The sequence below is a fragment of the Streptomyces coffeae genome (genome assembly GCF_016741875.1).
Taxonomy (GTDB): domain Bacteria; phylum Actinomycetota; class Actinomycetes; order Streptomycetales; family Streptomycetaceae; genus Streptomyces; species Streptomyces coffeae.
The window spans coordinates 343,284-458,626 of sequence record NZ_JAERRF010000005.1 but is presented as its reverse complement, the minus strand read 5'-3'; the positions used below and the strand labels follow the sequence as shown (position 1 = coordinate 458,626).

Below are 115,343 nucleotides of genomic sequence, written 5' to 3'. Positions count from 1 at the left end.
ACGACGCACTGCGCTCCAGCCTCGAGGACTGGCGCTCCTGGGCCGCCCGGTGCAGCTACCGGGGCCCGTACCGGGAGGCCGTGGTGCGCTCCCTGATCACGCTCAAGGCGCTCACCTACGCGCCCACCGGCGGAATCGTCGCCGCCCCCACCACCTCCCTGCCCGAGTGTCCGGGCGGGGTGCGCAACTGGGACTACCGCTACTGCTGGCTGCGGGACTCCACCCTCACCCTGAACGCGCTGCTGTCCGCCGGATACCGCGACGAGGCCGTGGCCTGGCGTGACTGGCTGCTGCGGGCGGTCGCGGGCGACCCCGCCGAGCTCCAGATCATGTACGGCCTCGCGGGCGAGCGGCGGATTCACGAGCATGAGCTCGACTGGCTGGAGGGGTTCGCGCTCTCCGCCCCCGTCCGGGTGGGCAACGGCGCGGTGGCCCAGCGCCAGCTCGACGTCTACGGCGAGGTCCTGGACACCCTGCACCTGGCCCGGGTGTCCGGACTGCCCGCCGAACCGCATGTCTGGCGGATGCAGAACGCGCTGATGGACTTCCTGAAGTCCGCCTGGCGCGACCCCGACGAGGGGCTGTGGGAGGTCCGCGGCCCGCGCCGCCACTTCGTCCACTCCAAGGTGATGGCCTGGGTCGCGGCCGACCGCGCGGTGCGCGCCATCGAGGCGAACCCGAAGCTGGGCGGGGACGCGGACCGCTGGCGGGCGATGCGCGACGCGGTCCACCGCGAGGTCTGCGAGAAGGGCTACGACGCCGCACGCTCCACCTTCACCCAGTCCTACGGCTCGGCCGAGCTGGACGCGGCGACGCTGCTGATCCCCCGGGTGGGGTTCCTGCCCGCCGCCGATCCACGGGTCATCGGCACCATCGACGCGGTCCGCCGCGAGCTGAGCGAGGACGGTCTGATCCGCCGCTACACCACCGACGGGGACGCGAACGTGGACGGGCTCCCCGGCCGCGAGGGCGCGTTCCTCGCCTGCTCCTTCTGGCTCGCCGACGCACTCCAGCTCGCCGGCCGCCGCAAGGACGCCCGCGCCCTCTTCGAGCGGCTGCTCGGCCTGCGCAACGACGTCGGGCTGCTGGCCGAGGAGTACGACCCGGCCACCGACCGGCTGCTGGGCAACTTCCCCCAGGCGTTCAGCCATATCGGCCTGGTCGGCACCGCCCTTACCCTCGCCGGGGGGACCACGGCACACTGACCCCATGGATCTTGGACTCAAAGACCGGGTGTACCTCGTCACCGGAGCCACCCGCGGGCTGGGCCTGGCCACCGCCCGTGAGCTGATCGCCGACGGTGCCAGGGTGGTCCTCACCGGGCGTGACGCGGACACGGCGTCCGCCATCGCCGCCGAGCTGGGCCCGGGTGCCCTCGGGGTCGGCGCCGACAACGCCGACCCCGCCACCGCCGCGCGTCTGATCGCCACCGCCCGCGAGCACTTCGGGCGCTTCGACGGGGTGCTGATCAGCGTCGGCGGACCCCCGGCCGGGCCCACCGCCGACATCACCGACGCCCAGTGGCAGACCGCGTTCGACTCGGTCTTCCTCGGCGCGGTCCGGCTGGCGCGCACCGCCGCCACGGAGCTCACCCCGGGCGGGGTGATCGGCTTTGTGCTGTCCGGATCCGTACGGGAGCCTATCCCCGGCCTGACCGTCTCCAACGGGCTGCGCCCGGGGCTGGCCGGATTCGCCAAGTCGCTCTCGCTGGAGGTCGGCCCGCTGGGCATCCGGGTCATCGGGCTCCTCCCGGGCCGGATCGACACCGACCGGGTGCGCGAGCTGGACGGCCTGTCGGGCGACGCGGACGCGGCGCGGGAGCGGAACAGCGCGACGATTCCGCTGCGGCGGTACGGCACGCCTGAGGAGTTCGGCAGGTCGGCGGCGTTCCTGCTCTCCCCCGCGGCGTCGTACATCAACGGCGTGATGCTCCCGGTGGACGGCGGCGCCCTGCACGGCATCTAGCAGCGGACGGCCCGGCCAGGGCCGGGCCTTCCGGTCGGTGCCGGGCTTGCCCGGCGGGTGCCGGGGCCTACCGGTCGGGACCGGGGCCCAGCGGAGCACCCGGCCCGGTCGGTGCCGGTACGGGGGCTTTCCCGGCGTCGGCGGGCCCTACGGCCGCTCTCCGGGCGGACATCCACTCCGCATGCCCGAGCCTGCCCGGCCGACGCCCGGGCCGGTACCGAGTTCTTCCCAGCACCGGTGCCGGCCTTCCGGCCGACGCCCGGGCGGGTGTTCCACCACGCCCGCTCAGCCGGTGGCTGGAGCCCTTCCCGGCCAAGCAGCGGGACACCGGGACCCTCCCGCCCGGGCATTGGACCCTCCGGCCGACACCGAGGCGGGGCCTCTCACAGCGGGCCTCCTCGGCGAGACGCCGGGCCCGCCAGGCCGATATCCACGGCCCTGCCCAGCCGACAACCGAGCCGTTCCCAATCCCACCCGGCACCCGAGCCGGGGCCGGGCCCTCCTCCGATCCCGGGGCCGGGCCTGTACTGGGCTTTCCAGCCGACGCCCGGGCGGACGACTGCGCATCGCCCGCTCCGCAGCCCGGACCACCCCCGCGGGACACCGTCCCGCCCGGCCGGTGCCCAGGCCCGTAGCGGGGCGTAGCGGGCCGCCCCGGCGCGTTCCCTGCCGGGCACCGGGCGGACGTCCGCACAGCGTCCGCTCCGCCCGGTGGGGTCCCTCCCGGCACCTGGGCGGCGGGCGGTCGTTCCTACAGCGCCCGTTCCGCCCGGTGGCGGGTCCCGCGCAGCCGGACCTCGGCGGGCAGCCGGTCGAGGCCGGCCGATCCGCGGGCGTGCTCCAGTGCCTCGTCGCGCAGCCGTTCCAGCGTCTCCACCGGCTCCGCCCGTGGCTCCAGCACCAGCCCGATCCGGGCCTCCGGGGCGGTCCGCCGCCTGCCCCGCAAGCGCACATCGGCTCGGTCGACGCCCTCCAGCGCCTCCGCGTCGGCCGCCAGCACCGCTTCCAGGGCGCGGCCCCGCAGCAGCGCCCCCTCGCCGTCGCCGGTCTCCACCAGCACCTCGGCCAGTCTGCGCTGCCGCAGCTGGGCCAGCGCCCACCACAGGGCGAGCAGCACCATCAGGGCGAGCACCCCGATGACGACGGGCCACCACCATGAGGTGTCCCGCCAGCGGGTGCGGTCCGCGCGGCTCAGCACCACATCGCCCCGCCCGTCGAACGGCGGCCATCCGGCCAGCGTCAGCGCGCCCATGGCCAGCAGCACCACCCCGACGACCGCCAGCAGCACGCGGTTGACGATCCGCAGCATCAGCGGTCACCCCTTCGCCGGTCGGCGGACGCGGACGGTCAGCCCGGGCTGCCGGGCCAGACCCAGCTGCCGGATGCCCTCGCCGAGCACCGTGACCAGATCCGCCCGTACCTCGTCCAGATCGCGGAAGTGCGCCTGGGCCCGGGCACGGACCCGGTGGCGGCTGACCGAGACCCGCACCGAGCGGACCCCGGACACCTCCATCGCGCGGTCGCGCAGCACCAGTCCGGCGGCGCCGCGGTCGATCCCGGCCCGGATGCCGTCCGTCTCCCGCATCGGCAGCAGCCCGCGCAGCCCCGGTGTCACCGCCAGCACCACCATCCACACGCCCACCACGACCAGGGCGGCGGCCACACCCACGACCCAGCCGTCGTCGAGCGTCCGGGTGGCGAGCTGATCGGCGAGCCAACTCCGCCACTCCATCGCGGTCCGGCCCGCGCGCACCGCCGCCACGTCGTACAGCAGCAGCCCGGCCGCGGCGGCGACGGCCAGCGCGAGCAGGGCGGCCGGGACCCGGCGCGCGGACCAGAAGCGTCCGGTGCGCCGGTGGTCACCACCGGTCCCGGCGCCGGACTCCGGTTCGTACGCCGCCATCGACGCGGACTGCCGCGCCCCGCGCTCCGCGTTCATCGCATCCGGTCCTCGTTCATCGCACCCTCCCCCGCTCCGCGCGGTCCAGCAGCGGCGAATGCAGCCGCTCCACCATCACCGCCACCTCGGACACCTCCATACCCGCCAAGGCACCGATCCGCTCCCTGACCTGACGGCGCACCGCCCGGCACCGCGCGCCGATGTCGGAGGGATAGCCGAGTTCGACGGCGACCCGCACCCGGGCGACCCGCTCGTGCACCGCGACGACCGCGTGCGGCGGCAGCGCGTCCGCGCTGTCCAGCGCCTCCCGCGCCGCCTGCGCGGCGATCTTCGCGACGACACGGTCCGCGATCCGCGTCGCGCCCCGCTCCCCGGGTTCGACCACGACGCCGCCTCACCGGTGCCGCTCGCCGCGGCCGCGGGAGCGGAAGAAGTCGCCCGGTTCCAGGTCCCCGTCCAGGAACCGGCCCGCGACGAACCCCACGAAGCCCAGTGCGGCCACCAGCAGAAAGGCCCCGAAACCGCCGAAGTATCCGGCGAAGGCCAGCGCCATCCCCGCGATCATCCCGACCACGGCCATGCTCATCGTGTGCTCCCCTACTGGAGCCGACCGGAGCCGTCACCGGCCTACTGGAGCCTGGGCTCCGTCGATTCCTCTTCTTCGTCCGGCAACTTCACATCGCTGACCGCGATGTTGACCTCGACCACCTCGAGTTCCGTCATCCGCTCGACCGCGGAGATCACGTTCTCCCGTACGGCGCGGGCGACATCGGCGATCGAGACGCCGTAATCCACCACGATCTCCAGGTCGAGGGCGGTCTGCACCTCACCCACCTCGGCCTTCACACCACGGGCGACCGACTTGCCGCCGCCGGGCACCCGGTCCCGTACAACCCCGAAGGTCCGCGCGAAACCGCCGCCCATGTCATGGACCCCGACCACATCGCGGGCCGCCATTCCGGCGATCTTCTCCACGACGCCGTCGGCGATGGTGGTCCGCCCCCGGGAGCCTGGATCGCCCCCGCCGCGCCGGGTGGGGACGGCACCGCCGCCCAGCGTCCTGGGGGTGGCGGCGGACGGCTCGGTGGCAGGGTTCTCGGGCCGGTTCCGTGGTGCGGTCTCGGACATCACCGGTCATCCCCTTCCGAGGAGAAAGGTTCCGAGGCGAAGAGCGCGAAGAAGGTTCTTCTTCCACGCCTCCCCGCCCTTACTGCCACAGTAAAGGCGCATTCCCCGAACCGCCCCGGAGATGCGGCACTCGCGCGATCAGGCGCCGGTAAGTATCCGCTCACGCCGGATGTGCGGCAGGCTGAACCCAGTGGCACACAGGGCGTCACACAAGCCTTGAGAGGTGATGGCAGTGGTCACGGGCCAGCTCGCTCACGCGGTGCGGCAGCAGCTGCGGCTCGGCCGGCTGCTGCCACTCGGCGGACCGGAGGACGGTACGTGGCTGACCGAGCAGGCGGCGGAGGGGGTGCTGCGGCGGGTCGCCGCCGGGGTGCCCGGGATCCGTCTGGACGGGCTGCGCATCGGACCGGCCGACCCCGACGCCGTGGGCGTCTCCGCCGTACCGCCCCCGCCGAGCGCACTGCCGCCGGTGCCGCTGCGGATCGGCGCGGAGTGCGGGGCCACCGTGGACGAGCCGCTGCCGGTGGCGGCGGACCGGCTGCGGAACGCCCTGCTCGAAGCGGTGACGGACCGGCTCGGCCTGGCGGTCGACGCGGTGGATCTGCGGGTGACGGAGGTGCTGGACGGGCCCCCGCCGCCGCTGTCGCCACCGCGGAAGCGGGACGCGGACCAGCCGGTGTCGCCGGAGGTGGTCGGCAGCCGTGAGGCGGCGGCCGCCGCGGCGGCGCGGGCGGTGCCCGGGGTGACGCGGCTGGCGCCGGTGCTGGGCTCCGCGCGGGGAGTGCACGCCGACGAGGCTCATCTGCGGCTCGAGGTGGCAGTGGCGGCCGATCACCGCGCGCTGGACGTGGCCCGGCAGGTGCGGACGGCCGTGGCGGAGGCGGTCGCGCAGCCGGTGACGGTGGCCGTGCTGATCACCGCGGTGGATGTGATCGCCTAGCTATGGTCCGTGTTCAAAGGGGGCGTCCGGCCGCGAGCCGGACAGTGCCTGAGCGCTGAGCCGTGCCGACGCGGGCGGTCGCGCTCTCAGCGCCGCTCAGCGGTGGGCCTCCGTACGCAGCGCCTCCACGGCGCGCTCCAGCTCCGACACCCGGTCGGCCAGTTCGGCCGCCTCGGAGCCCTCGGTGCCGCGCAGCAGCATCTCCGTACTGGCCAGCTGTTCGGCGATGGTCACGAACCGGTCCTCCGAAGGGGTGACCCGGTCGCCGATCAGCCGCCGTCGCAGCTGCTGGGCCTGGGCCTCGAGCTGGCGGGTCTTGCGGTGCAGCTCCAGGAAGACATTGACCTTCGTGCGCAGCAGCCACGGGTCGAAGGGCTTGGTGAGGAAGTCGGCGGCGCCGATCGCATAGCCGCGGTAGGCGTAGTCGGAGTCGGCGTCGGTCCCGGTCAGCAGGATGATCGGGACGTCTTTGGTCTGGTCGAGCCGTTTGATGTTGGCCGCGGTCTCGAAGCCGTCCATCCCCGGCATCAGGATGTCGAGGAGCACCACGGCGAAGTCCTGCCGCAGCATCGCCTTCAGCGCCTCCTCACCGGAGTGGGCGCGGACCAGTTGCTGATCGAGCGGGCCGAGTACGGCTTCCAGCGCGATCAGGTTCTCGTCCATGTCGTCGACGATCAGAATCCCGGCCTTGTCAGAGGCGCTGGTGGTCATGACTCCCCCTGTCTGGGCCGCGGCGGACCGGCCTCCCCGAATCCGCTCTCATCCGGTGTGTCCTGGGCCTCGTCCTCGGCCTCGTTCCCGGCCTCGTCCGGGACGGTGTTCTCGTCCTCCGTCCACGCGTCCTCCGGCAGCGGCACCTCGGCCGTCTCCGCGTCCGCGCCGCCCCCGGGGTCGAGCAGATCGACGATGGCCGACATCAGCCGGTCGACATCCACGGGCTTGGGCACATAGCCGTTGGCGCCGCTGTCGATCGCCTTCTCGCGGTCGCCGGGCATGGCCTTGGCGGTGAGGGCGAGGATCGGCATGTCGGCGAGCCGTGGGGTGCTGCGGATGGCGTGGATGGTTTCGTACCCGTCCATCTCCGGCATCATCACGTCCATCAGGACCAGGGAGACATCCGGGTTGCGGTGCAGCACCTCGAGGCCCTCGCGGCCGTTCTCCGCGTACTTCACGGACATGCCGACCCGGCCCAGCACATGGGTGAGGGCGAAGACGTTCCGGATGTCGTCGTCGACGATGAGGATGCGACGCCCGGCCAGCACCCGGCCGGGGCGGCCGACCTGCCATTCCTTGAGCCGGGTGGTCTCCGGCCAGGCCTCGTCCCGGCCGTCGGGCATGTGGGTGCCCAGCCCGCCATCGCCGAAGACGCCGCTGGGGGCGTGGTCGGCGGTGTCCGGCAGCGGTTCGTCGGGGGCGGGCAGCGCCGCCGGGACGGTGGAGCCGGTGGCCCGGGGGTCGGAGACGTCGGGGGCGGGGACGACCCCGGAGTAGTGGGACGGGATGTAGAGGGTGAAGCAGGAGCCGACGCCGAGTTCGCTCTCGGCCATGATCCGGCCGCCGAGCATTCCGGCGATCTCCCGGCTGATGGACAGACCGAGGCCGGTGCCGCCGTACTTGCGGCTGGTGGTGCCATCGGACTGCTGGAACGCCTCGAAGATCACGGGCAGTTTCTCCGGTGGGATGCCGATCCCGGTGTCGGCGACGGAGAAGGCGATGACGGCGTCGGCGTCCCGCAGCGTCTCCTCCTCGAAGTCGGCCCCGGGCGACCGCTCGACGCGCAGGGTGACCCCGCCGGAGGAGGTGAACTTCAGGGCGTTGGAGAGCAGATTGCGCAGGATCTGCTGGAGGCGCTGCTCATCGGAGAACATCTCGCGGGGTACGTCCTCGCCGACGGCGATCTCGAAGGACAGCCCGCGGTCGACGGCCAGCGGCCGGAAGGTGGCGTTGACGTAGTCCAGCAGCTTCACCAGCGGCAGCTTCTTGGGGCGGACATCCATCCGGCCCGCCTCGATCTTCGACAGATCCAGGATGTCGTTGATCAGCTGGAGCAGGTCGGAGCCGGAGCGGTGGATGGTGGTGGCGAACTGCACCTCCTGGGAGGAGAGCCGCTCGTCGGCGTTGTCGGCGAGCAGCCGGGCCAGGATCAGCAGGGAGTTCAGCGGGGTGCGCAGCTCGTGCGACATGTTCGCCAGGAACTCGGACTTGTACTGCGAGGCGGTGGCCAGCAGCGCGGCCTTCTCCTCCAGCTCCGCGTTGGAGCGCTGGAGCTCGTTGGACCGCTGGCGCAGCTCGGTGGTGAGCCGCTGCGATTCGGACAGCAGAGACTCGGTACGGGCGTTGGCGATGATCGTGTTGATCGAGACGCCGATGGTGTTGACGAACTGGTCGATGAAGGCGAGGTGGACCTCGCTGAACCGGCTGAACGAGGCCAGCTCGATCACTCCGAGCACCTGGTCCTCGTAGAGGATCGGCAGGATGACCACGCTGGCCGGGAGGGCGGATCCGAGGCCGGAGTTGATGGTGATGTAGTCCGGCGGGACGTTGTTGATGAGGATGCGCTTCTTCTCCAGGGCCGCCTGGGCGACCAGACCCCGGCCGGGGGTGCCGGTCTGCGGCAGCGGGCCGTTGTCCTGGTTGGTGCCGTATCCGGCGATCAGCTCCAGGCCCTCACCGGGCCCGGCTCCGGCGGCGCTGAGGAAGAACGCCCCGAACTGCGCGTTCACCAGCGGGGTCAGCTCGCGCAGGATCAGATCGGCGACCTCGACCAGATCCCGGTGGCCCTGCATCAGGGAGGCGATACGGGCGAGGTTGGACTCCAGCCAGTCCTTGGCGCGGGTGGTCTCGCGGAGGTTGGCGACCATCAGGTTGACGTTGTTCTTCAGCTCGGCGACCTCGCCCTGGGCCTCGACCGAGATGGAGCCGGACAGATCGCCCTGGGCGACGGAGGAGGCGACTTCGGCGATCGCGCGCACCTGGGTGGTGAGGTTGAGGGCGAGGTCATTGACGCTGGTGGTCAGTCGCTTCCAGGTGCCGTAGACGGCTTCGACCCGGGCCTGGCCGCCCAGCTGTCCTTCGCTGCCCACCTCGCGGGCCACGCGGGTGACCTCGGAGGAGAAGGCGGAGAGCGTGTCGACCATCGTGTTGATGGTGGTCTTCAGCTCCAGGATCTCGCCGCGCGCGTCCACGTCGATCTTCTTCGACAGATCGCCCTGGGCGACGGCGGTGGCGACCTGGGCGATGTTGCGGACCTGGGAGGTCAGGTTCCCGGCCATGAAGTTCACGTTGTCGGTGAGGTCCTTCCAGACCCCGGAGACGCCGGGGACCTGGGCCCGGCCGCCGAGCTCGCCCTCGGTACCGACGTCACGGGCCACTCGGGTCACCTCGTCGGCGAAGGCGCGCAGCTGCTCGACCATCGTGTTGACGGTGTCCTTCAGCTCCAGGATCTCGCCCCGGGCATCCACGGTGATCTTCTTCGACAGATCGCCGTTGGCCACCGCCGTGGTCACCTGGGCGATGTTGCGCACCTGGGAGGTCAGGTTCAGGGCCATGAAGTTGACGTTGTCGGTCAGTTCCTTCCAGACCCCGGATACACCGCGCACCTGGGCCTGACCGCCCAGGTTGCCCTCGGTGCCGACCTCGCGGGCCACCCGCGTCACCTCGTCGGCGAAGGACGACAGCCGGTCCACCATGGTGTTGATCGTCGACTTCAGCTCCAGGATCTCGCCCTTGGCCTCCACCGTGATCGTCTTGGACAGATCACCCTCGGCGACGGAGGTGGCGACCTGGGCGATGTTGCGGACCTGGGAGGTGAGGTTGTCCGCCATGAAGTTCACGTTCTGGGTGAGGTCCTTCCACACCCCGGAAACGCCGCGGACCTGGGCCCGGCCACCGAGCTGGCCCTCGGTACCGACCTCACGGGCCACCCGGGTCACCTCGTCGGCGAACGCGGAGAGCTGGTCGACCATGGTGTTGATCGTGGACTTCAGCTGGAGGATCTCGCCGCGGGCGTCCACGGTGATCTTCTGGGAGAGGTCACCGGTGGCGACGGCGGTGGTCACCTGGGCGATGTTGCGCACCTGGGACGTCAGGTTGGACGCCATGAAGTTCACGTTGTCGGTGAGGTCCTTCCAGACCCCGGAGACCCCGCGGACCTGGGCCCGGCCACCGAGCTCGCCCTCGGTACCGACCTCACGGGCCACCCGCGTCACCTCGTCGGCGAACGCGCGCAGCTGGTCGACCATGGTGTTCACGGTCAGCTTCAACTCGAGCAGCTCACCGGTGGCCTCGACGGTCACCTGCTGGGTGAGGTCGCCGCGCGCGACCGCCGTGGTGACCACGGCAATGTCGCGGACCTGGGCGGTCAGCCGCGACGCCATGGTGTTGACGGCCTCGGTCACGGTCCGCCAGTCGCCGGAGAGCCCCTGGACCTTCGCCCGGCCGCCGAGCCGGCCCTCGGTACCGACCTCACGGGCGATCCGGGTCAGCTCGCCGGTGAACAGCGAGAGCTGGTCCACGGTGCGGTTCACACCGCGGCCGAGGCGGCGGAGATCGCCGCGGAGCTGGCGGTTGCCGTCGTGCAGATCCACCCGCTGGGTCAGATCGCCGGCCGCGACGGCGTCCAGCACCCGGGTGGCGTTGGAGACCGGCCCGACCAGCGCGTCCACCAGCTGATTCGCCGCGTCCACACTGGATGTCCAGGTGCCTTGGCCGGGGCTTGCGCTGATCCGTTCGTCCAGCCGGCCCTGGCGCAGCACCTCACGGCGTACGCGCTGGAGTTCATCGGCCAGATGCGCGTTGCGCAGCACCAGTTGGTTGAAGATTCCGGCCATCTCGCCGAGGACACCCTCGGCCGAACCGTCCATACGTACGGTGAAATCTCCGTCACACAAGGCATGCATGGCCGCCAGGAGGGATCGCAACTCGGCCGAGCACACGGCCTCCTGGCCCCGCTCCGCGCCGGACGGCTGGGCGGGCGGCGGACGTTCCGATGAGGAGCGCCGGACGGTAGACGTCTCCGTGGGATTCGGGTCGAGTGCCATGGCGTCGTCCCCTAATGATCATTTCATATCCCTACGTCTGTCATAATATGGCACCTAGATGGCCTAATCCGCCCAAATATCCAGGAGCCGCACGTGGGAGCCTTGCTTCCTCTCTCGCGTGAGTCCGTCCAGCGGACGACGCTGCCTGGAAGCGTGCGCGCGCCCGGTGCGGCCAGGGCCTTTGTCCGGACCACGCTGACCGGGGCAAACGCCATGGAGACCCTGGGGCCGCGGACCCTGGCCGTACGGCTGGTGGACGACGCGGTCCTGCTGGTGAGCGAGCTGGTCACCAATGCCGTCCTGCACGCGGGCACCCGGGTCGAAATCGTCTGCCGCCTCCAGGGCGGGCACGGACCGGCCGAGCCCGCCCGGCCCACCGCCCCGGAGGAGCCGACCGCCCCCGAGGACGAGCCACGGCGCCCCGGAATCGTCGTGGAGGTGTCGGATCTCCACCCCGCCAGCGCGGTGTACGGCGGACCGGAAGCCCAGCGCCGGGGCCGCGGCCGGGGTCTGCAACTGATCGGCGCCCTCGCCGAGTCCTGGGGGGTGACCTATCAGCGCACCCGGAAGACGGTGTGGTTCCGGCTGGACGCCGAGGAGGAGGAGCCCGAGCTCGAAGCCGTCCCCACCAGCGCGCTCGGCCGTGAGCTGCGATTTGCCGAGACCCTGGCCCCCTCCCCGCTGCGCGGGCGCCGCGACACCACCGCCGAGTGGGTCGACCGCGGCGGTCCGTCCTTCCTCGCCGAGGCCAGTGAGCTGTTGACCGGCCAGCTCGACGAGAACATGGTCGCCGCCCTCGCCGGACAGCTGCTGGTGCCCCGGCTGGCCGACTGGTGCGCGGTCTGGCTGAGCACCGAGTCCGGAGGGCTGGAGCTGGCCCGTGTCTGGCACACCGACGAGCGCCGTATCGACGCGCTGCGGGTGGTCCTGGAGGCACATCCGCCGCCCAGCGGGCTCGGCACCGCGGGCACCCCCTGGCCCTGGCCGCAGATCGCCGACACCCATGGCACGGGCGGCTCCGCGCTGGCCTTCCCACTGATCGCCCACGGCCGCAGCCACGGGGTACTGCTGCTCGGGCGGGCGGGAGTGGCCCAGATGACCGAGGGTGTGGTGCGGCTGGCGGAGGATGTGTCGCGGCGGGTGGCGCAGGCCGTGGCCACCGCCCGGCAGTACACCCGGCAGGCGACGATCAGCAGGGCGCTGCAACGCCGCCAGCTGCCCACCTCACTGGCCCATATCCCGGGGATCGACACGGCGATCGTCTACGAACCGCACGGCGAGGGCCAGACCGTCGGCGGCGACTTCTACGACCTGTTCCCGATGGGCGAGCGCTGCTGGTGTTTCCTGCTGGGCGATGTGCAGGGCAGCGATCCGGAGGCCATGTCGGTCACCGGGCTGGCACGCCATCTGGTCCGGCTGCTGGCCCGTGAGGGCCATGGCGTGGAATCGGTGCTCAGCCGGCTGAACCAGGCGCTGGTGGAAGAGGCCGCGGAGGCCGTCGCGGTCGGCGGCGAGCAGGCCCGCCCACGCTTCCTGAGCGTGGTCTACGGGGAGCTGGATCTCACCGCGGGCGACGGCGGAGGCGCCCGCTGCACCCTGGCCAGCGCCGGACATCCGCTGCCGCTGCTGCTGACTGCGGACGGTGCGGTCAGCCCGGCGGCCACCCCCCAGATGCTGCTGGGCATCGACGAGAACCCCGGCTTCCACACCGACACCTTCGATCTGGCGCCGGGCGAGACCCTGCTGTGCGTCACCGACGGGGTGACCGAGCGGCGCAACGGCAACCGTCAGCTGGACGACGACGACGGCCTCGCCGACATCCTGCGGGGCTGTGTGGGGCTGGGCGCCAAGGCGGTCGCGGAGCGGGTACGGCGGGCCACCCATGAGTTCAGCACCGAGCCGATCGACGACGATCTCGCGGTGCTGGTGCTGGAGGCGGTGCCCGCGGTGACGGTGGAGCTGCTGCGGGAGGCGTGAGGCGGTGCGGAGGCCGGTCCCCACGGCCCCCGCACCCACCGGAAGTCGCCGGTCCGCCAGGCCCGCCCGGTCAGTCGGGTCAGTCCGTCAGGCCCGCCAGTTCGCGCAGCCGACGCGCCTGGGCGGCACGCTCGGCGGTGCGCTGCTCCTCATAGGTACGGCCGACGGCGCCGCGCAGCAGCGCCTTGGTCTCGATCACGGCGCCCCGGTCGGCGGCGAGCAGCGCCGCCACGAGGTCCTGGACCGCGCCGTCCAGCTCGGCGGCGGGCACCACGAGGTTGGCCAGCCCGCTGCGCTCGGCCTCCTCGGCATGGACGAACCGCCCGGTGGCGCAGATCTCCAGCGCCCGCGCATAGCCCACCAGACCCACCAGCGGATGAGTGCCGGTGAGGTCGGGGACCAGCCCGAGGCTGGTCTCGCGCATCGCGAACTGCACATCGTCCGCGCACACCCGCAGATCGCAGGCGAGCGCGAGCTGGAACCCGGCGCCGACGGCATGCCCCTGGACGGCGGCGATGGAGACGATGTCGTTCCTCCGCCACCAGGTGAAGGCGTCCTGGTACTCGGCGATGGCGGCGTCCAGCTCCGCGTCCGAACCGCGCGCCAGATCGATAAAGGACGGCTCGCCCTCGAAGCCCTCGGGCGTGAACGCCTGGCGGTCCAGGCCCGCCGAGAAGCTCTTGCCCTCGGCGCGCAGCAGCACCACCCGCACGCTGCCCGGCAGCAGCCGTCCCGCTTCGGCCAGTGCCCGCCACATCGCGGGCGACTGGGCGTTGCGCTTGGCCGGACGGGCCAGGGTCACCGTGGCAACCGTGTCATCGACGGTGAGCTGAACGCCGTCCTTGTCGAGCAGGGTCACAGGAAGCCTCCGGTCGGCAGCAGTCAGTACAAGTGACTGCACAGTAACCACCCGGCCGGACCGCCGGTCAACCGGGTGGCACTGCCATACCTTCCGGCGACGACGTGATACGGGATCAGGCCGATTGGGCCTTCTTGCCCCGTGTCGCGCCCCCGCGACCACGTAGGGAAACGCCTGATTCGCTGAGCATCCGGTGAACGAATCCGTAGGAACGGCCAGTCTCCTCGGCCAGCGCCCGGATGCTCGCACCGGAGTCGTACTTCTTCTTCAGGTCTGCCGCGAGCTTTTCGCGCGCGGCGCCGGTCACCCGGCTGCCCTTCTTCAGAGTCTCGGCCACCCGTGCCTCCTCATGGGAAGTGCGCTCTGGACTCTCATGATCACCCCTACACGGCTTCCTGGCCACCCATTCGGCAAGGTCTGTGGAGGAAGGATTCCGTGAAATGGCGCCGTTACGGCCTTCGGAAGACAGGATTCCGACGCCGTTCGCCCTGACACTCCTTCGCGTTCATTGACGAACGGGCAGGTCAGGGCATATGAGCATGAGGTCGGATCCATATGCACCGGCGCGCGGCACGCCGCGCGCGCCGTACCGTGGCGGCGCGCCGCGATACCAGCCGTTCTCACTCAGATGATGGATCACACCTAGGCCGAATGATCTACAGGTGATCGACAGGAAGTGGATCAGAACGGATCAATCGGACCTCGCGCCGACCGGGCGGAACGGGCCCGCGGGGGCGGTCCGCGGACCGCCCCCGGCGGTCAGGCGAGCGCGACCAGGTCCGCGTAGTCCTCGCCCCACAGGTCCTCGACACCGTCCGGAAGCAGAATGATCCGCTCCGGCTGGAGGGCGTCGACCGCGCCCTCGTCGTGAGTCACCAGCACCACCGCGCCGGTGAAGGTGCGCAGCGCGCCGAGGATCTCCTCGCGGCTGGCGGGGTCCAGGTTGTTGGTGGGCTCGTCGAGCAGCAGCACATTGGCCGAGGAGACCACCAGGGTGGCCAGCGCGAGCCGGGTCTTCTCACCACCGGAGAGCACTCCGGCGGGCTTGTCCACGTCGTCGCCGGAGAACAGGAACGACCCCAGGGTCTTGCGGATGTCCACCAGGTCGAGGTCGGGGGCGGCCGAGCGCATGTTCTCCAGGACGGTGCGGTCCGGGTCGAGCGTCTCGTGCTCCTGCGCGTAGTAGCCCAGCTTCAGCCCGTGGCCCGGGGTCACCTGGCCGGTGTCGGGCTTCTCCACCCCGCCCAGCAGCCGCAGCAGGGTGGTCTTCCCCGCGCCGTTCAGCCCGAGGATCACCACACGGGAGCCCTTGTCGACGGCCAGGTTCACATCGGTGAAGATCTCCAGGGAGCCGTACGACTTCGACAGGCCCTCGGCCGACAGCGGGGTCTTGCCGCACGGGGCCGGGTCCGGGAAGCGCAGCTTGGCCACCTTGTCGGACTGGCGCACCGCGTCCAGACCGGAGAGCAGCCGCTCCGCGCGGCGGGCCATGTTCTGCGCGGCCACGGTCTTGGTGGCCTTGGCGCGCATCTTGTCCGCCTGGGCGTTGAGCGCGGCGGCCTTCTTCTCGGCGTTGGCCCGCTCGCGCTTGCGGCGCTTCTCGTCGGCCTCGCGCTGGGCCTGGTAGAGCTTCCAGCCCATGTTGTAGATGTCGATCACCGAGCGGTTGGCATCCAGGTAGAACACCTTGTTGACGACCGTCTCGACCAGGTCGACGTCGTGGGAGATCACGATGAAGCCGCCGCTGTAGGTCTTCAGATAGTCCCGCAGCCAGATGATGGAGTCGGCGTCGAGGTGGTTGGTCGGCTCGTCCAGGAGCAGGACGTCGGAGTCCGAGAAGAGGATCCGGGCCAGCTCGACGCGGCGCCGCTGACCGCCGGAGAGGGTGTGCAGCGGCTGGCCGAGCACTCGGTCGGGCAGACCGAGGCTGGCGGCGATGGTCGCGGCCTCCGCCTCGGCGGCGTAACCGCCCTTGGTGAGGAACTCGGTCTCCAGGCGCTCGTACTTCTTCATCGCGCGCTCCTGGGTGGCCCCCTTGCCGTTGGCCATCCGGTCCTCGTTCTCGCGCATCCTGCGCAGCACGGTGTCCAGCTCGCGGGCGGAGAGGATGCGGTCGCGGGCGAGCACGTCGAGATCGCCGGTGCGCGGGTCCTGCGGGAGGTAGCCGACCTGGCCGGAGCGGGTGATGGTGCCGCCCGCCGGGACGCCCTCACCGGCCAGGCACTTGGTGAGGGTGGTCTTGCCCGCGCCGTTGCGGCCGACCAGACCGACGCGGTCGCCCTTGGCGATACGGAAGGTGGCGGACTCGATGAGAACGCGGGCGCCGGCACGCAATTCGACGCCGGATGCGGTGATCACGGGAATTACTCCTGGGCAGGACGAGGCGGCGGACGGGACGGGCGAGGGTAGGGCCGGCGCCGTCTAATGCACGAGGAGAATTGCCATGCGGCTAGCTTAGCGGGGCGGGCAAGTCGTTTTTCCCACGCCTGCCCCCCGCCGACGACCCCGCTTTCCCCCGGTGAAGCCCCTGTTGAGGCGGCGGCCACCGGCTTTGCGGGCGTCCGCGCCAAGAGGCTCTGTCGTACCCCGGTGCCAGACTGTGGAGCAGATCACATCCGAGGCGAGCGAGGAAGAAGTGGAGTGATCACCATGAGCGCCACCGCGGCTCCCGGCCCGGCCATCTGTCCCACCCTGCTCTACCGCGATGCGAAGGCGGCCATCGCGCTGCTCACCGAAGGTTTCGGCTTCACCGAGGTCGCGGTCCACGAGGACGGCGCGGGCGTGGTCCAGCACGCCGAGCTGGGTTATGGGAACGGGGTGGTGATGCTCGGCTCGGCCGGCCGGGAGGGCGTCTTCGCCCAGGCCATGGAGAACGCGGGCCCCACCGGGGTCTATGTGGCGGTGGACGATGTGGACGCGCACCACCGGCGGGCCGAGCGGTACGGCGTGGAGATCCTGATACCGCCCACCGACCAGGACTACGGCGCCCGGGACTACATGGCGCGGGACGCCGAGGGCAACATCTGGAGCTTCGGCACGTACGTGCCCGGGGCGGCCGGATAGCCGGGCGGCCGGCCGGCCGGGCGCACGGGATGGCCGGGCGCCGGATGGTCCACCGGCGGTGTCCTCAGGCGCCGCCGGTGTGCACCTGGAAGGCCGCCCGGCGCACCGCCTTGGCGAGCGCGGGGTCCGGATGGGCGGCGGCCAGCGCCACCAGCACCTGCACGGTGCGGGGATGGCCCACCGCCCGTACCTCGTCCAGCAGGGCGGGCACCGTGCCCTGCACCGCGGACTCCAGATGGCGGACCAGCAGCGGGCTCTCGCCGTGGTCGGAGATGGCCGCGGCGGTGTCCACCCACAGCCAGGTGGCCTCCTCGCGGGTGAGCGCGTCGAGCGCGTCCTCGGGATCGGCGCCCTCGTGCTCGGCCAGCCACAGCAGGGCGTAGGGGCGCAGACAGGACTCCTCGACGGCGGCCCGCACCGACGGCTCGGCGGGCGCCCCGACCACCCGCAGCGCCTCGAAGGCGAGCCCGCGCAGCAGGGCGTCGTCCCCGCGGGCCGCGTCGAGCAGTTCCACGACGGCGCTGCCGACGGGCCGCGCGGCCAGCCAGGCCCGGTACTCGGCGCGGGCCGGTCCGGGGGTGAGTCCGGCGCAGCCGCGCAGCATGTCGGGGGCGGGGTGTTCGATGTTCCCCGCGGGGCTCTGGGCGGCCACGCAGATCTGTTCCAGCTTGACCCACACCGCCCAGTTGCCCAGCGCGGTCAGCACGGCCTCACGGGCGCCGTGCGCCGCCCCCTCCTCGGGCCCCACGGTGAGCGCCCCCACGGAGGTGAGCGCGTCCAAGGCCCAGTCGAGGAGCCGCTCGAGCGCGTCCTCGTGCGCGGCGGCCGACGCGGCCCGGTCGGCGGGCTCCGCGGTCCGTCCGCCGTCATGGTCCTGGGGCACCTCGCAGCGCTCGGTGCGCAGTTCGGCCACCCGCTGCCGGAGCATGTCCAGCAGCGCGGAGACCTGCACCGGCCCCGCCGACAGCTGGAGCAGGGAGAGCAGTTGCGGTACGGCCTCGACGACCTCGGCCACGGCCGTCGGCTCCGCCGTGGCCGGGGCCGGGCTCACCAGGGACCACGCGTCCAGCAGCGCGACCCAGCCGCGCAGCACCGCGCTGTCGTCGCGGTGCCACGCCTTGAGCCGCCAGCCGAGGCGGGCGGCGCCGCCATGGATCTCGACCAGGCCGACGAGCCGGGCCCGGTCCCAGTCGGCCCGTACCTCCTCGGGGGTCAGCGCCAGCGCCGCGGCGGCCCGGGCGGCGGTTTCGTCGGAGAGCGCGCCGGGCGCGCCGTGCTGGGCCGCCGCCCAGTGGGCCATCTCAACGGCACCGGCAAGTCCCGATCTGGCCTGCCGGGCCAGCTCCGCGGGCGCCGGGGTGCCCTCGGGCGGACGGGGCGCCGGGCGGGAGCCGCGGTGCGACGCGGGCCGGCGGTCGGTGGCCATCGGCCGCTGGCGGACGAGTCGGAGCCGGGAGTCGCGCGGAGTACGGGACGTCACGGGAGCAGTTTCGCCGTTGACGGCCCGAAAGCCCAATCGGCACCCGTCCGGCGGTCGCCTCCGGCGCGGGGAGCGCGCTCCCCGCACGCCGCGCGAGCGGAGCCGAGCGCTACAGGAGAGGGGTCAGAAAGCGCCGTAGCGCCTCTTCGTAGCCGCGCGGATCGGCGTTCCACATGGCGCCGTGCGGGGCGTCCGCCACCGGGTGAAGGGTGACCAGTTCGGATCGGCGTTCGGCCAGTTCACGGGAGACCGACCAGGGGGCCAGGGTGTCGTCGGGGCCGTGGACGATGAGCACGGGGACGGTCAGCCGCCCGGGATCGGCCGCTTCGGTGAATCTGCTGCCGTGGAGTCCGGTGCGCCCCTCGGCCGCGCGTATGACGAGCGGCATCAGCGCGGCGGGCGTGCCGCGGGCCACGGCGAGCGCCCGCAGGGTGGCCTGCCAGTCCAGCACCGGGGAGTCGAGGACAATGCCGTTGACGCGGTGGCGCAGGGCGGAGTTGACAGCGGCGTGCAGGGCCATCGCACCGCCGGTGGACCAGCCGTGCAGCACGACGCGGTGCGCCCCGTACCGCACCGCGTAGCGGATCGCCGCGTCCAGGTCGCGCCATTCGGTGTCGCCGAGGTGGCCTATGCCGTCCTCCGGGGGCGGCGCCCCGGGGTCGCCGCGGTAGGCGAGGTCGAGCACCGGGACGCGGAGCTTCCGCAGGAACGGCATGACGACCATGGGGTGTTCACGGGTGGTGCCCAGCCCATGGACGGTGATGACCCAGGTGGCGTGTTCGCCGGGGACGAACCAGGCGGGCAGCGGGCCGAGTTCACCGGGTACGTCGACATCGGCGTGGTCGATGCCGAGCGTGTCCCGCGGATTCCCGATGTGCACCTGCGGGGTGAGCCGTACCTTGTCGCCGGGGCCGAGGGTGCCGTGGGTGATCCGCTCCAGGTGGCGCACCACGCAGTCGGCGGGGCTCGGCGCTTCCTCCAGGACCGGGCCGATGACGGCGTGGCAGGCCGGGCCCGCCAGTCCGTAGGTCCCGGGGCGCAGCGAGGCGAGGGACCGGGTCAGGGTGATCCGGCCGGGCTCGGTCGCGTGCACGGTGAGCGGGGGCTCGTCGGGCAGCGGACGGACGGGGGCGGGGCGGAGCGCAGCGTCGGTGGCGTATCGCCCGGCCGCCACCGCGGCCACACCGGCGCTGAGCAGGGTGCTGGCGGCCGCGGCCGCCGCTGTCCGCAGACGCATCCCTCCCAGTGTGGGCGGCCGGGCGCTCGGTGGCCAGCGGGCGTACCCGGCGGAGTGATGTCCGGCGGCGGGACAGTGACTGGACGGTGAGCGGGTCAGCGGGGCTGGCCGTAGCCGCGCAGCTTGGCGGCGGCGCGCTCCATCTCGTCCGGCGGGATCAGCGCGGGGGTGCGGCCGGGGACGGCCGACGCGGCCAGCCAGACCTGGCACATCCACTCCAGCTGCGCGGTGCGGTCGTACGCCTGGTCCAGGGTGGCGCCGTACACGACGGTGCCGTGGTTGCGCAGCAGACAGCCGGAGCGGTCGCGCAGCGCCTGGAGCATGCGCTCGGCCAACTCGTCGGTGCCGTAGAGGGCGTAGTCGGCGACCCGCACGGGCCCGCCGAGCGCGCCGGACATGTAGTGGATCGCCGGGAGCTCGTCGACGAGCGTGGAGACCGCCGTGGCGTGGACGGCGTGGGTGTGCACGATGGCCTGGGCGTCCGTGGCGCGGTAGACGGCCAGGTGCATGGGCAGCTCGCTGGTGGGCTCCAGGGTGCCGAGGACCTGCCGGCCGTCGAGGTCCACGGCGACGGCGTCCCGCGGGCCGAGCCGGTCGTACGGGACACCGCTGGGGGTCACCAGGACGGTGTCCGCGACCCGGGCCGAGACATTGCCCGACGTCCCGACGACCAGCCCCTCGGCGGTGGTCCTGCGGGCGGTCCTCACCACCTGCCCCCACGCCTGCCGCAGGGGCTGGGTCAGCCGCGGCTGCGGCCGCCGCGCGGATCGCTCCTGTGCCATACGCCTCACCTCCGGCCCGATCCTCCCAGCAGCCCGGTGTCCGACGAACTCCCGGGCCCGCCGGAGCCGTGGGTGAGGTGCGACCGGGGGTCGTAGAAGACCGTCAGCCAGGTGGGGACGGCGGAACGGACAGTGGGGTGGGGCGTGAGGGACGGGAGAGGCTTGGGTGTACGGTGCCCAAACTCCTTGCGACGGGCGGAAATACGCCAGGTGGCCGACAGATGCTGGACCCCCTCAGCCACGTCACCCCGAGGCCCGCCACAGTTAACCTTTCGTTCACCAAGTTTCCTTACGTTCACCGTGCCACTATCGACCTTCGAACTGATTGACCGGGTGTATGGAACACATCACGCTTCTGATCGGGATCGTGATCATCACGGCCTTGGTGTTCGACTTCACGAACGGCTTCCACGACACAGCCAATGCCATGGCCACCACCATCTCCACGGGCGCACTCGGTCCCCGGGTGGCGGTGGCGATGTCGGCCGTCCTCAATCTCGCCGGTGCCTTCCTGTCCGTGGAGGTCGCCAAGACCATCTCCGGCGGAATGCTCGACGAGGATTCCGGTATCCGGCCCGAAGTGATCTTCGCGGGGCTGGTCGGAGCAATCCTCTGGAACCTGGTGACCTGGCTCGCCGGGCTGCCGTCCAGTTCCTCGCACGCCCTCTTCGGCGGTCTGATCGGCGCCACCGTGGCCGCGGTCGGCATCGGCGGGGTCAACGGGGACGCGATCGTCATGAAGGTCCTCATCCCGGCCGTCGCCGCTCCGCTGGTGGCGGGTATCGCCACGGTGGCCGCGACCCGGCTCACCTACCGGCTCGGCCGCGACCGCGCCCCTGAGGAGACCGCGAAGGGCTACCGGGCCGGACAGATCGCCTCGGCCGCCCTGGTCTCCCTCGCCCACGGCACCAACGACGCGCAGAAGACGATGGGTGTGATCACCCTGGCGCTGGTGACCGGCGGTGTGATCGCGCCGGACTCCGACCCGCCGATGTGGGTCATCGTCTCGGCGGGTCTGGCCATCGCGCTCGGCACCTACCTGGGCGGCTGGCGGATCATCCGCACCATGGGCAAGGGCATCACCGACATCCAGCCGCCGCAGGGCTTCGCGGCCCAGACCGGCGCGGCGACCGTCATCCTCGCCTCCTCGCACATCGGCTTCGCGCTCTCCACCACCCAGGTCTGCTCCGGTGCCGTCATGGGCGCGGGCCTCGGTCGCAAGGGCGGTGTGGTGCGCTGGTCGACCGCGGGCCGCATGGTCATCGCCTGGGTGCTGACCCTGCCCGCCGCGGGTCTGATCGCGGCCGGGGCCGCGATCCTGGCCGACCAGGGCAACTGGGGTGTCGCGGCGGTGGCCGTGCTCGCCATCGCGGCCTGCGGAGTGATCTGGGTCCTGTCCCGCCGCAAGCCGGTGGACCACAGCAACGTCAACGAGGTCGGCACCTCCGAGCCGGTGGGTGTGGTCACCGCCGCCCTTCAGTCGGTGGCCCCGCCGCCGGTGGGTTCCATCGCCGGACCGGGCAGCGGCACCGACACCACCGCCGACAGCACCACCGCCACCACGACCGATCAGCCGAAGGCCGTCGCCACGGCCGGCTCTGCCGCCCCCGCGGCGTCGAGCAGCACCAGCAGCTAAAGGGAGCAACGCAATGAGCATCGACTGGGCGGCACTCGGCCAGGTCTTCGGCGTCAGCCTCGCGGTGACGGTCGGCGTGGTGGGCGTCTTCACCCTGGGCATCGTCGGCACGTCCCGCAAGGAGCTCCGGCCCGATGGGGCTGCCGCGGCCGCGGCCACCGGTGGCGTCACGGCGCAGGGCGGCGCGTCCGCCCTCGCCCGCTCCGGCGCGTACGCCTGTTTCGCGCTGTGCGCCGCGGTGGTGGCGTACGGCATCTATCTGATCGTCGCCTGAGGGCCCCTCGGCACTTCTAGGGACGCCTGACGGCACCACGGCCGCCGGGCGGGAGACGCTGACCGGCGTTTCCCGCCCGGCGGCCGTGTGCCATGCGCTCCGCGCGGGCCGCATGTGGGCCTCGGCACACTCGTGCGTCGCAGGTCATGGGCGAGTTGACGGCCCTTCGCGGCCCATGGTGGACTTCCGGAGCCAAACGGCGGCAGCAGAGGAAGCCGGTGCGAATCCGGCGCGGTCCCGCCACTGTCACCGGGGAGCGCTCTCCCATCGCCTGCACGGGGTCACGGCTCGTTCGTACGGCTGTTTTCGTACACAGAGTTGGAAGACCGGGAGAACCGCGGATCCGGGAGCCAGGAGACTCTCACCGCCGGTCACGTCGAGCCAGGGCGCGGACCCTGAGTGAGGACACACCGCCATGCCCGGCACCGCCACGCCGCCAGCCCCACCGCTCCACAGCCCCCTCGGTGAACGCACCACGGGGGAACCCCTCGGCCGAGGCACGACGGCGGGCTGACGGATGCGTGCCGATCACGCCTCGTTCGCGTGCGGCGCCGCTCTCGGCTTCCTCTGCGACCTCGCCACGGGCGACCCCCGCCGCGGCCATCCGGTGGCCGCGTTCGGGCGGGCCGCCCTGGCCGCCGAGCGGGTGCTGTGGCGCGACCACCGCGGTTACGGGGCACTGCACACCGCGCTGTGCGCGGGCGGCGCCGCCGCCGGTGCCGCCCTGCTGACGCGTGCCGTACGGGCCGTGGCGGGGCGCCGCCGCGCCGATATCGCCCTGACCGCGGCCGCCACCTGGGCGGTGCTGGGCGGTACCACGCTGGGGCGCGAGGCGCGGGCCATCGGCAGCGCGCTGACCGCCGGGGACGTGGCGACCGCGCGGGAGCGCCTGCCGCATCTGTGCGGACGCGATCCGCAGGCCCTGGACGCGCAGGCCATCGCCCGCGCGGTGGTGGAGTCGGTCGCGGAGAACACCTCCGACGCCGTCGTGGGCGCCCTGGTGTGGGGGGCCGTGGGCGGCGTGCCGGGGCTTGTCGCCTTCCGGGCCGTCAACACCCTGGACGCCATGGTGGGCCACAAGTCGTCGCGCTACCGGCGGTTCGGCTGGGCCGCGGCCCGGCTGGACGATGTCGCGGGCTGGCCCGGGGCGCGGCTGACGGCCGCTCTGGCGACCGTGGCGGGTCCCGATCCGCGCGGTGCCCGGCGCGTCTGGCGGCGGGACGGACGGCGCCATCCGAGCCCCAACGCGGGGCCGGTGGAGGCGTCGTTCGCGGGCGCCCTCGGGGTGCGTCTTGGCGGCACCCTCGCGTACTCCGGGAGAGTCGAGCACCGGCCGGTGCTGGGCGGCGGCGGACGGCCGGTGCGCGCCGCCGACATCAACCGCGCGGTGCGGCTGTCACGGCGGGTGGGCGCACTGGCCCTGGTGACGTCGGTGACGGCACGGCTGGTGGTGGGCAGGGTTCTGTCCGACAGGGGCGGGGCCCCGGGCGGGCCGGAGAGGCGGAGAGGGAGCGGATGAGCGGGACAGGGGGCGGGCTGCTCGTCGCCGGGACGACCTCGGACGCGGGCAAGAGCGTGGTCACGGCGGGCATCTGCCGGTGGCTGACCCGCAAGGGCGTGAGCGTGGCGCCGTTCAAGGCGCAGAACATGTCGCTCAACTCCTTCGTCACCCGGGACGGGGCGGAGATCGGGCGGGCCCAGGCCATGCAGGCGGCCGCCGCGCGGGTGGAGCCGAGCGCGCTGATGAACCCGGTGCTGCTGAAGCCGGGCAGCGACCGCAGCAGCCAGGTGGTGCTGCTGGGCAAGCCGGTGGGCGAGATGAGCGCCCGCGGGTACCACGCGGAGCGGCGCGAAGGACTGCTGGAGACGGTCACCGCGTGCCTGGAGGAGCTGCGGCGCACCCATGACGCGGTGATATGCGAGGGCGCGGGCAGCCCCGCCGAGATCAATCTGCGCCGCACCGACATCGTCAACCTGGGGCTGGCACGGGCGGCCGGGATCCCGGCGGTGGTTGTCGGGGACATCGACCGCGGCGGGGTGTTCGCGTCGTTCTTCGGTACCACCGCACTGCTGTCCAAGGAGGACCAGCGTCATATCGCCGCCTATATGGTCAACAAGTTCCGCGGCGATGTGACCCTGCTGGAGCCCGGATTGGAGATGCTGCGCGGGCTCACCGGGCGGCCGACGGTCGGGGTGCTGCCGTTCGCCCACGGCCTCGGCATCGACGAGGAGGACGGGCTGCGGGTGTCGCTGCGCGGCGCGGTGCGCGAGAGCGTCGTCGCGCCGCCCCACGGCGACGATGTGCTGCGGGTCGCGGTGGCCGCCGTCCCCCTGATGTCCAACTTCACGGATGTGGACGCGCTGGCCGCCGAACCGGGCGTGGTGGTGCGCTTCGTGGACCGTCCCGAGGAACTGGCCGACGCCGACCTGGTGGTGGTGCCGGGCACCCGCGGCACGGTCCGGGCGCTTCAGTGGCTGCGGGAGCGCGGACTCGCCCGTGCCATCGTGCGGCGGGCCGCCGAGGGGCGGCCGGTGCTGGGCATCTGCGGCGGCTTCCAGGCGCTGGGCGAACGCATCGAGGACGAGGTCGAGTCCAAGGCCGGGACGGTCGAGGGCCTGGGGCTGCTGCCGGTGCGGGTGCGGTTCGCGGCGGAGAAGACCCTCGCCCGGCCGGTGGGCGAGGCCCTGGGCGAGCGGGTGGAGGGCTACGAGATCCACCACGGGGTCGCCCAACTCCTCGACGGCGGCGACGAACCCTTCCTCGACGGCTGCCGCGCGGGCTCGGTGTGGGGGACCCACTGGCACGGCTCGCTGGAGAGCGACGGCTTCCGGCGGGCCTTTCTGCGACGGGTGGCCGACGCGGCGGGCCGGGCGTTCGTCCCCGCGCCCGGCACCCGCTTCGGTGAGCTGCGCGAGGAGCAGCTCGACCGCCTGGGCGATCTGATCGAGGAGCACGCCGACACCGACGCGCTGCTGCGGCTGATCGAGGACGGCCTGCCGGACGGGCTGCCCTTCGTACCGCCGGGGGCGCCAGGAGGACCGAAGTGAGCATCCCGGACCGCGACCGCGTACGCACCGTTGGAGGTACCGCCGAATGACCACCGCCACCTACCCGTTCACCGCGGTCGTCGGGATGGCCGACATGCGGCTGGCCCTGCTGCTCAACGCGGTCTCCCCCGCCGTCGGCGGCGTCCTGGTGCGCGGCGAGAAGGGCACGGCGAAGTCCACGGCCGTCCGCGCCCTGGCCACGCTGCTGCCGCCGGTCGAGGTGGTCCCGGGCTGCCGGTTCTCCTGCGATCCGGCCACGCCCGACCCGCACTGCCCGGACGGGCCGCACGAGCCGGGCACGGGCGCCGCGCGGTCCGCGCGGATGGTCGAACTGCCCGTCGGCGCCTCCGAGGACCGGCTGGTGGGCGCGCTGGACATCGAGCGGGCGCTGTCGGACGGGGTCAAGGCGTTCGAGCCGGGGCTGCTGGCCGACGCGCACCGGGGTGTGCTCTACGTCGACGAGGTCAACCTGCTGCACGACCATCTGATCGACCTGTTGCTCGACGCGGCCGCCATGGGCGCCTCCTATGTGGAGCGCGAGGGCGTGTCCGTCCGGCATGCGGCGCGCTTCCTCCTGGTGGGCACCATGAACCCCGAAGAGGGCGAGCTGCGGCCGCAGTTGCTGGACCGATTCGGGCTGACGGTCGAGGTCACCGCGTCGCGCGACACCGAGGAGCGGGTCGAGGTGGTGCGGCGGCGGCTGGCGTACGACGCGGACCCGGCCGGGTTCGCGGCGCGCTGGGCGGAGGACGAGGGGAGCCTGCGGGAGCGCATCGCGGCGGCGCGCGCCCTGCTGCCGGACGTGGTCCTGGGCGACCGCGCGCTGCGGCAGATCGCCGCGGTGTGCGCCGCGTTCGAGGTGGACGGGATGCGCGCGGACATCGTGACGGCGCGTACGGCGACGGCTCTGGCCGCGTGGGCGGGCCGGACGGATGTGCGCACCGAGGACGTGCGCCAGGCGGCGCTGCTGTCGCTCCCCCACCGGCGGCGCCGGGCCCCGTTCGACGCGCCGGGGCTGGACGAGGACAAACTCGACGAGGTGCTGCGGCAGTTCGAGGACGAGGAGCCGGAGCCACCGGAGCCGGACCAGGGTCCCGGGTCCGAGGAGGGCGACGCTGACGGCCCGGACGGGCCGGATGACGGGCCCGACGGTCCCGAGGGCGGCCCCGGCGGCGGGCTGCCGCACGACAGCGACGGCGCGCAGGTGCCGCCGTCGGCGCCCGAGCCGTCCGTCCCCGGCCCGCGCGAGGGTGAACCCGAGGCGGCCGACGGCCCCGAGACACCCCAGGAAGCCGGGGCGGGCGACGGAGCGGGCGCGGGCGGCGGCGGTGAGAAGGCGGCCGTGGGTGCCGCCGAGCCGTTCCGGACCCGGCGGCTGGATGTGCCGGGCCTGGGCGAGGGGGCGGCCGGACGGCGGTCGCGCGCCCGCACCGCACACGGTCGCACCACGGGCGCCCGGCGCCCCCGTTCCACACTCTCCTCGCTCCATCTGACGGCGACCGTACGGGCCGCCGCCCCGCATCAGCACGCGCGCGGACGCAGCGGTCCGGGGCTGCTGGTGCGCCGTGACGATCTGCGCGAGGCGGTGCGCGAGGGCCGGGAGGGCAATCTCGTGCTGTTCGTGGTGGACGCCTCGGGGTCGATGGCCGCGCGCAAGCGCATGGGCGCGATCAAGGGCGCGGTGCTGTCCCTGTTGCTGGACGCCTATCAGCGGCGCGACAAGGTCGGTCTGATCACCTTCCGGGGCGCGGACGCGGAACTGGCGCTGCCGCCCACCTCCTCGGTGGACGCGGCCGCCGCCCGGCTGGAGCGGCTGCCCACCGGCGGCCGGACACCGCTGGCGGCCGGGCTGTTGAAGGCTCGCGAGGTGCTGCGGGTGGAGCGGCTGCGGGACCCCTCGCGCCGACCGCTGCTGGTCGTGGTGACCGATGGCCGGGCCACCGAGGCCCGCCGGGAGGGCTCGGCGCGACGGGACGGCGCGGCCACGCCGGTGGCACGGGCCGGGCGGGCGGCGCGGCTGCTCGCGGGCGACGGGATCGCCTCGGTGGTCGTGGACTGCGAGTCGGGGCCGGTACGGCTCGGGCTGGCGGGGGCACTCGCCCAGGAGCTGCGGGGTACACCGGTGACGCTCGACGAACTGCGCGCGGACAGCGTGACCGCGCTGGTCCGCGAGGTACGGAACGTTTCGACCACTTCGACCGCCCGGAGGGCCGCCTGATGCCGCAAGGACAACCGACCGTCGTCCCCGACGACGGGCTGACCACCCGCCAGCGCCGCAACCGTCCGCTGGTGCTCGTGCACACGGGCGTGGGCAAGGGCAAGTCGACCGCCGCGTTCGGGCTGGCGCTGCGGGCATGGAACCAGAACTGGCCGGTCGGTGTATTTCAGTTTGTAAAGTCCGCGAAATGGCGGGTCGGCGAGGAGCGTGCGCTGCGCGTCCTGGGCGATTCGGGCGAAGGGGGGACCGTCGCATGGCACAAGATGGGCGAGGGCTGGTCGTGGGTCCAGCGCGACATGGCTTCCAGCGAGGAGGCCGCACGCGAGGGCTGGGAGCAGGTCAAGCGCGACCTCGCGGCGGAGACATACCGGCTCTATGTGCTGGACGAGTTCGCGTATCCGATGCACTGGGGCTGGGTGGATCCTGACGAGGTGGTGTCGGTGCTGCGCGACCGGCCGGGGACCCAGCACGTTGTCATCACCGGGCGCAACGCACCCGCGCAGCTGCTGGACCTCGCCGACCTGGTCACCGACATGTCCAAGGTCAAGCACCCGATGGACGCCGGTCAGAAGGGCCAGCGAGGCATCGAGTGGTGAATGTTCCCCGTCTGGTCGTCGCCGCTCCCTCCTCCGGGAGCGGCAAGACGACCGTCGCCGCGGGGCTGATGGCCGCCTTCGCGGAGCGGGGGCTGGATGTGTCCCCGCACAAGGTCGGGCCGGACTACATCGACCCCGGCTATCACGCGCTGGCCGTCTCGCGGTCGGCCCGGTCCGCCCGGTCCACCGGGTCCGGTGGCGGGGGCTCCCGCCCGGGCCGGAATCTGGACGCCTATCTCTGCGGTCCGGATCGGATCGCCCCGCTGTTCCTGCATGGCGCGGCGGGCTGCGACCTGGCCCTGGTCGAGGGCGTGATGGGGCTCTTCGACGGTGCGGCCGGACAGGGCGAGCTGGCCTCCACGGCCCATGTGGCCAAACTGCTGCGCGCCCCGGTGGTGCTGGTGGTCGACGCGTCCTCGCAGTCGCGGTCGGTGGCCGCGCTGGTCCATGGCTTCGCCTCCTGGGATCCGGAGGTGCGGGTCGCGGGGGTGATCCTCAACAAGGTCGGTTCGGACCGGCACGAGGTGATGCTGCGCGAGGCGCTGGAAGGGTCCGGGGTCCCGGTGTTCGGGGTGCTGCGCCGTACGGACGCGGTGCGGGCCCCCAGCCGCCATCTGGGGCTGGTGCCGGTGGCCGAGCGGCATGCGGATGCGGTGGACTCGGTGGCCGCCCTCGCCGCCCAGGTGCGCGAGGGGTGCGATCTGGACGGCCTGTTGGCGCTGGCGCGCAGCGCTCCGCCGCTGTCCGGCCCGATATGGGACCCGGTGGCGGAGGTGCGCGCGGAAGCGCTCGGAAACGTGTGCGGGACGGGCCCCGTCCCGGCCGGCCGGCCGGTGGTGGCGGTCGCGGGCGGGCCCGCGTTCACCTTCTCCTACGCGGAGCACAGCGAGTTGCTCACCGCCGCCGGGGCGCAGGTGGTGCCGTTCGACCCGCTGCGGGACGAGCGCCTCCCGGACGGTACGAGGGGTGTGGTGATCGGCGGTGGCTTCCCGGAGGTGTACGCACCCGAGCTGTCGGCCAACGAGCGGCTGCGCGAGGAGGTGGCCCGGCTGGCGGCGTCCGGTGCGCCGATCGCGGCCGAGTGCGCCGGGCTGCTGTATCTGGCGCGCTCGCTCGACGGACAGCCGATGTGCGGGGTGCTTGCGGCGGAAGCACGGATGTCGGATCGGCTGACCCTGGGCTACCGTGAGGCCGTGGCCGTCTCCGACACCGCTCTCGCCGTCGCCGGGACACGGGTGCGCGGCCATGAATTCCACCGCACCACCATCACCCCGGACGCCGGCTCGGAGCCCGCCTGGGGCATCGTCCACCCGGAGCGCCGCATCGAGGGGTTCGCCCAGGGGCGGGTGCATGCCTCGTACCTCCATGTGCACTGGGCCGCGGTGCCGGACGCGGCGACCCGGTTCGTCGGCGGATGCGTCCCGTATGTGTCCCGCGCCGGGTGAACCGGTGGAGCTGGTGGTGGGGATCGGTGCGAGCCGGGGGGTGTCCGCCGGGGAGGTCGCCGGGCTGATCGAGTCGGTCCTCACCACCGAGGGCCTCTCCCCGGACCGGATCACCGAGTTGGCCACCGTCGAGGGAAGGGCGGCCGACCCCGGCCTGCTCGGCGCGGCCGCGCGCCTCGGGGTACCCCTGCGCGGCTACCCGGCATCGGCGCTGGCGGTGGTGGACGTCCCCAGCCCGTCCGCGACCGCCCTCGCCACGGTGGGCACACCGGGTGTCGCCGAATCCGCGGCACTGCTGGCGGCGGGTCCGGATGCCCAACTGCTCGTCCCCAAACGCAAGTCCACCCCGCGCAGTGGCTCCGCACGGGCCACCTGCGCGGTGGCCCTCCGCCGCGTACCCGGTGTGCGGAGCGCCACCGAAGCCACCTCGCGGCCGTACGCCGAGCCCCGGCCGGGCGGCGGCCCCGTGCCAGAAGACGAACCCAGCGGGCCCGGAAACCCCGAGCCCGGCCCCACGCCCCGGCCAAAGGCCGAGCCCCGGCCGGGCGGCCCCGGGCCGAACGCCGCGACCGCGCGGCGTGGCAAGCCCGCACAGGACGGCGCCCCTTCACCGGACGCCGGCGCCGAGCCGGACGGCACGCCGCCCCCGCGGCGCGGCAACCGCACCCACGCGCCACCCACGCGGCGGTTCGAACCCGTGCCGCGTGGGAATCCCAACCCCCGTGCCACACCCCAGCCCGGCGGTGACCCCGCGCGGGACAGTGGGCCCGCCCACCGCGCCACCCCCGCGCAGGGCGCCGTGCCCGGGCAGGGCTCCCCACCCCAACGGGACAGGGCGCCAAGCCTCCGTGGCGAACCCGCCCCGGATGGCAAATCCACCCAGGGCGGACAGCGGAGACCTGCTGTCGCGCGTAGCGGCATCCGTCAGTAACGTCTCGGGGGCGAACCGGCCCCCGCCGCACCCCCATTCGCCGAGAGACCCCGCATCACCTGCACCATCAAGGAGAGCTCGTGACGACCCCGCCAGCGCTGCTGATCGCCGGCATCGGCACCCGGGACGACAGGCGCGCCACCGTCTTCCACCACTTCGTCCAGGAGGTGGCGGCCCGCCACCCGGATCTGCCCGTGGCGGGCGGCCTCACCGGACCGGGTGGCGCTCATCCCCTGTCCGACGCGATAGGCCGTCTCGTCGAGGACGGGGTGACCCGATTCGCCGTTGTGCCGCTGACCCTCATACCCGTGGAACACCCCAGGGACGGCATCGCCGCCGCGCTCGCCCAGGAGGCGGAGCGGCACGCCGACACCTCGTTCTCCTGCGCCCCCGCGCTGGGCCCGCACCCCGCCCTGCTGGATGTGCTGGAGCGCCGCCTCGACGAGGCGCTGGGCGGCGGTCGCCGACGGCCCTCGGACCGGGCCGAGACCACCGTGCTGCTGGTGGGCGGCGGTTCGCCGCTCCCCGAGGCCAACGCCGAGGTGCACCGGGCGGCGCGGCTGATGTGGGAGGGCCGCGGTTTCGCGGGGGTGGAGGTGGCCTTCGCCTCCCTCGCCGCACCGGACGTCCCGTTCGGCCTGGACCGCTGTGCGCGGCTCGGGGCGCGACGCGTCGTTGTGCTACCGTACGCCCTCTTCCCCGGCGACGCGCTGGAGCGGGTGCGGCAGGAGGCGGAGGGCTGGTGGCTGGCCCATCCGGAGGTCGAGGTGATGACCGCCGACGCCATCGGCCCGGCAGAGGCGTTGATGGAGGTTGTCCTCGCTCGCTACAAGGAGGCCGCGGGAGCCTCCGAGCGGGCCCGCTTCACCTCGGAGGACCAGGCCTTCGCCCACCCCGACGCACACGCCGATGTCCGCTGAGTTCGATCTGCGGCACCACGGGGACGCGGAGGTACGGGGTGCCGACGCCGAGTTGACGGACCTGGCCGTCAATGTCCGAGCCGATACGCCCCCGGACTGGCTCAAGGCCCGGATCGCCGCGTCCCTCGACGGGCTGGCCGCCTACCCCGACGGGCGGGCGGCCCGTGCCGCGGTCGCGGCGCGCCATGGGGTGCCGGTCGGCCGGGTGCTGCTGGCAGCGGGAGCGGCGGAGGCGTTCGTCCTGCTGGCGCGGGCCCTTCCGGCGCGGCGGCCGGTTGTGGTGCATCCGCAGTTCACCGAGCCGGAGGCCGCGTTGCGGGACGCCGGGCACCGGGTGGAGCGAGTCGTCCTGGACGAGCGGCACGGCTTCCGGCTGGACCCGGCGGCGGTGCCGGACGACGCGGATCTGGTGGTGATCGGAAACCCCACCAACCCCACGTCGGTGCTGCACCCGGCCGATGTGCTGGCCGGACTGGCCCGGCCGGGGCGGACGCTGGTGGTGGACGAGGCGTTCATGGACGCCGTGCCGGATGAGTCCGAGTCCCTGGCGGCCCGGACCGAGGTGCCGGGGCTGGTGGTGCTGCGCAGCCTCACCAAGACCTGGGGCCTGGCGGGGCTGCGCATCGGCTATGTGCTGGCGGATGAGGAGACGATCGGCGCGCTGGAGCGGGTGCAGCCGCTGTGGCCGGTGTCCACGCCCGCCCTGGTGGCGGCGGAGGCGTGCTGTGCGGGCCCGGCGCTGGCCGAGGCCGCGCGGGCGGCGGAGCGGACGGCCGCCGACCGGGCCCATCTGGCCGCCCGGCTGGCGGAGTTCCCGGAGGTGCGGGTGTGCGGCCCGGCCGCCGGGCCGTTTCTGCTGATCCAGGTACCGGGCGCCGCCGCGCTGCGCACCAGGCTGCGGGAGCTGGGCTTCGCCGTACGGCGCGGCGACACCTTCCCGGGTCTGGGCCCGGACTGGCTGCGGCTGGCGGTCCGCGACCGCCCCACCACGGACCGGCTTGTCATAGCCCTGGGCAAGGCCCTGGCGGAACACCGCCGTTGACCCCCCTGGGGTCCGGGGAGCCCTTGGCCCCCTGGGGGTCCGCGGAGAGGCGGCGTCGGGGCACGGGGTCCTGGCACCCGATCCAGGACCCCGGCCCCGCCACCGCCCATGCCCCCACGCCCCCGCACCTCAAGGGCGTTGGGCACGCCGACCCCGCACCCCGGACGGACGCCGAGCCCACACCGGGCCGGGCCACCACCGGACCGGGCCACCACCGGGCCGACGCCCGCTCCCGCGCCGTCGTCACGGCGCGGGAGCGGGGGCCACCGGCCACCTGCCGCCCGTCGGTGCCAGTGGGTGCCGCTGAGTGCCGGTTACGCGTCGGCGTCCGCTCCGGTGCGACGGCGGCGGGCCAGGGTGACGGCTCCGGCGCCCAGCACCAGCAGCAGCGCGCCGCCGCCGATCAGGTACGGCGTGGCCGAGCTGCCACCGGTCTCGGCCAGGTTCTCCGGCTTGGGATCGGGCTTGGTCTGGTTGCCCACCTCCGGGGTCTTCGGCTCGTCCGCGGCCGCGGGGGACTCGCAGGTCGCGCGGGCGAGCGTGATCTGGCCGTTGACCTCGGAGACGTTCAGCTTGAGCGGGTTGACCGAGACCTTGAGGTTCAGGGCCGTGGCCGCCGCCGTACTGGATGTGACCGAGGTCTTCGACAGGTCGAGCTGGACCTTGCCGACCGACGGCACGTCGACCGTGGCGGTGCCGCCCGCGGTCAGGTTGACCTTCTTCCCGAGCACGGTGGCGCTGCCGAGCACGTTGGAGTCGGCGGTCGGCCGCTTCCCGGCCGCGCAGACCGCCTTCGAGGTCACCTGCTCGACCTGGATGAGCGGCATGGTGGCCAGACCGGGCACATGGACCGTGGCGTTGACGAGGTTGGAGTAGCCCTCGGCCCGCTGCTTGTCCACGGCCGCCCGCGCGGTGGCCACATCGGCGCGCAGCACATTGAACGGCTTTCCGCCGTCGACCCCGTCCAGGGTCGCGGAGAGCGCGGTCTTGTCGGCGGTCTGGGGCGCGTGCACCTCGTTGAGGGCGACGGCGAGCGGCGCGGAAACCGTCTTGTTGAGCAGCGCGACGTTCAGGTCGGTGCGGAGCACGACCGCGTCGGCCTTACCGGTGGTCTTGCCGGTGTCGGCATGCGCGGACCCCGCGGGCAGGGCGCCCAGGACGGAGACAGCGGCAGCAGCGGTGGCGGCCGCCAGACGGCGAGCGGGCATGCCGAAGAAGGTGTTACTGGAACAGGACACGTGAGTTGACCCCCACAGGAGACATGGAGCCGCCGGCGCCTGCCGCGGGGGACTCCACGGGCGCCGACGGCCTCGACCACGCCATATTTGCGCACTGAGGGTAAACAGGCAGACACATGATGTCCGTTCATCCCAAAGGGTGGGGTTCGGCGCTGAGTTCGAACCCGGTCGAACTCCTGCACCGAAAGCCCCACCCCAACCGGGTGTCCCTCAGACCCCGGCCTCAGACCCCGGCCTCAGACCCCCGCCTCAGGCCACGACCCGCCCCCGCAGCACCACACGCCGCGGCGACGTCAGCACCCGCACGTCCTCCCGCGGATCCGTCTCGTACACCACGAAGTCCGCGGAGGCCCCTTCCGTGAGGCCCGGCCGTCCGAGCCAGGCCCGCGCGCCCCAGGTGGCCGCCGAGAGCGCGTCCCGGGCCGGAATGCCCGCCTTCACCAGCTCGGCCACCTCCTGGCCGACCAGCCCGTGGGCGAGCGAGCCGCCCGCGTCGGTGCCGGTGAAGATCGGGATGCCCGCGTCGTAGGCCGCGCGCACCGTCTCGTAGCGGCGTGCGTGCAGCTGCCGCATATGGTCCGCCCAGCGCGGGAACTTCGCCTCGCCGCCCAGGGCGAGCCGGGGGAAGGTGGCGATGTTGACCAGGGTCGGGACGATCGCGACCCCGCGCTCCGCGAACAGCGGAATGGTCTCCTCGGTCAGCCCGGTGGCGTGCTCGATGCAGTCGATCCCGGCCTCGACCAGTGGCGCGAGCGTCTCCTCGGCGAAGCAGTGGGCCGTGACCCGGGCGCCGAGCCGGTGGGCCTCGGCGATGGCCGCCTCAACCGCTCCGCGCGGCCAGCAGGCGCCCAGATCCCCGGTCTCGCGGTCGAGCCAGTCGCCGACCAGCTTGACCCAGCCGTCGCCGCGGCGCGCCTCCGCCGCGACATACGCGACCAGGTCCTCCGGCTCGATCTCATGGGCGTAGTTGCGGATGTAGCGCTTGGTACGGGCGATGTGGCGCCCCGCGCGGATGATGCGGGGCAGATCCTCGCGGTCGTCGATCCAGCGGGTGTCGGCGGGCGACCCGGCGTCCCGCAGCAGCAGTGCCCCGGCGTCGCGGTCGGTCAGGGCCTGCTTCTCACTGGTGGACTCGTCCACGGCGCCATGGGCGTCGAGGCCGACATGACAGTGGGCGTCGACGAGGCCGGGCAGCACCCAGCCCTCGATGAGACGGACGTCACGCGCCCCGGCCGGGCGCTGAAAGGTGATCTTGCCGTCGACCACCCACAGTTCGTCCCGGACACTCTCGGCGACCTCGGCGTCGTCCCCCGGTCCCACCAGGACCCTGCCCTTGATGTGCAACACCGCGCTATCCCTCATGTCACGCACTGTACGAGACCGAGCACAGCATCAGGTACGGCCATCACTTCCGCCCGCTCGTCGGGACTTCCGCCCGTTCCTAGGGGCTTCGCTGAGACTTCCCGGTATGTTCCCCTGGACTTCTCCGCGGAGGATTGAATTCAGGGTCGCCAAAGGATAAATTCTTGACGCTTTTCCAGTGCAGCTTCCCACAATCGTCTGCCCGCTCCCCGGGAACTTAAACCCAGATTTTTCCCACGCCTCGGAGCGCGGAATTCACGCCCCCACCTGCCCGGTTGCGGAGATGTGACGGACTCCACACGCGAGGCGATTCATCCCGCTAACTCCCGTACAAACCAACGCTTTTCAGCGATCCGCCGCGCGTACGCACGTGCCTGCGTGATAACACATCCACCCCCCTCCGCGTAACCCCTCCCCACGATGCAATTTTGGATTTCCCTCGGTAAATTTAATTTGCATGACCGCCGCACAAGCAGACCTAGCCCGTAGCGAATTGGATTTGCCGGAGGGACTGACCCTCGACACACCGCGCGTCGAGGACGGAGCCGCGATCTGGCGAATCGCTCGCGACTCCAAGACCCTGGACCTCAACTCCTCCTACAGCTACCTCCTGTGGTGCCGTGACTTCGCAGCCACCTCCGTGGTGGCCCGCGACGCCGCGGGCGGACCGGTCGCCTTCATCACCGGCTACATCCGCCCCGAGCGTCCCGAGACGCTCGTCGTCTGGCAGGTCGCCGTCGACCACGCCTGGCGCGGCCGCGGACTGGCCGCCACCCTGCTGGACGGGCTGACCCAGCGCGTCGCCGGGATGGGGGTCCGTGGCATCGAGACCACGATCACCCCGGACAACACCGCCTCGAACCGGCTGTTCACCTCGTTCGCCGAACGGCACGGTGCGCCGGTGGAGCGCGAGGTGCTCTTCCACGGCGGGCTGTTCCCCGACGGAGGACATGAGCCCGAGGTGCTGTACCGCATCGGCCCCCTCGCGGACCGGCCCTGATCCGGTCCCGGGCCCGACCGCGGCTCCTGACCGCGGCCCCGATCTCTCCCTCCCACCCATCACCCCCTCCTCACCCCCCCTCGTACCACTCATCTCCCAGGAGAATGCTGTGACCATCACCCCGCCCGCCCTGAGCGTCTTCGAGGCCCTGGAGTCGGAGGTGCGCAGCTACTGCCGTGGCTGGCCTGCTGTCTTCGACCGCGCCCAGGGCAGCCACATGTACGACGAGGACGGCCATACCTACCTCGACTTCTTCGCCGGTGCCGGGTCGCTCAACTACGGCCACAACAATCCGGTACTGAAACGCGCACTGATCGACTACATCGAGCGCGACGGTGTGACGCATGGACTCGACATGTCCACCACCGCCAAGCGCGCGTTCCTGGAGTCGTTCCAGAACAACGTCCTTCGCCCGCGTGACCTGCCCTACAAGGTCATGTTCCCGGGCCCGACGGGCACCAACGCCGTCGAGTCGGCACTGAAACTGGCCCGTAAGGTCAAGGGCCGCGAGGCGATCGTCTCCTTCACCAACGCCTTCCACGGCATGTCGCTGGGCTCGCTGGCCGTCACCGGCAACGCCTTCAAGCGCGCCGGTGCCGGTATCCCGCTGGTCCACGGCACGCCGATGCCGTTCGACAACTACTTCGACGGCACGGTGCCGGACTTCCTGTGGTTCGAGCGGCTGCTGGAGGACCAGGGCTCCGGCCTCAACAAGCCCGCCGCCGTGATCGTCGAGACGGTCCAGGGCGAGGGCGGCATCAACGTGGCGCGTCCGGAGTGGCTGCGCGCCCTGGCCGAGCTGTGCGAGCGCCAGGACATGCTGCTGATCGTGGACGACATCCAGATGGGCTGCGGCCGCACCGGTGCCTTCTTCTCCTTCGAGGAGGCGGGCATCACCCCGGACATCGTGACCGTCTCCAAATCCATCAGCGGCTACGGCCTGCCGATGTCGCTGTGCCTGTTCAAGCCCGAGCTGGACATCTGGGAGCCGGGCGAGCACAACGGCACCTTCCGCGGCAACAACCCTGCGTTCGTCACCGCCGCCGCGACCCTGGACACCTACTGGTCCGACGGCCAGATGGAGAAGCAGACGCTGGCCCGCGGTGAGCAGGTCGAGCAGGCACTGCGCGCCATCTGCGACGAGGAGCAGTCCGGCGCCCACTTCCGCGGCCGCGGTCTGGTCTGGGGCCTGGAGTTCGAGGACAAGGACCGCGCCACCGCCGTGTGCCGCCGCGCCTTCGAGCTCGGACTGCTCGTGGAGTCCTCGGGCCCCGAGAGCGAGGTCGTCAAGCTGCTGCCCGCACTGACCATCTCGCCCGAGGAGCTGGACGAGGGCCTGCGGACCCTCGCCCGCGCGGTCCGCGAGACCGCTTGACCGTCCCATAACAGCACCACAGAGAAAGGCAGCAACTCACCGTGATCGTCCGATCCTTCAAGGACATCGAGGGCACCGAACGCCATGTGAAGGCGAAGTCCGGCACCTGGGAGAGCAAGCGCATCGTGCTGGCCAAGGAGCGCGTCGGCTTCTCCCTGCACGAGACCGTGCTGTACGCGGGCACCGAGACGTCCATGTGGTACGCCAACCACATCGAGGCCGTGCTCTGCGTCGAGGGCGAGGCGGAGCTCACCAACGACGAGACCGGCGAGAAGCACTGGATCACGCCCGGCACCATGTACCTGCTGGACGGCCATGAGAAGCACACGATGCGGCCGAAGACCGACTTCCGCTGCGTCTGTGTCTTCAACCCCCCGATCACCGGACGGGAGGATCATGATGAGAACGGCGTATACCCGCTGATCACAGAGGACGAGGAGGTCTGATCTGATGACCACGGTCACTGACCTGTATCCGACCCGAGGAACAACCGAGGTGGCCACACCGCGGGTGGACCCGGTGGTGTGGTCCGAGCCCGGCGCCCCGGGCCCGATCACGGAGTCCGGGCTCAGCGACTTCGACCGCGACGGTTTCCTCGCGATCGAGCAGCTGATCACCCCGGACGAGGTCGCGGTCTACCGGGACGAACTGAACCGGCTGATCCACGACCCGGAGGTACGTGCCGACGGGCGCTCGATCATCGAGCCGAAGTCGAAGGACGTACGGTCGGTGTTCGAGGTGCACCGGATCAGTGAGGTCTTCGCGAACCTGGTGCGCGACGAGCGTGTGGTGGGCCGCGCCCGCCAGATCCTGGGGTCGGACGTGTATGTCCACCAGAGCCGGATCAACGTCAAGCCGGGCTTCGGCGCCTCGGGCTTCTACTGGCACTCGGACTTCGAGACCTGGCACGCCGAGGACGGTCTGCCGAACATGCGGACCGTGTCGATCTCGATCGCGCTGACCGAGAACTTCGACACCAACGGCGGGCTGATGATCATGCCCGGCTCGCACCGCACCTTCCTCGGCTGCGCAGGTGAGACGCCGAAGGACAACTACAAGAAGTCGCTCCAGATGCAGGACGCGGGCATCCCGTCGGACGAGGCGCTGACCGCGTTCGCGGACAAGCACGGCATCAGGCTGTTCACCGGCAAGGCCGGGTCGGCCACCTGGTTCGACTGCAACGCCATGCATGGCTCGGGCGACAACATCACGCCCTACTCGCGCAGCAATGTCTTCATCGTGTTCAACAGCGTGGAGAACACCGCGGTGGACCCGTTCGCGGCGCCCATCCGCAGGCCGGAGTACATCGGAGCGCGGGACTTCACCCCCGTGCGGTGAGCCGAGTCGGCCGTGCGGTGAGCTGACGCACGCCTGAGCCTGAGGGGAGCCGGGACATCCCGGCTCCCCTCAGGCTTTCCTGCCCACGGCTCAGGCTTCCTGGCCACGGCTCAGGCTTTTGTGGCCACGGCGCGCCACCGCGCTCAGCCCGCCAGCACCTCCAGTAGCCGGTCCACCTCGGCCGCCGTGTTGTACAGGTGGAACGAGGCGCGCAGGTTCCCGGCCCGCGCCGAGACATAGACGTCCCGCTCGGCCAGCCGGGGCGCGGCGTCCCCGAGCCCCGGCACCGAGACGATGGCCGAGCCCGGGGCGGCCACCGGGGTGTGGCCCAGTTCGATGACCCCGGCCCGGAAGCGGTCGGCGAGCGCGCGGTCGTGGGCGGCGATGGCCCCGGTGCCCAACTCCTCGATCAGCGACAGGGAGTGCCGGGCGGCCACGTAGGAGAACAGGCTGGGGCTCTCGTCGAAGCGGCGGGCGGAGTGGGCGAGTTCGGCCACCGGGCCGTAGCAGCTGTCCCAGGGCTTCTCGCCCGCGACCCAGCCCGCGAAGACCGGGGTGAGGCCGCCCAGGTCCTCGGGCACGGTCAGGAAGGTGACCCCGCGCGGGCACAGCAGCCACTTGAAGCCGACGGACACGGTGTAGTCGGCGTCGGCGGCGTTCACCGCCAGCCATCCGGTGGCCTGGCTGGCGTCCACCAGGGTGCGGGCGCCGTGGGCACGGGCCGCCGTACGGATGGCGTCGAGGTCGGCGATCCGGCCGTCCGCCGACTGAGCGGCGCTGACGGCGACCAGCGCGGTGCCGGGCCGTACCGCGTCCGCGATCTCCTCCAGCGGGACGATGCGCAGCTTGAGGTCGCGGCGGACGGCGAAGGGGTTGACCAGGGAGCTGAAGTCGCCCTCGGCGGTGAGGACTTCGGCGCCGGAGGGCAGCGAAGCCGCGATCATTCCGGCGAAGACGGCGACCGAGCCGCCGGTGGCGACCCGGTCGGCCGGTACCCCGACGATCCGGGCATAGGCGGCGCGGGTCTCCTCGACGGCCTCGAAGGCCACATCGGCGGCGGGGCCCCCGGCCGCCGCGTCGTCGAGGGCCGCCTTCATGGCGGTTACGGAGCGTGCGGGGATCAGACCGCTGGACGCGGTGTTGAGGTATGTCGTCTGTGGCGCGAACTCCGCGCCGGACAGGCTCTCCATGCCCATCAACTATGGTTCGGCCGCACCCCCGCGTCCATTGCGGGTTTATGACGCATGCCTTCAAGTGACCCTTATGGATCCCCTCTGACCTGCGACGTTCCTTCGATCCTCGGCGACGCGGGGGCAAAAACCGGCGTCAGCCGGTCGGGTCCGCACTGCCCCGCTCCTGGACGCCGTCGACCCGGCGGGGCAGCCCGAGCGGGTTATCCTCGCGCAGCTCCGGCGGCAGCAGGGCGGCCGGGGTGTCCTGGTAGGTGACCGGCCGCAGCCAGCGCTCGACGGCGGTGCCGCCGACGGACGTGGAGGTGGAGGTGGTCGCCGGGTACGGGCCGCCGTGGTGCTGGGCGGGCGCGACGGCGACACCGGTCGGCCAGCCGTTGACCAGGACCCGGCCCGCGAGCGGGGTCAGCTCGGCGAGGAGGGCGCCGGCGCGGCCGTCCTCGGCCTCGGCCTCGGCGGCGGAGATCTGGACGGTGGCGGTGAGATTGCCCGGGAGCCGGCCGAGGACGGCGGTGATGTCGGCGTCGCCGTCGTAGCGGGCCACCACGGTCACCGGGCCGAAGCACTCCTCCAGCAGGACGTCGTGCGGCCCCTCCTCGGCGAGCAGCCGGGCCGGGACGGTCAGGAAACCCGCGCTGACCGTGTGCTCACTGCCCGCGCCCGGGGTGACCGGGGCCTTCACCTCCGGCAGTTCGGCGCGCTCGAGGATCCCGGCGAGGAAGGCGTCGCGCATCCGGTGGTCGAGCAGCACACCGGGGTCGGTGTTGCTGACCGCGTCGGTGAGAGCGGTGACCAGCCGGTCGCCGGTCTCCCCCGCGGGCGCGAGCACCAAGCCGGGCTTGGTGCAGAACTGGCCGGCGCCCAGGGTCATGGAGCCCGCGAGGCCCGCGCCGATCTGCTCGGCCCGCTCGGCGGCGGCGGCCTCGGTCACCACCACCGGGTTGAGGCTGCCCAGTTCGCCGTGGAAGGGGATCGGCACCGGCCGGGCCGCCGCGGCGTCGAACAGCGCCCGGCCGCCCCGGATCGAGCCGGTGAAGCCCGCGGCGGCGACCAGCGGATGGCGGACCAGGTCCAGCCCCGCGTCGAAGCCGTGCACCACACCGATCACCTCGGTGGGCAGTCCGACCCGCTCGGCGGCGCGGCGCAGGGTGGCGGCGGCCAGTTCGGAGGTGGCCGGGTGGTCGGGGTGGGCCTTGACGACGACCGGGCAGCCCGCGGCCAGGGCGCTGGCGGTGTCGCCGCCGGGTACGGAGAAGGCGAGCGGGAAGTTGCTCGCGGCGTAGACGGCGACAACCCCCAGCGGGACCTTGTGGCGGCGCAGGTCGGGCCAGGGCGGGGTCTGCGCGGGGTCGGCGTGGTCGATACGGATGTCGAGGAAGCCGCCCTCATCCACCACCTCCGCGAAGGACCGCAGTTGGTAGGTGGTGCGGGCGAGTTCACCGGTGAGCCGGGCGGGGCCGAGCGCGGTCTCCGCGTCAGCGGCCTCGACCAGCACATCGCGCGCGGAGTCCAGCAGGGCGGCGGCGGTGCGCAGCAGGGCGGCGCGTACCGTACGGTCCGCGAGGGCGCCGCGGGCCGCGTGGGCGGCCGACACCACGCGGTCCACCTCGTCCGTGGTGGCTTCGACAGCCACCTGTTCCCGTTGCTTTCCGGTTCGGGGGTCGACGCTCCACACTGGTGCTGACACCGCGGATTCCTCCTGCTGTGTTATCCACTGCTTGCGTCTCGCATCTCGACCGCTGTTCGATATGCTGAACGCTGTCCCGGATGATGAATTCCTTCGGGACTCTATTGCTGGCCGAACAGGGGGGTCAAGGCGATGTCTGCTGCCGCACCGGGCAGAGCTGCCGAGTCGGGCGCGGCCCAGGGCGGAGGCCAGGTGAAGTCCGCGGTCCGCACCGTCGAACTGCTGGAGTACTTCGCCGGACGCCCCGGAATGCACAGCCTGGCAGCCGTCCAGGAGGCCGTGGGCTACCCCAAGTCGAGCCTGTACATGCTGCTGCGCACGCTGGTCGAGCTGGGCTGGGTGGAGACGGACGCCACCGGCACCCGCTACGGCATCGGGGTGCGCGCACTGCTCGTGGGCACCTCCTACATCGACGGCGACGAGGTGGTGGCCGCGGCCCGCCCCACCCTGGACCGACTCTCGGACGACACCACCGAGACCATCCACCTCGCCCGGCTCGACGGCACCAACGTTGTCTATCTCGCCACCCGCCAGTCACAGCACTATCTGCGCCCGTTCACCCGCGTCGGCCGCCGGCTGCCCGCCCACTCCACCGCGCTGGGCAAGGCCCTGCTGGCCACCTACTCCGACGAACAGGTGCGCTCGATGCTGCCGGAGAGCCTGCACCGGCTCACCGAGAACACCGTCACCGACCGCGAGAAGCTCATCGAGGAGCTGCACACCGTCCGTGCACAGGGCTATGCGGTGGACCGCGAGGAAGCCACCCTGGGCCTGCGCTGCTTCAGCGTCGCCATCCCCTACCGCACCCCGGCGCGGGACGCGATCAGCTGCACGGTGCCGGTGGCCCGGCTGACCCCCGCCCATGAGCAGATGATCAAGGACGCACTGTTCCACGCCCGGGACCGGCTCACCCTCGCCACCCGCCGTCTGTAGGGCCTAGCCCCGCTGGGAGGACGGCTCCCTCCGCCGCGCGGCGGATACGGTTCATCGGGCGGGCCGAGGCGCGAAGGGGCGGCGGACCGGAATCCTGAAGGGCATGACCGATTCCCGACCCGTCCTGCGGGCCGTCGCCGTTGTCTCCGTTCTGCCGTACATCGCCCTCAAGTCGGCCTGGATGGCGGGCAGTCACCTCGGCATCCCCGAGGGGAGCGCCCTGCTCGAGCCCGGCCGGCGCACCTCGATGCTTGTCATCAATGGCGTAACCCTCCTCATGGACGCCGCCGTCGTGGCGCTCGCCCTGCTGCTCACCCGCCCCTGGGGCAGGCGGGTCCCCGCCTGGCTGCTGGCCCTGCCGGTATGGACCGCCTGCGGTCTGCTCGCCCCGATCATGACCGGCTTCCCAGCCCAACTGGTGACCAGGGCGCTCGGCTTCGGTGGAGGCGGCAGCGGCGGTGCCGACGAGTATCACGGGCAGTTCCTGGCCGAGTGGGTCTACGGCGTCGTCTACGGCGGCTTCATCGTCCAAGGACTCGCCCTGGGAGCCCTGTTCGTGCTGTACGCCCGTGAGCGCTGGGGCCATCTGTGGCGCGGCCGGATCGCCGATCTGCCCGCGTGGACCCCGGCCCGTGCGGCGCACCGCCTCACCGCCGTGATCATCGGCGTACTCGCCGCGCTGCCCGCCACCACCCATCTGCTGTGGGCCGGGGGTTCGGCCACCGGACTGAGCGAGGACCGGGCCGCGGACCGCACCGGCGACTTCTACGTCCTGGAGGCGCTGTACGCCCTGTTCGCCGTCGCCACCGTCGTCGGCGTGGTCATGCTCGCCTTCCGCGCCGGGCGCCGGGCCCGGCCGGCCCTGCCGCTGGCGCTGGCCTGGGTCGGCTCCGGGGCGCTGGCCTGCTGGGGCGCCTGGCTGACCCTGGCCGGGCTCACCGCCGACGAGGAGGCGGAGGCCCCGACGGCGCTGATGGATGTGACTTACGCTGTACAGATGATCGTCGGGCTGCTGGTCCTCACGGCCGGTGCGTACTTCTTCAGCGAGCGGGGCCACGACACCCGTAGCCAGCAGAGCCGCGGGGTCCGTGCGGGCCGCGCCGCGGAGTGCCGCACACCGTGACCGACGCATGGTGGCGGCGGGCGGCACGTACGGTGCTGGGGCGGCGGACCCGGCTGCGATGGGTGCATCTGGTGCTCGGCGGCGCCCTGTTGATGCCGTACTTCCTGCTGACCACCGTGATCCTCACGGCGTTCGCCCCGGACTCCAATCCCTTCAGCTCGCTGGGCTGGCAGCTCACCACCTTCGTGGCCGCGCTGCCGCTCACCGCGATCACCGCGCTCTTTCCTCTGGTGCGCCCCCTGGAGGCGACCGCGGCGCGCTCGCTGTGCGGGCTGCCCGCCTCCGCCGAGCTCGCGACGGGGCCCGCCACCTCGTGGGACGCGCGCAGCCGCGCCTCCCTCTGGTACACCCTGCATCTGGCGGTCGGCGGGCTGGTCAGCGGTGTGACGCTGTCCCTGCCGCCCGCCGCGCTCATGCTGCTGATGGTGCCGTTCGCCGATGCCTCCGAAGCCCGGGAACTGGGCTGGCCGACCGGGTTCACCGGATCCCGTACGGTGCTCGCCCCGCTCGCCGCGCTCGCGGTGCTGGCCGTGGTGGTGGCGGTCGCCGTGGGCGCCGGGGCGCTGCTGGCCCGCTGCGCTCCCGCGCTGCTCGGCCCGGCCCCGGCCGAACGGCTCGCCGCCGCCGAGGAGCGGGCCGCCCGACTGGCCTCCCGCAACCGCCTCGCCCGTGAACTCCATGACTCGGTCGGCCATGCCCTGAGCGCGGTGACCCTCCAGGCGAGCGCCGCCCGCAAAGTGCTGGACGCCGACCCGGAGTTCGCCCGGCAGGCGCTGGCCGCCATCGAGGAGACCAGCCGGGGCGCGGTCGGCGAACTCGACACCGTGCTCGGGCTGTTGCGGGAAGGCGAGGAAGGCGCAGCCGGCGCGCCCGGTGCGGCCACCGCCCCCTCCCCCACCCTGGCCGACCTGGACGGACTGCTGGACCGCACCCGCGCCGCGGGCGTCACGGTCGAGCTGACGGCCCCCGGCCCGCTGGGCGCGGTACCGCCGGTGGTCTCCCGCGAGGCGTACCGGATCGTGCAGGAGGGCCTGAGCAACGCGCTGCGCCACGCGGGCCCGGTGCCGGTGCGGCTGCGCGTCGGCGAGGACGGACAACGGAAGGAACTGGAGATCAGCATGGAGAACCCGGTGAGCGGCACCGCCCGGGGGCACCGCACCGGCGGCGGCCGGGGCTTGCGCGGCATCGCCGAGCGGACGGCACTGCTGCGCGGCGTCTGCGACTGGGGACCGGATGGTTCGGTCTGGCGGCTGACGGTCCGGCTCCCCCTGGAGGTCTCCCGGTGACCACCGCGCCGTCCACCCTGCGGGTGCTGCTCGCCGACGACGAGCGGATGGTGCGCACCGCGCTGCGCGCGATTCTGTCCAGCGAACCGGATCTGGAGGTGGTGGGTGAGGCGGGCAGCGGCGCCGAGGCCGTCCCGCTGGTCCGCCAACTGTGCCCGGACGTGGTGCTGATGGACGTCCGGATGCCCGACGGGGACGGCATCCGCGCCACCGAGGAGATTCTGCGCACCGTTCCGGAGCCACCGCGCATCATCGTGGTGACGACCTTCGAGAACGACAGCTATGTGTACGACGCACTGCGCGCCGGGGCCAGCGGCTTCCTGCTGAAGCGGTCCCGGGCGGAAGAACTGGTGCAGGCGGTGCGGCTGGTGGCGCGGAGCGATTCGCTGCTGTTCCCGGCCGCGGTCCGGGCGCTGGCCGCCGAGCACGCGGCCACCCGCGCGGACGGCTCCCGGGAAGCCGGGCGCCGGCTGCACGATCTGCTCTCCGAGCGGGAGGCGGCGGTGCTGCGGCTGATGACCTGCGGGCTGACCAACGTCGAGATCGCCGAGCGGCTGACGGTGGGCCCGGCCACGGTCAAGACGCATGTGGCATCCGTCCTCGCCAAGCTGGGCGTCCGCGACCGCACCCAGGCGGTGATCGCGGCATACGAGTGCGGGTTCGTCACCCCCGGCTGACATCCGGCCCCCACGGTGGTGTGCTGTGGGGTGAGGGGGTGGGGACCGCGAGAAGGGAAGCGAGATGGAGTACGCGCGGCTCGGCACCTCCGGCGTCAAGGTGTCCCGGATCTGCCTGGGCATGATGAGCTACGGCAGCCCCGAACACCGCCCCTGGCAGCTGGACATCGACGCGGCGCGGCCGATCGTGCGCCGGGCGGTGGAGGGTGGGGTGACCTTCTTCGACACCGCCGATATGTACGCCATGGGCCGCAGCGAGGAAATCACCGGCGAGCTGCTGCGCGAGCTGTTCCCGCGCCGCGAGGACTATGTGCTGGCCACCAAGGTGTACTCCCCGATGGGTCCCGGCCCCAACGACCGGGGGCTGTCGCGCAAGCACATCATGGCGGGCATCGACGCCTCGCTGCGGCGGCTGGGCACCGACCATGTGGACCTCTACCAGATCCACCGCTTCGACCCAGAGACCCCGGTCGAGGAGACCATGGAGGCACTGCACGACCTGGTGCGGGCGGGGAAGGCGCGATACATCGGGGCGTCGTCGATGTGGGCGTGGCAGTTCGCCATGTGCCAGTACACAGCCGCCTCGCACGGCTGGACCCGGTTCGTGTCGATGCAGAACCACTACAACCTGCTGTACCGGGAGGAGGAGCGGGAGATGAACCCGCTCTGCCTCGACCAGGGGGTGGGGGTCATCCCCTGGAGCCCGCTGGCGCGCGGTCTGCTCGCGGGTAACCGGGACCGGGACCGCTCCGGCCCCACCACCCGCGCGCGGAACGACGCGATGGTCGAGAAGTGGTACGCGGACGCCGAGTTCGACATCGTGGACGCCACCCGCGCGGTGGCCGCCGAGCGCCGGGTGGCCCCGGCCCGGATCGCCCTGGCCTGGCTGCTGGGCAGACCCGCGGTGACGGCGCCGATCGTGGGCGCGACGAAGGCCGCGCATCTGGACGACGCGGTGGCGGCGGTCGATCTGGAGCTCGACGAGGCCGAGGTGGCTCGGCTGGAGGCGCCCTACCGGCCGCGCCCGGTCATGGGCCACCGCTGACCCACGGCGGTCAGTCGGCGGTCAGTCGGCGGTCAGTCGGCGGTCAGTCGGCGGTCAGTTCATCGGCGAGCCGAGCGGCGGGCTGTCCATGACCACCAGGAAGCTGGTGACCGGCAGCGCGCTGTTCTGCCGCCGGGAGCCATAGGCCGTGGTGGGGTCGGTGGTGACGAAGGGCGGCGAAGGGCGGGCGCCCGGCGTCCAGTTGTCGTCCTGGGAGACCGCGAACCGCCCCATGTCGGCCTTGTCCCGGCCGTTGGAGACGGACAGGTTGGACCGCAGCCGGGCATGGGAGCCGTCGAGGTCGTAGCCATCGTCCCGGTTGCCGAAGGCGGTGGTGCGCTGGATGCGGAGGGCGCCCTTGTTGCCGCCCGCGTCAAAGCCGCTCTTGCTGTTGCTCCAGGCGGCCGAGGTCCGTACGACATGGGCGGGCGAGGGCGCGGGGACACGGTCGGCGCCGAGCTGGAAACCGCTGCCGTTGCCCTTGAAGCCGGGGATCTGCCAGCGGTTCTCGCCGTTTCCGTACGCCCAGGAGTGCTCGATGGTGACGGGGCTGGCCCACATCCACAGATCCACGCCGTCGTCGCTGTTGTGGTAGAGCCGGGAGCCGGTGATCACATTGCCCTTGCCGGAGCCGTGGGTGATGGCCAGGCCGTCGGCTCTCTGCCCGCCGGTGGCGTCGTCGTGATTGCCGAAGGAGTCCAGGTTCCGGATGAGATTGTCGGTGGTGCCGCCGCCGCGCAGGGTCAGTCCGGTGTCGCCGTTGCCCCGGGTGGTGAGGTCCTCGAAGACGCCCTCGGAGCAGGAGGTGCACACCAGCCCGCCGCCGGGGGCGTTGCGCAGTTCGAGACCGGAGACGGTCCAGTAGTCGCCGCTGAGCGCGACCAGGGTGGAGCCGGTGCGGAGCCGGGAGCCGTCGATGCGGACCTTCTCGCCTTCGTACGGCCGCAGTTCGACCCGCTCGCGCCGGGTGCCGTCGACCGAGCTGTGCAGGGTACGGCCCGGGTAGTAGGTGCCGCCGCGGACCTCGATGGTGGTGCCCGCCTCGGCGACCGAGAACGCCTTCTCCAGCGTCCGGAAGGGCGACGTGAGCGTGCCCGTCCTGCTGTCGCTGCCGCTCGGGGAGACATAGACGGTGCTGGGCACGGCCTGCGCACCCTCGGGGGAGGCCGTGAGATACACCCCGGCCACGGCCGATGCCACGATGACCGCGCTGCCCAACGGCAGCGTGCGGTCCTTGCGGCGGCGGTGGCGGCCCCGCTTTCGCCTCACCCTCATGGCAACTCCTGTTCTGCGTCGAGAGAACGGACCGGGGGATCAGGACCGGCCGTTCCGTGCGTAGTTGCCGCCAGTCCAGAGTAGGTTGCCGCCGTCTCGAGGATTCTTAGATTACGAAAATGAACCTCCCTGGGGATAGGGCTCGGCAAGTCTTGATCGTTTTGTGGCCGATCCTGTTCGGCACCTACCCGGCCCGCACGATGCCTACTCGGCCCGCTCATAGGCCTGGATCGACACGGTCTCGCTGACGATGACGTCGGTGAGCCGGAACCGGCGAGGTGCGAAGTCACCGCCGAACAACGGGATTCCGGACCCGACGGCCACCGGATTGACCTTCAGCACCAGTTCGTCGATCTCCTCCGCCAGGGTGCGGGCCAGACCGGCACCGCCGCAGAGGTAGATGTCCATCCCCTCCTCCCGCTTCAACTCACGGATCGCGCCCACCGGGTCGTCGGCGATGAGCGTGACCGCCGGGTCCGGGCTCGTGCCCATGGTCGAGGAGACCACGTACTGCCGCAGCCGCGGATATTGGTCGGTCAGCCCCATACGGGCACCGACCTCATAGGTCGCCCGGCCCGAAACCACGGTGTCGAACCGGACGTTGGCCACCTCGGGCCCGATCCCGTATGCCTCCAAGGCGGGCGCCGGAAGGGCCTCGGGGAAGTGCTTGACGATCAGATCCGAGTAGTCGTCGCCCGGACGGAAGAAGTCGAACGACCCGTCGGGCGCCGCGATGAAGCCGTCCAGGGTGACCGCCACGTAGTACACCAATTTACGCAAAACGCGCCCCTCACTCACTCGCAACCACTCCGTTTGGAGTACTTGAACTGTAGTACTCTGCCTGTAGTGGTTGCAAGAGCCTTTTCAGGAAGCAGGAAGGGAGAGAAGCGATGAGCAGGAATCCGGCCCGGCGCGCGGCGCTGATCGACGCCGCCATCGAGGTGCTGGCCCGCGAGGGCGCACGGGGGCTGACCTATCGCGCGGTGGACACCGAGGCGGGCGTACCCCCGGGCACCACGAGCAACTACTTCACCAATCGCGACGATCTGCTGACCCAGGTGGCCCCGCGGGTCCACGAACGGCTGACCCCCGACCCGGACGCGATGGCCGAGACCATGAAGGCGCCCCGGAACGCGGCGCTGGAGGCCGAACTGCTCCGGGGCACGATGAACCGTATCTCTGAGGACCGCAGTGGCTATCTGGCCCTGATGGAGCTGCGATTGGAGGCCACCCGACGGCCGCGGCTGCGCGAGGAGCTGACGCGGACGATGAACGCGACCCTGGAGGACAACATCCGCTTCCACATGGACGCGGGGCTCCCGGGCGACGAGACCACGGTCGTCCTGCTCTATCTGGCGATGACCGGGCTGCTCATCGAACACCTCACGCTGCCGGAGGCGTTGGCGCCGTTCACCCCGGACGGGGTGATCGAGGCGCTGGCGTCGCGGGCGCCGCCTCAGGACGCGTAGCCCTCAGGGCGTCGAGTCCTGAGGGCTTGGAGATCTCAGGGACCTCAGACCTTGTAAACGTCAGGGCTTGTAGACCTTGCCCGGCTCCGCCGCGGCCGGAGCCAACAGCTGGCCGACGGTCACCACCGTGTAGCCCCGCTTCTTCAGCGCCTTGAGGATGCCCGGCACCGCCGGGACCGTGCCCTTGTAGATGTCGTGCAGCAGGATGATGCCGTCGCGGTCGGTCTGCTCGAGGACCCGCTTCTTGATCAAGGCGGAGTCGGTGGTCTGGTAGTCCTTCGCGGTGACGCTCCACAGCACCTGGGCCACCCCCAGCTCCCGGCTGATCTTGGAGACCCGCTCATCGGTGCGGCCCTGCGGCGGACGCATCAGCAGAGGCGTCCGGCCGGTCAGCTTCTTCACGGCCTTCTGCACCCGGTTGATCTCGGAACGGACCACATCGTCGTCGGACTTGGTCAGGATCTTGTGCGACCAGGTGTGGTTGGCCAGTTCATGCCCCTCGTCGGCGATCCGCCGCACCAGGTCGGGGTGCTTTTCGATGTGGTTCTTGCCGAGCATGAAGAAGGTCGCGTGGACCTGGTTCTTCTTGAGGATCTTCAGCAGCCGCGGGGTGTTCTCACTGGGACCGGCGTCGAAGGTCAGGGCGACGCACTTGGCCTTCGAGCAGTCGACGACCTTTTTGCCGTCCGCCGTGTCGACCGGTGTGTTCTTCGCGTCCGCCTTCGACTGCTGATCCTTCACCGCGTCCTCTCTGGCGCTGCGCGGTGCGGTGGTGTCGTAGGAGGCGCCACAGCCACTGAGACTCAACGCCAGGGTCACGGCCGTCACCAGCCCGGATATACGGCCTATTCGCCTCATGAAGAACCCCGCTTGATGAAGTTGTGCGATCTATGCCGGTTTCGCCGCGGTCAGGTCGCTCCGCGGTCAGATAACGGCACATGCGCGCTGTAGTGGTCGGTATGACGTCAACAGGCACCGAAAGATGCCTTGTTGGCAACATGGTCGATCACTGTACATGCGAGGTATACATCTTGCGCATAGAGGGGTGGGTCGAGGCGGGCGCCATCAAATCGCTGGACGTCACGCGTGTGCTGGCGACACTGAGTCCGAACGGGATCCATCACGCGCTCACGGGAGGTACCGCCCATGCCCGCTCCCCGCACCGTCCTTCTCACCGGCGCCGCCGGCGGTATGGGCAGCCGGATGCGCGAACTACTGCCGCAGTACGGCTATGAGCTGCGGCTGCTGGACCTCGTCCCGATCGAGGGCGCGCCGGACGCCATCACCGCGGACCTGGCGGACAAGGACGCGCTGCGCGAGGCCGTACGGGGTGTGGACGCGATCGTGCACTTGGCGGGCATATCCGTCGAGTCCACGTTTGCGAAGATCCTGCGCGCCAACATCGAGGGCACGCACAACCTTTACGAGGCGGCGCGGGAGGCGGGGGTCCGCCGCGTGGTCTTCGCCTCCAGCAACCACGCTGTCGGCTTCACCCCGCGCCCGGTCGCCGAAGGCGATCCACGAACCCCTGTCGGCACCCGGCACCGGCCCGACACGTTCTACGGGCTGTCGAAGGCGTTCGGTGAGGACCTGGGGTCGTACTACTGGGACAAGTACGGCATCGAGTCCGTCGCCATCCGCATCGGCTCCTGCGACCCGGAGCCGCTCACGGTGCGGATGCTGTCGACCTGGCTGAGCCCGGCCGATGCCGCCCGGCTACTGCACGCCGCGCTGAGCGCGGAGGACGTCGGCTTCCGGGTGGTCTACGGCAGCTCAGCCAACACCCGTCTGTGGTGGGACCTTTCGTCCGCGCGCGAGCTGGGGTACGAGCCCCAGGACAACGCGGAGGCGTACGCGGCGAAGCTGATAGCGGAGCAGGGCGAGCTGGTGCCGGGAGATCCCGACACCGATCACCTCGGTGGGGACTTCTGCACCAACCCGCCCGTATGGGACCGCTTCTAGTCGTTGGCCGCGAACCCTACGAACGAAGACCGTCTGGGCGGAGATCGCGGCGGACCAGGGCCCCTGATTGGCCCCACTGTCGGCCGACAGGCTGGTAACTGCTTTCGGTCCGACTCCCCCGAGCGACATACTGGCGCCGTGAACGGGACTGCATTTGTGGCACTGGCCGACCTCACCCACAACCATCAAGCCTTCGATGAGCTGCGCCGAACCTTCGCAACCGTTCGCGTGGCAACTGCCCGGGAACGGGCGATCGCCGAGTTGAAAGCCCTGGGCTCCGACGTCACGGCTGCCGTCGTCGGAATCAAGGAGCGGATCGACGCTGATGTGCTCGACGCCGTGCCGGAGCTGCGTGTGGTCGGCTCGGTGGGGGCGGGCACCGACCATCTGGACCTGGCGGCGCTCAGGGACCGGGGGGTGCATGTGGTGACGACTCCGGGTGTGAACGCGGTGTCGGTCGCGGAGCACGCGCTGATGATGATCCTCGCGCTGGCCAAACGGGCACTTCCGGGTCATGCCGCGGTGCTGTCCGGGGAAGACCGCGCCGGGATGGCCGAGTCTCCGTTCGAGCTGCGTGGGCGGCGGGTCGGGATCCTGGGAGCGGGGGCAACGGCCCGCGCCCTCCTGCCCATGCTGCACGCGCTCGGCACCGAACCGGCGGTGTGGACCCGCCGCCCTGAGCGCCACTCCGACCTTCCCGTGATGGAGGAGTTGGAGGAGCTGCTCAGGCGCAGCGACATCATCAGCGTGCATCTCCCGCTCACCGACCGGACCCGCGGATTGCTCGGCCCCAAGCTGCTGGGGCTTCTGCCGCCGGGTGCTCTGGTGGTCAATACCGCGAGGAAGGAAATCTTCGACCTCGCGGCGCTTCGTGCGGTGGTCTCCGAACGCGAGGATCTGCGGTTCGCGGTGGACGATTTCGGACTGGCGGCGGACGGCACCACGTCGTCCCTCGGACCGTCAACGCTGTGGAGCCCACATGTGGCTGGGGTGACGGTGGAAGCGCTCCGCGCCATGCAGGAAACGGCGGTGCGTGGGGTAGTGGAAGCCATGGCTGAACCCGCCGCGTGAGCCTCAGGGAGCGTCCGTAGTGACCTGGTTAGACCATCTGAACACGTTCTTCGGGATCGTCGGCTTCGTCATCACGGTAGTGACACTGGTCAAAGTGCAGTCCGTGCACCGCGCCCAGGCGGAGGAACGGACGTTGTTGCGCAGGCTGTACGGCACCGACTCGCTCGCCCGGCATCTCAGGTCCGCTGCCACGTTCTTGAGACAGGGAAATGAGAACGATGCCCGTGCGCTGGCCGAGGAACTGGTCAGGCTCTGTGGTCAGATAGAAGGAATCAGCCGGGCGCTGGATTCGATGAACCGGACGCGCGGTGGGACCGGCCGACAAGAACTTCAGTTGGTCGACAAGGGCTACTACACGCCCGCATTCCTCAGTCGCGCGGTGAATGACGCGCAGTACAAGGTCGACTTCCTGATCTATCGAAACCTTCAGTTCACCAATGTCGACCTGCTGGAGTCCATGGAGCTGGCGGCAAAGCGGGGCGTGCACATCCGTATTCTCGGTCTCTCTTCGGCCGCGGAGGAAAGCGTCCTGGAGCAGGCGTCCTTGGTGCTGCCGTGGCCTCAGGCCCCCGCCCAGACCTTGCGACGCCAGCTCGCGGAGTCGGAGGAGCGAATCAAGAGCATCGTGGCCGGATGGAGCGAGCAGGCGCGGCTGCGGTTCGAGTACCGCGGCTATACGGTCGTTCCGAACGTTCACTTCGTCCGTATGGACGGCCTGGTGAGGCAAGGGTTCATCGGCACCCTCTCACCTGCCCAGCCTGCCCGGCTGGAGGACCGCGGCTATGTGGAACTGCCCATCCGGAGCGAACCGGGGGCGACCCTGTCACGCCATTTCGACCAATTGTGGGTGCGCAGCGCCGCAACAACGGTGTCCGGTGGCTAGCACGACGCGTTCGGGCCTTGCTGCGCCGTTGGCACCAAACCGCGGCGCGCGGCCTCCGCGCCGGGCTGAAACCCGTCGTACTGCCCACAGCGTGCGGCAGCCGCGCCGATCACGGTGGAAACCACCTGGTGGTAAGGCATCCCCTGGTCGAGAGCGAAGCACCAGGGAAGGTAGCTGGGGTGGTCGGTCGACCTGCGCATACCGGGCATTGCGTTGACGTCGATGACATACGGTTTTCCGTCGTGATCGATCAGCACGTCGACACGCGCCCAGTCGCGTACGTCGAGTATCCGGCAGGCTTCCAGAGCCGCCGCGACCGCCTCGCGCGTGACCTCATCATCGGGTGCGGGGGCGAGCGTCGAGGTGATGCGCTCACGCTTCGTGGTGACGTCGAGAAAGTACTGCGCGTCCGGTAACACCACCTCTGCCGGTGCGGCGATCCGGTCGCCGCCGTTGCCGAGGATGGCCACGGTCAGCTCCCGGTGTCGTTTCCACTCCTCCACGAGAAGGCCCGGAGTCCGCAGTGCGGCGCGCAGGGATGAAAGGTCGTCGCACTTCACCACGCCGACACTCTCGGCTCCCGCCACGGGTTTGACGACCAAGGGGAGACCCAGTCGGGCCACCAGGCTGCGCGGGTCCATTTGATGGTCAGCCAGTGCGTAGGCCGGGGTCGGTACACCGGCCTTGGCGAGAAGCCGCTTGGCATTCCCCTTGTGCTGGGCAGCCAGACCGGTCGAGCCCGACCCGACCAGCGGAACTCCCCAGGCTTCCAAGGGTTCGATCAGCGATTCGGCGCTGGACAGCCGGCGACTGTGCGGAAAGGCAAGCAGGCCGGGGCGATCACGGTAGCGCTCCAGGTCATGGACGGAGCGAACAAGCTTCGATTCGGCACGAATACCGCATAAGACCATGGCGTTCACCACGGACTCGACCGCCTCCTCGTCTCCCCAGCCGTCGAGGGGGTCAAGACGTTCGGCGCGCAACACCACCACGTGTATGTCGTCCACAGCGCTCCTTGTCAACAGCCTGCGGCTGCGGTCATCTGAAGGGGGTTGAGCCCGGAATGCAGAAAGCCGTCGCCGGCGAGGGCGATGGCCGATGGATTGGCGAAATGAACGCTTGAGAGGTTCGGCTCGATACGTTTCACCCGGTGGCCCCGGCGTTCCAGCGCGGCGCTCACCTCCGCGGGGAAGGAGCCGTCCAGGAGCACGGTGTCATCACTCATGACGTCCAAGCGCGGGGCTGCGACGGCCTCCTGGACCGTCAGGTCATGGTCCAGGGCGTAGGCGACGACCTGCGCCACCGCCGCGGAGATCCTCCGTCCGCCCGATGCGCCCACCGCGAGCACAGGACTGCCGTCCGGCCCAAGGACGATCACCGGGCTCATACTGGATTGCGGACGTCTGCCGGGGCCCACGGAATTAGGGTGCCCCGGGAACGGGACGAACGCGAACATCGCGTTGTTCATCAGCATGCCCGCCTCGGTGGTCACCGTCGAACCCCACGCCGCGAGGATCGTCTCGGTGAGGCTCACGACCATGCGGTCGCCATCCACCGCACACACATGCGCGGTCTGCTCCTGCCCGGGACTCGACGATGGGTCGTCCCTGGCTCCCGGCGGGGCCCAGGACGCGTCCTCCCAACTGTCGTCGCGCTTCCGGGGGTCGATGCTCGCCGCGATGTCACGGGCGAGGCTCTCCGGGCTCGTCTCCAGCGGCACCTGGTCGCCGAAGCGTCGCTCCTCCACCCGGCGGCATCTCCGCAGGGCCTCGATGACAAGATGAAGCCGCTCCGGGGCGAACGGAGCGAACCCGGCCAGGTCCAGTCGGCCCAGGACGGCGAAGAAGGCGCCGTACACACCGCCGTGAGCCGGGCCGAGCACGGTGTGGTCGCGGAACCGCACAGCCTGGGGGGCATTGCCCCGGGGACGGTATTCCATGAGGTCATCCGCCGTGATCACGCCGTTGCCCCGCGCGGCCTCACGGACCAGGGCCGGGCCCGCCGAACCGCGCAGATAGCCCTCCATTCCTCCCTCAGCCACTTCTCGGAGGGTTCGGGACAGAGCGGGCTGCCGCAGCACATCCGCGGCACCGACCAGCGGTGGCCGGTGCGGATAGCGCCCGTCACGCAGAAAGGTCCGGGCCGTGGTGTCATGCGCGAGGAGGAATTCAAGATGGGCTCCCTGCATCATCGAGGTGTGCCAGTCCATCTCGAAGCCGTTCTCGGCGAGGGCGATACTCGGCGCGATCAACTCTGCCCAGGGAAGGCGGCCCAACTCCCGGTGCGCCATGGCCAGGCCGGGAATTGTTCCGGGAACGGCCATGCTGCGGTGGCCGATCTCGTTGGCCCGGTCCTGAACTCCCTGCCACCCCAGCAATCCGGCAACGGCGTCGGTGGCGGGGTAGAAGCTGTCGGTGACCGCGTGGGGCGCCTCGCTGCGGTAGTCGAGGGTGTACGGCTGGCCGTCAGGCCGCCATACGGTCAACACACCGCCACCGCCAATACCCGTCGCGAAGGGCTGCACCACTCCGGTGGCGAGGATCGTCGCGATGGCGGCGTCCAACGCGTTGCCGCCGTGTCCGAGGACGCGCGCCCCCGCCTCCGCCGCCAGCGGGTGCCGAGCTGTCACCAGGCCACGCCGTACCCGCAGGGATGGCTTGGCTTGTTCCCAGGAGCTCTGGCTCTGCGGCATGGCTGCATTCTGACCGACCGCTCGATCGACGACCAGATGCCCTTCGCCGGAGACCGCGCGGGAAGATCCCGACCCGCCTGCGGCCGGTGTCAGAGAGGACTGACAGCCCGTTGAGCACGGTGGCGCCCTCGTGGAGCAGCAGGTGTGTACGCGGCGAAGCTGATCGCGGAGCAGGGCGAGCGGGTGCCGGGAGATCCCGACACCGACCGCCTCGGTGGGGACTTCTGCACCAACCCGCCCGTGTGGGACCGCTTCTAGTCGTTGGCCGCGAACCCTACGAACGCGGCCCACGCGTCGGCCGTGAACGTGAGGACCGGGCCGGTGGTGTCCTTGGAGTCGCGGACGTGGATGTTGCCGGGGCAGGCGGCGACCTCTAGACAGTCACCGCCTTGGGCACCGCTGTAGCTGCTCTTGAACCAGTCGGCGGCGACCTCGACGCATGCGCCGCCCTCGCTGCCGCTGTAGCTACTCTTACGCCATTCCATGGCGACCTGGACGCAGTCCCCGCCCTCACCGCCGCTGTAGCTGCTCTTGAACCACACCAGTCGGTCTATGCCATTACTCATAGCTCTCCCAGCAGCTTCTCAATGAAGACCAACGACTCCCGTGGGTTGAGAGCCTGCGCCCGGATGATCCCATACCGCGCCGCAACGGGGCGGACATCTTCTCGGTCAGTGAGCAGTGTGCTGTGCCCCTGACATTCGAAGTAAGCGAGCTGCTCACCCCCCTTGGGCGTCATGAGGGTCAACGGCCCATCGACACCCGCGTTGTCCTCACGGCTTTGGGGCATCACCTGGATCTCTACGTTGCGCTTCTCGCCGATGAGCAGCAGCTGCTCGAGTTGCCCTCGCAGCACCTGCTTGCCACCAAACGGCTTGCGCAGGACGGACTCCTCGATCACAAAGCCCAGCAGCGGTGCAGGCCGCACACTGAAGATCGCCTGCCGCTCCATCCGTGCGGCGACCCGTTGATCAACGATCTCCTCATCCAGCAGAGGGCGGTCCATCCTGAAGATGGCCCGTGCGTATTCCTCTGTCTGCAACAGCCCCTTGAGCACATGGGTGTCGTACGCGTACAGCTCAACCGCTTCCGATTCGATCCTCGCGGCATCGCGGAAGAACGCGGGATACCGCGCGTGCGCCGCCTCCTCCTTCATGGCCTTCAGGAGGCCACCGGCCTCCAGCACCTCATCCGCCTTGTCGATCAACTCCGGCTTCGGAATGCGCCGTCCGCACTCCACCGACGCCACCTGTTCCGTGCTGTACCCGACGCGCGATGCCAGCTCCGCTTGGGTGAGTCCGGCACGCTCGCGTAACAGCTTCAGTTGCTTGCCGAGGCCCCTCAGGAACGCCGAGCTATCCGTCCCCGCCATCGTCAATCCCTCCCATCCGCACCTCGCGTGTCCGTACAGGGACTGTCCGTACACGCGCGCTTCCTGGTCAGGCTAGGCACGGCACCGCAAGGCTCATACCCATGACGACCGAAAAAGCGCCCACACGAGGGACGGGAGGGGGACATTCCCCCTCCGTCCCCGGCGAGTTCGCCATGCGCTTCACCTCGACCGCACGGGGTGCGCGGCTTGCCCGGCGGCTCGTATCGCACCGGCTGGCCGAGTGGGGCTACCCGTACGATTCCGGCCCCAATGAGACCGCGACCCTCATCGCCAGCGAGCTGGCGGCCAACGCCGTACGCCATGGGCGCGTCCCCGGGCGGGACTTCCATCTGCGGCTGACCGCGCCGCCGTTCTCCCCCGGCCCGACCATCCGCATCGAGGTGTCGGACACCCGCGCCGAGAGGCGCCCGGCACTCCGCGTGGCGGGCCCCGAGGCCGAGACCGGGCGCGGTCTGTTCCTCGTCTCGCAGCTCGCGGAGCGCTGGGCGGTGACACCCCGGTTCGGCGACGCACTTGGCAAGACCGTCTGGGCGGAGATCACGGCGGACTAAGGTCCAGCCCGGGACCGGCGGAAAGGGGATGGGCCCGGTACCCGCCCATCCCCCTCTCATGCACCGCTACTGACGTGTGGTCAGCAGCGAGCCGGGGCCATCCGCCTGGGAACCCGTACCCGGGCGCGAACCGGAGACGTCGATGGTCCGGCCCGAGACCGAGATGTCGCTCGCCGTATACGGCGTGGCGCCGTCGGCGGGCAGTTTCATCGACACCCACTTTCCGCCGGAGTAGCGGAGCGCGGTGCTGGTCTCCGCCGTCTTCCGCTCCAGGACGACAGGGCCGCCCTGGCTGATCGCGACCGCAACCAGCTCCCTGATCCCCTTCGGCAGCGGGACGTTGACCCACTTTTTGCCGTCGTAGCGCACAGCCAGCGCCTGTCGGGAGCCGTCAGACGCCTGGGTTGTACCCACGGCCCACACCTGCCCGCCCGGCCCGGCGACGATCCCATTCAGCCTTGCGCGCGCGGCACCGACGCCAGGAACGGCGATCTTGCTCCAGCGTGTGCCGTCGTAGTGCAGCAGCAACGGCTTCTCCGGCTGGAGGAAGCCCGTGCCGCCCACGGCCCACACGTCGTCGTCGGCGAGCGCGGTGACGGTCTGCAGGTACCACGCCTTGCCCCCCGCACCGATGTCCGGGAGCTTCTGCGCCTTCCAGCGGGTGCCGTCCCAGTGCTGGAGCGTTCCGGCGTATATGGGGCGGCCTTCGGGGCGTACCTCCGTCCAGCCCGCTGCCCAGGCATCGTCGGGAGCGCGGGTGTCGACGGAGGTGAAACCGGCCCCTACGATCCCCCGGGGCACCGGAGCGACAGCGGACTTCCACGCCTTGCCGTTCCAGCGCTGTGTCACCACACCACCGGCGTGCTCTGAGTAGTCACCGACCAGCATGCCGTTGCGCGGCGAAGAGGCATCGACATCATTGAACCGGACGTCGTCCTGGGGCGACACGGGCGCCGTCTTCACTCGCTTCCAGCCGGAGCCCTTGCGTTCGTCGCGCTCCCACAGGGTCGGCGCGAAATTGGGGCTCCCCTGGACGAACCGCGCCCCCGCCACCCACGTGGTCCGCGCGTCGGGCCGTGTGGAGGCCAGGAGCGTGGCGTCGCCCGTCGTCACCCTCGACTCGCTCCACCCGGAGGCATGCGGCGAGGCCGCGGACGGAGTGGGCTCAGTCCCGGAGGCGGCGGCCATCGCCGGCATCGTGCCCGCGGCCAGCGTCAGCGCGGCCCACGCCACCATCGCACCGCGGACACCGCGGGTGCTGATGAACTTGTTCACGTTGCTGCCTTTCACATAGACGTCAGCGGACGGCCCATGCGCTCTCTCCCCTGGGGCGCTGCGGCGCGACCGCTCCGCCATTCCAGCGGCCGTACGGTTGTTCAGCAGCCCTCTTCCGAAGCACTGAACAATGACGAAAGCGCTGGTGGTTGGGGTGCGACAAGGAGCAGGGCAACAAGTCGGGGATCTACGGTTCGCGGCGGACGGCCTCGGATGGGCGACCGACGGCACCACGTCGTCCCTCGGGGCGTCGGCGCTGTACAGCCCTCATGTGGCCGGGGTGACCGTGGAAACGCTGCGCGCCATAGCGTCGTCCTGCCCGCCGTCGTCGACATCGCCACCAGCCTGGTGCCCACCGCGGCAGTCGGACTCGGACTCCTCATGATGGGCGCCGGTGCCGTGCACGTCAGGCGCGGTGAAGGGCCAAACGTCGCGGTGAACGCCGTCCTGCCGGCCGTAGCGGCGGTCGTGGCCTGGGGACGATTCGGGCCGTACGCCTTCTGACGGCGCGAGCGCTCGTACGCCGTCCACAGGCGCTCTTAGTCACCAGCCCGCGGCTGCGGCCGGCTGAAGGGGATTGACACGTTTCGGCCGGGGCCCTGCACTCCGCCGTCCGCGCGCTGCGCGACACCTACCCGCGGACCCCGAGCTCGTTCGTTGGCCGTGGTTCAGTCCTCGGTCATGGGCCAGGTGTCCCAGACCAGGTCAAGTCGTCGGTATGCGTCGTCGAACCAGGCATCGACCAGTGGGACGGTGACCGTCACCGTCGTCAGGGACATCGAGTGGTCCTTGATCGTGACCGTGCACCGGTCGTCGTCCTCGTCGAGTTCGACGAACAGCCACGGATTGCGCTTCCCCTCGCACCAGGCGATGTCCCGTCCCGCGTCGAGCGAGTCCAGGGCCTGCTGCCACTCCCGCAGGTCCTCGGGGAATATCCAGGTCTTGAGGGTGCCACGGACGAAGGGCGTATCGACCAGGAATTCCCCGACCAGGGCATCGGACTCGGCGGGACGCTTCCGCTGCTCCTTCCCCGCGACCCGGAGAATGACGCTGTTGCCATCCCCCTCCAGGCAGATCAGGTCGATCGGGTCCTCAGCCATGACTGCCCCTTCCGAGTTGTACAGGTGGCCGAATACTAATCGTGGGCACGGACACAGGTTCGGTTGAGGTGTGTCAGGCCGCATGCCTCGTTCGCCGGCCTCGAGGTTCGGGGCGCACATCCCGCGGCCAGCAGTCGCGCAGCAGGTCACCCAGCTGGATGAATGAGTCCGATGTTCTCAGTGGTCGTAGGCGATCAGGGACCGTTTGATCTTGGCGCCGGTGGTCCAGTTTCGCCGAGCCGGAGTTCGTGGGAGCTGTCGCCGTCACTCTCCCCGTGTGCCAGTGCCGCCTTGCGGCAGCATTGCGGCGCCCGCCCTCACTGGGGGGCGGGCGCCGTTTCGTGCCGTGGGCGCGGATCTCTCATCGCGACCGGGCGCAGCGGCCGTTGGTGTCAGTTCCCGTGGTGGTGGTGGCCGTGATGGTGGTGGCCGTGATGGTCGTGGCCGTGCCTGTTGTCGTGCTGCCTGTTGTGGTGCTGGTTGCGGTGGTCGTCGCCGCAGGCGTACGCCGCACCGCCGAACAGGCCCGCGATGGATGCGGCGGCCACGGTCACGCCGGCAGCCTTGAAGGCGGTCTTGAGGGGCTTGAGCATGATTCACCTCATAGGATTGGAGATCGAACATTCCCCCGCAAAGGACGCTAAGGCGGGGTGAGAAGCGGTGCCAGCGGTGGACCCCTGTCGAGTGAACGGTGCCTCCCCTGATCGGTGTGGATCCACTGCCGGAGTAGCCCCGGCTGCGCGGAGATGGTGCACGAGGGCACGTGACTGGACCACCGGCGCCAAGATCAAACGTGAAGACGGACCCTAGGGGCCGTCCCTGGTCACTGCTTCAAGACCGCGGGCCGGGCGGACGAGCCCCAGCACTGCGGCGACCACGTACCAGATGCGCCGAGGCCGCAGGTCCTGTGCCCAGGCCGGCCCTGGCCAACCCCACGAGCCACGGTTCTGTCCGGGGAAGCTCAGGAAAGAGAGCAGGTCAAGGAACCGTAAAGCGAGGGTGTTCGTTACCCCGGTCATGACCGCAATGACTCCCGGCTCGAACCTCCCCCTCCCCGTCGCACGCGTGGCGGTCGATGTCACCGCTCCGGTGCGGCTCGATGTGTCGGGCCTGCTGCTCACCGCCCACGGCAAGGTGCGTTCCGATGACGACTTCGTCTTCTACAACCAGCCGTCCGGCCCCGGGGTGACCCACCGCGCGGGCGCCGGGGGCGCGGGCGACACCATCACCGTCGACATCAGCGCCGTCCCCGCCGACATCGAGAAGATCGTGGTGACCGCGAGCCTGGACCAGCCCGGTGCGACCTTCGCGGGCACCGAGCCCACCGCCACCGTCCGCGGCGCCGAGGACGGCGCCGTGATCGCCACCTTCACCCCGCCCCGGCTCGGCTCCGAGACCGCGCTCGTGGTGGTCGAGGTGTACCGGCGCAATGGCGCGTGGAAGGTCCGCGCGGTGGGCCAGGGCTATGCGAACGGGCTGGCGGGGATCGCCACCGACTTCGGCGTCTCGGTCGAGGAGCCCGCCACGCCTGCGGCCCCCACTGTGCCCACCGCGCCGCCGGTGCAGGCACCGCCGCCGTCCGGGCCGCCCGCCGGTTTCGGGGCCCCGCCGCCGCCCATGCCGAGCGCTCCCCCGACCGCTCCCCCGGCCGCCGCGCCCGCCGCGCCCGCCGCTGCCGGTGCTGCCGCCGGGGCGGCGTCCGGCGGCAAGATCAACCTCGACAAGGGGCGGGTCAGCCTCCAGAAGAACCAGACCGTCTCGCTGGTCAAGGGCGGCCGTCCGCTGCTCACCTCGGTGAAGATGGGCCTCGGTTGGGAGCCCGCCTTCCGCAGCAAGGACATCGACCTCGACGCGTCCGTCATCGCCTTCGGCGTCGACCGCAAGAAGATCGACGCCTGCTTCTTCGGCAAGCTGGCCATCCTCAACGGCGCCATCCAGCACTCCGGTGACAACCTCACCGGTGAGGGCGGGGGCGACGACGAGACCATCACCGTGCATCTGGGCGGACTGCCGCCGGAGGTCACCGGGCTGGTCTTCACGGTCAACTCCTTCTCCGGTCAGAAGTTCACCGACGTGGCGAAGGCGTACTGCCGTCTGGTCGACGCGCAGACCGGGGAGGAGCTGGTCCGCTTCGACATCACACACGCCGAGCCGCGCACGGGCGTGATGATGGCCAAGCTGATCAAGCAGTTCTCGGGTGAGTGGGAGATGACCGCGATGGGTGAGTACGTGGACTCACGCACCGTGCGCGGCATGGTCAAGCCCGCCGGAAAGGCCCTCTGAGGGCCGGGCGGTGGGCCGGGGCGGAGGGCGAGGCCGGTCCCCCGCCCCTCCCTCTTCCCTTCCCGTGCCCATGCCCGTGCGCGTGCGCTCAGCCGTCCCCGTCGCCGGGGAAGCGGAACCAGGTGCGGCCGCCGTCCCGCGACAGCCAGAGGCCCTCGTCCTCGACGAAGTCGTAGTCGGGGTAATCGGCATCGGCAATGCCGTAGAGGGTGTTCCCCTGGACGAAGGCCGATGTGAATTTCGCGCGGTCGGCTCGGCTCTGCGGAAGCAGGTCGGTGACCACGACGGCCAGCCCGATGAACGACGCGAGAATGAGCGCCACGCCAAGGGCCATTCGGCGGAGCCTCACGGCGGATCCCCTCAGACGACTGCTGTTGAGTGGCCGATCTTCACATACGGCCGCTCCATGATCAGTCGGCGGTTACCCGAATGTGACGACTCGTCGACCCGGCGGACTCCGACGACTCCGACGACTCCGTCAGGCCCGCCAGCCGTGCGAGCCGTGCGAGCCGCCGGTAGGAGTCGAGCTGGGCTCCACGGTCGTACGTACTCGTGGTGACCAGCACCTCATCCGCACCGCTGCGCCCGATCAACCCGTCGAGCGCGGCGGCGACTTCGTCCTCGGTGCCGTGGAGCCCGCCGCTCAGGCCCCGTTCGTAGAAGCCGCGTTCCTTCTCGCTCATCCTCCCGCTCATCGCCAGATCCTCGATCTCCTCGGGCGGGGTGAGCGGTGGGAAGACGCCGTGGGTACGGGAGTAGGCCATCGCCCAGGCTTCGGGGACGAGCAAACGGCGGGCCTCCTCGGTCGTTTCGGCGACCGCGACATTGCCCGAGACGATCACGTAGGGCTCGGCCGACCACACCGAGGCGCGGAAGCCGCTCCGGTAGCGCTCGATCGCGCGCAGCATGGTGTCCTCGCCGCGGAAGTCGCCGATCACGAGGGAAAGTCCGGCGGCCGCGGCCACATCCGCCCCGGCACCGGTGGCCAGGACGAACGCCGGAAGGGTCAGCCCCTCGGCGGGGTGGGCGTGGACCTGGGGGTGGGCGCGCTGGTCCCCGGTGAAGTAGCCGAGCAGTTCCGTGAGCCGGGTGCCGAAGTCTTCGGCGGCGTCCTTGTCGGCGCCCAGGGCGCGGCGTATGCCGTCGGTGAAGCCGACGGAACGGCCGAGGCCCATGTCGATCCGGCCCGGGTAGAGGGACTCCAGCACCCCGAACTGCTCCGCCACCACCAGCGGGCGGTGGTTCGGCAGCATCACCCCGCCGGTGCCCACCCGGATGCGGGTGGTCGCCCCGGCCACGGCCGCCGCCAGCACGGTGGGCGCCGAACCGGCCACGCCGGGCACGCTGTGGTGCTCCGAGACCCAGAAGCGGTGGTAGCCGAGGGCTTCGACCTGCCGCGCGAACCGCACGGTGTCGCGCAGCTCCCGTGGTCGGTCCCGGCCCTGGCGGGTGCGGGAGCGATCCAGGACGGAGAAGCGGGTGGTGCGGACGCGATCGGAACTCACTCTCACGTCAACGCGAACGGGGCCGGAGGATTCCCGGCCCCGTGGGCGTTGACGGTTGAGCGGGTCAGCCCTGGCGGCGCCAGGGCCCGGTGATCGCGAGCATGATGCCCGGGTCCTGGATGTTGGCGTAGAGGGTGTCGCCGTCGGGCGAGAAGACCACGCCGGCGAACTCGCTGTACTCCGGCTCCTCGGCGCTGCCGATGTTCAGCTCGTTGCGTGCGATCGGATACGTCCGGCCGTCGTCGGTGGCGCCGAACAGGTGCTGGATGCCCTCGCCGTCCTCGGCGAGGATCAGCCCGCCGTAGGGCGAGACGGTGATGTTGTCCGGGCCGTCGAATGCGCCGTCCTTGGCGGGGTCGGGGTTGACGCCCAGCAGCACCTTGAGGGTGAGGGTGCGGCGCTTGGGGTCGTAGAACCACACCTGGCCGTCATGCTGGACCGGGCTCTCCGCACGGGCGAACGAGGAGACGATGTACGCGCCGCCGTCGGCCCACCACATGCCCTCCAGCTTGCGGGCGCGGGTGATCCGGCCGTCGGTGAACTGCTTGCGCACCGGGACGGACTTCGCGTCGCGGTCCGGGACGTCCACCCAGTCCACGCCGTAGACCGTGCCGGTCTTGGTGGCCCGGGAGAGGTCGTCGACGAACCGGCCGCCGGAGTCGTAGCACACGGGCGCCTGGAGCACGCCCGCGTCATCGGCCAGCGTGCGGAGCTTGCCGCGGCCGTGCTCGAAGCCGTGCGGCGGGACCCAGCGGTAGAAGAGGCCGTTCGGGCCGGAGGCGTCCTCGGTGAGGTAGAGGTCACCGCGCTTGGGGTCCACGACCACGGCCTCGTGGGCGTACCGGCCCAGGGCCTTGATCGGCTTGGGGTCGCGGTTGGCGCGACGGTCGTGCGGGTCGACCTCGAAGACATAGCCGTGGTCCTTGGTCATCCCGTGCTGACCGGCCTTGTCCTCGGTCTCCTCGCAGGTCAGCCAGGTGCCCCAGGGGGTGCTTCCGCCCGCGCAGTTGGTGGAGGTGCCCGCGATGCCGACCCACTCGGTGACATGGTCACCGTGCTTGGACACCTCGACGACGGTGCAGCCGCCGGACGCCGCCGGGTCGTAGACCAGCCCCTCGGTGAGCGGCACCGGGTGCGGCCAGTCCGAACGGGGGCCCTTCAACTCGTGGTTGTTGACCAGCAGGGTCGCACCGCGGGTGCCCTCGAAGGTGGCGGTGCCGTCGTGGTTGGAAGGGGTGGACTCGCCGGTCTCGAGAGTGGTCTCGCCGGTGCGGGTGATGATGCGGTACCGGAACCCCTGCGGAAGGGCCAGGATCCCCTTGGGGTCGGAGACGAGCGGCCCGTACCCGAGCCCCGTCGCGGCCGCGTCTGCCGCGTCCGCGCCAGGGTCCTCCGCCGCGAGGGCACCGGGCGCGGTGCCGAGCACCCCGGCACTGCCGACGAGGGCGACCCCGGCCCCGGTGTACGCGGAACGCTTGGCGAAATCTCTTCGGGTGAGCGGCATCTTCATCTCCTGAGCGGCAGACATCTCCTCCGAACTGCGCGCTCACGGTCCCGCTCCCGCCCAAACACCAGTTGAACCCTATGCGACATCGCCACGCCGATTGGCCTCCCGGCCGGGGGGCGGGATCCCGCCAAGCCCTCGCACCGTAAGCCGCCCGGCCCGGTCCCAGGTGGCACAGGAGCCGAGGCGGGGCGGGGTCCGCCGGTCCTGACCTCGCGCACGGGAGGTCGGGATCCCGGCGGGCGGGTGCCGTTCGCGCACGCCCACCGGGGTCCCGGAGAAACCGCCCAGCTCGCCGCCAAGCGCTCGCGTTACGCCCGGGAGCGGGCCTTGAAGGCGGCCTTGCGGGCTTCCTTGGCGGTCTTCTTGTCCGGGTGGAGGCGGCCCATCGCCTCCAGCACGTCCGCCGTGGCCGGGTGGTCCACCCGCCAGGCCGAGTCGAAGAAGCTCCCCGACTGGTCCACCAGTCCGCGCACCAGTTCCCGCAGCTCCTCCGAGTCGTCCTCGGTCGCGAGCTGCGCGGCCAGCGTGTCCACCGTCAGCCAGAAGACCATCTGCTCCGAGGGCTCCGGCACCCCCGCCACACCGTGCTCGGCCAGCCAGACCCGGGCCAGCCCGCCCAGGTGGCGGTCGTCGAGCACCTCGCGCAGCGCGGGCTCGGCTTCCGCCCCGACCAGCGACAGCGTCTGCTGGCAGGTGAGGCGGCGCAGCGGCGCGGCCTCGTCGTCGCCGCGGGCGGCGGCCAGCAGTTCGCGGGCGGCCTCCGCAGGCGTACGGCGGGCGAGCCACTGCTCGGCCTCGGCATGGGCTGCGGGCTCGGGGTGGCCGGGCAGGGCGTCCAGCAGTACATCCGCGCCCTTGTCGGCCAGATCGCCGACGGCCGGGGCGTCGATGCCCGCCTCGACCATCCGGGACCGCATGCCGTAGATCCCGAGCGGGGTGAGCCGGACCATGCCGTAGCGGGAGACGTCCTCCTCCTCGTCGTCGGCGTGGGCGGCGTCCGAGTTCTGGATACGGCCCTCGCCGTCGACCTCCTCGATGAGCGCCTCGTCCACCGGCTGGTAGTCGATCAGACCGGTCGGCGCGAGCAGCCGGAACTGGTCGTCCAGCCGCATCATCGCCTCGGAGATCTCTTCGAGGATGTCGTCGGTGGGCTCGTCCATGTCCTCGGGGACGATCACGGAGGCGACGAGGGCGGGGAGCGGGACGGAGCCGACGGTGGCGTCCTCGTCGAGGGCGGTGAGCATGTACAGATTGCCGAGGATCCCGTCGAGGAACTCGGCCTCTTCCTCCGGGTTCCAGTCGATCGCGTCGAGGTCGAGCTCGCCGCCCTCGCTGATCTGGTCGACGATGTCGGCCAGGTCGGGGGCCGCGGCGTCGGCGAGGACGGTCTCGAAGCCGTCGAGCCAGATGTCCAGGATGTCCTGGGGGCTGCCCTGGGTGATCAGGCGCAGCTCCTCGCCGCTGACGGCGGTGGCGCTGACGTTGACGGCCTCGGCGTTGTTGTCCTCGGCTTCCTCGGCTTCCCCGCCGTCCTCGCCCTCCTCGCCGCTCTCCTGGATCTCCACGAGTCCGGTGTCGACGGCGAGCTGCCACGCCTGGGCGGTGTACTCGGGGCCGTTCTCGTCGGCGGTGAGGTCGAGCAGTTCGACGGCGGCGCGTAGATCGTCCCCCGGCAGGACGCCGCCCGAACCGACCGGCTTCCCCGGCTCGACCCAGCGGGCGAGCCGCACCGCGCGGGCGAGGAGCGGCGCGGCGAGCGCGTCCCGCGCGAGTTCCGCGTCGGTGCGCAACCGCACGGGCGGCATGGTGGGGCGGTCTCCGGACATGGGCGGAGTCATCTCCTCGGGGTGCGGATGTCGCGGGCACGGTATGGACACGCGGCCCGACCCCAGCGTAGACGGAACGTGCGGGCAGTTTCGTCCCCCTGTGGTCCCGCGCCCCGGCAACCGGATGATTCGGCCACGACGACGCCGGGCGGGGCCCCGCCCGAGCCTCCCCCGCGCCCCCGCACCGCACGCCGCCTCCGCCGCGCGCCCGCCGGACCGCCGGTCCATTCGGCCAGGCCGCCGTACGCATCCGCTCCACCGGGACGCGGGCACCACCCGTCCGGGGCTCGGCCGCACCTCCAGGGAACCTCGAGCGCGCCCTTCACCGGCACGCGATCACCTCACCAGCGAGCAGCGATCACCACACGCCAGAGCACGCCAGGCACCGGCCGCACCGGCACACCCGGAGCCGTACCCCGTTCGGGGCGCACCCGCTCCGCCTGCCGGATCCGGCCCCGCCCGCCGTTGAGCGAACCGCACCTGGCCGGGGCCGCGGGCCCGCCGCACCGCCCGGCCTGGCCCGGCCAGGCGGTCGTGCGCATCCGCTCCGCCGGGACACCGTCGACGCTCGGGCCGAGGCCGCACGCCCGCCGCACTCCGCCGGGACGCGGTCATTCCACGCGGGGACGCGGCCCCGCCACGGAGCCCCGCCCGCGCTCCGGCCGGGCCGTCTGCGGGGCGGACCGTCGTACGCGCACACCAAGGCGCGCCCAACACACAGCCGCGGCCCCGCCGTACCCCGGGGCCGGGGCCGCCTCGGGCCGTCGTGTGGGGCGGGCACCACACCCCGCCGGGCGCGGCCCAAGCACCCTCCCCGGCGAAACGCCCAGCGGCCCAAGCGCCCAACGGCCGAGCGCCCAACGGCCGAGCGCCCAACAGCAGGCGGACCCGCCGCGTCCGCATCCCTATCCGCACCCACATTCCGTGAATTCATTCACGCATCCCACCCCGAACACCCGCCGTCCCTTGACAACTGCCCTGACGAGGGCCGAAATTGACGCGCGTAGAGGCCCATTCCCCTCTGTTCACTCCTTTCCGGAGGCCATCACCATGTCCCCACGCGCTCTGCGCGCACCTCTCACCGTCACCGCCGTCGTCGCCTCCGCGCTCGCGGCCGGGTTGCTCGTCGTGCCGTCGTCGGCGTCCGCCGCCGAGGTTCGGATTCATGACATCCAGGGCAGCACCCGGATATCCCCGCTGGCCGGGCAGAAGGTGGCCGACGTTCCCGGCACGGTTACGGCGATACGTTCCTTCGGTTCCGCGCGCGGGTTCTGGATGCAGGACGCCAGCCCGGACAAGGACCGGGCCACCAGTGAGGCGATCTTCGTGTTCACCGGGTCGACCACGCCGTCGGTCGCCGTCGGCGACGCGGTCACGGTGTCCGGCACGGTGAGCGAGTACTACCCGGGCGGGGCCGACGCCGGGCTTCAGTCGATGACCGAGATCACCAAGGCGACCTGGACGGTCGGATCGTCCGGCAACGCGCTGCCCGCCGCATTCCGTCTCAACGCCTCCACCGTCCCGGACCGGTACGCCCCCGAACCCTCGGATGCCGGGAACGGCTCCATCGAAGGGCTGACGCTGCGGCCGCGTTCGTACGCGCTGGACCGGTACGAGTCGCTGGAGGGGATGCGGGTCTCGGTCGCGAACGCGCCTGTCGTCGGGGCGACCAACACCTACAAGGAGCTGTGGGTCACCGCCGAGCCGCGGCACCACCGCACCGCGCGCGGCGGGGCGCTCTACGACTCCTACCGCGACCCGAACTCCGGGCGGCTGAAGGTGGCTTCCCTCCTGCCGTACGCCCAGCACCCCTTCCCCGTGGCGGACGTCGGCGACGAGCTGACCGGCACCACCGAGGGCCCGCTCGAGTACGACAACTTCGGCGGCTACACCATCGCGGCCACCGCACTCGGTGAACTCGCCGACCACGGGCCGGAGCGCGAGCGGACCCGGCCGCAGACGTCGGACGAACTCTCCATCGCCACCTACAACGTGGAGAACCTCTCCCCCAAGACCGCGCAGGCGAAGTTCGACCGCCTCGCCTCCGCGCTCGTCGGCAACCTCGCCTCGCCGGACATCGTGGCGCTGGAGGAGGTCCAGGACAACAACGGCTCGACCAACGACTCCGTCGTCGCCGCGGACGCCACCCTGAAGAAGCTCACCGACGCGATCGCGGCGGCCGGTGGCCCCTCGTACGAGTGGCGGCAGATCGACCCGGTTGACGACCAGGACGGCGGGCAGCCGGGCGGCAACATCCGCGTCGCGTTCCTCTACAACCCCGAGCGGGTCTCGTTCACCGACGTCCCGGGCGGGGACGCCACCACTCCGGTGCGAGTGGTGAAGAAGGACGGCAAGGCGTCGCTGTCGGCCTCCCCGGGCCGTATCGCCCCTGGCGACGACGTGTGGAAGGCCAGCCGCAAGCCGCTGGCCGGGCAGTTCTCCTTCCGTGGCCGCCCGGTGTTCGTGGTCGCCAACCACTTCAACTCCAAGGGCGGCGACCAGGGCCTGGACAGCCGCTTCCAGCCCCCGGCCCGCCCCTCGGAGACCCAGCGCACCGGGCAGGCCAAGGCGGTGAACACCTTCGTCAAGGAGTTGCTGGCCGCCGATCCGAAGGCCGCCGTCGTGGTCGCGGGTGACCTCAACGACTACCAGTTCTCGCCCGCGCTGGGCGCGCTCACCAAGGGCGGAGTGCTCACCGACCTGGTGACGCGGCTGCCGCGCGCCGAGCGCTACGGCTATGTCTACAACGGCAATTCGCAGGTGCTGGACCACATCCTCACCAGCCGCGCGCTGCGGAGGCCGGACTACGACATCGTGCACATCAACTCCGAGTTCGCTGACCAGTCCAGCGACCACGACCCGCAGGTCGTCCGCGTGCGCCCCTGAGGATCCCCAGGTCCTGAGGATCCCCAGGTCCTGAGGATCCCCAGGTCCTGAGGATCCCCAGGTCCTGAGGATCACGGCTGACTAGAGTGCTCCGGAGTCCGGCATCCCACCGGGCTCCGGAGCACTGTGCGTCAGGGGGCCACATGTCACCGTCACCCGTCACGACCGCGACAGCAATCGCGCGTTACCGGGCGGGTTGGATGATTCCCCTGGTGTTCCTGGGCCTGGTGCTGCTCCTGTGTGCGGCCGGGGTCGTATGGCTCCTGCTCGGCCCCGACAGCAAAGCCCGCCCCTCGGCGGTCGACCGGGCCGAGCAACTGGCCCGTTTCGCGCCCGAACAGATTCCGCACGCGGGCCGCTTCTACGTACCGGTCGAGGGCCGTAGCGCCGGGCACCGGGCCTATCTGCGCTACCGGCTGAACGGCAGCCAGGACAGCAACCTCAAGGACTTCCGCTCCACTTACCGGATCGGCGGCCCGGCACGCGTCGACGCCGCCATCCCGCGCGCGGTCGGGGACGGCCTCACCAGCCATGTCCCCTCCCATGCGGATCTGGCCTTCACCGATATAGACAGCGGTGTACGGCGGGATGTGTACGTCGTCTACGGCGGCCAGGGCAAGGGCAGCCCCACCGAGTCGGCCGCCCGGGTCTACGTTCTGGCCGAGAGCCCGTAGCCACGTAGCTCATCCACCCGACAGCGATACTGCACGGTGGCGTGAAGAAGTCTGAAGTAGACCTACAGCACAGGGGACATGAGACTTCCCTTATGTCCACACACCCCCACCGCACCGGCGGTCCCTCCGGCCGTTCCGCCTGCGCCATGATCACGCCGTTCACCGCCGACGGTTCGCTCGACCTCGACGGCACCCAACTGCTCGCCACCCGCCTCGTCGACGAGGGCGGCTGCGACGGACTGGTGGTGAACGGCACCAGCGGCGAGTCGCCCACCACCAGTGACGCCGAGCGGGAGGCGGTCGTCCGGGCGGTGGCCGAGGCGGTCGGCGACCGGGCGCGGATCACCGCGGGGGTCGGCAGCAATGACACCCGGCACACGGTCGAACTGGCGCGGGCGGCCGAACGGGCAGGCGCCCACGCGCTGTTGGTGGTCACCCCGTACTACAGTCGCCCACCGCAGGAGGCGGTCCGGGCCCACTTCCGCACCGTCGCGGACGCGGTCGGACTGCCCGTTGTGCTGTACGACATCCCCGGCCGGACCGGCACCGCGCTCACCTGCGACACCCTGCTGCGGCTCGCCGAACATCCGCGGGTGGCGGGGGTGAAGGACTGCGCGTACGACCTGATGAAGTCGGCGAAGGTGCTGGCGGCGACCGATCTCGCCTACTACTCCGGCTGCGACGAGCAGAATCTGCCGCTGCGGGCGATCGGCGCCGCCGGGTACATCAGCACGGTCGCCAATGTGGCCGGGCGCCAGGTGCGCGCCGTGGTGGACGCCTACGACGCGGGCGGCCCGCGGACGGCGGCCCGCCGCCATCTCGCCCTGACCCCGCTGATCGACGCGATGATGTCGCGGCTGCCCGGCTCGGTCACCGCCAAGGCGCTGCTCGACGCGCTGGGGCTGCCCGCGGGGCCGGTCCGGGCGCCGCTGCTCCCGGCCGACGCCGACACCACGGCCGGCCTGGTCGACACCTACAAGCGGGCGACGACCGGGCCGGCCTGGGACATCAGCGACGACTAGTGGTGGCTGGTGGTGGCTAGTTGTGGCTGTGGAGCGCCTCGTTGAGACCGCCCCACGAGCCGGAGCGCGGCAGCGCCTCGACCGCACCGGTGGTGGAGTTGCGGCGGAAGAGGAGGTTCTGGGCGCCGGACAGCTCCAGCGCCTTGACGATCGTGCCGTCGGGCAGGGTGATGCGGGTGCCCGCGGTCACATAGAGGCCCGCCTCCACGATGCAGTCGTCGCCGAGCGAGATGCCGATGCCCGCCTGGGCGCCCAGCAGGCAGCGCTCGCCGATGGCGATGGTCTGCTTGCCGCCGCCGGAGAGGGTTCCCATGATCGACGCGCCGCCGCCGATGTCCGAGCCGTCGCCGACCACGACGCCCGCGCTGATCCGGCCCTCGACCATCGAGGTGCCGAGGGTGCCCGCGTTGAAGTTGACGAAGCCCTCGTGCATGACGGTGGTCCCGGCGGCGAGGTGCGCACCGAGCCGTACGCGGTCGGCGTCGCCGATGCGGACCCCGGAGGGGACGACGTAGTCGGTCATCCGCGGGAACTTGTCGACGCTGGTCACGGTGAGCTGGAGGCCCTCGGCGCGGGCCGCGAGCCGGGCGCGCTCCAGCTGGTCGACAGCGACCGGGCCCAGCGACGTCCAGGCCACGTTGGCCAGCACACCGAACATCCCGTCGAGGTTCTGGCCGTGCGGCGCGACGAGCCGGTGGCTGAGCAGATGGAGCCGGAGGTAGACGTCGTGGGCGTCCAGCGGCTTGTCGTCGAGCGAGGCGATGACCGTACGGACGGCCACGACCTCGACCCCGCGGCGCGGGTCCCGGCCGAGCGCCTTGACGGCGGTCTCGCCCAGCAGACGCGCGGTCTGCTCGGCGTCCAGCCGCTCGGTCCCGGCCGGACCGGGCGCCTCGGCCAGTTCGGGGGACGGGAACCAGGTGTCCAGAACGGTGCCGTCCTCGGTGAGGGTGGCGAGTCCGGCGGCGACGGCGCCGGGGCGGGTGGTACGGGTGGTGGCTGCGTCGGTCATGGTCAGAACGCTAACCGGAGCCGCCCCCGACAGGCGAACCGGTCTCATGTCCCGGTCCGGGGGTGGTTCCGATGCCAGGCCGCGGACGAGCCCGGGCGGACGTTCCCCACCGTCACGAGCGGACGTCTACCGCCGTCGTGGGCGGGCCCCTCACCGTCGTAGGCGGACACGTCCCACGACGACGGGCGGACCCTTCCCACCGTCGCGAGGGACGCCTCCCGCCGTTCGCGGGCGGACCCTTCCCGCCGTCGCGACGCGTACCGCCCCTGGGGGCTAACGCCTTCCACCACCGCGGGCGGACACTCCCCGCCCGCGGGCGGGTGCTTCCCGCCGTCGCGGGCGGATCAGCCGGTGAGCCGTTCCAGCGCTGCCCGTACCTCGGTCCGCTCCAGCGGTCTGCCGGTCAGCAGTACCTGGAGTATCACCCCGTCCAGCAGCGCCGCCACCGCCCGTGCGGTGCCCAGGTCGCCGGTCCGGCGCGCCAGCAGGGCGGCCACCTCGTCCGGACAGGCGGCGGCGATGGGCCGGACCGACTCCCGGCGCAGCGCAGCGAAGTACAGCTCGTACTCCAGCTCAAGCCGGGTGCGGTCGCCGGCCAGCAGTGTCTCGATCAGCCGCAGCAGCTCGTCGGCGAGCGGGCGGGCGGGGTCGGCGGTACGCTCCCAGCGCTCCAGCTCCGCCAGCCAGTCGGCGTTGATCTGGCGGAGGGCGGCGACCAGCAGATCGTCGAGGGTGGCGAAGTGGTAGGTGGTCGAGCCGAGCGGAACGTCCGCCTCGGCGGCCACCGTGCGATGGCTCAGCCCGCCGATGCCGCGCTCGCCGACCACGGTGATCGCGGCGTCGATGATCCGCTGCCGCCGTCCGGGGTCGTAGCGGCGCGGCATCAGTGCGCCCCGCCGAGGTTGAGCACCACGACCCCGGCGATGACCAGCAGCACGCCGATCACCTTGGCGGCGGTCGCGGTCTCCCCGAGGAAGACCATGCCGATGACGGCGATCACGGCGGTCCCGGCCCCGGCCCATATCGCGTAGGCGGTGCCGACGGAGACGGTTCTGAGGGTCTGGGCGAGCAGGGCGAAAGCGATCAGATACCCGGCGATGGTCGCCGTGGAGGGCCACAGCCGACTGAGGCCGTCGCTGTACTTCATCGCGGTGGTGGCCAGAACCTCGGCCATGATCGCGCCGGAGAGCATCAGATACCCCATGCGTACGAGTGTACACAACGATGCGTACGGCCGTACATAGCAACGGAGCACTCTGGGTACCGGTGACCGATCACAGGGCAGCCGAAGCACGCATAATGGAACATATGCCGCATAGCGCTGACCTTTTTGAGCGAAGCGGCGAGCTCGAGGTCTTGCAGAAGGCGATGGGGGCGGCCCGGGAGGGCCATGGCGGAGCCGTCATGATCGAGGGAGCTCCCGGAATCGGCAAGACCAGCCTGCTTGCCGAGGGCAAGCGGATGGCCGGATCCGCGGGCCTTCAGGTGGCGACTGCGCGCGGGTCGGAGCTGGAGAGCGACTTTCCCTTCGGTGTGGTGCGGCAGCTGTTCGAACCGCTGCTGGCGCATATGGATCCCCAGGAACGCCGGCGCGTCATGTCCGGGGCGGCGGGCCAGGCGGCCGTTGTGCTGGAGCGGGTGGTCCCGGAAGACTCGCGGGGCGGCGACTTCTCGATTCCGCACGGTCTGTACTGGCTGACCGCCGATATCTGCGAACGGCAGCCGCTCGCCCTGCTGATCGACGATCTGCACTGGGCGGACGGCGACTCGCTGCGGTTCCTGAACCATCTGATGCCGCGCCTGGAGGATCTCGGCTGCTGTGTGGTGGGCACCTTGAGGCCGTTCGGACTCGGCACCCAGCCACAACTGCTCGACCAGATCGTGACCACGCCGCCCTCCGTAGTGCTGGCCCCCTCCAAGCTGAGCCCGGCCGCCGCGACCTCACTGATCACGGCCCAGTTCGCGAAGTCCGGCTGCCCCGCACCGCGGGACGAGCACTTCCTGTCCGCCTGCTGTGCGGCGACCGGAGGCAATCCCCTGCTGCTGAAGGAACTCGCCGAGGCGCTCGCCGCCGAGGGCGTCGCGGCCAACGCCGCGAACATCCCCCAGGTCTACGCGGTGGGCCCCCGCGCGGTGGCCCGGCGGGTGGCGGTGTGGATGCGGCGCCTCCCCGAGGACTGCGTGGCGCTGACCCGGGCGGTCGCGGTGCTGGGGGAGGGAGCGGAGGTGGCGCATGCGGCGGAGCTGGCGGAGCTTCCCCTGGAGGACGCGCTGCAAGCGGCCAAGGGCCTCGAACAGGCGCAGATCCTCTTCACGGACTCGTCGAACGCCTTGAGGACCCGGCTGGGATTTGTCCATCCGCTGGTCCGTGCCGTGATCTACGAGGGGATGCCCCCCGCCGACCGCCACCGCGCACACCGCAAGGCCGCCGTTCTGCTGAAGACCTCCACGGCGGAGGTCGAGACCGTGGCCCCGCACCTGCTGCGGACACTGCCCTGCGGCGACGACGAGACGGTCGGCATGCTGTGGACGGCCGCGAACAGCGCACTGGCCCGCGGCTCCCCGGGCACCGCCGCGACATGTCTGCGCCGCTGTCTGGCCGAGCCCCCGCCGCCCCGGACGCGACTGGACCTCCTCTCCGCGCTCGGCAACGCGATGCGGCACGTGGACACCGCGGGAGCCGTCCCCTATCTCGAGGAGGCGCTCGCCCTCGCCGGACCGTCACGGCGGCGGGTGGAGATCGCGCTCGCGCTGGGCAATGCGCTGCTGCTGCTCCAGCGCGCCGGGGAAGCGCTGGCGGTGTGGCGCAGGGCGCTGGCCGACACCGCACCGGACGACACCGAACTGCGGAATCAGCTCCACGCCTGCATCCTGTCGATCCCGCTCTACGAGCCCGGACGGCAGGACATGCGCGAGGACATCCTGAGCCAGGTGTCCGAGCTGCGCTCCGCCGTGCCCCACCCGGGTCCCGGCGGCAGGTCCCTGGACTGCGTCATCGCCGGACATGACGCGATCATCGGTGATCCGCGGGCGGTCCTGCGGGCCCGGAGCGCGCTCCGCGACGCCCCCGCGGCCCAGCAGCCCAACGGACAGATCTCGGTGTCCTTCGGCTGGCTGGCCCTGATCAGCGCGGACCGGGACGAGGTGATGGGCAGCCTGGACGCCGCGGTCGAGCAGGCACACCGGGAGGGTTCGCTGAACGGGCTGACCGGGGCCCTGACCTACCGGTCGCTGGCCTGGCTGTGCCGCGGCAACCTCGAGGAGGCCACCGCCGACGCCCTGACCGCGATGCGCGCCGTGGAGACATCGTCCGTGCGCCTGCGCCGGCTGGTCCTCGGCCCCGTCCACGCCGAGGCACTGCTGGAGCGGGGAGCCCTGGACGAGGCCGGGAAAGCCCTGGAGTGGACCGGCGTTCCCGATCCCGCACCCATCACCGGGCTGATGTACTACGTGCTGCACAGCAGGGCGCGGCTGTTGCGCATGCGGGGCCGTACCGCCGAGGCCCTCGACGCCGCCCTCGCCGCGGGTCGGTCCTTCAGCGCGGCGGGCGGGCAGAACCCCGCCATCGTCCCCTGGCAGTCCGAAGCCGCGGTGTGCCTGCATCTGCTGGGACGCGACCAGGAGGCCAGGGCCCTGGCCACCGCGGAACTGCGGTCGGCCCGCTACTGGAGCGCGCCCAGGGCCCTCGGCCGTGCGCTGCGCGTCGCGGGAGCCCTGGCCGAGGGCGAGGCCGATCTTCCCCTGCTGCGGGAGGCGGTGGACCGACTGCGGAAATCGCCCGCCCGTCTGGAATACGCCAAGGCACTGGCGGACTACGGTGCGGCGGTGCGCCGGCACGGCAAGCGGCGCGAGGCCCGGGACGCGCTCAGCGACGCGCTGGACATCGCCGAGGCCCGCAAGGCGGCCCCCCTCGTCCGGCAGATCCTCGATGAACTGCATCTGGCGGGGATCCGGCCCCACCGCCACGCGGTCACCGGCCTCCAGTCGCTGACGCCGGGAGAACAGCGGGTCCACGAACTCGCCGTCCAGGGGAAGACCAACCGGGAGATCGCCCAGCATCTGTTCGTGACCACCAAGACCGTGGAGGTCCATCTCTCCAGCATCTACCGGAAGCTCGGCGTGGCCGGCCGGCACGAGCTCGCCGAGAAGTCCGCAAGGACCTTCTCCACACCGGCCCCGGGGTGAGCCATGCGTATGGCCTTCGGTCCGAAGTCTCCGCACCGGCCCCCGGACGCGACCCAACGCGGATCGCGGAACGGACAGGACTTCCGCTTCACCGCCCGCCTCTGGCACAAGCTGCTGGCCTTGTGCGTAGCCCTGACCGTTCCCCTCGGGCTCGCCACGTTCTACCTGGTCGACCAGCACAACGCCAAGATTGCCTTCACCCGCACCGAACGGGACGGGCTGGCCTATCTGCGCCCGGTGAGCACGGTGGTGCGGGACGTTTCCGACCGCCGCGCCCTGGTGCACCGGCAACTGGCCGGAAACCCGGTGTCCCAGAGCCGGATCGCCGCGCTGGACCGTGCCATCGACCGGGGTTTCGCCACGCTCACGGACGCCGACAAGCGGCTGGGGAAGCAGCTGCGGACCACGCCCGCCGATCTCAACTCCCAGGACAAGAGCGCGCTGCGGCCGACGCTCCTCGCCGACAGCTGGCGGCGGATCGCGGCCGATCACCGGCCCAGCAGAGCCGACGAGGCGCGGCACACCCAGCTCATCGGAAGGCTGCTCCAGCTCGGTTCGTATGTCGGGGACACCTCGAACCTGATTCTCGACCCCGACCTCGACACCTACTACGTCATGACCGGGATCGTGCTCCGGGAACCTCAACTGACGCATCAGCTCTACCGGTTGAGGGACGCCGCGGACACGGTCCTCACCCGCGGGAGCGCGTCCCCCCGGGAGCGGCTGAACATCGCCTACGACGCCACCGTCGCGGACCAGAACATCCGCCAGCTCAGGGAGGAAGTCAACCGGGCGGTCAAGGCCACTCCCTCGTTCAACCACCACAGCGGTCTCGGACCCGCCCTGCGCCCGCTGCTGAACGCGGCCACGTCATCGACCACCGCACTCGTCGCCACCACGGAGAAGCAGTTCGTGGGCAGTGGCCAGGCCCGGGTGTCAGCCGCCGCCTACACGGCCCAGGCGTCCCGTGCGATCGAGACGAACTCGCGGCTGTGGAACGCGCTGTTCGTCCAAGAGGACCAGATGCTGCGGACCCGGCTGGACACCTTCCACGAGCGCAATCTGCGCGTCATGGCCAGTATCGCCCTCGTCCTCGTCGTGATCACGGGCGTGGCGGCGCTGCTGTCCCGGCACATCGCACGCAATGTGGCGGCCGTCGCGGACGCCTCGCAGGCCCTCGCCGCCGGAGACCTCAGCCGCCGGGCCAGGGTGCGCAGCCGCGACGAGGTCGGGGCGATGGCCGCCGCGTTCAATGTCATGGCCGACCGCCTCCAGGCGAGCTACGCCGCCGTCGAGCAGGAGGTCCGCGACCGCACCCTGGAACTGCGCCGGAAGACCGAGTCCCTCAGCCTGCTCCAGCATGTCTCCGCCGCCGCCAATGAGGCGTTCACCTGGGACGAGGCACTGCGGACGATCCTGCGCCTGGTGTGCCGTCACATGGGATGGCCGGTGGGCCACGTCTATCTCGTCGAACCCGTCGCCGACGCCCCCGAGGGGACGCCGGACACCAGGCTCACCCTGTCACCGGTCTGGTACGCCGATGAGCGGAAGCTGCGGAAGCCGCTGCACGACACCGCGGCCGCGGCCGGTCTGTACTCGCCGGAGGGGCTGCCGGACACCGTCCGGACCACGGGTCGGCCCGTCTGGATCGGCGATCTCGGCGCCCGCGCCGCGGGGCCGGGGCTCCCCGGCGGACGGCCGGACGGCCAGTCGCTGAGCGGCACGGGCGTGACCGGCAGGATCGCCACCCCGGTCGTCATCGGGAAGGACGTCGCGGCGGTCCTCGACTTCCTCACCCCGGACGCCATCGACCCCGACGAGGAGCTGCTGCGCGTCATGCTCAACGTCGGCGCACAGCTCGGGCGGGTGCTGGAGCGGTCCCGGGCCGCGGCGGAACTCCGGGCGTCCAAGGAGCGGGCCGAGGTCGCCGACCAGGCGAAGAGCGCGTTCCTCGCGACCATGAGCCACGAGATCCGCACCCCGATGAACGCGGTGATCGGGATGACGGAGATCCTGCTCGACACCCCGCTCAGTGCCGAGCAGAGCGAGTTCACCCAGATCATCCGCAACAGCGGGAACAGCCTGCTCACCCTGATCAACGACATCCTCGACTTCTCCAAGTCCGAGGCCGGACGGCTCGAACTGCGCAACGACCCCATGCAGCTCCGCCAGTGCGTGGAGTCGGCCTTCGACGTCATCGCGCCGATGGCGGCCGAGAAGCTGGACGTCGATCTCGCGTACATCATCGATCCCGAGGTACCGGAAGAGATCATCGGCGATATCGACCGGCTGCGGCAGATCATGGTCAATCTGCTGAACAACGCCGTCAAGTTCACCGACTCCGGCGAGATCGTCCTGAAGGTCGACAAGGGCGTGGACGGGGAGGCCGCGGACCGGCGGGCCGGGGACGAGGATTCCGCACGCACCCCGACGCAGGCCGCGGAGTCCGCCTTCATGCTCCACTTCTCGGTCTGTGACACCGGCGTGGGAATCGCCCGGGAGCGCCTGTCCGACCTCTTCAAGCCCTTTGAGCAGCTCGACGCCTCGACCACGAGGCGGTTCGGCGGCACCGGCCTCGGGCTGGCCATCAGCAAGCGCCTGGTCGAGCTGATGGGCGGGAACATGTGGGTCGAGAGCGAACCCGGTACCGGCTCGACCTTCCACTTCACCCTGGAGACGAGAGAGGTGCCCGAGGCCATGCGCACCAGCCGGGTGCTGTCCCAGATCGAGCTCAAGGGAAAGCGTGTGCTGGTCGTGGACGACAAGGCGACGAACCGGACCATCCTCACCCACCAGGCGGGCTCCTGGGGCATGCTGGTGCGGGCCACCGGGTCGCCGCGCGAGGCGCTCTCCTGGATCCGGCGCGGTGATCCGTTCGACCTGGGCATCGTGGACATGCAGATGCCGGACATCGACGGGGTGATGCTCGCCAGGGAGATCCGCCGCTATCGGAGCAAGGACGAGCTGCCCCTGTTCCTGCTGACTTCCATCGGCCATCCCGTCGGGGCCGGGGAGGACATGCGGGAATTCTCCGGGTACCACACCAAGCCGATCAAGGCGGCGGAACTCTACGCCGACCTGTGCCGCACCCTGCTCGGCGCGCGGGCACCGGCCGGGACGCTCCCCGTGCCGACGCCGCAGCGGGTGCGCGCCGGCCATGCGCCGCCGCTGCGCATCCTGGTGGCCGAGGACAACATGGTGAACCAGCAGCTGATCGTCCGGATGCTGGAGAAGATCGGCCACCATGCGGACACCGTCGAGAACGGGGCGGAAGCGCTGGAATCGCTGCGCCGCCGACTGTACGACGTGGTCCTCATGGATGTGCAGATGCCGGTGATGGACGGCCTGGACGCCTCGCGCCGGATCCACCAGGTGCTGCCGCGCGCACGGCGGCCGTACATCATCGCCCTCACCGCCAGCGCGATGAGCGAGGACCGTGACGCCTGCCTGGCCGCGGGCATGGACGACTATCTCAGCAAGCCGCTGCACGGTGCGGAACTCTCCGCCGCCCTCAGCCATTGCGCCCCGCTCGGCTCCTCCCCGCGGACACCGGAACCGGCGGCGGCGCCCCCGGCCCGGCGGGAGCCACCGGCAGGTGAGGAGGCACCGGCATCCGATCGCCCCGTCATCGCCACCGCCACCCTCGAGCGTCTGATCGGCTCCCTCGACATGGCCTTCGTCCGCCAGCTCGTCGACACCTTCCTGGACGACTCCCCGGAGCTGGTGGGAGAGGTTCGCCAGAGCCTCGACGACGGTGATGCGGCGCGGCTGCGGCGGGCGGCGCACACACTGAAGTCCCATGCGGACACCTTCGGCTTCCAGCGGCTCTTCCCGTTGTGCCGGAAGGCGGAGGATCTGGGCGCTTCCGGCGACCTGGACGCCGCTTCACCCGTGGTCGCGCGGATCGAGGAGGAGTACCGGGCCGCCCGGGAAGCTTTGATCACCAAGCGAGCGGAGCTCAGCCATGACCGATAGAAAAGGACGCGTCCTGGTCGTGGACGACGACCGGACCAATCGCATGATGCTCACCTACCGCCTGGAGGTGGCGGGGCTGGAGACGGCGACCTCCGAGAACGGGCTCACGGCCCTGCGGATGCTGCGCGAGAGCGACTTCGATCTGGTGCTGCTGGACATCCTCATGCCGGAGATGGACGGCTACGCGACCCTTGAGCTGATGAAGCATGATCAGCGGCTGAGCCGGACACCGGTCATCATGATGTCGGCCGTCGGCGACCTCGACAGTGTCATCCGCTGTCTGGAACTGGGCGCGGAGGACTATCTGCCGAAACCGCTGGACTCGCTGCTGCTGACCTCCAGGGTCAACAGCATTCTGCTGAGAGGCAGGCTGGAGCGGACCGAGGAACGGCTCGGCAGGCTGGCCGACGCCGTCTCGGCCATCGCCGACGGCACCCTGCCCGCCGAGGTCCTGGACGAGACCGCTCAGCGCACCGACGCCCTGGGGCGCCTGGCACGTGAGCTGCGGCAGCTGGCGTCGGTGACCCTGGACCGGTAGCACCGCCGCACCCTCTCCGTACGAGGTCGGAGGCGTCCCCGGGGGGTTGGGGGTCATCCTGGGGGGTCCCCCTAATGCCGACCGTCCGGCGCGCGATGCAGCGTAGAGGCATCAGCCGGATTCCCGCCGTGGACGACGCAAAGGGACGGTGAGGGCCATGACACGGATGACTCGGACGTCTTGGCTGCACATGAGCAACATGAGGAGGGGGCCATGAGCAGCACTCTGTGCACAGGACACGACCGGACGGCGATGTCCCCGAGGCCGCCCGTGCGACACCGTATGGCATCCGGGTCACGACGGGCCATGCGACGGTTCATGCGGCTGGTCCGGTATCTCGTCCTCCGTGTGGGCCGCGTTCTGGCCTGGCTCGTGAACGAACAGCGTCGGCACCGCGATGTGCTCCACCCGCTGGACCGCAGTGCGCGGGCCGTCTCCCAGGCCAGGGGGATGACCCGGGACCAGCTGGCCAAATGGGATCTGCATGAGCACGCCGAGACCGCCGAGCTGCTGGTCAGCGAGCTGGTCACCAATGCGCTCAGGCACGCCTGGGGCCCGATCCAGCTGCGGCTGATCCACTCGCCGCGGCGGCGGCGACTGCGCTGCGACATCGCCGACGGTTCGCCGGACCAGCCCCGGCTGCTCCACGCCCGCCTGGACGCGGAGAACGGGCGCGGTCTGCGTCTGCTCGACCAGCTCTCCGCCAGCTGGGGCGCACGGCCCACGGCGCACGGCAAGACGGTCTGGTTCGAGCTGCGCACCCGCGCCTCGACAATCGCGCGTCTGCGGACCTGGCTGGGACTGTGACCCCGCCCGGCCACGGCCGGTGGACGCGTGTGGGACCCGTGACAGCACAGGTCACGGGTCCCACGTAAAGGTGCGGTGAGGCTGCTCAGACGTTGAAGCCGAGGGCGCGAAGCTGCTCACGGCCATCGTCGGTGATCTTGTCGGGACCCCACGGCGGCATCCAGACCCAGTTGATCCGCAGCTCGTTGACGATGCCGTCGGTCGCGGACTTCGCCTGGTCCTCGATGACATCGGTCAGCGGACAGGCCGCGGACGTCAGCGTCATGTCGATGGTGGCGATATTGGCGTCGTCGATGTGAATGCCGTAGATCAGCCCGAGGTTGACCACGTCGATCCCCAGCTCGGGGTCGACGACGTCGTACAGGGCCTCGCGGACCTCTTCCTCGCTGGCGGGCTTGGTGGTCGTCACGTCGTCACTCATGCGGTCTTCCCTCCAGCGGTCTCGCCCAGCGCCTGCGCGGTGGCGTCCTTCCACGCCATCCAGCTGAGCAGGGCGCACTTCACTCGGGCCGGGTACTTGGAGACACCGGCGAACGCGACCGCGTCCTCCAGCACCTCCTCCATGGCGTCGTCCGGAACGGTCTGCCCCTTGGACTGCATCAGCTCCAGAAACGTCTCCTGGATCCTGCGAGCCTCACTCAGCTCCTTGCCCACCAGCAATTCATTGAGCACGGACGCGCTGGCCTGGCTGATCGAACAGCCCTGGCCCTCATAGCTGACGTCCTCGATCGTCTCGCCGTCGAGCCGCACCCGCAGGGTGATCTCGTCACCGCAGGTGGGATTGGTGTGGTGTACCTCTGCGTCGCCGTCCCTGAGGCCCCGTCCATGGGGGTTCTTGTAGTGGTCCAGGATGACGTCCTGGTACATCGAATCCAGTTTCACGCGGTCGCCCCTACCCGAAGAAGTTCCGTACGTGCTCCAGGCCCTCCACCAAGGCGTCGACCTCGGCGGGGGTGGAGTACAGATAGAACGACGCCCGCGTGGTAGCGGGAATTCCGTAGCGCAGGCAGACGGGGCGGGCGCAGTGGTGGCCGACCCGGACCGCGATGCCCTGCTCGTCGAGCACCTGCCCCACATCGTGGGGGTGGATGTCGCCGAGCGTGAAGGAGATCGCGGCACCGCGCTCCTCGGCCGTGGCGGGGCCGATGATGCGCAGATCGGGGACCTCCAGGAGCCTGCCGACCGCGTAGTGGGTGAGGGCGTGCTCATGGCGGGCGATGTTGTCCATGCCGACCGAGGTCAGATAGTCCACCGCCGCGCCGAGGCCGACGGCCTGGGCGATCGGGGGCGTACCGGCCTCGAACTTGTGCGGCGCGGGGGCGTAGGTCGAGGAGTGCATCGAGACGGTCTCGATCATCTCGCCGCCGCCGAGGAACGGGGGCAGGTCCTCCAGGAGCTCCTGGCGGCCCCACAGCACACCGATCCCGTCCGGGCCGCACATCTTGTGGCCGGTGAAGGCCACGAAGTCGGCCTGGAGCGCCTGGACGTCCAGGGTCATATGCGGAGCGGCCTGGGAGGCGTCGATGACGACCAGGGCGCCCACGTCCTGGGCGCGGCGCACGATCGCCTCGACCGGGTTGACCGTGCCCAGGATGTTGGAGACCAGGACGAACGAGACGACCTTGGTCTTCTCGGTGATGACCTGCTCGATGTCCGACAGGTCCAGACGGCCGTCGTCGGTGAGACCGAACCACTTCAGCTTCGCGCCGGTGCGCTGCGCGAGCAGCTGCCACGGAACGATGTTGGAGTGATGCTCCATCTCGGTGATGACGATCTCGGTGTCCCGGTCCACCCGGTAGGGCTCATCGGCCCAGCCGAGCATGTTGGCCACGAGGTTCAGCGACTCCGACGCGTTCTTGGTGAAGATCACCTCGTCGCGGCTGGGAGCGTTGATGAAGCCGGCGACCTTGTCGCGGGCGCCCTCGTACAGCGCCGTGGCCTCCTCGGCGAGCACATGGACACCACGGTGGACATTGGCGTTGGAGCGCTCGTAGTACGTGTTCAGCGCGTCCAGGACCTGGCGCGGCTTCTGGGACGTGGCCGCGTTGTCCAGGTAGACGAGCTTCTTCCCGTCGTGGACCACGCGGTCCAGGATGGGGAAGTCCTTGCGGATCGCCTCGGTGTCGAGGAGGCCCGGCAGCTGTGTCACGTGGACGCGCCTCCCTTCACGTATGCCTCGTAGCCCTCTTCCTCCAGCTTGTTGGCCAGCTCCGGGCCGCCGGACTCGGCGATCCGGCCCGCGGCGAACACATGGACGTGGTCGGGCTTGATGTACCGCAGGATGCGGGTGTAGTGGGTGATCAGCAGGGTGCCGACCTGGCCGGACTCACGGACCCGGTTGACGCCCTCGGAGACCACCCGCAGCGCGTCCACGTCGAGGCCGGAGTCGGTCTCGTCGAGGATCGCGATGGCGGGCTTCAGCAGCTCCAGCTGGAGGATCTCGTGGCGCTTCTTCTCACCGCCGGAGAAGCCCTCGTTGACGTTGCGCTCGGCGAAGGACGGGTCGATCTGGAGGCGCTCCATGGCCTCCTTGACCTCCTTGACCCAGGTGCGCAGCTTGGGGGCCTCACCGCGGATGGCGGTGGCGGAGGTCCGCAGGAAGTTGGAGACCGAGACACCGGGGACCTCGACCGGGTACTGCATGGCGAGGAAGACACCGGCGCGGGCGCGCTCGTCGACGGACATCTCCAGCACGTTCTCACCGTCGAGGGTGACGGTGCCGCCGGTGATCGTGTACTTCGGGTGACCGGCCAGCGAGTAGGCCAGGGTGGACTTGCCGGAGCCGTTGGGGCCCATGATGGCGTGCGTCTCGCCCTGCTTCACGGTCAGGTCGACGCCGCGCAGGATCTCCCGGGGGCCGCCCTCGGCCTCGACGGAGACGTGCAGGTCGTGAATCTCAAGCGTTGCCATGGGTGCCTCAGGACTCCTGGGTGACGGAGACGAGTACGTCGTCCCCTTCGATCTTTACGGGGTATACGGGGACGGGGCGGGTGGCGGGGAGACCGGACGGCTTGCCGGTGCGCAGATCGAAACTGGAGCCGTGCAGCCAGCACTCGATCTGACAGTCCTCGACCTCGCCCTCGGACAGCGAGACGTTCGCGTGCGAGCAGATGTCGTTGACCGCGAACACCTCGCCCTCGGTGCGGACCAGGGCGATCGGTACCCCCTCGAGCTCGACCCGCTTGGGGGTGTCCTCCTCGAGCTCGGCCAGGGCGCAGGCGCGTACGAAGGTGTCGGTCATCCTACGGACGCCTCCAGCTCTGCCTCGATCTTGTCGATCAGACGCTCCTCCAGCTCGGGGATGCCGATCTGCTGGACGAGCTCGGCGAAGAAGCCGCGCACCACCAGACGGCGGGCCTCGTCGGCCGGGATGCCGCGCGCCATCAGGTAGAACAGCTGCTCGTCCTCGAAGCGGCCGGTGGCGCTGGCGTGGCCGGCGCCGACGATCTCGCCGGTCTCGATCTCCAGGTTGGGCACCGAGTCGACGCGGGCGCCGTCGGTGAGGACCAGGTTGCGGTTGAGCTCGTAGGTGTCGGTGCCCTCGGCCTCGGCGCGGATCAGCACGTCGCCGATCCAGACCGCGTGGGCGTCCTTGCCCTGGAGCGCTCCCTTGTAGGCCACGTTGCTCCGGCAGTGCGGGGTGTCGTGGTCGATGAAGAGGCGGTGCTCCTGGTGCTGGCCGTTGTCGGTGAAGTACAGGCCGTAGAGCTCGGCCTCACCGCCGGGGGCGCCGTAGACCACTCGCGGGTGGAGCCGCACCAGATCGCCGCCGAAGGTGACGACCACGGACTTGAAGCTTGCGTCCCGGCCGACCAGCGCGGTGTGCTGACCGGCGTGGACGGCGGTGTCGTCCCAGTCCTGGACGGAGACCACGGTGAGCTTGGCGCCGTCGCCGATCACGTACTCGACGTTGGCGGCGAGGGTGGCGTCACCGGTGTGGTCGATGACCACCACGGCCTCGGCGAAGGCGCCGAGCTCGATCAGCTGGTGGCCGAAGGCGGTACCGCCCTCGCCGTGCACGGAGATCCGCACCGGCTCGGTGAGCACCATCTCCTTGGGCACCGAGACGACCGACGCCTTCTCGAAGGAGCTGTACGCCTGGGCCGCCACCCGGTCCACCGGCTTGCCGGCCTTGCCCAGGCGCGCGTCATCACGGCCCACGGTCTCGACGGTGACGCCCTCGGGGGCGCTCACCTCGACCCGGACACCGCCGTCGGCGACGGCGGTGCCGTCGTGGAGGCCGCGCAGCCGCTCCAGCGGGGTGAACCGCCAGTCCTCCTCCCGGCCGTGGGGCACGGGGAAGTCGGCCACGTCGTACGACGCGGGGGCGCTGACCCGCGCATCGGTGGGCTGGCCCACCTGGATGACACCGTCCGTAGTGGATCCGGCGGGAATGGTTTCAGCCATGGCTGTCGTACTGCTCGCTTTCTCTGCCTGAGTTGTGTCGCGGCTTGGCGGGGTCGCCCCCCGGTGGGGCGGGAGGGGCGGTGGCGTCAGCCGACCGCGCCCTCCATTTGCAGCTCGATCAGCCGGTTGAGCTCCAGCGCGTACTCCATGGGCAGCTCGCGCGCGATCGGCTCGACAAAGCCGCGGACGATCATCGCCATGGCCTCGTCCTCCGACAGACCGCGGCTCATCAGGTAGAAGAGCTGGTCGTCGCTGACCTTGGAGACGGTCGCCTCGTGGCCCATGGACACATCGTCCTCGCGGACGTCCACATACGGGTAGGTGTCGGACCGGGAGATGGTGTCCACCAGCAGGGCGTCACAGAGCACATTGGACTTGGAGCCCTCGGCGCCCTCGCCGATCTCGATCAGCCCGCGGTAGGAGGTGCGGCCGCCGCCGCGCGCCACCGACTTGGAGACGATGTTGGACGAGGTGTGGGGCGCCATGTGGACCATCTTGGCTCCGGCGTCCTGGTGCTGGCCCTCGCCCGCGAAGGCGATGGACAGGGTCTCGCCCTTGGCGTGCTCGCCCATCAGGTAGACGGCGGGGTACTTCATGGTCACCTTGGAGCCGATGTTGCCGTCGACCCACTCCATGGTGGCGCCCTCATAGGCGACGGCGCGCTTGGTGACCAGGTTGTAGACGTTGTTCGACCAGTTCTGGATGGTCGTGTAGCGGCAGCGGGCGCCCTTCTTGACGATGATCTCGACGACCGCGGAGTGCAGCGAGTCCGACTTGTAGATCGGCGCGGTGCAGCCCTCGACGTAGTGGACGTAGGCGTCCTCGTCGACGATGATCAGCGTCCGCTCGAACTGGCCCATGTTCTCGGTGTTGATCCGGAAGTAGGCCTGGAGCGGGATCTCCACATGGACGCCCTTGGGCACGTAGATGAACGAGCCGCCGGACCACACCGCCGTGTTCAGCGAGGCGAACTTGTTGTCACCCGCCGGGATCACCGAGCCGAAGTACTCCTTGAACAGCTCCGGGTGCTCCCGCAGACCGGTGTCGGTGTCGAGGAAGATGACGCCCTGCTCCTCGAGGTCCTCACGGATCTTGTGGTAGACGACCTCGGACTCGTACTGGGCGGCGACACCGGCGACCAGGCGCTGCTTCTCGGCCTCCGGGATGCCCAGCTTGTCGTAGGTGTTCTTGATGTCCTCGGGCAGCTCCTCCCAGGAGGCGGCCTGCTGCTCCGTGGAACGCACGAAGTACTTGATGTTGTCGAAGTCGATGCCCGACAGGTCCGAGCCCCAGGTCGGCATGGGCTTCTTGTCGAAGAGCTTCAGACCCTTCAGACGCAGCTTGAGCATCCACTCCGGCTCGGACTTCTTCCCCGAGATGTCGCGGACGACGTCCTCGGAGAGCCCGCGCTTGGCCGAAGCGCCGGCCACGTCGGAGTCGGCCCAGCCGTACTCGTAGTTGCCCAGACCCTCGAGCTCGGGGTGAGCGGTCTCCGTGGGGAGAGTCATTCGGGGTTCCTCCCGGCCGTGCTGGCAGATGCGGTGGTGGTCTTGGTGGTACTGGGGTCGGCCGTCACGGCCGCTTCGGTGCTGGCGGTCTTCGGAATGAACGTCGTGCACACTCCGTCGCCATGGGCGATGGTGGCCAGACGCTGCACATGAGTCCCGAGCAGCTGGGAGAAGACCTCGGTCTCCGCCTCGCACAGCTGCGGATATCGCTCGGCTGCGTGGGCGACCGGGCAGTGGTGCTGGCAGAGCTGTTCGCCGACCGGCGCGCTGCGCGCCGTAGCAGCGTACCCGTCCGCGGACAGTGCGCCCGCAAGGGCCTGGGTACGCCTGCCGGGGTCGGCGGCCTCGACGGCACCGCGGTATCCCTCGGCCTGGACGGCCAGCCGGGCGCGGGCGAACGCCGCGACGGCGGCCCGCCCGGCCTCACCGCCCCCGGCGCTCTGCTCGATCCAGCGCAGGGCGTCGACGGCCAGCTTGTCGTAGGCCTGGTCGAAGGCGTCACGGCCGCAGTCGGTGAGCGCGAAGACCTTGGCCGGGCGGCCGCGCCCCCGCGCCCCGTACACCCTCTTCTCGCGGGGCTCGACGACGCCGTCGGCGGCGAGGGTGTCGAGGTGGCGGCGGACGGCCGCCTGGGTCAGCTCCAGCCGCAGCGCGAGCTCGGCCGCGGTGGAGGGGCCATGGTCGAGGATGGAGCGGGCCACCCTGTTACGGGTGCCGTGCTGCTCGTCGGACGCGGAAACGGGCATGCCAGACCGCGCGGCCACCTCGGCCGCGCGTCCCTTCGGAGCCTCGCTCGCGTATTTCACAACACCATTGTTGCGTAATTCCCGGGAGACATACAAGCGAGGGCGGAGACGCCCTTCGGTGGGGTGTATCACTTAGGCACACCTAACTTCACCTGCGACGATGCGGTTCCGGGCACTCCGCTTCCGCCCTGCCGCCCACGGCGCCCCCGGCGATTCGTAGACTGCCCGGCATGCGAGAAGAGCCCGCGGTCGATGTCGTCGGCCTGGTCAAGCGGTACGGCTCGAAGACCGCCGTCGACGGGCTCGACCTGTCCGTCGCGCGCGGCACCGTGAGCGCCGTTCTCGGGCCCAACGGGGCCGGTAAGACCACCACGGTCGAGACCTGCGAGGGGTACCGCCGCCCCGATGCCGGGACGGTGCGCATATTCGGCCTGGACCCGGTCGGGGACGCGGCCGCGCTGCGGCCGCGGATCGGTGTGATGCTCCAGTCCGGAGGCGTTTACTCCGGCGCGCGCGCAGAAGAGATGCTGCGGCACACCGCCTCCCTGCACGCCCACCCGGTGGACGTCGATCTGCTGATCGACCGGCTGGGCCTCGGCTCCTGCGGCCGCACCACCTACCGCAGGCTCTCCGGCGGCCAGCAGCAGCGGCTCGCCCTCGCCATGGCCGTCGTGGGCCGCCCCGAGCTGGTCTTCCTCGACGAGCCGACCGCCGGTCTCGACCCACAGGCCCGCCGCGCCACCTGGGATCTCATCCGCGAGCTGCGCCAGGACGGTGTCACCGTCGTGCTGACCACGCACTACATGGACGAGGCCGAACAGCTCGCCGACCATGTCGCGATCATCGACGGCGGCAAGGTGATCGCCGACGGCAGCCCCGAGGAGCTGTGCCGCGGCGGCGCCGAGAACACCCTGCGCTTCACCGGCCGCCCCGCGCTCGACCTGGCCTCGCTGCTCAAGGCGCTGCCCGCCGACAGCACGGCCGACGAGCTGACCCCCGGCGGCTACCGCGTCACCGGCAAGGTCGATCCGCAGCTGCTGGCCACCGTCACCTCGTGGTGCGCGCAGAACGGGGTGATGCCGGACCGGATCTCGGTCGAGCGGCACACCCTTGAGGACGTCTTCCTGGAGCTCACCGGTAAGGAGCTGCGAGCGTGACCGCCACGGGCACTTTTCTCCCCCGGCCGGGGGCCGCGCCGCTGCTGCGGATGATCCGGGCACAGGCCGCGCTGGAGACCCGGATGCTGCTGCGCAACGGTGAGCAGCTGCTGCTGACCGTGGTCATCCCGTCCCTGGTGCTGGTGCTGTTCAGCAGTGTCGACATCGTGGACACCGGGGGCGACGGCGAGGCGGTGGACTTCCTCACTCCCGGTGTGCTGGCGCTGGCCGTGCTGTCCACGGCGTTCACCGGACAGGCCATCGCCACCGGCTTCGAACGGCGCTACGGCGTGCTCAAGCGGCTCGCCGTCTCCCCGCTGCCCCGGTGGGGGCTGATGACCGCCAAGACCTGCTCGGTGCTGGTCACCGAGATCCTCCAGATCGCGCTGCTGACCGCGATCGCGCTGGCGCTGGGCTGGTCGCCGCACGGCAACCCGCTGGCGGTGGCGCTGCTGCTGATCCTCGGCACCGCGGCGTTCTCCGGACTCGGACTGCTGATGGCGGGCACCCTCAAGGCCGAGGCGACGCTCGCCGCCGCCAACCTGGTCTTCCTGCTGCTGCTTGTCGCGGGCGGAGTGATCGTCTCGCTGGACAAGTTCCCGGACGCGGTCAGCGGCGTACTGGAGCTGCTGCCGATCTCCGCGCTGTCCGGCGGACTGCGGGATGTCCTCCAGGACGGCGGGCCGATGCCCTGGCGGGAGCTGGGGATCCTGGCGGTGTGGTCGGTGCTGGGGCTCGGCGCGGCGGCGCGCTTCTTCCGCTGGGAGTGAGTTCACCGGGCGGGCCCCGAGAGGCTGGGCCCTCCTGAGGACGACCCCTCGTGAAAAGCTGCACAAGCAGCCGCCTACGATAGGTCCGTGCCGAATTCGCTGAATCCGTTGGAGCTCATCGCCCGGCGCTGGCAGCCCTCCGCGCGCTTTGTGCGGCGGGCCGCGCTGGCCACCGTGGTGATGGCCGTCGTCATCGTCGTCACCGGTGGCACGGTGCGGCTCACCGAGTCCGGGCTCGGTTGTGACACCTGGCCCAAGTGCACCTCCGGGAGCCTGACGCCCACCTCCGACATGGGCATCCACGGCGCCATCGAATTCGGCAACCGCATGCTGACGTATGTGCTGTGCGCGTTCATCGGCCTGCTGATCATCGCCGCGCGGGCCCGTACACCGGTGCGCCGCTCCCTCACCCGGCTGGGCTGGGCCCAGTTCTGGCTGGTGATGAGCAACGCCGTCATCGGCGGCATCATCGTGCTCACCGGGCTCAACCCGTACATCGTCAGCTCGCACTTCCTGCTGTCCACCGCGCTCCTCACGGTCGCGATGGCGGTCTGGCAGCGGTCGCGCGAGGGTGACGGCGAGCCGCGCGGCCTGGTGGCCCGACCGGTGCGCCAGCTGACCGGGCTGCTGGTCGGCTCGACCCTGGCACTGATCCTGATCGGCACGGTGGTCACCGGATCCGGTCCGCACGCCGGTGACGCCCGCGAGGTGCACCGGATCCCGCTGGACTGGCAGGAGATCACCCAGCTGCATGTGGACTTCGTCTACATCGTGCTCGGCCTCACGGTCGCCCTGTGGTTCACCCTGCGCGCCGTGAAGGCCCCGGCGGCCCAGCGCCGTACGGTGCTCGACCTGCTGGCCGTACTGCTCCTCCAGGGCCTGATCGGGTACGTCCAGTACTTCACGCATCTGCCCGAAGTGATCGTCGGTATCCACATGTTCGGGTCCTGTCTGGTGTGGATCGCGGTCCTGCGGGTGCTCTTCGCCCAGCGCGAGCGCCCCGCACTCGCCGCGCCGGCCGTCAGCCCCACGGGCGACGACGAGGCGGTTCAGCCGGAGACCTCACCGGCCCCGGAGCCCGAGCCCGCCGCCTCCAGCCGGTAGACCCGGTGCGCGGTCCCGGCCGCGACAAGACCGGTGATCCGCCGCGCCTCGGAGCGGGTGCAGACCCCGTCGGCGATCCACTCGGCGGTCAGCCGCGCCATGGAGTGGGCGAACAGCCGCGCGGCGGTCACATACAGCTCGGGAAGCGCCCGCGCGCCGGTGGAGAACAGCAGCTTGCCGAACGGCGCCTCGCCCAGGGTCTCCTCCGGCCGCGGCCCGGCGTCCGCGTAGACATGCGGGAAGGCCGCGGCCAGCTGCGCCGCCCGCCGGTGGTACGGCCGCTCGGGCAGCAGCACCAGATCGGTGCCGAACCCCGCCGTGGCGCGCAGGAAGCCGAGGAGCGGCTGCGGATCGGCGCAGTGCAGCTGCACCGGCAGCCCGGTGGCCACCGCACTCCACAGCAGGTGCTGGGCGAGCGCGGGGTCGAAGGGGCGGTCCCGGGCCGGGCCCCCGGCGAGCCGTCGGGCGGCGGCGCGGCGCACCTCGCGCGGGTCCGGGGGGACCTCGTCGCAGTAGGCGATGCCCATGGCGAAAGCCGTCGCGTGCTGGGCGGCGGCGTAGAGCGCCTCGGCGGTGTTGCCGGTGAACGCGTCGACCGTGCCGGAGGTGTCGGCCACCTGCTCGGCCAGCGGCTCCAGCCGGACCACCTCGTGGACCCGGCCGTCGGCTGCGGCGGCCAGTTCGGCGGGTGAGGTCAGGTCGTTGGGAGCGCCGGACTCCATCAGGAAGGTGCCGATGCCCGCGCCGCGCAGCAGCAGCCGGGCGGCCTGGTAGGCGCCCAGTTCACGGCGGCGGGCGAGATAGCTGACCGGTGCGCAGTGGGGGTCCATGCCCAGCAGCGGAGGGCACCAGCGGCGCACCGCGAGCCCGGCCCAGCTGTCGAAGAAGGTGGTGCCCGCGGGGGCGGCGCCCGATCCGGCGGCGGAGGCCAGATGGGTTTCGAAGGAGCCGAGCCCCAGCTCGCCGTGGACCATGCCGTGGCTGTGCTGGTCGACCAGCGGCGGCAGCGCGGGCAGGCTCGCCACCGGACCCGGCCCGTCCCGCGGGACCGGGCCGGTCGGCGGGCCCAACGTGCTCGGGGAGTCCGTCGCCTCGTCCATCGCCGCCGCCTCCTCGCCCTTAAGGCATCGACGGGCTTAACGGGCGAAAGGGGTGCGAGGTGTCGGGACCCCGGCTCAAGGGTCGGCGGCGGCCGGCCTCAGGGGTCGGCCTGGGCCCCGACTCAAGGGCTGACGAGGCCCGGCTCAGGAGTTGGCGGGGCCGCCGATCTGGATGCCCGCCATGCGCGTCCACTCGTACGGACCGGTGCGGACCTTGGCGGCCATCTCACCGTCGAACTCGTCGTGGAGGGTGAGCCCGGCGAGCTCGGCGGCGCGGCGGGCGCTCTCGTGCGAGGGGGCGACCAGCACGCCCCACTCACCATCGGCCCCCACCAGGGCGATCCGGGTGGAGCCGCGGCCGATGTGGGCGAGCTGGCCCTCGGCGCTGCCGCCGTGGCCCGCGGCGAAGGCCGTGATCTGGTGGGCGAGCCGCTGGGCCCGCTTCTCGTCCTTGGAAGGCTTGGAAGGCTTGGAAGGCTTGGAAGGCTTGGCGGGCTGGGCGCTCCCGACATTCTCCGCCTGGGTGCTGTCTGCCATGAGGACAATGCTACCCGTCGGTAATCAACGCAGGAAGGGGTCCACCGCGACGGCCACGAAGAGCAGCGACACATAGGTGATGGACCAGTGGAAGAGCCGCATCTCCTTGAGCTTGGCTCCGGTGATCCCGGCTCGGGCGCGCGCCTGGAGCGCATGCGCCTCCTTGAGCCAGAACCCGCCCAGCAGCGCCGCGACGACCGGGTAGAACCAGCCGGTGTAGCCCAGCGGCCACAGCAACAGGGAGACACCGACCATGGCCCAGCTGTAGAGGACGATCTGCCGGGCGACCACCTTGTTGCCCGCGATCACCGGCAGCATCGGCACGCTGGCCCGCTCGTAGTCCTCCTTGACCTTCATCGACAGCGGCCAGTAGTGCGGCGGCGTCCAGAAGAAGATGACAAGGAAGAGGATGACCGCGGCCCAGGAGAGCTCGTTGGTCACCGAGGACCAGCCGATGAGCACGGGCATACAGCCCGCGATCCCGCCCCAGACGATGTTCTGCGAGGTGCGCCGCTTGAGCAGCATCGTGTAGACGACGACGTAGAAGACCAGCGCCCCGAGTGACAGCATCGCGGACAGCGGGTTGACCAGGGCCCAGAACCAGGCCGTGGAGCCCACCGCGAGGGCCGAGGCGAAGACCAGGCACTCGGCCGGCGAGACCATCCCGGTGACCAGCGGACGCTGCGCGGTGCGGTCCATGAGCGCGTCGATGTCGCGGTCGAGGTACATGTTGAACGCGGCCGCGCCGCCCGCCGACAGATAGCCGCCGACGCAGGTCTTCACCACCAGCCACAGATCCGGTACGCCCTGGGCGGCCAGGAACATGACCGGCACCGTGGTCATCAGGAGCAGCTCGATGACGCGCGGCTTGGTCAGCGCGACGAACGCCTTGACACGGGCCCCGAGCGGCCGGTGGCCGGAGCTCGTTTCGCTCGTCTCCAGCACCCCCGCAGGACGGGATTCGACGGCCGTCACGCACACCCCTGGTGGAAGCAAGAACCAGCAAGCACCGGACATGAAGAGCCGGTAAAGACTTGCGCGTACCACGCCACTCTAGACGCAGCGGATATGCCGCCCATCGCCGGGGTCCGCTCGTGTTGGCGGCGCACGCCGGGCGGGGCGCGCAGGGCGCGTACGCCCCGGAACAGCTCCTTCCGATCACTCCGCGCAACCGTCACAGGGAATGCGGCGAGCCCCCTGATTCGTTCCCTGTCCGTCGGGTGGAACTCGAAAAGATGACCGTCCCTCCAGGGGTAGGCTCGACAGCGCCGGTGTGCACTCGGTCACCGGATAGCGACAGTGTGGAGAGGAGCCCTGACTCAGGGTGAGCACCAAGCCGACTACCACAGACCTCGAATGGACCGATCTGGACCAGCGGGCCGTGGACACCGCCCGCGTCCTGGCCATGGATTCCGTGCAGAAGGTCGGTAACGGCCACCCCGGCACGGCCATGAGTCTCGCGCCCGCCGCGTACCTGCTCTTCCAGAAGCTGATGCGGCACGACCCCTCCGACGCCGACTGGGCGGGCCGCGACCGGTTCGTGCTGTCCCCGGGTCACACCAGCCTCACTCTCTACGTCCAGCTGTACCTGGCGGGCTTCGGTCTGGAGCTCGAGGATCTGAAGGCGTTCCGCACCTGGGGCAGCCTCACCCCGGGTCACCCGGAGTTCGGCCACACCACCGGTGTGGAGACCACCACCGGTCCGCTCGGCCAGGGCATCGCCAACGCGGTGGGCATGGCGATGGCCGCTCGCTACGAGCGCGGTCTGTTCGACCCGGAGGCGCCCGAGGGCGCCTCCCCCTTCGACCACACCATCTGGGCGATCGTCTCCGACGGCGACCTGGAGGAGGGCATCTCCGCCGAGGCGTCCTCACTCGCCGGCCACCAGAAGCTGGGCAGCATCGTCGCCCTGTACGACGACAACCACATCTCGATCGAGGGCGACACCGCCACCGCGCTCTCCGAGGACGTCCTCAAGCGCTACGAGGCGTACGGCTGGCACGTCCAGCGCATCGAGCAGTCGCCCAACGGCGACTTCGACATCCACCAGTTGCACGCCGCGCTGAAGGCGGCGCAGGCCGAGACCGAGCGCCCCTCGATCATCGCGGCCCGCACCATCATCGCCTGGCCCGCGCCCAACGCGCAGAACACCGAGGCGTCGCACGGCTCGGCCCTCGGCGCGGAGGAGGTCGCCGCCACCAAGCGCGTCCTCGGCTTCGACCCCGAGCAGCACTTCCAGGTGGACACCGAGGTCATCAACCACACCCGCGAGCTGGTCGACCGCGGCCGCCAGGCGCACGCCGCCTGGGACAAGCAGCTCCAGGAGTGGCGGAACAACCACCCCGAGCGGACCGCCGAGTTCGACCGGATCACCGCGGGCGAGCTGCCCGAGGGCTGGGAGAGCGTGCTGCCGGTCTTCGAGGCCGGCAAGGACGTGGCCACCCGCAAGGCGTCCGGCCAGGTGCTCAAGGCGCTCGGCGGGGTGCTCCCGGAGCTGTGGGGCGGCTCGGCCGACCTCGCGGGCTCCAACAACACCACGATCGACGCCTCTTCGTCCTTCCTCCCGAAGGACAACCCGCTGCCGGAGGCCAACCCCTACGGCCGCACCATCCACTTCGGCATCCGCGAGCACGCCATGGGCTCGACCATGAACGGCATCGCGCTGCACGGCAACACCCGGGTCTACGGCGGCACCTTCCTGGTGTTCTCCGACTACATGCGCCCGGCCGTCCGGCTCGCCGCGCTGATGAAGCTGCCGGTCACCTACGTGTGGACGCACGACTCCATCGGCCTGGGCGAGGACGGCCCGACCCACCAGCCGGTCGAGCACCTGTCCGCGCTGCGCGCCATCCCGGGTCTGAACATCGTCCGCCCGGCCGACGCCAATGAGACGGCGATCGCCTGGCGCGAGATCACCCGCCGCCACACCGAGCGGCCCGCTCCGCACGGCATCGCGCTCACCCGGCAGAACGTGCCGACCTACGAGGCCAACGAGGGCGCCGCCAAGGGTGGTTACGTCCTGTTCGAGGCCGAAGGGCCCGAAGGGCAGAGCGCGGCGCCGAAGGTCGTTCTGATCGCCACCGGTTCCGAGGTCCAGCTCGCCGTCGAGGCGCGTGCGCAGCTCCAGTCCGCCGGGGTGCCCACCCGGGTGGTCTCGATGCCGTCGGTCGAGTGGTTCGAGGAGCAGGACCAGGGGTACCGCGACAGCGTGCTGCCGCCGTCCGTGAAGGCACGCGTGGCTGTCGAGGCCGGTATCGGCCTGACCTGGTACCGCTACGTCGGCGAGGCCGGCCGCATCGTCTCGCTGGAGCACTTCGGCGCCTCCGCCGACTACAAGGTGCTCTACCGGGAGTTCGGTCTGACTGCCGAGGCCGTGGTCACCGCCGCCCGCGAGTCCCTCGACGCCGCCGGGCGCTGACGCCCGCCATACGACGAGTAGGAGACAATCCCCATGACTGACGCACTCAAGCGGCTGGCCGACGAAGGCGTCGCGATCTGGCTCGACGACCTCTCGCGCAAGCGGATCACGTCCGGCAATCTGGCCGAACTGATCGACCAGCAGCATGTCGTCGGTGTCACCACCAACCCGTCGATCTTCCAGAAGGCGATCTCCGGCGGCGATGGCTACGAGCAGCAGCTCGCCGACCTCGCGGCCCGCAAGGTCACCGTCGAGGAAGCGGTCCGCATGATCACCACGGCGGATGTACGGGACGCCGCGGACATCCTGCGGCCCGTGCACGACGCCACCGGCGGTCAGGACGGCCGGGTCTCCATCGAGGTCGACCCGCGGCTGGCGCACAACACGGCGGCCACCATCGCCGAGGCCAAGCAGCTGGCCTGGCTGGTGGACCGGCCCAACACCTTCATCAAGATCCCGGCCACCAAGGCGGGGCTCCCGGCGATCACCGAGGTGATCGGCCTGGGCATCAGCGTCAATGTCACGCTGATCTTCTCCCTGGAGCGCTACCGCGCGGTCATGGACGCGTTCCTGGCCGGTCTGGAGAAGGCCAAGGCCGCGGGTCTGGATCTGTCCAAGATCCACTCGGTCGCGTCCTTCTTCGTCTCCCGGGTGGACACCGAGATCGACAAGCGGATCGACAAGCTCGGCACCGATGAGGCCAAGGCGCTGCGCGGCACGGCGGCTCTGGCCAACGCCCGTCTCGCCTACCAGGCGTTCGAGGAGGTCTTCAGCTCCGACCGCTGGGCCGCCCTGGACCGGGCCAACGCCAACAAGCAGCGTCCGCTGTGGGCCTCGACCGGTGTGAAGGACCCGGCGTACAAGGACACCCTGTACGTCGACGACCTGGTCGCCCCGGGCACGGTGAACACCATGCCGGAGGCCACCCTGGAGGCCGTGGAGGGCCACGGCGAGATCACCGGCGACAGGGTGCGCGGCACCTACGAGCAGGCCAAGGCCGACCTGGATGCGCTGGCCGGTATCGGGATCTCGTACGACGAGGTCGTCCAGCTCCTGGAGGACGAGGGCGTCGAGAAGTTCGAGGCGTCCTGGAACGACCTGCTGAAGTCCACGGAGGCGGAGCTCAACCGCCTCGCACCTTCGGAGGCGTGAAGACCTTGACCACCAGCAGCAATCCGCTGCGTGACCCGAGGGACCGGCGGCTCCCGCGTATCGCGGGGCCGTCCGGCCTGGTCATCTTCGGCGTCACGGGCGATTTGTCCCGGAAAAAGCTGATGCCGGCGGTCTACGACCTGGCCAATCGCGGTCTGCTGCCGCCGGGCTTCTCGCTCGTCGGCTTCGCCCGCCGCGACTGGGCGGACGAGGACTTCGCCCAGGTCGTCCACGACGCCGTCAAGGAGCATGCGCGGACCCCGTTCCGCGAGGAGGTCTGGCAGCAGCTCGCCGAGGGCTTCCGCTTCGTCCCCGGTGACTTCTCCGACGACGAGGCGTTCAAGACGCTGCGCTCGACCATAGAGGAGCTGGACAAGGCACGCGGCACCGGCGGCAACTTCGCCTTCTACCTGTCCGTGCCGCCGAAGTTCTTCCCCACCGTGGTGCAGCAGCTCAAGAAGCACGGGCTGTCCAACGGACCGGGCGACTCCTGGCGCCGCGCGGTCATCGAGAAGCCCTTCGGCCACAACCTGGAGAGCGCAGAGGAGCTCAACCAGGTGGTCCACGAGGTCTTCCGCCCCAGCGATGTCTTCCGGATCGACCACTACCTGGGCAAGGAGACGGTCCAGAACATCCTGGCACTGCGCTTCGCCAACACGATGTTCGAGCCGATCTGGAACCGCAGCTATGTGGACCACGTACAGATCACCATGGCCGAGGACATCGGCATCGGCGGTCGCGCGGGCTATTACGACGGCATCGGCTCCGCCCGTGACGTCATCCAGAACCACCTGCTCCAGCTGCTCGCCCTGACCGCCATGGAGGAGCCCGCCTCCTTCGAGGCGGACGCACTGGTCACCGAGAAGCTCAAGGCGCTCAGGGCCGTCAAGCTGCCCCGGGAGCTGGGCAAGCACACCGTGCGCGGCCAGTACGCCCACGGCTGGCAGGGCGGCGAGGAGGTGCTCGGCTATCTCGAGGAGGAGGGCATCGACCCGCACTCCAAGACCGACACCTTTGCCGCGATCAAGGTGGAGATCGACAACCGCCGCTGGGCGGGCGTCCCCTTCTATCTGCGCACCGGCAAGCGGCTGGGGCGGCGGGTCACCGAGATCGCCGTGGTCTTCCAGCGCGCCCCGCACTCCCCGTTCGACACCACCGACACCCAGGAGCTGGGGGAGAACGCCCTGGTCATCCGGGTGCAGCCGGACGAGGGCGTCACCATCCGGTTCGGCTCCAAGGTGCCCGGCACCTCCATGGAGATCCGGGACGTGACGATGGACTTCGCCTACGGCGAGTCCTTCACCGAGTCCAGCCCCGAGGCGTACGAGCGGCTGCTGCTCGATGTGCTGCTCGGTGACGCCAACCTCTTCCCCCGCCATCAGGAAGTGGAGCAGTCCTGGCGGATCCTCGACCCGATCGAGGAGTACTGGGACAAGCACGGCAAGCCCGAGCAGTACACGGCCGGGACCTGGGGTCCCAAGGCCGCGGACCAGATGCTCGCACGAGATGGACGGAGCTGGCGGCGGCCATGAACATCGATCTCACGGACACCACGTCCGCCCGGATCAACTCCGCTCTGGTCCAGGCGCGGCGGTCCACCGGCACCCCCGCCACGGGCATGGTGCTGACCCTGGTCATCGTCACCGACGAGGGCAATCACTACGACGCCCTGAAGGCGGCCAGCGAGGCGTCCAAGGAGCATCCGTCGCGCAATCTGGTGGTCATCAAGCGGCCGGGGCGCTCGCCGCGGGATCGCAAGATGGCGCGGCTGGACGCCGAGGTGCGCGTCGGCGGCGAGACCGGCACCGGTGAGACGGTGCTGCTGCGGCTCCACGGCGAACTGGCCAACCACGCCCACTCGGTGGTCCTGCCGCTGCTGCTGCCGGACGCCCCAGTGGTGGTGTGGTGGCCCGAGGACGCCCCGGAGAACCCCAGCGAGGACCTGCTCGGCCAGCTCGCCCAGCGCCGGATCACCGACGCCCAGGCCACCGAGGACCCGGTCGCCACGCTCGGGCTGCGGGCCGACACCTACACCCCGGGCGACACCGATCTGGCCTGGACGCGGATCACCCCGTGGCGCAGTGTGCTCGCGGCCGCGCTCGACCAGAAGCACTCCCCGATCAGCTCCGCGACCGTGGAGGGCGAGGCGTACAACCCGAGCAGTGAGCTGCTGGCGCTGTGGCTCGCCGAGCGGCTGCGGGTGCCGGTGGACCGCCAGGTCTCGGACGGCCCCGGGCTGACCGCGGTCCGGCTGGAGACCGCCGACGGTGAGATCTGCCTGGACCGGGCCAATGGCTCGCTGGCCGAGCTGGCGATGCCGGGCCAGCCGGACCGTCATGTGGCGCTCCAGCGGCGGGAGATGTCGGAGCTGATCGCCGAGGAGCTGCGCCGCCTTGACCCGGACGAGATGTACGCCTCGGCGGTGAAGTTCGGGGTGAGCAAGCTGGGCAAGGCCGCCACCGCCACCCATGCCTCGGCGCCCAAGCCCGGCGACGGCCACGGCAATGGCCAGGCTCGTCCGGTCCCGGCTCCGCCGAAGCACAAGCCCGAGGGCAAGGCCGAAGGCAAGGCGGCGGACGCATGACGGCTCCGCAGGTCGTCGTCCACCGCGACAAGGAGCTGATGGCCCAGGCCGCGGCTGCCCGGCTGCTCACGAAGATCGTGGACGCCCAGGCCGCCCGTGGCTCCGCGTCGGTGGTCCTCACCGGCGGCCGCAACGGCAATGGGCTGCTGACCGCGCTCGCCTCCTCCCCCGCGCGCGACGCGGTGGACTGGTCACGGCTGGACCTGTGGTGGGGCGATGAGCGCTTCCTGCCGGAGGGCCATCCGGAGCGCAATGTCACCCAGGCACGGGAAGCGCTGCTGGACGCGGTGCCGGTGGACCCCGCGCGGGTGCACGCCATGCCCGCATCCGACGGTGCGTACGGCGGCGATGTGGACACGGCGGCCGAGGCGTACGCCGTCGAGCTGGCGCGGGCCGCGCGGCCGGAGAACCACGGCGCGGTGCCGTCCTTCGACGTGCTGCTGCTGGGCGTCGGACCGGACACCCATGTGGCCTCGCTCTTCCCCGAGCTGCCCGCCGTGCGGGAGACGGAGCGGACGGTGGTCGGGGTGCGCGGCGCGCCCAAGCCGCCGCCCACCCGGGTCACGCTGACCCTGCCCGCGATCCGCGCGGCACGGGAGGTGTGGCTGCTGGCGGCAGGTGAGGACAAGGCGAAGGCGGTCACCATCGCGCTGTCGGGCGCGGGGGAGCTCCAGGCCCCGGCGGCGGGGGCGTACGGCCGCAGCCGGACGCTGTGGCTGCTGGACCGGGCCGCGGCGGCGGGGCTGCCGCGCGAGCTGTATCCTCCGGCCTCACCGTGAGCCCGTCCCCGACGCGTTGACGACCGATCCCCCGTGCGCACTGCGCACGGGGGATCGCTGTCTCTCAGGGGATGACCGAAGGGCTCAACGGCCGCGCAGCGCACGGTAGGTGGCGACGAGCTGCTCGGTGGACGGGTCGAGTCCCTCGACCGTCGCGCCCTCGGTGAGGGCGGGCTCCACCCGCTTGGCGAGCACCTTGCCGAGCTCCACGCCCCACTGGTCGAAGGAGTCGATGTTCCACACCGCGCCCTGGACGAACACCTTGTGCTCGTAGAGGGCGACGAGCTGGCCCAGCACCGACGGGGTCAGCTCGGAGGCGAGGATCGTGGTGGTGGGGTGGTTGCCGCGGAAGGTCTTGTGCGCCACCAGTTCCGGCGGCACTCCCTCGGCGGCGACCTCCTCCGGGGTCTTGCCGAAGGCCAGCGCCTGGCCCTGGGCGAAGAGGTTGGCCATCAGCAGATCGTGCTGGGGGACCAGTCCGGGCTCCAGGTCCTCCACCGGCCGGGCGAAGCCGATGAGATCGGCGGGGATCAGCTTGGTGCCCTGGTGGAGCAACTGGTAGTAGGCGTGCTGTCCGTTGGTGCCGGGGGTGCCCCAGACCACCGGGCCGGTCTGCCAACTGACCGGCTCTCCCTGGCGGTCCACCGACTTGCCGTTGGACTCCATGTCCAGCTGCTGGAGGTAGGCGGTGAACTGGGACAGATAGTGGCTGTAGGGCAGTACGGCGTGGGACTGGGCGTCGTGGAAGTTGCCGTACCAGATGCCCAGCAGGCCCATCAGCAGCGGGGCGTTCTCCTCCGGCGGGGCGGAGGTGAAGTGTTCGTCGATCAGATGGAAACCGGCCAGCATCTCCCGGAAGTGGTCCGGGCCGATGGCGATCATCAGGGAGAGGCCGATCGCCGAGGCGTAGGAGTAACGCCCGCCGACCCAGTCCCAGAACTCGAACATGTTGGCCGTGTCGATGCCGAACGCGGAGACCTTCTCCGCGTTGGTCGACAGCGCCACGAAGTGCTTGGCGACGGCCTCCGGTCCGGCCCCCAGACCGGTCAGCAGCCAGTCGCGGGCGGAGGTGGCGTTGGTGATGGTCTCGATGGTGGTGAAGGTCTTGGACGCGACGATGAACAGCGTCTCGGCCGGGTCCAGATCGCGCACCGCCTCATGGAGGTCGGCGCCGTCCACATTGGAGACGAACCGGAAGGTCAGCGAGCGGTCGGTGTAGGAGCGCAGCGCCTCGAACGCCATCGCCGGGCCCAGATCCGAGCCGCCGATGCCGATGTTGACGATGTTCTTGATGCGCTTTCCGGTGTGACCGGTCCAGTCGCCGGAGCGGATCCGGTCGGTGAAGACGGCCATCTTGGCGAGCACCGCGTGCACATCCTGGACGACGTCCTTGCCGTCCACCGTGATGACGGCGGAGCGGGGTGCCCGCAGCGCGATATGCAGCGCCGCCCGGTCCTCGGTGGTGTTGATCTTCTTGCCGCGGAACATCGCGTCCCGCAGCTCGGCCACCTCGGTGGCGCGGGCCAGCTCGCGCAGCAGCCGCAGCGTCTCGTCGGTGACCAGATGCTTGGAGTAGTCCAGATGGAGGTCGCCGACCTGGAGGGTGAGCCGGCGCCCGCGCCCGGGGTCGCTTGCGAACAGCTCGCGCAGATGCGCGTCACCCAGCTCCTTGCGGTGTGCGGCCAGCGCCTGCCACTCGGGCAGCTGGTCGAGCCTGCTGCGGCCTTCTGCGTTCATCTCGGACATCAGCCCACTTCTCGTCGGTGCCTGTACCCCGCCGGCCACCAACCTAATTGATGCCGGACCGCATTCCCGGAACGAGGGCCACCAGACCGCAGGCGAACAGCGCCGCGGCAGCCAGCGCCGGGCTGTTCAGCCCCCAGGCCTCGGCGATCACCCCGCCGAGCAGGGCACCGAGCGGCGTACCGGCGACGGTCAGGGTGCGGAACGCCGCGCTCACCCGGCCCAGCATCTCGGCGGGGCTGCGCTGCTGCATCATCGTCACCTCGGTGACGTTCCAGACCATTCCGGCGAAGCCGAACAGGCCCATGGCGGCGACGGCCACCGGCAGACCGCGGATGGTGCCGAGCGCGACCAGGGCGGCGAGCTGGGCCGCGCCGCACACCACCAGGGAGCGGATCCGGCCCAGCCGGTCGGTGATCCAGGCGGCCACCAGCCCTCCGGCCACGCTGCCGATCCCGTAGACGGTCACCACCACGGCATAGCCGGTGTTCCCCGCGTCCAGCCAGCCGGTGACGATCAGCACCAGGGTGGCGATGAGCGCGCCGATGCCGATGTTGACCAGCATGGTGCAGCCGCACAGCGACCTCAGGACCCGGTCCCGCCACAGCAGCCGGATGCCCTCGGCGATCTCCTGGCGCAGAGTGCGGCCCGCCGGGCGCGGGGCGCGCTCGGGGGCCGCGACCCCGAGCGAGGCGACCAGGAGGGCGGCGAGGAGATAGGTGGCAGCGTCCGCCCAGAACGGCACCGCGGCGCCGAGCCCCAGCAGCACCGGCAGCAGCGGGGCGCCCACGAACCGGCCCATCACCTCCTGCCCGGTCATCAGCCGGGCGTTGGCCCGGCCCAGCGCCTCCTGGCCCACCACCGACGGCAGCAGGGCGGTGGCGGCGTTGTCGAAGAGGGTCTGGAGGGTGGTCAGGGCGAAGCCGAGGGCCAGCAGCAGCCCGATCGTGGCGTGGTCCAGCCAGACGGCGACGGCGAACCCCGCCATCAGGGCGGCCCGCACCGCGTCCACCGCCCACATCGCCCGCCGCTGGTCGACCCGGTCCGCGATGGCCCCGCCGATCAGCCCGAAGAGCAGCCAGGGCAGAAAGCCGCAGGCGGTCACCAGCGACACCAGCACCGGTGAATCGGTCAGCGAGACCGCCAGCAGCGGCAGCGCCGCCCCGCGCAGCGCGTCCCCGAAGCGGGAGACCACGGCGGCCGTCCACAGCCGCCCGAACCCCCCGCGCCAGGCGGGCGCCGCCGGTTTCCCGCCGCCCCGCTCCCCCTCGCGCTCCCCCGCTTCCACCGCGCTCATCGGCGCCCCTCCCCCCATGGGCGGCGCCCCGGCCGCCGCACCCCCGTGAATCAGCACCCCCGACCGTAGCCCCCGCCACTGACAACGGCCCCGGGCATGGACGACGGCCCGGCCGCGCACCCCCTGCGAGGGTGCCCGGCCGGGCCGTCGTACGCGCTGCTCGGTCGGCGTGCCGCCTGGATCTCGCCCTAGATCTCGCCCCGGAGCTTGGCCAGCGCCTCGGCGAGGATCGCCTCGCCGTCGGCATCGCTGCGCCGCTCACGCACATACGCCAGATGCGTCTTGTACGGCTCGGTGCGCGGCGGGTCCGGCGGGTTGTCCCGGTCCTTGCCGGCGGGGAAGCCGCACCGCGGGCAGTCCCACGTGTCCGGGACCTGCGCGTCGCTGGCGAAACTCGGCTGAGTCTCGTGTCCGTTCGAGCACCAGAAGGAGATGCGCAGGCGCGGAGCCGATTCGCCTCGCTCGGCTTCTCCCATCGGCCCCGCTCCGACCCGACTTCCACGGATCGCGTTGCCACTTGCCACGGTCGTAACTCCCTGCGTGATGGTGCCGCGAAGCTTCGATTGTTCGGCCTCGCTGCCCGGCGCCCCAGTCTACGTAAGGCCCAACGCGCGTCCAGTGAGAGGAGTTACACCCACCACCGAGGACGCCACCCCCATGATAAGCCGCCCTTGGCCCACTGACGGACGGAACGTCAGTTATCGGATCCCGGTCGGCGGACGAACGGCCCCTGGCCGAAGGCCCGGCTGGCCTCACTGCGAGCTCCAGTCGAGCTCCAGTCGAGCTTCAGTCGAGCTTCATCAGGAGGCCGAGGACAACGATGCAGACGAACCACAGCAGCCCGACCACGATGGTGATCCGGTCGAGGTTGCGCTCGGCGACCGAGGAGCCGCCCACCGAGGACTGCATACCGCCACCGAACATGTCGGACAGGCCGCCGCCCTTCCCCTTGTGCATGAGCACCAGCATCATCATCAAAAGGCTGAAGATGATGAGGGCGATCGAGAACCCCATGATCACAGCTGGACCAACTCTCTCGGGCAGTTACGGACGTCGGGGGCCGGATGGCGCGATCGCACCACCACGACCCCCGACAGGGTACGACGACCCGTGCGCTAGGGCATACTCACTGGTCGCGGAAACGGACGATCTTGACGAATTCCTCGGCGTCCAGCGCGGCACCGCCGACCAGGGCGCCGTCCACATCCGGCTGGGCCATGATCGCGGCCACGTTCCCGGACTTCACCGAGCCGCCGTACTGGATCCGGACCTTGTCGGCCAGCTCCTGGCTGTAGAGCTCGGCCAGCCGGGCGCGGATCGCCCCGCAGACCTCCTGGGCGTCCTCGGGGGTCGCCACCTCGCCGGTGCCGATCGCCCAGACCGGCTCGTAGGCGATCACGATGGTCTCGGCCTGCTCGGCCGGGATCCCGGCCAGACCGCCGTCGACCTGCGCGAGGGTGTGCGCGACCTGGTTGCCCGCCTTGCGGACCTCCAGGCCCTCGCCCACGCACAGGATCGGGGTGAGACCGTACCGATAGGCCGCCTTGACCTTGCGGTTGCAGATCTCGTCGGTCTCGTCGTGGTACTGACGCCGCTCGGAGTGGCCCACGACGGCGAAGGCGCAGTTCAGCTTGGCCAGCATGGCGCCGGAGATCTCTCCGGTGTAGGCGCCGGAGTCGTGCTCGGACACGTCCTGGGCACCGTACTTGATCTTCAGCCGGTCGCCGTCGACCAGCGTCTGCACCGACCGGAGATCGGTGAAGGGCGGCAGGACCGCGACCTCGACGGCCTCGTAGTCCTTGTCGGCGAGGGCGAAGGCGAGCTTCTGGACATGGGCGATGGCCTCAAGGTGGTTGAGGTTCATCTTCCAGTTGCCCGCCATCAGCGGAATACGGTCACTCACGGTGTTCAGTCCTCCAGTGCGGCGAGGCCGGGGAGAGTCTTGCCCTCGAGATATTCGAGGCTTGCGCCGCCGCCGGTCGAGATATGGCCGAAAGCGGATTCGTCGAATCCCAGGATGCGGACGGCCGCTGCCGAGTCGCCGCCGCCGACCACGGTGAAGGCGGGGCTGTCGATCAGGGCCTGGGCGACGGCCCTGGTGCCGTCGGCGTAGTCGGGGTGCTCGAAGACACCCATCGGACCGTTCCAGAAGACGGTGGCGGTGTCGGCCAGCTTGGCGGCGTACACCTTACGGGTCTCCGGACCGATGTCCAGGCCCTGCCGGTCGGCCGGGATGGCGTCGGCGGACAGCACCTCGGGGTTGGCCGGGGCCTTCGTCTTCAGGTCCGGGAACTCGGCGGCGGCCAGGACGTCGACCGGGAGCACAAACTCCACCCCGCGCTCCTCGGCCCGGCGCAGATACTCGCGCACCACCGGGACCTGGTCCTCCTGGAGCAGCGAGCCGCCGACCTCGTGGCCCTGGGCCTTGAGGAAGGTGTAGGCCATACCGCCGCCGATCAGGATGCGGTCGGCCTTCTCCAGCAGGTGGTCGATCACGCCCAGCTTGTCGGAGACCTTGGCGCCGCCGAGGACCACCGCGTAGGGCCGCTTGACGTCCTCGGTGAGCTGCTTCAGGACGGTCAGCTCCGCGGCGATCAGATCGCCCGCGGCGTGCGGCAGCCGCGCCGGGAGGTCGTAGACGGAGGCGTGCTTGCGGTGCACCGCGCCGAAGCCGTCGCCCACGTAGAGGTCGGCGAGGGCGGCGAGCCGGTCGGCGAAGGCGCCGCGCTCGGCGTCGTCCTTGCTGGTCTCACCGGCGTTGAAGCGCAGGTTCTCCAGCAGCGCGACCTGGCCGTCGGCGAGCCCCTCGACGGTGGCGCGGGCGCTGTCGTCCACGGTGTCGGTCGCGAAGGCGACCGGCTTGCCGAGGAGTTCACCGAGCCGCCGGGCCACCGGGGCCAGCGAGTACCGCGGATCGGGGGCACCCTTGGGACGGCCGAGGTGCGAGGCGACGATGACCTTGGCGCCCCGGTCCAGGAGCTTGGTGATCGTCGGGACGGCGGCGCGGATCCGGCCGTCGTCGGTGATCGTCTCGCCGTCGAGCGGGACGTTCAGGTCGGCGCGGACGAACACCCGCTGCCCGCTGACCTGGAGATCGTCAATCGTCTTCACAGAATGGCTCCTTGATCATGGAAAAGGGACCCGCTGCGACAGCGTCGTAGCGGGCCCCTTTCCTCGCTCATCGCGACAGCGTCAGAGCTTGCCGCCGACAAAAACGGTCAGGTCGACCAGGCGGTTGGAGTAGCCCCACTCGTTGTCGTACCAGCCGACGACCTTCACCTGCTTGCCCTGGACCATGGTCAGGGAGGAGTCGAAGGTGCAGGAGGCCGGCCAGTTGACGATGTCCGAGGAGACGATCGGGTCCTCGGTGTACTCGAGGACCCCCTTGAGCTGGCTCTCGGCGGCCTTCTGGAAGGCGGTGTTGATCTCGTCCTTGGTGACCTCGCGGTCGAGCTCGAGAACGAGGTCGGTGACCGAGCCGGTCGGGACCGGGACGCGCATCGCGATGCCGTCCAGCTTGCCCTTGAGCTGCGGCAGGACCAGGGCGGTGGCCTTGGCGGCGCCGGTGGAGGTCGGAATGATGTTCTCCGCGGCGGCGCGGGCGCGGCGCAGGTCCTTGTGCGGGAAGTCCAGGATGCGCTGGTCGTTGGTGTAGGCGTGGACCGTCGTCATCATGCCCTTGACGATGCCGAAGTTCTCGTCGAGGACCTTGGCCATCGGCGCCACGCAGTTGGTGGTGCAGGAGGCGTTGGAGATGACGTCGTGTGTGGCGGGGTCGTACTTGTCCTGGTTGACGCCCATCACGATCGTGATGTCCTCGTCCTTGGCGGGCGCGGAGATCAGGACCTTCTTGGCGCCGGCGGTGAGGTGCTTGGCGGCGTCCTCGCGCTTGGTGAAGATGCCGGTGGACTCGACGACGATGTCGGCACCGAGCTCTCCCCACGGGAGGGCGGCCGGGTCACGCTCGGCCATGGTCTTGAACGTCTGGTTGCCCACCGTGATGGTGTCCTCGGTGTGGCTGACCTCGTGCTTCAGCCGTCCGAGGATGCTGTCGTACTTCAGCAGGTGAACCAGGGTTGCGTTGTCGGTCAGGTCGTTGACACCGACGATTTGGATGTCCGCGCCCTGCTCGAGAAGTGCGCGGAAGTAGTTGCGGCCGATGCGACCGAAGCCGTTGATGCCTACGCGGATCGTCACGAACCGATCTCCTCGTGAGGTATGCCGGGCTGCCCGGCGAGCTTATGTGGATGTCCCCGACCGCCTCCGACCCTACCGCTATCACGAGACGTACGTGACATTGGCATCGGCGGCCCATGACCACCGGATCGTGGTATAGGCCGCCGATTCAGTCACGACTCGTCACGTTCTGTCAACGGTGCAGCGCCCGGAGCGCGCCACCGATGAGTTTCGCCCGCTCCGCCGCGCCGGGTACATGCTCCAGGCCGAAGCCCAGCAGCACGGTGTCCCCGGTGGTGACCGCCGCGGAGGTGTGGAAGAGCTCCTTCGACCGCATCCAGTCCGCGGGATTCGCCGGGCTGCCCTGCGGCGGCCCGGCCGCGGACCACGGTCCGAGCGCCGTCTCGAATCCCTCGGTGTCGTGGGTGGCGCCACCGACGACCAGCGCGGTGCTGTCGACGAAGGCGCCGCGGCCGCCGGTGCCCGGGTCGGTGACGTAGGAGACCGCCAGTTCGACCTTCTTGCCCGCGTAGGCGCTCAGGTCGAGCGAGACCGGCCGCCAGCCGTCGGAGGAACCGGTGAAGCTGTTCCAGGCGCCGGTGGTGCCGGTGGCCTTGCAGCCGTCGTCCCCGGGGGTGAGGTAGTGCTTGAGGAACGGGTGGAGGTTGAGCAGGAAGCCCGCCTCGCACTCGGTGGGCACCTTGGTGGAGCTGCCGCCGCCCGCGTCGGGCAGCGTGGTCCAGTCGTCCTGGCCCACGGTGTGCGCCTCGACGATCACATGGTCGTAGCCGGGCTCGGTGTCATGGCTGAGCCGGAAGGTCAGGCCCGGCTTGTCGGCCGCGCTCACCCCGGTCAGATCGACGGTCCGGGCCAGCCGCTGCCAGGAGTTGTCGTGATGGCCCGCGGCGGCCATCCAGTCGCCCTCGTACGGCTGGTACGGGGAGCGCGCGCCGGGGTACTCGCCCGCGGCCGCGCTGCGGAACTGCGGGAAGTCCTTCGGCGGCAGCACATCGGAGGTGACGGTGTAACCGCCCGCGCTGTCCAGCGGGTTGCCGGGGGCGTCGGCCAGGGTGGCCGCGGTGCCCTTGAGCGCGCCGCCGCCCTGGAAGGTACGGGGCGACTTGAGGGTGATACGGCTGTCGGCGCCCAGGTAGTACTGGCTGAAGTCGTCGGTGTCGGCCGGGCCCACCTCGGAGCTGCCACCGGCCCGTTCACCGGTGGTGATCAGCTTGCCGCCCTCGTTGAGGAAGTCGCGTACGGCCAGCAGGGTCTGCCCGCCGGGGCGCTCTGCGCCGGTGTACCAGAGCACGGTGCGGAAGTGGCTGAGCACTCCGAGCGCGGAGGGCGCGCCCTTGGCGGCGACGTCCCAGACGGCGGCCTTGCGGCCGTTGTCCGCAAGCGCCTTGGTGTAGGCGGCGGTGTGCCGGGCCGGGGCGCTGCCGCCCTCCTCCGCGATCACCAGGGTGTCGGCGCGGGGCCGGGACGCGACGGTGTAGGTGAACGGCTTGCCGGCGGTCCGCTTGCCGCTCTTGGTGCGGCCGGTGAACCAGACCTCGACCTTCTCGCCGGTGTCCGCACCCTCGACGGTGGCGCGGTACTGGTCGAAGCGGATGTTGTCCTCACCGCCGTAGGTCTCTCCGCCCTTCCAGGGCTTGAGGGCCGCGCGGTGGGTACGCCCGCCGTCCACGCGGTAGTTGAGCCGCTTGTCGCGGACGCTCTTGCGGACGGTCACGGAGACGTCCTGGTCGCCGCCGCGGGCGTAGGAGGTGGTGAAGGCGTCCGGGGTGAAGTCGGGCGCGTCGAGGCCGACCGAGGAGGAGGGTTGGTCGGGGTGGGCGGCGGTCTCGGCGACGGAGAGCGCGAACGGGATGTTCTTGGCGAACTCCTGCTGGATCAGCTTCTCGTCGTCCGGGAAGGTGAAGACGGACGCGCAGTCGCCGGGCTTCCAGGCGTCATCGGGGTCCACAGCCGATGGCGTCTGACAGGTCGACATCTCCGGGGTGAACATCATCATCCCGTTGACGTTGGCCGCGTGGCCGTCGGCCTCGCCGTTGGTGGTGTACAGCTCGGAGGAGACCTGCGGGTGGTAGCCGGGGATCGCCGACTTCTCCGGGGTTCCGGCGAGCGCCTTGTAGAGGACGTCGTCGGGGGTCGGGGTGGCGACCTGCCAGCCGACGCCGTAGAGCAGCAGTTGGGCGGCCGAGTGGTAGTTGATGCCGTAGTCGAAGCCGATGCGCTTCTCGAAGGAGTCCAGCGCCTTGGTCTCGGGTTCGGAGCCGGGGGCGGGGCCGCGGTAGGTCTCGTCGGCGGGGTCGGCCGATGAACCCTCGTTGTCGTAGCCCCATCTGTACGGGAAGTTGCGGTTGGGGTCGACACCGTCGCCGGGGGTGATCTTTCCGTCGCCGTTGTTGTCGCGCAGGTTCTTGCGCCACTGGCGATTGGCGGGGCTCTGGTGGGTGAAGTCGTAGCCGTCCGGGTTGGCGGAGAGGACGAACCACAGTTCGGTGCGGTCCACGATCCGGGTGACGCGGTCGTCCTTGCCGTAGTTGTCGAGGTAGTAGTGCATCAGCCGCCGGGTCATCTCCGGCGTGATCCACTCCCGGGCGTGCTGGTTGGACATGTACAGCACCGACGGCTTGCTGCCGTCACGGGACTTCGCGGCGCCCTTGGTGAGCTTGAGGGCGAGGATGTCCTTGCCCTGAGTGGTCTTGCCGATGCTGACGACCTTGGTGAGGCCGGGATGGGCCTGCCCGGTCTTCACCATCTCTTCCTTCAGCCCCCCGTCACCGCTGTAGGGGCGGAACACCCCGTCGCCCGCGGCCTTGAGACGGTTGCGGGCCTGTGCGGAGACCTTCTTCTCGGTGAGCCGCACCCCCTTGCCGCGCAGCTTCGCGGCCTGCTTCCCGGTGAGGTAGAGCTCGACCGCTCCATGGCCCTTCTCGGGGATCTGCCGCCCGAGTTCATGCCCGTCCGCGCCGGAGCGCAGCAGCAGCGGGATCTGGTCCTTGCTCACCTCGGCCGTCCAGACGGACAGTCCGTCGGCCGAGGTGTCCGCGGTGGGCTGTGCCTGCGCGGCGGGTGCCGCGGCCAGTCCCCCCAGGAGCAGTGAAGCCACCGCGACGAGCGATCTGATCGGTCTCGCCTTGCGTCTGTGCATGAGCCCCCCTGGCTGTCGTCCGACGCATTGGGTTGCGCAGGCGCCTAAGACTGATGTCGGCCCATGGCCATGTCAACAGTGAGGTGAAGGGTTCAACAGTGGGCTGAAAGGTGCTCCCCCGGGCCCAGTTGGGGTCCGGGGGCGTTCGACGCGGAGTGGCGGGACGACGCGGGCGGGGCCCGGTCAGCCGACCATGCCCTCGGCCATCTCGTCGGTCAGACTCGACTCGGTGCCGGGGATGCCCAGGTCCTGGGCGCGCTTGTCGGCCATGGCCAGCAGCCGCCGGATCCGGCCCGCGACCGCGTCCTTGGTCAGCGGCGGGTCGGCGAGGGCGCCCAGCTCCTCCAGCGACGCCTGCTTGTGCTCCATACGCAGCCGCCCGGCGGCGGCGAGGTGCTCGGGCACCTCATCGCCGAGGATCTCCAGGGCGCGCTGCACCCGGGCCCCGGCGGCGACGGCGGCGCGGGCCGAACGGCGCAGATTGGCGTCGTCGAAGTTGGCCAGCCGGTTGGCGGTGGCCCGGACCTCGCGGCGCATCCGCCGCTCCTCCCAGGCGAGCACCGACTCATGCGCCCCCAGCCGCGTCAACAGCGCGCCGATGGCATCACCGTCCCGGACGACCACCCGGTCCACTCCGCGGACCTCGCGGGCCTTGGCGGCGATCTGGAGCCGGCGGGCGGCGCCGACCAGCGCCAGCGCGGCCTCCGGCCCGGGACAGGTCACCTCGAGCGAGGAGGAGCGACCCGGCTCGGTGAGCGAGCCATGGGCGAGGAAGGCGCCGCGCCAGGCGGCCTCGGCGTCACAGGTGGCGCCGGAGACGACCTGCGGCGGCAGCCCGCGGATCGGCCGGCCGCGGCCGTCGACCAGGCCGGTCTGCCGGGCCAGCTGGTCACCGCCCGCCACCACCCGCACCACGTACCGGCTGCCGCGGCGCAAACCGCCGGGGGCCATCACCACCAGATCGGAGGAGTGACCGAAGATCTCCAGGATGTCCTTGCGGACCCGGCGGGCGGCGATCCCTGTGTCCAGCTCCGCCTCGATCACGATGCGCCCGCTGACCAGGTGCAGACCGCCCGCGAACCGCAGGATCGCCGAGACCTCCGCTTTCCGGCAGCAGGTGCGGGTGACGGGGAGCCGGGAGATTTCGTCCTTCACCGCTGCCGTCATCGCCATGGGCCGATCCTTCCATGCATCCGAAAAATACGGTCGTACGCGGCCGCCAGAAGCTCCGGGTCATGCTTCGGGGCACCGTCGGTCGCGGCCACCGGCGCAAGCTCGACCGTGCCGCCCAGCCGCTTCGCGGCGTCGCACAGACTGCTCTGGTCGGGAACGGCGGCCTCGTCGGCCAGCACCACGTCGAAGGCGAGTTTAGGGGCGTGTCGGGCCAAAACCTCCAAATGACGCTGCGGGGAGAAGCCATCGGTTTCGCCCGGCTGGGGGGCGAGGTTCAGCGAGAGCACGCGCCGGGCCTTGGTGTCGGTGAGCGCCTGGAGCAGGTCCGGGACCAGCAGATGAGGGATGACGGAGGAGAACCAGGAGCCGGGCCCGAGGACCACCCAGTCGGCGTCCATGACCGCCGCGACGGCCTCGGGCACGGCGGGCGGGTCGTGCGGCACCAGATGCACCGACTGGACCTCACCCGGGGTGAGCGCCACGGTCGCCTGCCCCGCGACCGTGGAGACCTCCTCGGGGCGGGCCGGGTCATGGCCGCGCACATACGCCTGGAGCTCCAGCGGCACGGCCGACATCGGCAGCACCCGGCCGTGCGCGCCCAGCAGCTTGCCCACCAGGTCCAGCGCCTTCACATGGTCGCCCAGCTGCTCCCAGAGGGCGACGATCAGCAGATTGCCGACCGCGTGGCCGTGCAGCTCGCCCTCGCTGATGAAGCGGTGCTGGATCACCCGGGCCCAGGTCTGGCCCCAGTCGTCGTCCCCGCAGAGCGCGGCCAGCGCCTTGCGGAGGTCGCCGGGCGGCAGCACGTCCAGCTCGTCGCGGAGCCGTCCGCTGGAGCCCCCGTCGTCGGCCACGGTGACAACAGCGGTGAGATCGCCGGTGATCCGGCGCAACGCGGCGAGCGACGCGGACAGGCCCATCCCGCCGCCGAGCGCCACGACTTTGGGCTGGGCGCCCCGGGTCGTCCGGGCGCCGACCAGCCGTCGCAGCCGCCTGGTTCGGATCGTCACTCGCGCCCCATGTCACGGTGGACGATCACGGTCTCGACGCCCTCGGCGGCCAGCCGGGGGGCGAGCCGCTCGGACATCGCGACGCTGCGGTGCTTACCGCCGGTGCAGCCGATGGCGATGGTCACATAGCGCTTGCCCTCGCGGCGGTAGCCCGCGGCGATGAGCTGGAGCAGCTCGGCGTAGCGGTCGAGGAACTCCTTGGCGCCCGGCTGGTTGAACACATAGCCGGACACCTCCTCGTTGAGCCCGGTGAAGGGGCGCAGCTCGGGGACCCAGTGCGGATTGGGCAGGAAGCGGCAGTCCACCACCAGATCGGCGTCGACGGGCAGGCCGTACTTGTAGCCGAAGGACATCACGGTGGCCCGCAGCTCGGGCTCCTCCTCGCCCGCGAACTGGGCGTCCATCTTGGCGCGCAGCTCGTGCACGTTCAGGCTGGAGGTGTCGATCACCAGGTCGGCGTCGCCGCGCAGCTCGCGCAGCAGATCGCGCTCGGCGGCGATACCGTCCACGATCCGGCCGTCGCCCTGGAGGGGGTGCGGACGGCGCACGGACTCGAAACGGCGCACCAGCGCCTCGTCGGACGCCTCCAGGAACAGCACGCGCCGCTTGACGTTCTTGGCGGCCAGGTCCGCGAGGGACTCACGGAGGTTGTCGAAGAAACGGCGGCCGCGGACGTCCACCACCACGGCGATCCGGGCCACATTGCCCTGCGAGCGGGCGCCGAGGTCGACCATGGTGGGGATCAGTGCGGGCGGCAGGTTGTCCACGACGAACCAGCCGAGGTCCTCCAGACACTTGGCGGCGGTGCTGCGGCCCGCGCCGGACATTCCAGAGATGATCACCAGCTCGGGAATGGCCGCCACCTCGGCGCCGCCCTCTCCCGTCGTGCCCGTCTTCACC

General features: G+C 71.0%; 102 protein-coding genes and 1 riboswitch (2 of these 103 cut by a window edge). Of the genes, 46 read left to right on the top strand and 56 right to left on the bottom strand.

Annotation, left to right across the window (positions count from 1 at the left end; genetic code table 11):
• Both JK363_RS11335 and JK363_RS11330 read left to right on the top strand, forming a co-directional pair.
• Positions 1-1,205, top strand: the 3' portion of a protein-coding gene (locus JK363_RS11335; RefSeq protein WP_201874400.1) for a glycoside hydrolase family 15 protein. It extends 583 nt beyond the left edge of the window; 1,205 of the gene's 1,788 nt are visible here — the last part of the coding sequence; its start codon lies off the left edge, out of view; it ends in the stop codon at positions 1,203-1,205.
• A 4-nt stretch (positions 1,206-1,209) separates the two neighbouring features.
• Positions 1,210-1,965, top strand: coding sequence for an SDR family oxidoreductase (locus tag JK363_RS11330; protein WP_201874398.1), 756 nt, complete (start codon positions 1,210-1,212; stop codon positions 1,963-1,965).
• A 751-nt stretch (positions 1,966-2,716) separates the two neighbouring features.
• Here the strand turns inward: JK363_RS11330 and amaP are convergent.
• From amaP to JK363_RS11305, 5 genes are read right to left on the bottom strand one after another with little or no spacing between them, the layout of a single operon-like run.
• The gene (amaP, locus tag JK363_RS11325; protein ID WP_201874397.1) at positions 2,717-3,274 is read right to left on the bottom strand and encodes an alkaline shock response membrane anchor protein AmaP; all 558 of its coding nucleotides are present in this window, start codon (positions 3,272-3,274) and stop codon (positions 2,717-2,719) included.
• 6 nt (positions 3,275-3,280) lie between these two features.
• Complete coding sequence (locus JK363_RS11320; RefSeq protein ID WP_201874396.1) at positions 3,281-3,904, bottom strand: DUF6286 domain-containing protein; 624 nt, start codon at positions 3,902-3,904, stop codon at positions 3,281-3,283.
• Between the two features lie 16 nt (positions 3,905-3,920).
• Positions 3,921-4,250, bottom strand: a complete 330-nt coding sequence (locus tag JK363_RS11315; RefSeq protein WP_201874395.1) for an Asp23/Gls24 family envelope stress response protein — start codon at positions 4,248-4,250, stop codon at positions 3,921-3,923.
• Positions 4,251-4,259: 9 nt separating this feature from the next.
• Positions 4,260-4,451, bottom strand: coding sequence for a hypothetical protein (locus JK363_RS11310; RefSeq protein WP_201874394.1), 192 nt, complete (start codon positions 4,449-4,451; stop codon positions 4,260-4,262).
• A 41-nt stretch (positions 4,452-4,492) separates the two neighbouring features.
• Positions 4,493-4,993: an Asp23/Gls24 family envelope stress response protein gene (locus tag JK363_RS11305; RefSeq protein ID WP_201874392.1), complete on the bottom strand. Its 501-nt coding sequence runs from the start codon at positions 4,991-4,993 to the stop codon at positions 4,493-4,495.
• 226 nt (positions 4,994-5,219) lie between these two features.
• Between JK363_RS11305 and JK363_RS11300 the strand changes: the two genes are divergently transcribed.
• The gene (locus JK363_RS11300; RefSeq protein ID WP_201874390.1) at positions 5,220-5,933 is read left to right on the top strand and encodes a nucleopolyhedrovirus P10 family protein; all 714 of its coding nucleotides are present in this window, start codon (positions 5,220-5,222) and stop codon (positions 5,931-5,933) included.
• A 96-nt stretch (positions 5,934-6,029) separates the two neighbouring features.
• Here the strand turns inward: JK363_RS11300 and JK363_RS11295 are convergent, their stop codons facing one another.
• Together JK363_RS11295 and JK363_RS11290 are read right to left on the bottom strand one after the other, a co-directional pair.
• A complete protein-coding gene (locus JK363_RS11295; protein WP_201874388.1) occupies positions 6,030-6,644 on the bottom strand; it encodes a response regulator in 615 nt (204 codons plus the stop codon).
• Positions 6,641-10,831, bottom strand: a complete 4,191-nt coding sequence (locus tag JK363_RS11290; protein WP_215910839.1) for a HAMP domain-containing protein — start codon at positions 10,829-10,831, stop codon at positions 6,641-6,643. Before JK363_RS11290 ends, JK363_RS11295 begins: the two co-directional genes overlap by 4 nt.
• Positions 10,832-11,065: 234 nt before the next feature.
• Here JK363_RS11290 and JK363_RS11285 point away from each other — a divergent pair, with 234 nt between their 5' ends.
• Entirely contained in the window at positions 11,066-12,949 is a 1,884-nt protein-coding gene (locus JK363_RS11285; protein WP_201874387.1) for a SpoIIE family protein phosphatase, read from the top strand.
• A gap of 79 nt (positions 12,950-13,028) precedes the next feature.
• Here JK363_RS11285 and JK363_RS11280 read toward each other — a convergent pair whose 3' ends face one another.
• From JK363_RS11280 to JK363_RS11270, 3 genes are all read right to left on the bottom strand, one after another.
• Entirely contained in the window at positions 13,029-13,808 is a 780-nt protein-coding gene (locus tag JK363_RS11280) for an enoyl-CoA hydratase/isomerase family protein (RefSeq protein WP_372444739.1), read from the bottom strand.
• Between the two features lie 115 nt (positions 13,809-13,923).
• Positions 13,924-14,145 (bottom strand): helix-turn-helix domain-containing protein, encoded by a 222-nt coding sequence (locus JK363_RS11275; RefSeq protein WP_176183654.1) that lies wholly within the window; start codon positions 14,143-14,145, stop codon positions 13,924-13,926.
• A 422-nt stretch (positions 14,146-14,567) separates the two neighbouring features.
• Positions 14,568-16,166, bottom strand: a complete 1,599-nt coding sequence (locus JK363_RS11270) for an ABC-F family ATP-binding cassette domain-containing protein (protein ID WP_201874385.1) — start codon at positions 16,164-16,166, stop codon at positions 14,568-14,570.
• Between the two features lie 291 nt (positions 16,167-16,457).
• On the opposite strand from JK363_RS11270, the gene JK363_RS11265 reads away from it, so the two are divergent.
• A complete protein-coding gene (locus JK363_RS11265) occupies positions 16,458-16,871 on the top strand; it encodes a VOC family protein (RefSeq protein ID WP_201874383.1) in 414 nt (137 codons plus the stop codon).
• A gap of 64 nt (positions 16,872-16,935) precedes the next feature.
• On the opposite strand, the gene JK363_RS11260 is transcribed toward JK363_RS11265, so the two are convergent.
• From JK363_RS11260 to JK363_RS11250, 3 genes are all read right to left on the bottom strand, one after another.
• Positions 16,936-18,297 carry a hypothetical protein gene (locus JK363_RS11260; protein WP_201874456.1) on the bottom strand — a complete coding sequence of 454 codons (1,362 nt, stop codon included), beginning with the start codon at positions 18,295-18,297 and terminating at the stop codon, positions 16,936-16,938.
• A 163-nt stretch (positions 18,298-18,460) separates the two neighbouring features.
• A complete protein-coding gene (locus JK363_RS11255) occupies positions 18,461-19,588 on the bottom strand; it encodes an alpha/beta hydrolase (protein WP_201874382.1) in 1,128 nt (375 codons plus the stop codon).
• Positions 19,589-19,683: 95 nt separating this feature from the next.
• On the bottom strand, positions 19,684-20,370 hold the full coding sequence (locus tag JK363_RS11250) for a class II aldolase/adducin family protein (protein WP_201874381.1): 687 nt from the start codon (positions 20,368-20,370) through the stop codon (positions 19,684-19,686).
• Between the two features lie 337 nt (positions 20,371-20,707).
• Between JK363_RS11250 and JK363_RS11245 the strand changes: the two genes are divergently transcribed.
• The 10 genes from JK363_RS11245 to cobC all read left to right on the top strand — a co-directional run bounded on the left by JK363_RS11245 (position 20,708) and on the right by cobC (position 32,480).
• On the top strand, positions 20,708-22,006 hold the full coding sequence (locus JK363_RS11245; RefSeq protein ID WP_201874380.1) for an inorganic phosphate transporter: 1,299 nt from the start codon (positions 20,708-20,710) through the stop codon (positions 22,004-22,006).
• Positions 22,007-22,019: 13 nt separating this feature from the next.
• Entirely contained in the window at positions 22,020-22,280 is a 261-nt protein-coding gene (locus JK363_RS11240) for a hypothetical protein (protein WP_201874379.1), read from the top strand.
• A 162-nt stretch (positions 22,281-22,442) separates the two neighbouring features.
• A riboswitch (cobalamin riboswitch) is annotated at positions 22,443-22,660 on the top strand.
• A gap of 137 nt (positions 22,661-22,797) precedes the next feature.
• Positions 22,798-23,799, top strand: coding sequence for a cobalamin biosynthesis protein (locus tag JK363_RS11235; RefSeq protein ID WP_201874378.1), 1,002 nt, complete (start codon positions 22,798-22,800; stop codon positions 23,797-23,799).
• On the top strand, positions 23,796-25,328 hold the full coding sequence (locus JK363_RS11230) for a cobyric acid synthase (protein WP_201874376.1): 1,533 nt from the start codon (positions 23,796-23,798) through the stop codon (positions 25,326-25,328). Before JK363_RS11235 ends, JK363_RS11230 begins: the two co-directional genes overlap by 4 nt.
• 46 nt (positions 25,329-25,374) lie before the next feature.
• Positions 25,375-27,546, top strand: a complete 2,172-nt coding sequence (locus JK363_RS11225) for a putative cobaltochelatase (RefSeq protein WP_201874374.1) — start codon at positions 25,375-25,377, stop codon at positions 27,544-27,546.
• Positions 27,546-28,142 carry a cob(I)yrinic acid a,c-diamide adenosyltransferase gene (gene cobO / locus JK363_RS11220; protein WP_201874372.1) on the top strand — a complete coding sequence of 199 codons (597 nt, stop codon included), beginning with the start codon at positions 27,546-27,548 and terminating at the stop codon, positions 28,140-28,142. The genes JK363_RS11225 and cobO overlap by 1 nt, the downstream gene beginning before the upstream one ends.
• Positions 28,136-29,587, top strand: coding sequence for a cobyrinic acid a,c-diamide synthase CobB (locus tag JK363_RS11215; protein ID WP_201874369.1), 1,452 nt, complete (start codon positions 28,136-28,138; stop codon positions 29,585-29,587). Before cobO ends, JK363_RS11215 begins: the two co-directional genes overlap by 7 nt.
• A complete protein-coding gene (locus tag JK363_RS44160; protein ID WP_201874367.1) occupies positions 29,568-30,518 on the top strand; it encodes a cobalamin biosynthesis protein in 951 nt (316 codons plus the stop codon). Before JK363_RS11215 ends, JK363_RS44160 begins: the two co-directional genes overlap by 20 nt.
• 80 nt (positions 30,519-30,598) lie before the next feature.
• Positions 30,599-31,438 carry a sirohydrochlorin chelatase gene (locus JK363_RS11205; protein ID WP_201874361.1) on the top strand — a complete coding sequence of 280 codons (840 nt, stop codon included), beginning with the start codon at positions 30,599-30,601 and terminating at the stop codon, positions 31,436-31,438.
• Positions 31,428-32,480 carry an Rv2231c family histidinol phosphate aminotransferase CobC gene (cobC, locus tag JK363_RS11200; RefSeq protein WP_201874359.1) on the top strand — a complete coding sequence of 351 codons (1,053 nt, stop codon included), beginning with the start codon at positions 31,428-31,430 and terminating at the stop codon, positions 32,478-32,480. Before JK363_RS11205 ends, cobC begins: the two co-directional genes overlap by 11 nt.
• A 314-nt stretch (positions 32,481-32,794) precedes the next feature.
• On the opposite strand, the gene JK363_RS11195 is transcribed toward cobC, so the two are convergent.
• Positions 32,795-33,688 (bottom strand): SCO1860 family LAETG-anchored protein, encoded by an 894-nt coding sequence (locus JK363_RS11195; protein ID WP_201874357.1) that lies wholly within the window; start codon positions 33,686-33,688, stop codon positions 32,795-32,797.
• Positions 33,689-33,967: 279 nt separating this feature from the next.
• A complete protein-coding gene (locus JK363_RS11190; protein ID WP_201874355.1) occupies positions 33,968-35,080 on the bottom strand; it encodes an amidohydrolase family protein in 1,113 nt (370 codons plus the stop codon).
• A 457-nt stretch (positions 35,081-35,537) separates the two neighbouring features.
• Between JK363_RS11190 and ectA the strand changes: the two genes are divergently transcribed.
• From ectA to thpD, 4 genes are all read left to right on the top strand, one after another.
• Positions 35,538-36,080: a diaminobutyrate acetyltransferase gene (gene ectA / locus JK363_RS11185; RefSeq protein ID WP_201874352.1), complete on the top strand. Its 543-nt coding sequence runs from the start codon at positions 35,538-35,540 to the stop codon at positions 36,078-36,080.
• Between the two features lie 109 nt (positions 36,081-36,189).
• The gene (ectB, locus tag JK363_RS11180; RefSeq protein WP_201874351.1) at positions 36,190-37,455 is read left to right on the top strand and encodes a diaminobutyrate--2-oxoglutarate transaminase; all 1,266 of its coding nucleotides are present in this window, start codon (positions 36,190-36,192) and stop codon (positions 37,453-37,455) included.
• A gap of 41 nt (positions 37,456-37,496) precedes the next feature.
• The gene (locus JK363_RS11175) at positions 37,497-37,901 is read left to right on the top strand and encodes an ectoine synthase (RefSeq protein WP_201874349.1); all 405 of its coding nucleotides are present in this window, start codon (positions 37,497-37,499) and stop codon (positions 37,899-37,901) included.
• Positions 37,902-37,905: 4 nt separating this feature from the next.
• Positions 37,906-38,793: an ectoine hydroxylase gene (gene thpD, locus JK363_RS11170; protein ID WP_201874346.1), complete on the top strand. Its 888-nt coding sequence runs from the start codon at positions 37,906-37,908 to the stop codon at positions 38,791-38,793.
• A gap of 143 nt (positions 38,794-38,936) precedes the next feature.
• Here thpD and JK363_RS11165 read toward each other — a convergent pair whose 3' ends face one another.
• A complete protein-coding gene (locus JK363_RS11165) occupies positions 38,937-39,983 on the bottom strand; it encodes an aminotransferase class V-fold PLP-dependent enzyme (RefSeq protein ID WP_201874345.1) in 1,047 nt (348 codons plus the stop codon).
• A gap of 136 nt (positions 39,984-40,119) precedes the next feature.
• Entirely contained in the window at positions 40,120-41,670 is a 1,551-nt protein-coding gene (locus tag JK363_RS11160) for an aldehyde dehydrogenase (NADP(+)) (RefSeq protein WP_201874344.1), read from the bottom strand.
• A gap of 132 nt (positions 41,671-41,802) precedes the next feature.
• Between JK363_RS11160 and JK363_RS11155 the strand changes: the two genes are divergently transcribed.
• The 5 genes from JK363_RS11155 to JK363_RS11135 all read left to right on the top strand — a co-directional run bounded on the left by JK363_RS11155 (position 41,803) and on the right by JK363_RS11135 (position 46,734).
• Positions 41,803-42,603 carry an IclR family transcriptional regulator gene (locus tag JK363_RS11155; protein WP_201874343.1) on the top strand — a complete coding sequence of 267 codons (801 nt, stop codon included), beginning with the start codon at positions 41,803-41,805 and terminating at the stop codon, positions 42,601-42,603.
• A 103-nt stretch (positions 42,604-42,706) separates the two neighbouring features.
• Complete coding sequence (locus JK363_RS11150; protein ID WP_236075664.1) at positions 42,707-43,726, top strand: hypothetical protein; 1,020 nt, start codon at positions 42,707-42,709, stop codon at positions 43,724-43,726.
• Complete coding sequence (locus tag JK363_RS11145; protein ID WP_307821680.1) at positions 43,723-45,012, top strand: sensor histidine kinase; 1,290 nt, start codon at positions 43,723-43,725, stop codon at positions 45,010-45,012. Before JK363_RS11150 ends, JK363_RS11145 begins: the two co-directional genes overlap by 4 nt.
• Positions 45,009-45,689, top strand: a complete 681-nt coding sequence (locus tag JK363_RS11140; RefSeq protein ID WP_307821679.1) for a response regulator transcription factor — start codon at positions 45,009-45,011, stop codon at positions 45,687-45,689. The genes JK363_RS11145 and JK363_RS11140 overlap by 4 nt, the downstream gene beginning before the upstream one ends.
• Positions 45,690-45,753: 64 nt before the next feature.
• A complete protein-coding gene (locus JK363_RS11135) occupies positions 45,754-46,734 on the top strand; it encodes an aldo/keto reductase (protein ID WP_201874342.1) in 981 nt (326 codons plus the stop codon).
• A 54-nt stretch (positions 46,735-46,788) separates the two neighbouring features.
• Here the strand turns inward: JK363_RS11135 and JK363_RS11130 are convergent, their stop codons facing one another.
• Positions 46,789-48,009 carry a right-handed parallel beta-helix repeat-containing protein gene (locus JK363_RS11130; protein ID WP_201874341.1) on the bottom strand — a complete coding sequence of 407 codons (1,221 nt, stop codon included), beginning with the start codon at positions 48,007-48,009 and terminating at the stop codon, positions 46,789-46,791.
• Between the two features lie 204 nt (positions 48,010-48,213).
• Positions 48,214-48,789: a dihydrofolate reductase family protein gene (locus JK363_RS11125; protein ID WP_201874340.1), complete on the bottom strand. Its 576-nt coding sequence runs from the start codon at positions 48,787-48,789 to the stop codon at positions 48,214-48,216.
• A 110-nt stretch (positions 48,790-48,899) separates the two neighbouring features.
• On the opposite strand from JK363_RS11125, the gene JK363_RS11120 reads away from it, so the two are divergent.
• Positions 48,900-49,478, top strand: a complete 579-nt coding sequence (locus JK363_RS11120) for a TetR/AcrR family transcriptional regulator (protein ID WP_201874338.1) — start codon at positions 48,900-48,902, stop codon at positions 49,476-49,478.
• A gap of 60 nt (positions 49,479-49,538) precedes the next feature.
• Here JK363_RS11120 and JK363_RS11115 read toward each other — a convergent pair whose 3' ends face one another.
• Positions 49,539-50,336, bottom strand: coding sequence for a polysaccharide deacetylase family protein (locus JK363_RS11115; RefSeq protein WP_201874336.1), 798 nt, complete (start codon positions 50,334-50,336; stop codon positions 49,539-49,541).
• Between the two features lie 288 nt (positions 50,337-50,624).
• Between JK363_RS11115 and JK363_RS11110 the strand changes: the two genes are divergently transcribed.
• From JK363_RS11110 to JK363_RS11100, 3 genes are all read left to right on the top strand, one after another.
• Positions 50,625-51,440: an NAD-dependent epimerase/dehydratase family protein gene (locus JK363_RS11110; RefSeq protein WP_201874334.1), complete on the top strand. Its 816-nt coding sequence runs from the start codon at positions 50,625-50,627 to the stop codon at positions 51,438-51,440.
• 138 nt (positions 51,441-51,578) lie between these two features.
• Positions 51,579-52,511, top strand: coding sequence for an NAD(P)-dependent oxidoreductase (locus tag JK363_RS11105; RefSeq protein ID WP_201874332.1), 933 nt, complete (start codon positions 51,579-51,581; stop codon positions 52,509-52,511).
• A 19-nt stretch (positions 52,512-52,530) separates the two neighbouring features.
• On the top strand, positions 52,531-53,394 hold the full coding sequence (locus tag JK363_RS11100; protein WP_201874330.1) for a hypothetical protein: 864 nt from the start codon (positions 52,531-52,533) through the stop codon (positions 53,392-53,394).
• Here the strand turns inward: JK363_RS11100 and JK363_RS11095 are convergent.
• From JK363_RS11095 to JK363_RS11075, 4 genes are all read right to left on the bottom strand, one after another.
• The gene (locus tag JK363_RS11095; protein ID WP_201874328.1) at positions 53,391-54,401 is read right to left on the bottom strand and encodes a D-alanine--D-alanine ligase family protein; all 1,011 of its coding nucleotides are present in this window, start codon (positions 54,399-54,401) and stop codon (positions 53,391-53,393) included. The genes JK363_RS11100 and JK363_RS11095 overlap by 4 nt on opposite strands.
• Before the next feature lie 11 nt (positions 54,402-54,412).
• A complete protein-coding gene (locus JK363_RS11090; RefSeq protein ID WP_201874326.1) occupies positions 54,413-56,086 on the bottom strand; it encodes a gamma-glutamyltransferase family protein in 1,674 nt (557 codons plus the stop codon).
• Positions 56,087-56,340: 254 nt separating this feature from the next.
• Positions 56,341-56,652 (bottom strand): DUF397 domain-containing protein, encoded by a 312-nt coding sequence (locus tag JK363_RS11080; protein WP_201874324.1) that lies wholly within the window; start codon positions 56,650-56,652, stop codon positions 56,341-56,343.
• Entirely contained in the window at positions 56,649-57,458 is an 810-nt protein-coding gene (locus JK363_RS11075; RefSeq protein ID WP_201874323.1) for a helix-turn-helix domain-containing protein, read from the bottom strand. The genes JK363_RS11080 and JK363_RS11075 overlap by 4 nt, the downstream gene beginning before the upstream one ends.
• 101 nt (positions 57,459-57,559) lie before the next feature.
• Here JK363_RS11075 and JK363_RS11070 point away from each other — a divergent pair, with 101 nt between their 5' ends.
• The gene (locus JK363_RS11070; RefSeq protein ID WP_372444738.1) at positions 57,560-58,030 is read left to right on the top strand and encodes an ATP-binding protein; all 471 of its coding nucleotides are present in this window, start codon (positions 57,560-57,562) and stop codon (positions 58,028-58,030) included.
• Between the two features lie 66 nt (positions 58,031-58,096).
• Here the strand turns inward: JK363_RS11070 and JK363_RS11065 are convergent, their stop codons facing one another.
• Complete coding sequence (locus JK363_RS11065; RefSeq protein ID WP_201874322.1) at positions 58,097-59,305, bottom strand: hypothetical protein; 1,209 nt, start codon at positions 59,303-59,305, stop codon at positions 58,097-58,099.
• Positions 59,306-59,341: 36 nt separating this feature from the next.
• Here JK363_RS11065 and JK363_RS44155 point away from each other — a divergent pair, with 36 nt between their 5' ends.
• The gene (locus JK363_RS44155; RefSeq protein WP_307821678.1) at positions 59,342-59,809 is read left to right on the top strand and encodes a DoxX family protein; all 468 of its coding nucleotides are present in this window, start codon (positions 59,342-59,344) and stop codon (positions 59,807-59,809) included.
• Between the two features lie 164 nt (positions 59,810-59,973).
• Here the strand turns inward: JK363_RS44155 and JK363_RS11055 are convergent, their stop codons facing one another.
• Both JK363_RS11055 and JK363_RS11050 read right to left on the bottom strand, forming a co-directional pair.
• The gene (locus JK363_RS11055) at positions 59,974-60,405 is read right to left on the bottom strand and encodes a DUF5959 family protein (protein WP_201874320.1); all 432 of its coding nucleotides are present in this window, start codon (positions 60,403-60,405) and stop codon (positions 59,974-59,976) included.
• Positions 60,406-60,797: 392 nt separating this feature from the next.
• Positions 60,798-60,998 carry a hypothetical protein gene (locus JK363_RS11050; RefSeq protein WP_201874319.1) on the bottom strand — a complete coding sequence of 67 codons (201 nt, stop codon included), beginning with the start codon at positions 60,996-60,998 and terminating at the stop codon, positions 60,798-60,800.
• A gap of 424 nt (positions 60,999-61,422) precedes the next feature.
• Here JK363_RS11050 and JK363_RS11045 point away from each other — a divergent pair, with 424 nt between their 5' ends.
• A complete protein-coding gene (locus JK363_RS11045; protein ID WP_201874317.1) occupies positions 61,423-62,688 on the top strand; it encodes a TerD family protein in 1,266 nt (421 codons plus the stop codon).
• Between the two features lie 88 nt (positions 62,689-62,776).
• On the opposite strand, the gene JK363_RS11040 is transcribed toward JK363_RS11045, so the two are convergent.
• From JK363_RS11040 to JK363_RS11025, 4 genes are all read right to left on the bottom strand, one after another.
• Positions 62,777-63,022: a hypothetical protein gene (locus tag JK363_RS11040; RefSeq protein WP_201874315.1), complete on the bottom strand. Its 246-nt coding sequence runs from the start codon at positions 63,020-63,022 to the stop codon at positions 62,777-62,779.
• A gap of 76 nt (positions 63,023-63,098) precedes the next feature.
• Positions 63,099-64,199, bottom strand: coding sequence for an LLM class flavin-dependent oxidoreductase (locus tag JK363_RS11035; protein ID WP_201874314.1), 1,101 nt, complete (start codon positions 64,197-64,199; stop codon positions 63,099-63,101).
• Positions 64,200-64,257: 58 nt separating this feature from the next.
• Positions 64,258-65,697, bottom strand: coding sequence for an alkaline phosphatase PhoX (locus JK363_RS11030; protein ID WP_201874451.1), 1,440 nt, complete (start codon positions 65,695-65,697; stop codon positions 64,258-64,260).
• A gap of 311 nt (positions 65,698-66,008) precedes the next feature.
• Positions 66,009-67,526 carry a hypothetical protein gene (locus tag JK363_RS11025; RefSeq protein ID WP_201874312.1) on the bottom strand — a complete coding sequence of 506 codons (1,518 nt, stop codon included), beginning with the start codon at positions 67,524-67,526 and terminating at the stop codon, positions 66,009-66,011.
• A 1,050-nt stretch (positions 67,527-68,576) separates the two neighbouring features.
• On the opposite strand from JK363_RS11025, the gene JK363_RS11020 reads away from it, so the two are divergent.
• From JK363_RS11020 to dapA, 3 genes are all read left to right on the top strand, one after another.
• The gene (locus JK363_RS11020) at positions 68,577-70,412 is read left to right on the top strand and encodes a DUF8508 domain-containing protein (protein ID WP_201874309.1); all 1,836 of its coding nucleotides are present in this window, start codon (positions 68,577-68,579) and stop codon (positions 70,410-70,412) included.
• Positions 70,413-70,612: 200 nt separating this feature from the next.
• A complete protein-coding gene (locus JK363_RS11015) occupies positions 70,613-71,086 on the top strand; it encodes a hypothetical protein (protein WP_201874307.1) in 474 nt (157 codons plus the stop codon).
• A gap of 92 nt (positions 71,087-71,178) precedes the next feature.
• On the top strand, positions 71,179-72,108 hold the full coding sequence (dapA, locus tag JK363_RS11010) for a 4-hydroxy-tetrahydrodipicolinate synthase (RefSeq protein WP_201874305.1): 930 nt from the start codon (positions 71,179-71,181) through the stop codon (positions 72,106-72,108).
• Between the two features lie 16 nt (positions 72,109-72,124).
• Here dapA and dapD read toward each other — a convergent pair whose 3' ends face one another.
• The 3 genes from dapD to JK363_RS10995 form a co-directional block, all read right to left on the bottom strand.
• Positions 72,125-73,120 carry a 2,3,4,5-tetrahydropyridine-2,6-dicarboxylate N-succinyltransferase gene (gene dapD / locus JK363_RS11005; protein WP_201874303.1) on the bottom strand — a complete coding sequence of 332 codons (996 nt, stop codon included), beginning with the start codon at positions 73,118-73,120 and terminating at the stop codon, positions 72,125-72,127.
• Between the two features lie 344 nt (positions 73,121-73,464).
• Complete coding sequence (locus tag JK363_RS11000) at positions 73,465-74,004, bottom strand: TetR/AcrR family transcriptional regulator (protein WP_201874301.1); 540 nt, start codon at positions 74,002-74,004, stop codon at positions 73,465-73,467.
• The gene (locus JK363_RS10995) at positions 74,004-74,324 is read right to left on the bottom strand and encodes a DMT family transporter (protein ID WP_201874299.1); all 321 of its coding nucleotides are present in this window, start codon (positions 74,322-74,324) and stop codon (positions 74,004-74,006) included. The genes JK363_RS11000 and JK363_RS10995 overlap by 1 nt, the downstream gene beginning before the upstream one ends.
• 20 nt (positions 74,325-74,344) lie before the next feature.
• Between JK363_RS10995 and JK363_RS10990 the strand changes: the two genes are divergently transcribed.
• From JK363_RS10990 to JK363_RS10975, 4 genes are all read left to right on the top strand, one after another.
• Positions 74,345-77,305, top strand: a complete 2,961-nt coding sequence (locus JK363_RS10990) for a helix-turn-helix transcriptional regulator (RefSeq protein WP_307821676.1) — start codon at positions 74,345-74,347, stop codon at positions 77,303-77,305.
• Between the two features lie 9 nt (positions 77,306-77,314).
• Complete coding sequence (locus tag JK363_RS10985) at positions 77,315-81,280, top strand: response regulator (RefSeq protein WP_201874295.1); 3,966 nt, start codon at positions 77,315-77,317, stop codon at positions 81,278-81,280.
• Entirely contained in the window at positions 81,270-81,818 is a 549-nt protein-coding gene (locus JK363_RS10980) for a response regulator (RefSeq protein WP_201874293.1), read from the top strand. The genes JK363_RS10985 and JK363_RS10980 overlap by 11 nt, the downstream gene beginning before the upstream one ends.
• A gap of 306 nt (positions 81,819-82,124) precedes the next feature.
• Entirely contained in the window at positions 82,125-82,625 is a 501-nt protein-coding gene (locus JK363_RS10975) for an ATP-binding protein (RefSeq protein ID WP_201874291.1), read from the top strand.
• A gap of 85 nt (positions 82,626-82,710) precedes the next feature.
• Here the strand turns inward: JK363_RS10975 and JK363_RS10970 are convergent, their stop codons facing one another.
• The 8 genes from JK363_RS10970 to JK363_RS10935 all read right to left on the bottom strand — a co-directional run bounded on the left by JK363_RS10970 (position 82,711) and on the right by JK363_RS10935 (position 89,286).
• On the bottom strand, positions 82,711-83,046 hold the full coding sequence (locus tag JK363_RS10970) for a metal-sulfur cluster assembly factor (protein ID WP_176183611.1): 336 nt from the start codon (positions 83,044-83,046) through the stop codon (positions 82,711-82,713).
• Positions 83,043-83,507: a Fe-S cluster assembly sulfur transfer protein SufU gene (gene sufU / locus JK363_RS10965; protein WP_201874289.1), complete on the bottom strand. Its 465-nt coding sequence runs from the start codon at positions 83,505-83,507 to the stop codon at positions 83,043-83,045. The genes JK363_RS10970 and sufU overlap by 4 nt, the downstream gene beginning before the upstream one ends.
• Positions 83,508-83,517: 10 nt before the next feature.
• The gene (locus JK363_RS10960; protein ID WP_201874287.1) at positions 83,518-84,774 is read right to left on the bottom strand and encodes a cysteine desulfurase; all 1,257 of its coding nucleotides are present in this window, start codon (positions 84,772-84,774) and stop codon (positions 83,518-83,520) included.
• Entirely contained in the window at positions 84,771-85,535 is a 765-nt protein-coding gene (sufC, locus tag JK363_RS10955; protein WP_201874285.1) for a Fe-S cluster assembly ATPase SufC, read from the bottom strand. Before sufC ends, JK363_RS10960 begins: the two co-directional genes overlap by 4 nt.
• 7 nt (positions 85,536-85,542) lie before the next feature.
• Positions 85,543-85,866, bottom strand: a complete 324-nt coding sequence (locus JK363_RS10950) for a bifunctional 3-phenylpropionate/cinnamic acid dioxygenase ferredoxin subunit (protein WP_201874284.1) — start codon at positions 85,864-85,866, stop codon at positions 85,543-85,545.
• Positions 85,863-87,032, bottom strand: coding sequence for a Fe-S cluster assembly protein SufD (sufD, locus tag JK363_RS10945; RefSeq protein ID WP_201874283.1), 1,170 nt, complete (start codon positions 87,030-87,032; stop codon positions 85,863-85,865). Before sufD ends, JK363_RS10950 begins: the two co-directional genes overlap by 4 nt.
• An 86-nt stretch (positions 87,033-87,118) precedes the next feature.
• Positions 87,119-88,540: a Fe-S cluster assembly protein SufB gene (gene sufB / locus JK363_RS10940; protein WP_201874282.1), complete on the bottom strand. Its 1,422-nt coding sequence runs from the start codon at positions 88,538-88,540 to the stop codon at positions 87,119-87,121.
• The gene (locus JK363_RS10935) at positions 88,537-89,286 is read right to left on the bottom strand and encodes a helix-turn-helix transcriptional regulator (protein ID WP_215910828.1); all 750 of its coding nucleotides are present in this window, start codon (positions 89,284-89,286) and stop codon (positions 88,537-88,539) included. The genes sufB and JK363_RS10935 overlap by 4 nt, the downstream gene beginning before the upstream one ends.
• 230 nt (positions 89,287-89,516) lie before the next feature.
• Here JK363_RS10935 and JK363_RS10930 point away from each other — a divergent pair, with 230 nt between their 5' ends.
• The 3 genes from JK363_RS10930 to JK363_RS10920 all read left to right on the top strand — a co-directional run bounded on the left by JK363_RS10930 (position 89,517) and on the right by JK363_RS10920 (position 92,317).
• The gene (locus JK363_RS10930; protein WP_201874280.1) at positions 89,517-90,443 is read left to right on the top strand and encodes an ABC transporter ATP-binding protein; all 927 of its coding nucleotides are present in this window, start codon (positions 89,517-89,519) and stop codon (positions 90,441-90,443) included.
• Positions 90,440-91,213 (top strand): ABC transporter permease, encoded by a 774-nt coding sequence (locus JK363_RS10925; RefSeq protein WP_201874279.1) that lies wholly within the window; start codon positions 90,440-90,442, stop codon positions 91,211-91,213. Before JK363_RS10930 ends, JK363_RS10925 begins: the two co-directional genes overlap by 4 nt.
• An 87-nt stretch (positions 91,214-91,300) precedes the next feature.
• Positions 91,301-92,317 (top strand): COX15/CtaA family protein, encoded by a 1,017-nt coding sequence (locus JK363_RS10920; RefSeq protein WP_201874278.1) that lies wholly within the window; start codon positions 91,301-91,303, stop codon positions 92,315-92,317.
• Here the strand turns inward: JK363_RS10920 and JK363_RS10915 are convergent.
• The 3 genes from JK363_RS10915 to JK363_RS10905 all read right to left on the bottom strand — a co-directional run bounded on the left by JK363_RS10915 (position 92,263) and on the right by JK363_RS10905 (position 94,929).
• Positions 92,263-93,333, bottom strand: coding sequence for an amidohydrolase (locus JK363_RS10915; protein WP_201874450.1), 1,071 nt, complete (start codon positions 93,331-93,333; stop codon positions 92,263-92,265). The two genes, JK363_RS10920 and JK363_RS10915, sit on opposite strands and share 55 nt — an antisense overlap.
• Before the next feature lie 228 nt (positions 93,334-93,561).
• Positions 93,562-93,954 carry a hypothetical protein gene (locus JK363_RS10910; RefSeq protein ID WP_201874277.1) on the bottom strand — a complete coding sequence of 131 codons (393 nt, stop codon included), beginning with the start codon at positions 93,952-93,954 and terminating at the stop codon, positions 93,562-93,564.
• 24 nt (positions 93,955-93,978) lie between these two features.
• Complete coding sequence (locus JK363_RS10905) at positions 93,979-94,929, bottom strand: heme o synthase (RefSeq protein ID WP_201874276.1); 951 nt, start codon at positions 94,927-94,929, stop codon at positions 93,979-93,981.
• Between the two features lie 349 nt (positions 94,930-95,278).
• On the opposite strand from JK363_RS10905, the gene tkt reads away from it, so the two are divergent.
• Genes tkt through pgl form a run of 5 tightly spaced genes read left to right on the top strand, consistent with a single transcriptional unit; the run spans position 95,279 to position 101,887 of the window.
• A complete protein-coding gene (gene tkt / locus JK363_RS10900) occupies positions 95,279-97,372 on the top strand; it encodes a transketolase (protein ID WP_201874275.1) in 2,094 nt (697 codons plus the stop codon).
• A 33-nt stretch (positions 97,373-97,405) separates the two neighbouring features.
• On the top strand, positions 97,406-98,524 hold the full coding sequence (tal, locus tag JK363_RS10895) for a transaldolase (RefSeq protein WP_201874274.1): 1,119 nt from the start codon (positions 97,406-97,408) through the stop codon (positions 98,522-98,524).
• A gap of 5 nt (positions 98,525-98,529) precedes the next feature.
• Entirely contained in the window at positions 98,530-100,056 is a 1,527-nt protein-coding gene (zwf, locus tag JK363_RS10890) for a glucose-6-phosphate dehydrogenase (protein ID WP_201874449.1), read from the top strand.
• Complete coding sequence (gene opcA / locus JK363_RS10885; RefSeq protein ID WP_236075662.1) at positions 100,053-101,108, top strand: glucose-6-phosphate dehydrogenase assembly protein OpcA; 1,056 nt, start codon at positions 100,053-100,055, stop codon at positions 101,106-101,108. Before zwf ends, opcA begins: the two co-directional genes overlap by 4 nt.
• Positions 101,105-101,887 carry a 6-phosphogluconolactonase gene (pgl, locus tag JK363_RS10880; RefSeq protein ID WP_201874273.1) on the top strand — a complete coding sequence of 261 codons (783 nt, stop codon included), beginning with the start codon at positions 101,105-101,107 and terminating at the stop codon, positions 101,885-101,887. Before opcA ends, pgl begins: the two co-directional genes overlap by 4 nt.
• Positions 101,888-101,971: 84 nt before the next feature.
• On the opposite strand, the gene pgi is transcribed toward pgl, so the two are convergent.
• The 11 genes from pgi to rapZ form a co-directional block, all read right to left on the bottom strand.
• On the bottom strand, positions 101,972-103,624 hold the full coding sequence (gene pgi / locus JK363_RS10875) for a glucose-6-phosphate isomerase (protein ID WP_201874448.1): 1,653 nt from the start codon (positions 103,622-103,624) through the stop codon (positions 101,972-101,974).
• 52 nt (positions 103,625-103,676) lie between these two features.
• Positions 103,677-104,927: an MFS transporter gene (locus JK363_RS10870; protein ID WP_201874271.1), complete on the bottom strand. Its 1,251-nt coding sequence runs from the start codon at positions 104,925-104,927 to the stop codon at positions 103,677-103,679.
• A 188-nt stretch (positions 104,928-105,115) separates the two neighbouring features.
• Positions 105,116-105,451, bottom strand: coding sequence for an RNA polymerase-binding protein RbpA (locus JK363_RS10865; protein WP_201874269.1), 336 nt, complete (start codon positions 105,449-105,451; stop codon positions 105,116-105,118).
• 262 nt (positions 105,452-105,713) lie between these two features.
• Complete coding sequence (gene secG, locus JK363_RS10860) at positions 105,714-105,941, bottom strand: preprotein translocase subunit SecG (RefSeq protein WP_201874267.1); 228 nt, start codon at positions 105,939-105,941, stop codon at positions 105,714-105,716.
• A 112-nt stretch (positions 105,942-106,053) separates the two neighbouring features.
• Complete coding sequence (tpiA, locus tag JK363_RS10855) at positions 106,054-106,830, bottom strand: triose-phosphate isomerase (protein WP_201874265.1); 777 nt, start codon at positions 106,828-106,830, stop codon at positions 106,054-106,056.
• 5 nt (positions 106,831-106,835) lie between these two features.
• Entirely contained in the window at positions 106,836-108,038 is a 1,203-nt protein-coding gene (locus tag JK363_RS10850; RefSeq protein WP_201874263.1) for a phosphoglycerate kinase, read from the bottom strand.
• 81 nt (positions 108,039-108,119) lie between these two features.
• Complete coding sequence (gene gap / locus JK363_RS10845) at positions 108,120-109,124, bottom strand: type I glyceraldehyde-3-phosphate dehydrogenase (RefSeq protein ID WP_201874261.1); 1,005 nt, start codon at positions 109,122-109,124, stop codon at positions 108,120-108,122.
• A gap of 172 nt (positions 109,125-109,296) precedes the next feature.
• The gene (locus JK363_RS10840) at positions 109,297-112,260 is read right to left on the bottom strand and encodes a M14 family metallopeptidase (RefSeq protein WP_201874259.1); all 2,964 of its coding nucleotides are present in this window, start codon (positions 112,258-112,260) and stop codon (positions 109,297-109,299) included.
• 183 nt (positions 112,261-112,443) lie between these two features.
• Positions 112,444-113,433 (bottom strand): DNA-binding protein WhiA, encoded by a 990-nt coding sequence (gene whiA / locus JK363_RS10835; protein ID WP_201874257.1) that lies wholly within the window; start codon positions 113,431-113,433, stop codon positions 112,444-112,446.
• Positions 113,424-114,443 (bottom strand): gluconeogenesis factor YvcK family protein, encoded by a 1,020-nt coding sequence (locus JK363_RS10830; protein ID WP_201874255.1) that lies wholly within the window; start codon positions 114,441-114,443, stop codon positions 113,424-113,426. Before JK363_RS10830 ends, whiA begins: the two co-directional genes overlap by 10 nt.
• Positions 114,440-115,343: the 3' portion of an RNase adapter RapZ gene (rapZ, locus tag JK363_RS10825; RefSeq protein ID WP_215910753.1), read on the bottom strand. The gene runs 53 nt beyond the window's last position; the window shows 904 of its 957 coding nt (coding positions 54-957); its start codon lies beyond the right edge, outside the window — the gene reads right to left on this strand; its stop codon occupies positions 114,440-114,442. Before rapZ ends, JK363_RS10830 begins: the two co-directional genes overlap by 4 nt.

Bases quoted from the DNA above. Each gene is read 5' to 3' on its own strand.
- JK363_RS11330 (WP_201874398.1), top strand. From the start codon at position 1,210: ATGGATCTTGGACTCAAAGACCGGGTGTACCTCGTCACCGGAGCCACC.
- amaP (WP_201874397.1), bottom strand. From the start codon at position 3,274: ATGCTGCGGATCGTCAACCGCGTGCTGCTGGCGGTCGTCGGGGTGGTG.
- JK363_RS11320 (WP_201874396.1), bottom strand. From the start codon at position 3,904: ATGAACGCGGAGCGCGGGGCGCGGCAGTCCGCGTCGATGGCGGCGTAC.
- JK363_RS11310 (WP_201874394.1), bottom strand. From the start codon at position 4,451: ATGAGCATGGCCGTGGTCGGGATGATCGCGGGGATGGCGCTGGCCTTC.
- JK363_RS11305 (WP_201874392.1), bottom strand. From the start codon at position 4,993: ATGTCCGAGACCGCACCACGGAACCGGCCCGAGAACCCTGCCACCGAG.
- JK363_RS11300 (WP_201874390.1), top strand. From the start codon at position 5,220: ATGGCAGTGGTCACGGGCCAGCTCGCTCACGCGGTGCGGCAGCAGCTG.
- JK363_RS11295 (WP_201874388.1), bottom strand. From the start codon at position 6,644: ATGACCACCAGCGCCTCTGACAAGGCCGGGATTCTGATCGTCGACGAC.
- JK363_RS11290 (WP_215910839.1), bottom strand. From the start codon at position 10,831: ATGCATGCCTTGTGTGACGGAGATTTCACCGTACGTATGGACGGTTCG.
- JK363_RS11265 (WP_201874383.1), top strand. From the start codon at position 16,458: ATGAGCGCCACCGCGGCTCCCGGCCCGGCCATCTGTCCCACCCTGCTC.
- JK363_RS11260 (WP_201874456.1), bottom strand. From the start codon at position 18,297: ATGGCCACCGACCGCCGGCCCGCGTCGCACCGCGGCTCCCGCCCGGCG.
- JK363_RS11255 (WP_201874382.1), bottom strand. From the start codon at position 19,588: ATGCGTCTGCGGACAGCGGCGGCCGCGGCCGCCAGCACCCTGCTCAGC.
- JK363_RS11250 (WP_201874381.1), bottom strand. From the start codon at position 20,370: ATGGCACAGGAGCGATCCGCGCGGCGGCCGCAGCCGCGGCTGACCCAG.
- JK363_RS11245 (WP_201874380.1), top strand. From the start codon at position 20,708: ATGGAACACATCACGCTTCTGATCGGGATCGTGATCATCACGGCCTTG.
- JK363_RS11240 (WP_201874379.1), top strand. From the start codon at position 22,020: ATGAGCATCGACTGGGCGGCACTCGGCCAGGTCTTCGGCGTCAGCCTC.
- JK363_RS11235 (WP_201874378.1), top strand. From the start codon at position 22,798: ATGCGTGCCGATCACGCCTCGTTCGCGTGCGGCGCCGCTCTCGGCTTC.
- JK363_RS11230 (WP_201874376.1), top strand. From the start codon at position 23,796: ATGAGCGGGACAGGGGGCGGGCTGCTCGTCGCCGGGACGACCTCGGAC.
- JK363_RS11225 (WP_201874374.1), top strand. From the start codon at position 25,375: ATGACCACCGCCACCTACCCGTTCACCGCGGTCGTCGGGATGGCCGAC.
- cobO (WP_201874372.1), top strand. From the start codon at position 27,546: ATGCCGCAAGGACAACCGACCGTCGTCCCCGACGACGGGCTGACCACC.
- JK363_RS44160 (WP_201874367.1), top strand. From the start codon at position 29,568: ATGTGTCCCGCGCCGGGTGAACCGGTGGAGCTGGTGGTGGGGATCGGT.
- cobC (WP_201874359.1), top strand. From the start codon at position 31,428: ATGTCCGCTGAGTTCGATCTGCGGCACCACGGGGACGCGGAGGTACGG.
- JK363_RS11195 (WP_201874357.1), bottom strand. From the start codon at position 33,688: ATGCCCGCTCGCCGTCTGGCGGCCGCCACCGCTGCTGCCGCTGTCTCC.
- JK363_RS11190 (WP_201874355.1), bottom strand. From the start codon at position 35,080: ATGAGGGATAGCGCGGTGTTGCACATCAAGGGCAGGGTCCTGGTGGGA.
- ectA (WP_201874352.1), top strand. From the start codon at position 35,538: ATGACCGCCGCACAAGCAGACCTAGCCCGTAGCGAATTGGATTTGCCG.
- thpD (WP_201874346.1), top strand. From the start codon at position 37,906: ATGACCACGGTCACTGACCTGTATCCGACCCGAGGAACAACCGAGGTG.
- JK363_RS11165 (WP_201874345.1), bottom strand. From the start codon at position 39,983: ATGGAGAGCCTGTCCGGCGCGGAGTTCGCGCCACAGACGACATACCTC.
- JK363_RS11155 (WP_201874343.1), top strand. From the start codon at position 41,803: ATGTCTGCTGCCGCACCGGGCAGAGCTGCCGAGTCGGGCGCGGCCCAG.
- JK363_RS11150 (WP_236075664.1), top strand. From the start codon at position 42,707: ATGACCGATTCCCGACCCGTCCTGCGGGCCGTCGCCGTTGTCTCCGTT.
- JK363_RS11135 (WP_201874342.1), top strand. From the start codon at position 45,754: ATGGAGTACGCGCGGCTCGGCACCTCCGGCGTCAAGGTGTCCCGGATC.
- JK363_RS11130 (WP_201874341.1), bottom strand. From the start codon at position 48,009: ATGAGGGTGAGGCGAAAGCGGGGCCGCCACCGCCGCCGCAAGGACCGC.
- JK363_RS11120 (WP_201874338.1), top strand. From the start codon at position 48,900: ATGAGCAGGAATCCGGCCCGGCGCGCGGCGCTGATCGACGCCGCCATC.
- JK363_RS11115 (WP_201874336.1), bottom strand. From the start codon at position 50,336: ATGAGGCGAATAGGCCGTATATCCGGGCTGGTGACGGCCGTGACCCTG.
- JK363_RS11110 (WP_201874334.1), top strand. From the start codon at position 50,625: ATGCCCGCTCCCCGCACCGTCCTTCTCACCGGCGCCGCCGGCGGTATG.
- JK363_RS11090 (WP_201874326.1), bottom strand. From the start codon at position 56,086: ATGCCGCAGAGCCAGAGCTCCTGGGAACAAGCCAAGCCATCCCTGCGG.
- JK363_RS11080 (WP_201874324.1), bottom strand. From the start codon at position 56,652: ATGAGTAATGGCATAGACCGACTGGTGTGGTTCAAGAGCAGCTACAGC.
- JK363_RS11075 (WP_201874323.1), bottom strand. From the start codon at position 57,458: ATGGCGGGGACGGATAGCTCGGCGTTCCTGAGGGGCCTCGGCAAGCAA.
- JK363_RS11070 (WP_372444738.1), top strand. From the start codon at position 57,560: ATGACGACCGAAAAAGCGCCCACACGAGGGACGGGAGGGGGACATTCC.
- JK363_RS44155 (WP_307821678.1), top strand. From the start codon at position 59,342: ATGCGCTCTCTCCCCTGGGGCGCTGCGGCGCGACCGCTCCGCCATTCC.
- JK363_RS11055 (WP_201874320.1), bottom strand. From the start codon at position 60,405: ATGGCTGAGGACCCGATCGACCTGATCTGCCTGGAGGGGGATGGCAAC.
- JK363_RS11050 (WP_201874319.1), bottom strand. From the start codon at position 60,998: ATGCTCAAGCCCCTCAAGACCGCCTTCAAGGCTGCCGGCGTGACCGTG.
- JK363_RS11045 (WP_201874317.1), top strand. From the start codon at position 61,423: ATGACCGCAATGACTCCCGGCTCGAACCTCCCCCTCCCCGTCGCACGC.
- JK363_RS11040 (WP_201874315.1), bottom strand. From the start codon at position 63,022: ATGGCCCTTGGCGTGGCGCTCATTCTCGCGTCGTTCATCGGGCTGGCC.
- JK363_RS11030 (WP_201874451.1), bottom strand. From the start codon at position 65,697: ATGCCGCTCACCCGAAGAGATTTCGCCAAGCGTTCCGCGTACACCGGG.
- JK363_RS11025 (WP_201874312.1), bottom strand. From the start codon at position 67,526: ATGTCCGGAGACCGCCCCACCATGCCGCCCGTGCGGTTGCGCACCGAC.
- JK363_RS11020 (WP_201874309.1), top strand. From the start codon at position 68,577: ATGTCCCCACGCGCTCTGCGCGCACCTCTCACCGTCACCGCCGTCGTC.
- JK363_RS11015 (WP_201874307.1), top strand. From the start codon at position 70,613: ATGATTCCCCTGGTGTTCCTGGGCCTGGTGCTGCTCCTGTGTGCGGCC.
- dapA (WP_201874305.1), top strand. From the start codon at position 71,179: ATGTCCACACACCCCCACCGCACCGGCGGTCCCTCCGGCCGTTCCGCC.
- dapD (WP_201874303.1), bottom strand. From the start codon at position 73,120: ATGACCGACGCAGCCACCACCCGTACCACCCGCCCCGGCGCCGTCGCC.
- JK363_RS11000 (WP_201874301.1), bottom strand. From the start codon at position 74,004: ATGCCGCGCCGCTACGACCCCGGACGGCGGCAGCGGATCATCGACGCC.
- JK363_RS10995 (WP_201874299.1), bottom strand. From the start codon at position 74,324: ATGGGGTATCTGATGCTCTCCGGCGCGATCATGGCCGAGGTTCTGGCC.
- JK363_RS10990 (WP_307821676.1), top strand. From the start codon at position 74,345: ATGCGTACGGCCGTACATAGCAACGGAGCACTCTGGGTACCGGTGACC.
- JK363_RS10985 (WP_201874295.1), top strand. From the start codon at position 77,315: ATGGCCTTCGGTCCGAAGTCTCCGCACCGGCCCCCGGACGCGACCCAA.
- JK363_RS10980 (WP_201874293.1), top strand. From the start codon at position 81,270: ATGACCGATAGAAAAGGACGCGTCCTGGTCGTGGACGACGACCGGACC.
- JK363_RS10975 (WP_201874291.1), top strand. From the start codon at position 82,125: ATGCGACGGTTCATGCGGCTGGTCCGGTATCTCGTCCTCCGTGTGGGC.
- JK363_RS10970 (WP_176183611.1), bottom strand. From the start codon at position 83,046: ATGAGTGACGACGTGACGACCACCAAGCCCGCCAGCGAGGAAGAGGTC.
- sufC (WP_201874285.1), bottom strand. From the start codon at position 85,535: ATGGCAACGCTTGAGATTCACGACCTGCACGTCTCCGTCGAGGCCGAG.
- JK363_RS10950 (WP_201874284.1), bottom strand. From the start codon at position 85,866: ATGACCGACACCTTCGTACGCGCCTGCGCCCTGGCCGAGCTCGAGGAG.
- sufD (WP_201874283.1), bottom strand. From the start codon at position 87,032: ATGGCTGAAACCATTCCCGCCGGATCCACTACGGACGGTGTCATCCAG.
- sufB (WP_201874282.1), bottom strand. From the start codon at position 88,540: ATGACTCTCCCCACGGAGACCGCTCACCCCGAGCTCGAGGGTCTGGGC.
- JK363_RS10935 (WP_215910828.1), bottom strand. From the start codon at position 89,286: ATGCCCGTTTCCGCGTCCGACGAGCAGCACGGCACCCGTAACAGGGTG.
- JK363_RS10930 (WP_201874280.1), top strand. From the start codon at position 89,517: ATGCGAGAAGAGCCCGCGGTCGATGTCGTCGGCCTGGTCAAGCGGTAC.
- JK363_RS10910 (WP_201874277.1), bottom strand. From the start codon at position 93,954: ATGGCAGACAGCACCCAGGCGGAGAATGTCGGGAGCGCCCAGCCCGCC.
- tal (WP_201874274.1), top strand. From the start codon at position 97,406: ATGACTGACGCACTCAAGCGGCTGGCCGACGAAGGCGTCGCGATCTGG.
- opcA (WP_236075662.1), top strand. From the start codon at position 100,053: ATGAACATCGATCTCACGGACACCACGTCCGCCCGGATCAACTCCGCT.
- pgl (WP_201874273.1), top strand. From the start codon at position 101,105: ATGACGGCTCCGCAGGTCGTCGTCCACCGCGACAAGGAGCTGATGGCC.
- pgi (WP_201874448.1), bottom strand. From the start codon at position 103,624: ATGAACGCAGAAGGCCGCAGCAGGCTCGACCAGCTGCCCGAGTGGCAG.
- JK363_RS10870 (WP_201874271.1), bottom strand. From the start codon at position 104,927: ATGAGCGCGGTGGAAGCGGGGGAGCGCGAGGGGGAGCGGGGCGGCGGG.
- secG (WP_201874267.1), bottom strand. From the start codon at position 105,941: ATGGGGTTCTCGATCGCCCTCATCATCTTCAGCCTTTTGATGATGATG.
- JK363_RS10840 (WP_201874259.1), bottom strand. From the start codon at position 112,260: ATGCACAGACGCAAGGCGAGACCGATCAGATCGCTCGTCGCGGTGGCT.
- whiA (WP_201874257.1), bottom strand. From the start codon at position 113,433: ATGGCGATGACGGCAGCGGTGAAGGACGAAATCTCCCGGCTCCCCGTC.